The following is a 112,683-nucleotide window of genomic DNA, read 5'->3' as shown; positions in this document are numbered from 1 at the left end:
GTCGGCGGGATCGAACTGCGACAGGGGCCGCGACACCGAGCCCGGAATATGTCCGGCGGCGAATTCATGCGGCTCGCGCACATCGACCAGCAGGATGGAGCCATCGTCCAGCCCCGCCTTCACGGCGTCGATGTCGAGGTCGTTTACGATCATGGGCAGGCCACTCCAGCTCGGTCAGGCGAGCCGTTGAGATAGGACGGCGTCCCGGGAAGCGCCACCATTCGGCCGCGTTCCCGGGACGCCAAAACAAGAAGCAGCCGCGAGCACGAGGCGCGCGGCTGCCTTGTCGCTGAAGGCCTCAGGCCTTCGGCGGAATACGCAGGACCCAGCCCGGCAGGATCAGGTCGGGATTCTTGACCGGCGGCGTGTTGGCCTTGACGATATCGGTGTACTTGGCGCCCTGGCCCTTGCCGTAATGCTCCTCGGCGATCTTCCAGAGCGTGTCGCCCTTCTTGACCGTGTAGAACACCGCGGCCGCGGCCTCCTTGGTCACGGCGAGGTCGGATTCGACCTGGGCCACGCCGGTGGTGTTGCCGAGCGCGAGAATGATCTTCTCGGCCTCTTCCGTCGAAACGGCCTTGCCGGAAACCTTCACCTTGTCGCCGTCGATCTGGATGTTGACGTCGGAAGGCAGGCCGTGTCCCGCAAGTTCCTTCTGCAGATCGTCGGCGGTCGCGGCCTTGGCCGAGCCGCCGAAAATCTTGGCGCCGGCATCCTTGATGAAACTGAACAAACCCATTGGGTAAACCTCCGCGTGTCGCGGCGCTATCAAGCCCTGTCGGACGGCCCTATGCAAGTCGGCATGGAAAAGGTGTTTTGCTTGCCGGCTGGCACCGATTGCACGAAAGCGCGCCCGAACGGCCTTTTCCACGCGCCCCGCGGCTGGCAAGAACGTCGCTAACGCAACCGGAGTTCCCCATGCTGACTCTCGCTCAGGCCCAGACCATCCTCCAGACAGCGCTCGGCCATGCCGAAGCGAATGGCTTCAAGCCGCTCGCCATCGCCGTGCTCGACGCGCGCGGCGCGCAGAAGGCCTTCGCCGCGCAGGACGGCACCAGCCTGAAGCGTGGCGAGATCGCGCTCGGCAAGGCGCATGGCGCCGTCGCGCTGGGCATGGGTTCGCGTGCCCTCCACAAGATGGCACTGGACCGGCCTTATTTCATCGAAGCGGCGACCCATGCCGTCGGCGGTTCGCTGGTGCCGGTTCCCGGCGGCGTGCTGATCCGCTCGCTCGAAGGCGCGCTGCTCGGCGCGGTCGGCATCTCCGGCGACACCTCCGACAATGACGAGGCCGCGGCCTGCGCCGGCATCGCGGCAGCCGGGCTCAAGGCCGATACCGGAGCCTGATTTCACTACGGTGACCGGGCGCAGGAGAAGGCTCTTCCCCTGCCCCCCGTCGCCGCGCCGATTTCGCACTTTGCACTTGCCAACCGGCCTTCGAAGCCTCATGTCCTCCGCGCGGGTTCGTTAAATCGGACAGTTTGGACCGGCTCGAAGGTAGAATCATGAGCGAAGCGGCTGCCGCCAACGAAAACGAAGTCATCACCACCGATGTTGTCATCGTCGGTGCCGGCCCCTGCGGGCTCTTCGCCGTCTTCGAGCTCGGCCTGCTCGATATCCGCGCCCATCTCGTCGACATCCTGCCGAAGGTCGGCGGGCAATGCGCGGAACTCTATCCCGAGAAGCCGATCTACGACATTCCGGGCTTCCCGATGGTCACCGGCCAGGCGCTGGTCGACAACCTGCTGGAGCAGATTAAGCCCTTCGGGCCGACCTTCCATCTCAACCAGATGATCGAGGCCGTCGAGCCGACCGGCACCACCGAGGCACCGCGCTTCCGCGTCACCACCGATGCCGGCACCGTCTTCGACACCAAGACCGTGATCATTGCGGCCGGCGGCGGTTCGTTCCAGCCGAAGAAGCCGCCGATCCCCGGTATCGAAGCCTATGAGGCCGGCTCGGTCTTCTATGCCGTGCGCAAGATGGAGGCCTTCCGCGGCCGCAACATCCTGATCGTCGGCGGCGGCGATTCCGCCCTCGACTGGACGCTGAACCTCCAGCCCATCGCCAACCGCGTCACCCTGATGCACCGCCGCGACGATTTCCGCGCCGCGCCGCATTCGGTCGAGCAGATGCGCAGCCTCGTTGCCGACGGCAAGATGGACATGAAGCTCGGCCAGGTCACCGGCCTCAAGGGCGAGAACGGCAAGCTCGAGGCGGTCGTCTGCCGCGGCACCGACAACGAGCCTTTCGAGGTTGCCTGCGATACGCTGCTGCCCTTCTTCGGCCTGACGATGAAGCTCGGCCCGATCGCCGACTGGGGCCTGAACCTCAACGAGAACCTCGTCCCGGTCGACACCGAGAAGTTCGAGACCAGCGTGCCCGGCATCTTCGCCGTCGGCGACATCAACACCTATCCGGGCAAGCTCAAGCTGATCCTCTCGGGCTTCCACGAAGCCGCGCTCTGCGCCCAGAAGGTCCACCGCTACGTCTATCCGGAGAAGCGGCTGACATTCCAGTACACGACCTCCTCGACGAGCCTCCAGAAGAAGCTCGGCGTCGCCTGAGCGGGGGCGCCGCCTGTCATCCCGTGCGCGCCGCAGCGTGAAACGCTGCTGCGCGGACACGGGACCGCATGCCGCTTGAGGCTCCCCTCCTCACGGCCTCCGCAAGGGAGGCTTTTCCGGGAAACGATCCCGTGTCTGCGCAGCGGCATTCACATGCCGCAGCGCGCACGGGATGACACGCTTCCTTGAAAGCAGGGTTTGCAAAGCTAGAGGATTATGAAAGCCGCGGCACCCGCCGCGGCTTTTTCAATGCGCGATCGCGTCGCCGGGGATATGCGCGGCGGCGGTGCCGCTGCGCGCCGCCGGGCCCTGGGCGGTGCCCAGACCCAGCGAATTGCGCACGCTCACCGAGGGACCGGCCAGCTTCGGCATCTCGCCCGGCGCGGTGACGATCTGCGGCTCGTCATGGCGCGGCGCCGGCGGCAGCATGTCGTCCGGCTCCTGCGGCTCGATGCGCGCCCGGAGCTCGGCCAGCGCACCCCAGAGCGGCTGGAAGCTGAAGCGCACCTTATGCGTGCCGGCCGGTACCTGCACGGCGCGGAACAGCACATTGGCCCGCAGAATCTCGGTCTCGACGCCGTCGACTTCGGCCTTCCACCAGGGATGCCAGATATCGTTGAGCACGACGAAGCCCGCGACCGGGGTCGTGACCTCGATCTCGACCTGGGCATTGAGATAGCGCGTCAGCTTGACCTCGGCCTGCGTCGCGACCGGCCCCTCCGGCGTCGGCACCGGCGGCTCGGTATCGAGCAGCACCGCCTGGGTCGGGTCGGTCTCCGGCCAGCGACCAGACAGCTTCATGCTCTCGAAATCGGCGAACTGCCAGCCACCGACGAACTGCACGCGCGGCAGCGCCCGCGGGTTCTCGTAGACATAACCCTGCTTCGTCCGGGCCATCAGGGTGAGATCGCTCTCGCCCAGCGCACGGTCGACCTGCTCGATCGGAACCGGCGAGGCGATGTAACGCAGGCCCAGCAGGTTCGCGAGCCGGCAGCGATAGGACGGGAAGAGCGGCGTGAACTTGCGGTCCGCCGGGCGGGCGATGCCGTCGCCCGTGCCGACAGCCTCGGAGAAATCCTCCAACCGTAGCGGATTGTAGCCCAGCGTATGATCGAAGCCGTGGACCATGCCGGCATTCGGCCATTCGAAGCCCATCCCGAGCAGTTCGACCCGGTCACGTCGCGGCGAACCCTCGGGCTGTGAGGTCAACTGCTTCAGCAGCGCGATGGTGTCGTTCTTCGTCCGGGAATCCAGTACGTCGTACATCTGCGGCGAGAGCGCGGTCGATTCGTTCGGGCCGTTGTTGACGCCGAGATCGGCGGCAACCACGCCCGTGACCAGGACAGCCGCAGCCGCGGTGCCGAGCGCCCCGCGCCAGCGCTGCAGGATGAAGAAGGCCCCGCCCGCGAGCGCGAACCAGCCGAGCGCCATCGCAACCGGCTTCCAGGCGTCAGCGAGATGGCCCCAGCCGCGCGACACGCCAAGCGCGAGCACGATCGTACCGAGGACCAGCGCCGCCCCGACCAACATGTCGCGCCGGAACGACGTTCCCGCCTCGGCCGTCAGGATGCGATGCAGCACATAGCCCGAGAGGATCGACGCGATACCTCCGATCAGGAAGGTCGCGTCGGCAGGCCGGCGGAACTGCTTCACGCCCGGCAGATACTCGTAGGTCAGGTGGAACAGCGGCGTGTAGCGGCCGAGCGCGAACAGCACCATGAAGGCGAGCATTAGCGTCAGCGGGCGGACCGACTTGTCCCAGAGCCAGCCGCGCGTCAGGCCGGGGGCCAGCAGCAGCAAAAGCGGCAGCGCACCGAAATAGACCTGTGCCATGTTCTGTGACAGGTGGAGCACCTGCGGGTTGCCATAGGGCCCCCAGAACTCGACGGCCGGGTCCTTGGCGCCGAACAGGTCGCCAACGAAGGCGGAGAGCAGCGACATCGGGTGCAGCGAGCCGCGTGCCGCGATGCCGAAATCGATCTCGGGCCGGGTCGTCGCCTCGGCGAAGAGCCAGGTCCAGATCAATGGCATGGCGATGACCGCGAGGCCGACGACGCTCGCGGCCGTGATCGGCAGCAGGCTCGCCTTGAAGGCAGGCCAGCCGCCCGAAATCCAGTGCGCCACGACCATGGCGACCAGCACATAGCCGGCGAGCAGCGCGACCTGATCCGGCTCCAGCACCATCATGCCGGCCGCAAGGCCGGCGAAGACACCAGACAGGATCGAGGAGCGCTGCAGCATCCGCGCCGTCAGCCAGAAGGCGATGGCGAAGAAGGCATAGCTCGCGATCTGCCCGACATGCTGAACGCGCCAGGCTGCCGAGGCGCCGAAGGCGAAGACCAAAGCCGCCATCAGGCCGCCGGCCGGATGCCAGCCGCGATCGCGGAAGAACATCAGGAGCGCGAGACCGCCGGCCAACAGATGCGCCAGAACATAGGCGTCGACCTCGCGGAAGCTCGGCTCCGGCGAGATCAGCGCGAGCAGGATCGCGGGCGAGAAGATCAGCGATTGGGGGTCGGCAATCTGCGGCGAGCCGGCGAAAACATTGTGGTTCCAGAAGGGCGACTGGCCGGTATGGATCGCGTTGGCGAGGAACTGCACCTGCGCCTGGAAATGCGCCTTGGCGTCGAACGGAATCGTCACCGCCCCCGAAAGCCAGGGCCAGCACAGGATCCCCCATGCCACGACGAAACCGATGGCCGCCAGCAGGTAGCCGGCGCCCCTTGCATCAACGCGTCTCAACTGGACCCCCGCGGTCCTCGGCACGAACGGTCCCGTTCTGGGATCCTGTCTCCAGCCCTGTCAGTGGCTGAACCATGGCGCCGCGTACCTGAACCGAATCTGAACGTGATCACGCCTCCGTGAACGAGGCTGATGACAGTCTGAAGAAGGCGGAAATGGGATGTGTGAAGGGCGGGGTTGCCGCGTGTATCGATGCTCACCGCACAGTCGCGAAGAACGCGGGTCATCCCGGACGCAGCGAAGCGGAGATCCGGGATCCATGCCTGAACCTTGATCGGAAGCGCTCCGGCATGGATCCCGGGTCAAGCCCGGGATGACCCGCGTTTCCGAACAGATCGAACGACGGCCGGTTGGATTTACCGCGCCGCCGCAGCCAGCCACCCCGCCAGCGCTTTCCGCTCGGCCGGGGTCATCCCGGAAAGGTTGTTCGGCGGCATCGCATGGGTCATCACCGCCTGCATGCGGATGGCGCGGGCATGCATCGCGATCTGCTCCGGCTCGTGCAGCATCACGCCCTTGGGCGCGATCTGGATGCCCGGCCAGGACGGCTCCGGCGCATGGCACATGGCACAGCGGCCGGTCACGATGTTCGAGACCTCCGTCGGCGGCAGCGTCATCCCGGCCAGCAGCACGGGCTTGCCCGCGTCGTGCGCCTTGAGGCCGAGCTGCTCGCGCCCACCGGGCGACGATGACATCGCCACCCAGAAGGCGAGCCAGAGCGCGAGGATAGCCACCGCCCAGCACCACCACGGCGACTTGTCGTGGTTCGCGTGCCGGATGTTGAAGAAATGTCGGATCAGCGCGCCAGCCACGATCACCAGTGCCACCAAGAGCGGGATGACCGCCGAATTGGCATAGGTCACCGGATAGTGGTTCGACAGCATCAGGAACAGCACCGGCAGGGTGATGTAGTTGTTGTGCGTCGAGCGCTGCTTGGCGGCCTTGCCGTATTTCGGATCGGGCTTCTCGCCGGCGGTAAGCGCCGCGATCACCTTCCGCTGGCCCGGCATGATGTTGAAGAAGACGTTGGCGGTCATGATCGTCGCCATCAGCGCGCCGGTATGGATCAGCGCGCCGCGCCCGGAGAACACGTTGGCGAAGGCCCAGCTCGCCGCGACGACATAGCCGAAGCCGACGAGCCCGAGCAGGACGTCATGCTTGCCGAGCGGCGACTTGCAGAGCAGGTCGTAGATCAGCCAGCCGATCACCAGCGCCGCGATGCCGATGGCGCCCGCCGCGAAGGGCGAAAGCTGCATCACCGCCGGGTCGATCAGGTAGAGCTCGGACTGGGCATAATAGACCCAGACCAGCAGGAAGAAGCCGGAGATCCAGGTCCAGTAGCTCTGCCATTTGTGCCAGGTTAGCTCGGCCGGCATCACGCCCGGCGCCACCATGTATTTGCGCATCTCGTAGAAGCCGCCGCCATGGACCTGCCAGGCGCGCCCGCCGGTGCCGGGCGGGATATCCTCGGCCGGCTTCAGCGAGGCGTCGAGATGGATGAAGAAAAAGGAAGCGCCGATCCAGGCGATCGCCGTGATGACATGGAGCCAGCGCAGCATCATGCCACCCCATTCCATCAGATAGGCTTCGAGCATGGCGCTACGCTCCGGGAGAGCTGGAGGTGAACCGGGAGTCGGAACCTCCGGCTGCAATAAAGTAGCCTGCTTTCGTCGCCGCCGAAATCGCCGCAACACTCTCGCCGATTGACATCCGGGAACATGATCTTATCGCAAAAGCCAATATTCACCGCAGCGAACGGCGCCGTACACTCCCCGGAGACCGGCCAGGCCCGACACCGGCGCCTTCAGGAGACCGCATGGGACATCTCTCGACGCATGTGCTCGACACGGTGAACGGCCGCCCCGGCGCCGGCATCGCGGTGACGCTCGACCGGCTCAATCTCGACGGTGCGCGCGAGCGGCTGGCGGAAGCTGTCACCAACAGCGACGGCCGCACCGATTCAGCCCTGCTCTCGGGAGTGCTGGTGCCCGGCACCTATGAGCTGACCTTCGCGATCGGCGCCTATTTCCGCGGCCTCGGCACCACCCTGCCCGAGCCCGCCTTCCTCGATCTCGTTCCTGTCCGCTTCGGCATCGCCGAGCCGGAGGGGCGCTATCATGTCCCGCTCCTGGCCTCGCCCTGGAGCTACTCCACCTATCGCGGCAGCTAGACCATCATGAGCCAGACCACCTATCCGCGCGACATGAAGGGCTATGGCCGCGCTGCCCCGCATCCGCATTGGCCGGGCGAGGCCCGCATCGCCGTCCAGTTCGTGGTCAATTACGAGGAAGGCGGCGAGAACTGCATCCTCCACGGCGATGCTGCCTCCGAAGCCTTCCTCTCCGAGATCGTCGGCGCCGCGCCTTGGCCGGGCCAGCGCCACATGAACATGGAGTCGATCTACGAATACGGCTCCCGCGCCGGCTACTGGCGGCTCTGGCGGATGTTCACCGAGCGGAACATGCCGGTGACGGTCTTCGCCGTGGCCTCGGCGTTGGCCCGCTATCCCGAGATCGTCGGCTCGATGCAGGAGGCCGGCTGGGAGATCGCGACCCACGGCCTGAAATGGATCGACTATCGCGATACGCCCAAGGAGCGCGAGCGCGCCGACATCCTCGAAGCCATCCGCATCCAGACCGAGCTCACGGGCGAGCGCCCGCTCGGCTGCTATCAGGGCCGCACCTCCGAGAACACGATTCCGCTGACGATGGAGGAAGGTGGCTTCCTCTACACCGCCGACGTCTATGCCGACGAGCTGCCTTACTGGCTCGCCGGTCCGAAAGGGCCGCAGCTCGCCGTGCCCTACACGCTCGACGCCAACGACATGCGCTTCGCCACGCCGCAGGGCTTCAACACCGGCGAGCAGTTCTTCACCTATCTCAAGGACTCGTTCGACACACTCTATGCCGAGGGCGAGACCGCGCCGAAGATGATGTCGATCGGCCTGCATTGCCGCCTCGTCGGTCGCCCCGGCCGCGCCGCCGCGCTCGCCCGCTTCCTCGACTATGTCCAGAGCCATGACAGGGTCTGGGTCGCGACCCGGCTCGACATCGCCCGCCACTGGGTCAGGACGCAGCCACCCGCCGGCGGCTACGTGCCCTCGAAGCTGCCGAAGGCCCTGTTCACCGAGGTCTTCGGCCGCGTCTGGGAGCATTCGCCCTGGATCGCTGAGGCCACCCACGACGCCGGCATCGGCGCGAGCCACGACACGGCGGAAAGCCTGCACGCGGCGATGGTCGCGGCCATGCGAAAGGGTACGCCGGAGCAGCAGAAATCCCTGCTCAGCGCCCATCCCGACCTCGCCGGCAAGCTCGCGGCGGCGGGCGAGCTCACGCCGGAATCGACGCAGGAGCAGGCCGGCGCCGGGCTCGACCGCCTCACCAGCGATGAGCGCGTCCGCTTCACGGCGCTGAACGAGGCTTACAAGGCGCGCTTCGGCATCCCCTTCATCATGGCGGTGAAGGGCGCGACCAAGGCCCAGATCCTCGCCGCCTTCGATGGACGACTGAAGAACACGCCGGAACAGGAAGTCGCGACGGCACTGGCCGAGGTCGAGAAGATCGCCCTGTTCCGCCTGAAGGAACTGCTGCCGGCGGGCTGAACCCACGGCAAACCGGAACCCTCCTGCGATCGCGGCGTTGATGCGTCGCTATCGAGGAGGGTTTCCGTTCGTGTTCCGCCTGCTTCTGATCATCATCGTGCTGGTCGTCGGCTACGACGCGATCGTCCATCAGGGCGCCTATACGCGCGACGCCTGGAACAGCATCGTTCGCCTCACCAGCTCGTCGGTCGAGGGCGCCAAGGAACTCGGCGAGCGCGCTCGCAACTAACGATCGGCAATACCTTGCTCTTCCTATAAGCGCGGGTCATCCCGGACGCAGCGAAGCGGAGATCCGGGATCCATGCCTGAACCTTCATCCGAAGCGCTCCGGCATGGATCCCGGGTCAAGCCCGGGATGACGGCGTGTTTCTTCGCTATGTCGGCAAGGGTTTACGCCGCCGCCCGCCCCTCGACGATCCCGGCGATCGCTTCCAGCATCCGCGTGTCGTCGCCCGCCAGCCCTTCCATCGCCGCCATGCGCTGGATCACCGTGCCGGCAATCGCCTCCTCCACCGTATCCTCGGCATAGGCGTAGAAGATCGTCGCGTGCTGGCCGTCACGATGGCAGCGCCCCTCGATCTGCTGGAGCTGGATGGCGCTATGGCGCATGTCGTGGATGACGAGCGCCCGCTCGCGCTCGCCGCCCGGCATCTCGCCGCGATGCAAGGAGATCGACTCGGTCACGGTGAAGATCACCGCGTCGAGCTGCCCCGTCTGGAAAGCGATGCGCGTCTCCTCGTTCTGCGCGCCCGAGCGTTCGCCATTGATCTCGGCCGTGCGCCAGCCCCTCCCCCTCAGTGTTTCGGCCAGCATCGCGCTGGTCTCGAGGAAGGCGACGGAGATGGCGACCTGCTCGTCATTGCCCAGCAGGTCCTCGCAGAAATCCGCCGTGCCGGGGATGCGCAGCAGGCTTGCTTTCTGGCGGAAGCGCAGATCGGCGGCCCAGCCTTGCGGCTTGCGCGTCGAGCCGCCGGCCAGGCCCAACTCCTTGCGGAACTCGCGCCAGGTCGCGTCATAGAGCTTGCGCGCGGCCGTATCGAGCGCCACCGGCGCCAGTTCGCGCTGCACCTCCGGCCAGCCGGCGATCTCCTCCGGCCGGCGGCGCAGGCCGATGGCGTTCGCGCCGCGATAGAGCAGATCGGCCATCACCTTGCGGTCGGCCTCGTTCGGCTCCCAGCTCCAGTTCTTCCAGCGGCCCTTGGCCCGGCCGATCTTCAGGCGCTTCATCAGCACGCGGAAACCGTCGAGATCGGCCGAGGGCATGCCCGCTGCCTTCGCCAGCAGACCAGCCAGATAGGACAGTTCATGCGGCGACTGCCCGGCCGTCGCGCTCATGTAGATCGTGAAATCGGCCGCTTCCGCCATCTGCCGGCAGACCAGCCCCTGCTGCGAGTTCGGATTGCGGATGCGATGCGCCTCGTCGATCACGACGAGCGGCCAGACGCGCTTCGGGCGGCCATGCTTGGCGATTTCGTTGTTCTTCGCCCGCGTCGAGCGCTTCTTGCTGTCGGCGACGGGGGCGAGCAGCGATTTCGTCTTCTCGAAATTCATCAGCGTCACGCGCTTGGCCGGCAGGCCGGACAAAGCCATGGTACGCCGCCATTGCGGGATCGCGCCCTTCGGGCAGATCACCAGCACCTCTTCCTCCGGCATCGCCGAGAGCGCCAGCCAGGCCGAGAGCGTCTTGCCGAGGCCGGTGAGGTCGCCGAGCAGGAAGCAGGCCTCGTCCTTCCCCCGCGCCGCCAGGATGGCATCTCGCGCGACGAGCTGGTGCGGGTGCGGGATCATGGTCATGAGAGAAGGGAACACATTCGGAAGCACGACCTATCGACAAAACTCCGCGCCGTCATCCCGGACAAGCCGCCTTTGGCGGCGCCGATCCGGGATCCATTCCTGAGCCTTCATCGGGAAGGTTCAGGCATGGATCCCGGGTCTCGCTGCGCTCGCCCGGGATGACCCGCGTGGGCTTAGATCGGCAACACCGCCCTGCCCGGCAGGCATGGCGCGCCCGGCTCTCTTGGCACTGGCGCAACTTCACGTCCACCGGCACTGTGCCGGCCACTTATAGGGAGACGACAAGACCATGACCCGCGCGCAGGCGATCGCGAAAGCCCAAGACTATTTCGATTCAGGCCGGATGAAGACCGATCTCGGCCGGCTCGTCGCGATCCCCACCGAAAGCCAGAATCCCGACCGGGCCCCCGTGCTCGGCGAGTATCTCGACAAGGAGATGCAGCCGCTGCTCGAATCGCTCGGCTTCACTTGCCGCATCCTCACCCATGCCAAGGCGCGCGGCCCCTTCCTCTATGCCGAGCGCATCGAGGACCCCGCCCTGCCGACCATCATCGGCTACGGCCACGGCGATGTCATCCGCGGCCTCGACGCACAATGGAGCGAGGGCCTCTCGCCCTGGAAGCTGGTCGAGCGTGACGGCCGCTGGTACGGCCGCGGTGTCGTCGACAACAAGGGCCAGCACCTCATCAACATCAACGGCCTGCGCGCCGTGCTGGAGACCCGCGGCAAGCTCGGTTTCAACGCCAAGTACCTGATCGAGATGGGCGAGGAATCCGGCTCGCCGGGCCTGCGCGAACTCTGCCAGGACGAGGCCGAACTGCTCAAGGCCGACATCCTGATCGCCTCTGACGGGCCGCGCCTCAATGCCGAACGCCCGACCGTTTTTTTGGGCGCGCGCGGCGTCATCACCTTCGACCTGCAGATCAAGGCGCGCGAGGGCGGCCATCATTCTGGCAACTGGGGCGGCATCCTCTCCGATCCGGCGATCCAGCTCGCCCATGCCATCGCCTCGATCACATCGCCCACCGGCCAGATCCGCATCCATGAATGGGTGCCGAAGGAACTGCCGGATGGCGTGCGCCGCGCGCTCGCCGGTTGCGAGATCGACGGCGGCCCGGACGGCCCGACCATCGATCCGAACTGGGGCGAGCCCGGCTTGTCGCCGGCCGAGCAGGTCTTCGGCTGGTGCTCCTTCGACGTTCTGGCGATGAAGTCCGGCGTGCCGGAAACGCCGGTCAACGCCGTGCCGCCCAGCGCCTGGGCGCGCGTCGCGCTGCGCTTCGTCGTCGGCATCGACCCGCGCGACGTTGCCCCGGCGCTCCGCCGCCATCTCGACCGCCACGGCTTCGACATGGTCGAGATCATCATGCCCGGCACCGAGCGCTTCGGCGCGACGCGGCTCGACCCCGACGACGCCTGGGTCCGCTTCACCATCGACTCGATCGCCGAGAGCACCGGCAAGAAGCCGGCCCTCCTGCCCAATCTCGGCGGCTCGCTCCCGAACGACATCTTCGCCGAGATCCTGAAGCTACGCACGATCTGGGTGCCGCATTCCTATCCGGGCTGCTCGCAGCACGCCCCGGACGAGCACCTGCCGGCCGCGATCGCACGCGAGGGACTCGTGGCCATGGCCGGGCTCTACTGGGATATCGGTTCGGGCAACGCGCCCAAGGTCTAAGCGAGACTTATTCCTGCGGCTGGCGCGGATCGCGCGCCGGCGGCAGATCGATCGGCGTCGCCGGGGGAGCCTCCGGCGGCGCATTGGGTGGCAATTCCGGCGGCGGCTCGGTCGGGATGCCCTGCGGCTCCTCGTCCGGCGGCGATTCGACGGGAGGAGCCGGCGGCACCTCGCCGGGCATCAGCGGCGGCGCCTCGGGCGGCGGATTCGGAATGGCCGGCGTGTTGCCGGGCGCGGCCACAAGGCCTTGATCGAGTTGCATCATACGAAACCTGTCTTTTCGGACAGGAACGCCGGAGCCGCCAAAAGGCTCCCTTCCGCTCAGGGAAGCCAGCCTGCTCAGTCCGGCGGCCGGGACGAGCCTTCATCGCCCGGCAGCGGATGGCGGCGCTGCAACCAGCCTTCCAGCGAATGGTCGAGAAGCAGCAGGACCAGCGCCAGGACCGTGGCGGCCAGCGTCACCGGCCATTTCCCCAGCCCCGCCGAACAGCCCAGCGCAGCCGTCACCCAAATCGCCGCAGCCGTGGTCAGGCCATGGGGCATCAGGTCGCCGTCGCGGCGGATGATCAGGCCAGCGCCGAGAAAGCCGACGCCGGTCAGCACGCCCTGAACCACGCGGCTCGCCGCATCGGGATGCAACGTCTCGCTGAACAGGCTCGCCGCCGCAGCCGTACCGAGCCCGACCAGCCCGAAGGTCCTGAGGCCGGCGCTCTTGCGCTGGAGCGTTCGCTGCCAACCGACGGCGACGCCAGCCACGAGGCCAGCCAGCAATCGCAGCACCAATTCGAGTTCGTCCACGCTGCCGCTCGCTCCAACGTCAATTTGGGCGGAGGATAGCACGCCTCGGGCCGGCGAAGGCGCGAGCCATTCGCTTCAGCGAGGCATCAATTCAGCGATTTCAAGGAAGGTCGTGGTGGGTGATGTAGGGCTCGAACCTACGACCCGCTGATTAAGAGTCAGCTGCTCTACCAACTGAGCTAATCACCCATACGCCACGAAGCGCCGCCGGTCAGCGGCGTCAGCCGCGTCAGGCAGGGGGCGTGTAGCAAAGGCCCCGCCCCCTGTCCACCCATCTGTGACAGTTTTTTCAAACGCGGCGAAAAAGGCTTCGCCGCGCTGTGGATTGTCAGGCCATACGGCGGTTCAGCAGGTGATAAAGGATGATCGCGCCGAAGGTCGCGGTGCCGATTCCGCCGAGCTCGAAGCCGAAGATCGGCAGCTTCAGGTCGCCGGCACCGAGAATCAGCGCGGTCGCGACCGTGATCAGATTCTTCGGCTCGGAGAAATCGACCTTGTTCTCGACCCAGATCCGGCCGGCTGTCGCGGCGATGAGGCCGAAGACCACGACCGCGAGGCCACCCAGCACCGCGACGGGGATCGTGCCGATCACCGCGCCGAACTTGGGCGAGAAGCCGAGCACGAGCGCGATGATGCCGGCTGCGACGAAGACCAGCGTCGAATAGACCCGCGTCACCGCCATCACGCCCATGTTCTCGGCATAGGTCGTGACGCCCGTGCCGCCGCCCGAGCCGGCGATCATGGTGCCGAGACCGTCGGCGATGAAGCCGCGGCCGATCAGATGGTCGAAATTGCGGCCGGTCATCACCGCGATTCCCTTGATGTGGCCGAGATTCTCCGCGACCAGGATGATCGCGACCGGCACGATCAGCGTCATCGCCTTCATGTCGAAGACGGGAGCCACGAATTTCGGCATGCCGAACCAGGCGGCGGCGCCGATCTTGGCGAAATCGATCGTCGGCGCGCCGAAGCTCGACGCGGTCACAGCATAAAGAATGTAAGCGGCAAGCCCGCCGATCAGCACCGGCAGGCGCTGCGGCAGCCCGCGCCCATAGACGGCGATCAGCGCCACCGCCACGACCGTGAACAGCGCGATCCACTTGGTGTAGGCACTGGCCGAGATCATGCCGATCGCAACGGCGGTCAGGTTGAGGCCGATCGCGGCCACCACGGCGCCCGTGACGACCGGCGGCAGCAGCTTCTCGATCCAGGTCGTACCGACGCCCTGCACGATCAGGCCGATGAGGGCATAGACCGCGCCGCAGGCGATGATGCCGCCAAGCGCGACACTGATATTCGCGTTGGGGCCGGAGCCGGCATAGCCGGTTGCCGCGATGACGACGCCGATGAAGGCGAAAGAGGAGCCGAGATAGCTCGGCAGTTGCCCGCGCGTGACCACGAAGAACAGAAGCGTCGCGATGCCCGAGAAGAAGATCGCGACATTGGGGTCGAAGCCCATCAGCACCGGGGCCAGCACCGTCGCGCCGAACATGGCAACGACATGCTGCAGGCCGGCCACGACCGTCTGGCCGGTCGGCAGTCGCTCGTCCGGCATCACGACGCCGGAAGTCTTCAAGGTCCAGTTCGGAAAATAGCCCATCGGCATCGCGCTCCCCAGGGTCGCCGGGGGAGCGACCGCACCGGAAGCGCAGATGAAAGCAAAAACCGAGCCGGCGCCAGATCGCGCCGGCGTCATCCACCGGAATCGAAGAGGGGGGTGCTGTGCGCGGCCAACGCTTTCATCCCGTGCGCGCTGCGGCGCGCAGTGCCGCTGCGCAGACACGGGACCGTTCTCAGGAAAAGGCGCCCTTATGGAGGCCGCGAGGAAGGGAGCCCTACTCCTCACGCGGTCCCGTGTCTGCGCCGCAGCGTTTCACGCTGCAGCGCGCACGGGATGACACCCTTGGTCCAAGGGCGCTTCCGTGAGCGACGACGCTCGTTACTTACTCCGCCGCCTGCGCATGCAGGCGCCCGCCGCGTGCGATCAGCTTGTTCAGCGCGGCGAGATAGGCCTTGGTCGAGGCGACCAGCGTGTCCGGATCGGCTCCGCGGCCGGTCACCGACGACCCGTCGCGCGAGAGGCGCACTGTCACCTCGGCCTGCGCATCCGTGCCCTCGGTCACGGCATGGACGTCGTAGAGCTCCAGCGTTACCTCATGCGGCACGATCGCCTTGATCGCGTTGAAGATCGCGTCGATCGGCCCGTTGCCCTCGACCTCCTCGGTGACATGCTTGCCGTCGACATCGAGCTTCATGGTCGCGCGCTGCGGCCCGCGCGTGCCGGCGATCACGGTCAGCGATTCCAGCTTGATGCGGTCATGGGCGGTCGCGATGTTCTCGTCGACCAGCGCCTCGATATCCTCGTCGTAGACATGCTTCTTGCGGTCTGCCAGGGCCTTGAACCGGGTGAAGGCGTCTTCCAGCTGGTTGTCGCCCAGCTCGTAGCCCATCTCCTTCAGCTTCGAGCGGAAAGCGGCGCGGCCGGAATGCTTGCCCATCACCAGCGAGGTCTTGGTCACGCCGACCGATTCCGGCGTCATGATCTCGTAGGTGGTGTTGTTCTTCAGCATGCCGTCCTGGTGGATGCCGCTCTCATGCGCGAAGGCGTTCCGGCCGACGATCGCCTTGTTGTACTGCACCGGGAAGGAGCAGGCGCTCGATACCGCCTTGGAGATGCGCATCAACTGCGTCGCGTCGATACCGGTATCGTAGGGCATCGCGTCGCCGCGCACGCGCAGCGCCATCACGATCTCCTCCAACGCGGCATTGCCGGCGCGCTCGCCGATGCCGTTGACCGTGCACTCGATCTGCCGGACGCCGCCCTCGATCGCCGCCAGCGAATTGGCGACGGCCAGGCCCAGGTCGTTATGGCAATGCGCCGAGAAGATCGCCTTGTCGGCATTCGGCACGCGCTCGCGCACCGCCCTGAACATGGCGCGGTATTCGTCCGGCGTGGCGTAGCCGACCGTATCGGGCAGGTTGATCGTGGTCGCCCCGGCCCTGATCGCCGCCTCGACCGTGCGGCAGAGATAGTCGATCGGGGTGCGCGTGGCGTCCATCGCCGACCATTCGACATCCTCGACCAGATTACGGGCCTGCGTCACCGTCGCGGTGATGATCTCCAGCACCTGCTCCTGCGTCTTGCGCATCTGGTGCTCCAGATGAATCGGCGAGGTCGAGACGAAGGTGTGGATGCGCGGCTTCACCGCATGGCGCACCGCCTCGCCGGCGCGGGCGATGTCGGCGCTGATGGCGCGGGCGAGGCCCGCGACGGTCGCACGCTTCAGGCGGCGGGCGATCTCCGATACCGCCTCGAAATCACCCTCGGACGCGATCGGGAAGCCGGCCTCGATGATATCGACACCCATCGCGTCGAGCGCCTCGGCGATCTCCAGCTTCTCCTCGAAGGTCATGGTGGCGCCGGGGCACTGCTCGCCGTCGCGCAAGGTGGTGTCGAAGATCAGGACGCGGTCTTTTGCGGAGCCGGTCTGGGTCGGGTTGGTCATGGTTCTGCTTCCGGGTGTCGGCGCGCCGCGGAATTTTTAGGAAAGCGGGCGCTACGGTTTTCTGTCGGCGGTTCTCGTCACTCCCCTGAGCGCCCAGGCAGCATGCCCGGCCGGCCCTCAGGGGCAGCTAAGGAGAAGAAGGCCAAGAAGCGAGAGCGGAGCGCGGGCGCGCATGCCGACGACCTGCGCAGCGGCGCAGTCCTTCGTCAGGTCATGGCGGGCAGTCGAAACCACGGGCGTTCCTCAAATCGACGGGACAGGATGTAACCGAAGCAAGGGGCAAAGCGCAAGCATATGTCGCATGCGGTTATCCGGATCGCGACGAGCTTGCCTCGCGCCCTATGATAGAGCGACGCTGATTCGGCCGGCTCCGGCGCCGGATCGATGATTCGGGATTCGTATTCGTCATGATGCGCTACCAGAGGCGCGAGATCGCACTCGCCGCCTGCTTCTCGGCACTCGCCGGCTATGTCGACGCACTCGGCTTCATCACGCTCGGCGGCTATTTCGTCTCCTTCATGACGGGCAACACGACGCGGCTCGGTATCGAGCTTGCGGGCGGTCAGGCAGGCGGAGTTGCGCTCGCCGGCGGCATCATCGCCCTCTTCGTCTGCGGGGTCGTGCTCGGCTCCCTCGTCGGCCATGCCACCGGCAAGCAGCGCGCCCCGACCGTGCTCGGCGTGGTCACGCTGCTGCTCGCGCTGGCCGCGCTGCTGGAAACGATCGGCGAGACGCTTCCGGCGGTCGGCCTGCTCGCGGTCGCGATGGGCACGGAGAATGCCGTCTTCCAGCGCGACGGCGAGGTCACGATCGGCCTGACCTACATGACCGGCACGCTGGTCAAGATGGGGCAGCGGATCGCCGCCGCCATGCTCGGCGGGCCCAAGCGCGCCTTCCTGCGCCATTTCCTGCTCTGGCTCGGCTTGATGGGTGGTGCCTTCCTCGGCGCGGCGGTGCATGGCTGGATCGGCCTCACGGCTATCTGGCTCGCCGCCGCGGCGGCAGCCACGATGACGGTCGCAGCGACCTTCTTCCTGCGCAACGGTTGAACCGCAGGTCGCTGGCGCGGCTTGCGAGAATCGGCAATGGTCAGTGGCTCGATCACACCGGAGAGACCGATGCGCGCGCTGCCCCTCCTCGCCTTCATGGGCTTCGCTCTCGCCGCCTGCCAGAGCGCTGGACCGCCCCCTGCCCCAGCGCCGGAACAGGCAGCGCCGGGCGTGACGCCCAGCACTTTCCGCATGCCGGCTGGCACCGGCTGTTCCGGAGAGGTGGAGCGCTTCCAGGCGGTGATCGACAACGACCTCGCCACCGGCCACACGACGAAGGGCGTTCATGACCGGGTCAGCAGCGAGATTTCCCGCGCGCGGTCGAGTTGCTCCGCCGGCAACGATACCGGAGCCGTCAGCCAGATTCGCGCGACCAAGGCCAGATTCGGCTATCCGGGCTGAGACCGGGCTCCAATGCTCTAGATCGCCGGACCGGCGCGCTCCGCTCGGGCATGGCCGGCGGCAACGGCCTCGCTCACCGACGCGGCGAAGCGCACCCGCGGCCGCTTGATGCCGTGGATCAGGAGCGTGCGGCGCACCGCCCGCGTCGCCCCGACGATAAAGACAGCCACGCCTTGCCGATTGGCCTTGCGCACGAAGCCTTCGAGCGTCGCAGCGCCGGTCGAATCGAGCAGGGAAACCGCCGAGAGATCGACGACATAGGTCTTGGGCGCCACGCCGACCCGGTCGAGCGCCGCGCCCACCGCCGCGGCCGCCCCGAAGAAGAAGGCCCCCGAAATCCGCACCACCACGACATCGGGATCCATCGCCGGCACGGCATCGTAAGGCTTGCGCCCGTTGCCGTTGACCGTATCCGCCCTGTCCTCTTCCATCATCGGCATGCCGGTCTCGATCGCCACCGACTGCGCCATGCGGTGCAGGAAGAGCAGCGCGCTGACGACGAAGCCGGCGACGATACCCGTGCTCAGATCGACGAAGATCACCAGCAGGAACGTCACCAGCAGCACGACGGCATCGCCGCGCGAGGCGCGGATCAACGTCGCGAACTCATGCTTCTCGGCCATGTTCCAGGCGACGACGGCGAGCACGCCTGCAAGCGCAGCCAGCGGGATGTAGGAGGCGAGCGGCGCCGCCGCCAGCATGAAGAACAGCAGGAAGGTCGCGTGCAGCATGCCTGAGATCGGTCCGCGCGCGCCGGAGCGCACATTGGTGGCCGTCCGCGCGATGTTGCCGGTGACGCAGAAGCCGCCGAACAGCGGCGAGGCCATGTTGGCGAGCCCCTGCGCCACCAGCTCGCCATTGGAGCGGTGCCGCCGGCCCGTCATCGAATCCGCGACGACCGCCGAGAGCAGGCTCTCGATGCAGCCGAGCAACGTGAAGGAGAGTGCGTTCGGCAACACGGCCCCGAACTTCTCCCAGGAGATCGCCGGCAACCGCGGCAGCGGCAGCACCTGCGGGATGCCGCCGAAGCGCGTCCCGATCGTCTCGACCGGCGCGCCCAGAACGGCGACGCCCACGGCGGCGATCGCGACCGCGATGATGAAGGCCGGCCAGTGCGGGCGAAGACGGCGCAGCAGCAGGATAAGGCCGATGGTGACGGCGGTAACGGCGATCGCGGCAGGGCTCGCGCTCGGCCAGGCTCCGGCGAGCGCCTCCAGTTTCGGCAGCAGCGGCCCTGGCTCGTTGGCCAGCGTCAGCCCCAGCAGGTCCTTGATCTGACTCGCGAAGATGATGACGGCGATGCCTGCGGTGAAGCCGACCGTGACCGGATAAGGGATATATTTGATGAAGGTACCGAGGCCGAGCAGGCCGACCGCCGCCAGCATCAGGCCCGAAAGGAACGTGGCGAGCAGCAGTCCATCGACGCCGTGCTGGGCCACGCAGGCCGCAACCAGCACGATGAAGGCGCCGGCTGGCCCGCCGATCTGGAAGCGGCTTCCGCCCAGTGCCGAGACGATGAAGCCGCCGATGATCGAGGTGTAGAGCCCCCGGTCGGGCGTCACGCCCGAGGCAATCGCGATCGCCATGGAAAGCGGCAGGGCGACGATCGCGACCGTCAGCCCGGAGATGGCATCGGCCTTGAAGCTCGCGAGGCCATAGCCCTCGCGGAGGACGGTCAGCAACTTGGGAGTGTAGAGCTCGACGAAGCTGGGCTTGCTGCTCGTGGCCGCCATGATGTCCTCCGCTGCCCGAAACTATCGGGCAACGGAAAGAACGTCCATGATATGTGAAATCAGGCCGCCAGCCCGCGCCTTTCCAGCAACGCATCCGGCGTCGGCAGCCGCCCGCGGAACAGCGTATAGGCCTCGGCCGCATCACGGGTGTCGCCGGCCGAATAGATGTAGCGCTTGAGCTTCTCCGCCACCGCGGGCGAGAACACGTCGCCGGTCTCGGTGAAGGCGTTGAAGGCGTCGGCATCCATCACCTCGGACCAGAGATAGCTGTAATAGCCGGCCGAATAGCCGTCGCCCGAGAAGACATGGGTGAAATGCGGCGTCCGGTGCCGCATGGTGATCTCTGAGGGCATGCCGAGGCGCTGAAGCTCCGCGGCCTCGAAGGCGAGCGGATCGACCTCGACTGGGCCCTCCAGCGAGTGGAAGGCGAGATCGACCAGCGCCGAGGAGGTGTATTCCACCGTGGCAAAACCCTGGTTGAACGTCTGCGCCTTTTCGATCTTCTCGATCAGCGCCTCCGGGATCGGCTCACCCGTCTCGGCATGGCGGCAGTATTCGCGCATCACCTCGCGGGTCAGGAACCAGTGCTCGTAGAGCTGCGAGGGCAGTTCGACGAAATCGCGCGCGACCGATGTGCCCGCCAGCGAGCCATAGGTCACGTCCGAGAGCAGCCCGTGCAGCGCATGGCCGAACTCGTGGAACAGCGTGCGCGCATCATCGAGCGAGAGCAACGCGGGCTTGCCCTCGGCCGGCTTGGCGAAATTGCAGACATTGACGATGATCGGCCGGGTCTCGCCGTCGAGCTTGCGCTGGCCGCGGAAGGCGCTCATCCAGGCGCCGGAACGCTTCGAGGCGCGGGCGAAATAGTCGCCGACGAACAGGCCGATATGGCGCCCGCTCGCGGTCTCCGTCACCTCGAAGATGCGCACGTCCGGGTGATAGCCCTGAAGCTCCGGCCGCTCCGCGAAGGACAGCCCGAACAGCTTGCCGGCGACGTCGAAGGCCGCCTGCCGGACGCGGTCGAGCTGGAGATATTGCTTCAGCACGGCCTCATCGAGCGCATAGGTCTTCTGCCGGACCTTCTCGGCATAGTGGCGCCAGTCCCAGGGGCGGATCGGGCCGTTCTCGCCCTCGTCCTGCGCCAGCGCCGCGAGATCGGCTGCCTCGCGCGCCGCGCGCGCCTTGGCCGGCTTCCAGACCAGCTCCAAGAGCCCTCGTACATGCTCCGGCGTCTTCGCCATGGCGTCGTCGAGCTTGAAATGCGCGAAGGTCGGATAACCCAATAGCTTCGCCTTCTCGGCCCTCAGCTTCACCATCTCGGCGACGATAGCGCGATTGTCGCTTTCACCGCCGTTCTCGCCGCGCTTGCTCCAGGCGATGAAGGCCTCCTCGCGCAGGTCGCGACGCGTCGAGAAGGTCAGGAAAGGCTCAATGATCGAGCGCGACAGCGTCACCGCATGCTGGCCGGGCTTGCCGCGATCGGCCGCGGCGCGCGCCATCGCCGCCTTCACGAAATCAGGCAGGCCGGCCAGACCCGCATCGTCCTCGATGAACAGCGCATAGGAGGATTCGTCCTTCAGCACGTTCTGGCTGAACTGCGTGCCGAGCCCGGCGAGGCGCTCGTTGATCGCGGCAAGGCGCTTCTTGTCCTCGGCGTTCAGCTTCGCGCCCGAGCGGATGAAGCCCTTGTAGCTTCGCTCCAGCAGACGGGCCTGCTCCGGGCTCAGGCCGAGCGCATCGCGCTTCGCATTGACCGCATCGACACGGGCGAACAGCCCCTCGTCCATCATGATCGCCGACCAGTGCCGCGAGGTGATCGGCGACATCTCGCGCTCGATGGCCTGCAAGGCCTCGTTCGTGTCGGCGCCGGTCAGGTTGTAGAACACGCCGCCGACGCGGCTGAGCGCCCGCCCTGCCCGCTCCAGCGCCTCGATCGTGTTGGCGAAATCGGGTACGGCCTTATCGGACACGATTGCCGCGATCTCATCCTTGTGCTTGGCCAGCGCTGCGTCGAAGGCCGGCCGGATATGCTCAGGCTTGATCGCCGCGAAGGGCGGCAGACGGAACGGCGTCTCCCAACGCGTCGCGAAGGGGTTCTCCGCCGGCAACGGCAAAGCCTCGGGATAAGCGGTCATATTATCGGCCTTTCAACACTGCGGCGTCAGTCAAAACAAACACGGGTCATCCCGGGCGCAGCGAAGCGAAGACCCGGGATCCATTCCGGAACGGTTCAGGAATGGATCCCGGATCGGCGCCGCTGACGCGGCTTGTCCGGGATGACCGCGAGGGTCAGGATCGGTCCGCCTCGAAGATATGTGCGAGATAGCGGCGCATGAAGGGCGGCATGTCGTGCTTTTCGGTATCAGTGAGATCGCGCACGATGACGATGTCGGACAGCTCCTCCTCTTCGAGATGCTTCATCCGCTCCAGCATCAGCGCGCGCGCCTCATCCGCCGGCAAATCGATGCGGACCTCGCGCATGAAGGCGATACGGCCCTGCTCGATCAGCACCGTCCAGCCCTCGCCCACCGTCAGGTCCTCGACGCGCAGGCCAGTCTCTTCACCGAGCTCGCGCGTGACGCTGCCGGCGAGGTCGAGCGTGCCGTCGGGCCGGGCATCGTCGCGGTCGGGCGTGCCCGCGGCGAAATAGACCTTGCCGGCATTGGCGGTGTGGTCGCCCATCTTGCCGCACAGGAACGCGCCGTCATTGGCCCGAAGCGCCGCCATGGCGAAGCCGTTGCGGATGACCGGGCCGGGATGGCCGACATCGCGCCAGGTCAGGAAGGCAGCATAGTCCACCTCGAAATACCCGGCCTCGAACACGCCGCCGCGGATCGCGGCACGATGCTGCAGCATGACGCGGCCGTTGAACATCGCGGGTTTGTCCGCGCTGATCTTGGCCCAATGCGCCGCGATCATCTCGGCGTTCTCACGCGCGAAGGCCCAGTCATAAGGCTCGACCAGCGCATCGACCCGCGACAGTCTGACGATCGAGCCATTTTCGACGCCAACGCTCACAGCAGCACGCCCTCGCTGACCACGACGGCCGAACCGCCGATCCGCGCCGAGACCAACGAGCCGTCCCGGACGCTCAGTTCCAGCGTGATCTGCGACGGCCGTCCCATCTCGTAACCCTGCTCGATGACGAGGCGGTGGTCGCCGTCCTCCGGCTTGTCATAGGCCATGATCGCGCCGGCAAAGGCCGCGACCGCCGAGCCCGTTGCCGGGTCCTCGACGACTCCGGCGCCCGGCCAGAACATCCGGGCATGGTAGTGATGCCCGACCTCGGCGGTCTCGCGGCAATAGACGAAGGCATTGCCGTTCGGCGTCGCCGCCATCACCCGCTCGAAGGCCGCTGTGACCTTCGCCCTGGCGACCGCCTCGCGGCTCGCGACCGGCACGGTGGTGTAGGCGACACCGGCGGAGAAGCCGCTCGGCCGATGCGCGTCGAAGCCGAGATCGGCAAGGTCGAGCCCAAGCGCTTCCGCCAATTGCGCATCGGCGACCGGCTGCTCCAGAGGCTCCGGCAGGCGCGGCAAGGTGAAGGTGGCGTGGCCGGCATGGCTGCCCTTGATCGAGACCGCGCAGGAAACCGGCCCGACCTTCTCCTCCAGCACCAGCATGTCGGCAGACTTACCCTCGGCCTCGTCCGTCAGCGCGAGCCAGACCGCCGTACCGACAGTCGGATGGCCGGCGAAGGGCAGTTCGCCTGTTGGGGTGAAGATGCGGACGGAGGCGCGGTGCCCGGGTGTCTCCGGCAGCGCGATGAAGACCGTCTCGGACAGGTTGAACTCCCGGGCGATCGCCTGCATCGCCTCGGTATCGAGCCCGTCCGACTGGAGCACGACTGCCAGCGGGTTGCCGGCATGACGGCGCGTGGTGAAGACGTCGAGCGTGACGAAGCGGCGTTTCATCGATGCGTCCTTGAGGTCAGCCTTCAGGAATGTCGAGATCAATGGCGAGCGGGCAATGGTCGGAGGCCTTGGGCCGGTCCCAGCCGACGCGCGGATAGCGGTTCGCGCAAGTCGCGAGCGCCGCCATCGAGCGGTCCGGCTCGCGCGGATCGAGCGGCACGCGATAAGGCAGGCCGCGCCGGATCATCTGCATGGCCGGCTTCGGATTGGCCGCCGCGAGCGCCGGCGAGAGCAGGATGTGGTCGAGCGGCATGTGGCTGTCGATCAGCCGCTCCTGACTGTCGGACCAGTAGCGCCGGAAATGCGTCCAGCGCTCATGCACGGGTAGCGTGGCCATGGGATCGACGGCAAAACCGTCGAGCAGGGGCTCGATGCCGCTGACGCCCTCGTCGACCACTTCCGCGCGGGGCCCGAGCCCGTAGCGATAGCCGTTGAGATCGCCGAGCACGATCCAGTTGGTCTCGCGCCAGCCGCCGCCAAAGCGCTGCTGGACCAGCCAGCGCACCGCCCGCGCCTCGGCGCGGCGCACCGGCAGCGTCGCGGTGCGCCCATCCTCGCGGCCGTTGTTCATCGACTTGAAATGGCAGCCGAACAGGCTGAGCCGCCGCCCCGCGAAGCTCAGCTCCACCTCCAGGCAGTCGCGGGCGAAAACCTTGCCATGCGGGCCGATGCCCAGCATGGCGAGCTCACGGTCATGCACGCCGGCCTCGGCAAATGTCAGGTCCTTGTGTGAGCGCACCGTGACCTGTCCCGGCCCGAACAGGTCGCGCCGCGCGGCGAAGCCGATATCGATACTCCGCCGATCATTGCCGTCGATCAGCGTGAAATGGCCGTAGCGGTGGTCAGCGATGCGGTGGACGTAGTTGGCGAAGAAGGCCTGCAGGCTCGCGAGCGAATCGACCTCCTGCAACATCCAGAGATCCACCTGCGCCTCGGCGATGGCGAGCGCCGTCATCTGGCGCTTGTCGTCCTCCAGCGCCACCGCGAGCGAGCGCTCCACCGCGTCACGCTCGTCGGCGCGCGGGAAGTGGAACAGCGACATCGCGGCGGCCGTCTCCGTGCGCCCGCCTGGCTCGAAGCGGTGCCGCGTCAGCAGGTTCTCGACGTTGAAGGTGCCGACGCGCAGCTTCATCGTCGGGCGCTCAGATCGCTTCCGGCGCGAAGACCTGCGAAGGCGTGACGAACTCGTCCTGCGCCGCCACCGTCAGGATCTCGCGCGAACCCGCCTCCTTGGTGCGCTTCAGCAGGCCGTAGACCGAGGATGCAGCCTTCGAAAGCGCGGCCGCCGCCGATTCCTCGCGCAGGTAATGGGTGAAGAACAGCGCTCCGATCGCGTCGCCCGCGCCGTTGACGCTGACGTCGAGTTTCGGTGTGCGCACGCGCCAGCTGCCCTTGGCATCCGCCGCCATCAGGTCGATCGAGTCGCCGGGCGTTTCCTCGGTCACGAGCGAGGTCACCATCACCACCTTCGGCCCGGCATCGCGCAGGGCCTCGACGGCGCGATGCGCATCGGCGAGGGTCTTGATCTCGATATCGGTCAGCAGCTCGAGTTCGAACTGGTTGGGCGTCACGATATCGGCGGCCGGCACCGCCTGCTCGCGCATGAACTCCGGAATGCCCGGCCGCACGAAGACGCCGCGCCCGACATCGCCGATCACCGGATCGCAGCAATAGAGCGCCTTGGGATTGGCGGCGCGCACCCGCTCCACCGCCGAGAGGATGGCATGGCCGATATCGGCCGAGCCCATATAGCCGGAGAGCACGCCGTCGCAGCTGCCGAGCACGCCGCGCTCGGCAATGCCGTCCATCACCTCGTCGATCATGCCGCCATCGAAGACGCGGCCCTTCCAGTTGCCGTAGCCCGTATGGTTCGAGAACTGCACCGTATGGATCGGCCAGACCTCGACCCCCAGCCGCTGCATCGGAAAGGTCGCGGAGGCGTTGCCCACATGGCCATAGGCGACATGGGACTGGATCGAGAGAATATTCATGGTCCGAAGCGATACCCCGTTCGCGGTGGGACCGCGAACCTAACGGCTCTCACGCGGGGCGCAAATCGAAAGCGGTGAAGAAACCGATCGCTCGCGCAGAGCGGTCATTCCCGCGGCGCGACATGCGCCATCGTCGTGGTCAGGACATAGCGCAGGCCCTCGGGCCGATAGTCGAGTTCAACCTCGCCCTGGAATTTCTGCGCCATGACGCGCTCGACCAGGCGCGAGCCGAAGCCCTGCCGCCGCGGCTTGACGACAGCAGGGCCGCCGCTCTCGATCCATTCGAACCGGAAGGCGTCCTCGCTCTGCGGCCGGCCGACGGCCCACCGGATGGCGACCTCACCGGCCTCGACCGAGAGCGCACCGTATTTCACGGCGTTGGTCGCCAGTTCGTTGGCGGCCAGCGCCATTGTCATAGCCAGATCGGCCGGCAGTTGCAGCGGCGGCCCCTCGATATGGATCGTGCCGATATCGGAACGATGCGGCGCCAGCGCGCCGTCGATCACGGCGCGGATTGGCGCACTGCTCCAGCTCGACCGGGTCAGGATGCTGTGCGCCTCGCCCAGCGTCGCGATGCGATCGCTGAGGATGGACTGCGCCTCCTCCAGCGTCTCGGCCGAGCGGAAGGTCTGGCTGGCGATCGCGGCGATCATCGCCAGCGTGTTCTTCATGCGATGGGCGAGTTCGGCGTTGAGCAGGCGGCCGTTGCGCTCCGCCTCCTTCTTGCCTGTCGTTTCCATCACCGTATCGATCATGCCGAGAACCCGGCCGTTCTCGTCCCGGATCGGGCTGTAGCAGAAGGTGAACCAGACCTCTTCCGGATGGCCGTAGCGATCGATGGTGAGCGGAAAATCCTCGATGAAGGTCGCCTCGCCGGCCAGCGCCTTGTGCACAAGCGGGCCGATATCGTCCCAGACCTCCGCCCACACATCACGAAACGAATGGCCGAGCGCACAGGGCTTGTCGCCGAGGATCGCGCGAAAGGCATCGTTATGGATCGTGATCAGGTCCGCGCCCCAGACGATGCATTTGGGAAAGCGCGAATTGACCATCATGCCGACGGCGATCTTCAACGCGACAGGCCAGCCGGCGATCGACCCCAGCGACGTGGAACGCCAGTCATGCGCCCGGATGGCAGCAGCCATCGCGCCGCCGCCATCCAGGAAGCCCGTTTCGCCGTTCACGTGATTCCCCCAGCGCGAATCCGCGCACCATGCACGGAACGCAGAACGAGCGCGATGTCAAAAGACAGCCATCGCGCTCGGACATGCGATCAGGAGCCGGAGGCGGCCTTCTTGGCGAAGCCGTCGATGAAGGTCTTCGTCAGGTCGACATTCGAGTTGGTCAGTTCGGGATCGAGCAGCTTGAGCGAGTCGTACATGCTCTTCATCGCGTCAGGCGTCGCGATGCCGGTGCGCGAATAGCTCTCCTGCGAGTTCTTGACCGCGCGGATATAGAGCGCCTTGTCGCCGAGCAGGTACTCTTCCGGCACCAGCGCCGCGACATCGTCGGGCTTCGCCGTCTCCAGCCATTTCAGCGACTTCATCAGGGCATTGACCAGCTTCTGGGTCGTGACCGGGTTCTTCTCGGCGAAATCGGCCTTGAGATAGAGCACGGCTGCCGGGTTCGAGCCGCCGAACAGGCCCTTGGTGCCGGCCTCGGTGCGAGTGTCGATCAGCGAGACGATGTCGCCGTCAGCCTCCAGCTTCGAGGTGACGGGATCGAGATGCGAGATCACGTCGACCTGCTTCTGCTTGATCGCCGCGACCGCGCTGGCACCGGCGCCGACACCGATGATCGGAGCGTCCGTCGCCTTCAGCCCGGCCTTGACCATGGCATATTGCGCGGTCAGCGCCGTCGAGGAGCCCGGCGCCGTGACGCCGATCTTGAGGCCCTTGAAATCGGCGGCAGACTTCACCTTGTCGGCGAGGTCCTTGCGCACGGCGATGGTGATCGCCGGGAAGCGCCCGAGCTCGATCACGGCCCGGATATCCTGGCCCTTCGCCTGCATGCGGATGGTATGCTCATAGGCACCCGTCACGACATCGACCGAACCGCCGACGAGAGCCTGCAGCGACTTGGCGCCGCCGCCGAAATCGTTGATCTCGACGTCCAGCCCCTGCTCCTTGAAGTAACCCTTCTTCTCCGCGACCGTGAGCGGGAGATAGTACAGAAGCTGCTTGCCGCCGACGCCGAGCGTGAGCTTCGGCTTCTCGGCATTCTGGGCGAGCGCGGCGTGCGGCGCGGCGCCGAGCGCGGTCGAAAGAGCGAGCGCAGCCAGTGCGGCGCGGCGGGTGAAGATCATGGCGAAACCTCCGGTTGAATGAAAAAAGCGCTTCTGCGGGGCGCATGTCGGGTAACGATAGGCGAGTTCTGCTGACCCCGGCAACTCGCCTTACGTCGCCGTCGTCGAGCTTTGCCCCGGCCGCCAGACCAGCAGCCGCTTCTCGACCACCGTCACCAGCGAGTCGATGGCGATGACGAAGATCGCGAGGATCAACATGCCCGCAAAAACGCCGGTGACGTCGAACACGCTCTCGGCCTCGTGAATCTTGTAGCCGAGCCCGGCCGAGGAACCGAGATATTCGCCAACCACGGCACCGACCAGCGCGAAGCCTACCGAAGTGTGCAGCGAGGAGAACATCCAGGTCAGGGCAGACGGCCAGTAGACATGCTTGAAGAGCTGGCGCTCGTTCATGCCGAGCATGCGGGCATTGGACAGGATCGTCGGCGAGACCTCGCGCACGCCCTGGTAGACGTTGAAGAACACGATGAAGAAGACGAGCGTGAAGCCGAGCGCCACCTTCGACCAGATGCCGAGTCCGAACCAGAGCGCGAAGATCGGCGCCAGCACGACGCGGGGCAGGGCGTTCGCCGCCTTGATATAGGGGTCGAACACCGCGGAAAGCAGCTCCCGCCGCGCGAAGGCGAAGCCGAACAGGATGCCGGCCAGCGAACCGATCACGAAGGCCAGCACCGTCTCGGTCAGGGTGATGCCGAGATGGTAGTAGATGTCCCCGCTGGTGAGCTGCTTGAAGGTGCGCGTCAGCACCGCTGATGGCGTCGAGAAGAAGAACTGCATCGTCTTGACGTCGCCGAACAGGCTCGTGGTCGTCACGACGTGCCAGATCGCGAGGAAGACCAGCATCACGAGGATCTGGAGCGAGAGCAGCTTCATCCGCTTCATGACGCGTCTCCCCCGACGAGCTCGCGCCCCTCGCCTATCGCATAGGCTTTCTGCACCTCGACCCGCAGCGAGGCCCAGATATCGCGATGGATCTCGTGGAAGGCCTTCTCCAGCCGGATATCGGCGATGTCGCGCGGGCGTGGCAGGTCGACCTTGTAATCGGCGACGATCCCCGCTGCCGGTCCCGCCGACATCACCACGACCCGGTCGGAGAGCGCGATGGCCTCCTCAAGGTCATGGGTCACGAACATCAGCGCCTTGCGGTCGCGCGACCAGAGATCGAGCAGGAGATTGCCCATGATCTGCCGGGTCTGTGCGTCGAGCGGCCCGAAGGGCTCGTCCATCAGCAGGATCTCGGGATTGCGGATCAGCATCTGCGCCAGGCTGACGCGCTTGCGCTGCCCGCCCGAGAGCATGTGCGGATAACGGTCGACGAAGGTGCGCAAACCCACGCGGCCGAGCCATTCGCGCGCCCGTTGATCGGCCTCGCGTTCGGGAACGCCCATCGGCTCCAGCGCGACCTTGACGTTCTCCAGCGCCGTCTTCCACGGCATCAGGGCGTCCTGCTGGAAGAGATAGCCGGCGCGCCGGTTCAGCCCGGAGAGCGGCTTGTCGAAGATGCCGACCGTGCCGGCCGAAGGTGCGAGCAGACCCGCCGCCGCATTCAGCAGCGTGGACTTGCCGCAGCCGGTCGGCCCGACGATCGAGACGAACTCGCCGGGATGGACCTTGAGATCGATGCCCTTGACCGCCTGATAGCGGCCGCCATCGGCGAGATGAAAGGTGATGTCGATGCCGCCGAGCGCCACCGCCGGATCATCAGACGAAACCGCCCCCGTGCCCGCATGCGCCTGCGGGCGATCTTGCAACTCCATGAAATCCGTTTCCCCCTCGGGCTCAAGGCTTGGCGCCCGGCCGTCAGCTTTTTTTCGCGTTGCCGGAATTAATAGGCGATCATCCGGGGAAGGCAACGCCTCGCCCTGCGGCGGCCCGCCGCTTGCATCGTTCCAGCGACACGGCCATATGGCGTGACCGACCCGACCCCGCTGGAGCCGAGCCGAACGCCATGGCCGAACTAGAGCAAGCCATGAAGGCGCTCGTCAACTTCATGCAGACCCATCAGCAATGGGCGATCCCGATCGTCTTCGCGGTGGCCTTCGCCGAATGCGTCGCGGTACTATCCTGGCTTATACCTGCCACGATGTTCTTCACCACCTTCGGCGCGGTTGCCGGCGCCTCGGGCCTCAATCTCGTGCCGTTGGCACTGGCGGCCTCGTTCGGCGCCGGCAGCGGCTTCTGGGTGTCGTACATCGCCGGCATCTATCTCGGACCACGCGTCCATGATCACTGGCCTTTCACCAAGAACCCGCAATTGCTTGATCGCGGTCATGCCTTCTTCGAGAAATGGGGCATCGCCAGCATCCTGATCGGCCATTTCTTCGGGCCGCTGCGGGCCGTCATCGCCATCGTCGCCGGCCTCGTCGCGATGCCCGCCTGGCAGTTCCAGCTCGCCAACTGGCTGGCTTCCTTCGCCTGGGGGTTTGGCCTGCTCTACGGCGTCGGGCGCCTCAGCGAGATCCTTGCGCGCTGACCGGCCTCGAAACCTGACTGCCCGGTGAACGCGGCATTCGGGGGTCGTTCAAGCCGATAGTCGTTTCTTCACGTCGTCGCATCGCGGCACGCCACAACGGCGAGCCCGGCGCGACACGCTGAACGGCCCCAAGCCGCCAGCGTCGTCCGGCGGAGGGACCCGGCCCTCGACGGATGCGACGTTTCCGGGCCGACCCGCGAGGTCCCAGTCATGACGATGTCTCGTTTCCTCATCCCCCTCGTCGCGCTTGCCGCCATGGGAGGCCAGGCCTTCGCCCAGACGGCGACGCAGGCGCCCGCCCCCGCCAAGCCGACCGCGCCCGTCACGGCGCCTGCCGCCCCGGCAGCGCAGGCCGCTCCCGCCGCGAAGCCCGCCCCCCCCGCCGTTGCGACGCCCGCCGCGACCCAGGCCAAGAAGATCAACATCAACACCGCGACCGCAGCCGAGCTCGACACGCTCAAGGGCATCGGCGAGGCCCGTTCCAAGAAGATCATCGAGGAGCGCGGCAAGGCGAAGTTCAAGGATTTCGCCGATCTCGTGAAACGCGGCACCCTGCCGTCCAATGTCGAGGCCGACATCAAGGACAAGATCACCTTCTGATCCGCAGGCCCCATGCAAAAAGCCTCCGGCGCCCGGCGCCGGAGGCTTCGTCATGTCAGGTCTCTCGAGACAGCTGCGTCAGGCGAGACCGAGGATCACCGCCAGCATCATCGCCAGCGACAGCGCCATCACGACGCGGATCGCCACCGGCGTTTCGAGAATGCGGAAGAGTTCCATCACTGCCTCCCTGTAGCGGGCACGCACCGCAAGGAGAACGCTTCCGCCACAGGGCTGTTCCTGATCGCCCCCGAAAAGAAAGCGGGCGGCAGCCTCTCGACCACCGCCCAAAAACAGGAAAATCTATTTATATCAGTCGATTGCAAGATATTCCGGAATCAGATCCGGAACATCTTGAATCGATCTGGGAAGCCCGCGCCTGCCATGGCCGGCGCGGGCTCGCGCCAAATCAGTTCTTGGTCTTGTCGACCAGAGCCTTGGCCTTGATCCACGGCATCATGTCGCGGAGCTTGGCGCCGACTTCCTCGATCGGATGGGCGGCATAGCGGGCGCGGGTCGCCTTGAACGAGGTCTGGTTGACCTTGTTCTCGAGCATCCAGTCGCGGGTGAACTTGCCCGATTGGATGTCGTTGAGGACGCGCTTCATCTCGGCCTTGGTCTCGGCCGTGATGATGCGCGGGCCGGTAACGTACTCGCCGTACTCGGCGGTGTTCGAGATCGAGTAGTTCATGTTGGCGATGCCGCCTTCGTAGATCAGGTCCACGATCAGCTTCACCTCGTGGAGGCACTCGAAATAGGCCATCTCGGGGGCGTAGCCGGCCTCGGTCAGCGTCTCGTAGCCGGCCTTGATCAGCTCGACCAGGCCGCCGCAGAGCACGACCTGCTCGCCGAAGAGATCGGTCTCGCACTCTTCCTTGAAGGTGGTCTCGATGATGCCGGCGCGGCCGCCGCCATTGGCCGAGGCGTAGGACAGGCCGAGGTCATGGGCGTTGCCGGTCGCGTCCTGGTGGATCGCGATCAGGGTCGGCACGCCGCCGCCGCGCTGATACTCGGAGCGGACGGTGTGGCCGGGGCCCTTCGGGGCGACCATGAGGACGTCGAGGTCCTTGCGCGGCTCGATCAGGTTGAAATGAACGTTGAGGCCGTGCGCGAAGAGCAGCGCGGCGCCTTCCTTCATGTTGGCATGCAGCTCGTCGCGATAGATGTCGCCCTGCAGCTCGTCCGGGGTCAGCATCATCATGATGTCCGAGACCTTGGCGGCCTCCGACGGGGTCATGACCTTGAAGCCAGCCTCTTCGGCCTTTTTGCGCGTGGCCGAGCCGGCCTTGAGCGCGATGATGACGTCCTTGACGCCGGAATCGCGCAGGTTGAGCGCGTGGGCGTGGCCCTGCGAGCCGTAGCCGACGATGCAGACCTTCTTGCCCTTGATCAGGTTGATGTCGGCATCACGATCGTAATAAACGCGCATGGGTGTCTCCTTTGTCACGCGTTGGACTTGTCCCGGCCCGAAGCGTTCAGCCCCGCGCCGTAGAGGGTGAGAAACTGCCCGGTCGCCCGCTCGGCATCGGCGGCGATCTCGGCCCGGCTCAATGTCAGCGTATCGCCGAGCAGGAGCCGGATCTGGACGTCGCGACCGGCGAGGCCGAAGAAGGTGCGGAAAGCCGTCTCGGTATCGTCGAAGGCGAGCAGCCCCGCCTCGCGCCCGGCATCGAGCACGGGCTTCAGGCGCTCGCCGATGGCGAAGCGGCCATTGGCCAGCACGATCGAGCCGAGATTGCCGTCGCGAGACGCCGCCTGGCTGATGCCGATGCGGTTGAGCGCGATCGAGGTCGGCGATGAGATCACCTCGAGCCAGTTCGCGGCGAAGCCCTTGAGGCTCTCGCGCAGAGTGCCGGCATCAAGCTTCTGCCGAGCGTAGTTGCCCGCCCTCACCTTCGAGGCCTGCCACTGCACGGTTGCGGTGAGCAGACCGTCGCGGTCGCCGAACCACTTGTAGAGCGTTTCCTTGGAACAGCTCGCCCGCCGCGCCACGGCGGTCATGGTGAGCCCGCTGCCCTTCTCGACCATCAGGCTCAGCACGGCATCGAGCACGGCCTGCTGGCGCGCTGTCAGCGCCTCGCCTTGCGTCTCTGCGGAGCCTTGCGTCATGGGCGGGAGAAATCCAGTACCGTACGTTACGGTTCAGGCATCTATCGTAGCGCCGGGCGGCCCGCAAGCGTTATTCGCGAGTGGCGCATGGCCGAAGAAGAATTATCTCTGAGAGGCTACTCGAATCCCTTGAGCCCTCATCCTGAGGAGGCCCGACAGGGCCGTCTCGAAGGATGCTCCAGATATCTCGGGAGCCTCCTGGAACATCCTTCGAGACGCAGCCTGCGGCTGCTCCTCAGAATGAGGGCTGGACCTGTCACTCGAAATCTGAACTTGCCACAAGCCGAAGGAGCCCTTCATGACCCTGCCCAGCGCCAATGCCGTCGTCAGCTTCTGGCGCGAGGCCGGCCCGGAGAAATGGTTCGCCAAGGACGAGGCCTTCGACGCCGAGATCACCAGGCGCTTCCTGGCCGCTCATGAAGCCGCGGCAGCGGGCAAGCTCGCCGATTGGGAGGAAAACCCGGAAGGCGTCTACGCGCTCCTGATCCTGCTCGACCAGTTCCCGCGCAACATGTTCCGCGGCAGCCCGCGCGCCTTCGCCACCGATGCGCAGGCGGTCGCCATTGCCGAGCGCGCGATCGCCAAGGGCTTCGACGAGGCCTACCAGCCGCCGGAGAAGCGCTTCTTCTACATGCCCTTCATGCATTCCGAAGGGCTCGCCGATCAGGAGCGCTGCATCGAACTCTGCGCCGCCGCCAACGATGCCGACGGCGTGAAATATGCCGAGATCCACCGCGACATCATCCGCGATTTCGGTCGCTTCCCGCATCGCAACCCCGTGCTTGGGCGCGATACGACGGCACAGGAGCAGGCCTTCCTCAACGAAGGTGGTTTCAGCGGCTGAGGCTCAGCCGGCCTGCTGGCTCGCGATCCGTTGCAGGAAGATCGCCGCGATCGTCAGCAGGAAGCCCGCCCACCACAAGGGTGAGCGCAGGCTCTTGCCGCTGCCCAGCGGCTCGGCCTGCCCCTTGCCTGACAAGCGCATCACGATCGGCCAGGCGAAGCAGGCAAGCCCGGCCCCTCCCAGGAGAAGAGCGATCAGGCCGAGGGTTTCGGAGGTCAGCCCCATATTCACATGGATTCCGGCCCGCGGCTCATCGCGGCGATGCCGGTGCGCGAGACCTCGGTCAGCCCGACCGCCGTCATCGTCTTGATGAAGCGCTCGATCTCCTCGGTCGCCCCGGTCAATTCGAAGACGAAGGAGGTCAGCGAGGCATCGAGCACGCGCGCGCCGAAGGCCGAAGCGAGGCGCATGGCCTCGACGCGATGGTCGCCCTTGCCGACGACCTTGATCAGCGCCAGCTCGCGCTCGATCGCCTCGCCCTGCTCGGTCAGGTCGACGACGCGATGCACCGGCACCAGCCGGTCGAGATGCGCCTTGATCTGGTCGATGACATTGGACGTACCGGAGGTCACGACCGTGATGCGCGAGAGATGCTTCTCATGCTCGGTCTCGGAGACGGTGAGGCTCTCGATATTGTAGCCGCGGCCCGAGAACAGCCCGGCGATGCGAGCAAGAACGCCCGGTTCGTTGTCGACGATCACCGCCAGGGTGTGGCGCGCGACCGGCTGGGCCTTCGGAGCATTCGGATAGTGGGTAGCGGGCTTCGACATGGCGGACCTGTGAGGCGAGTTGGAGCGGATGAAATCGAGGGAATGAAAGTGTCGGGGTCAGCGGAGATTGACGAGGGCGGGTTCGTCGACCTCGTCCTGGGCTACGATCCAGGGCTCCGCCAGCGCCGCAGTGAGCCACTCGCGATAGGCGGGCAACGCGAGCACGGCCTGCATATAGTCCTGCGAGACTGGATCGACGGCGATGCCATAGGTATCGAGCCTGGTCACGACCGGCGCGAACATCGCATCCGCCGCCGAGAACTCGCCATAGAGGAACGGCCCGCCGGCGCCGAAGCGTTCGCGCGCCTGCCGCCACAGGCCGGTTAGCCTCTCGACATCGCGGGCGACGCCGGGGCCGCGATCGCGCGTGGCGAAACGCTTGCCGAGATTCATCGGGCAGGCACTGCGCAGCGCCATGAAACCGGCATGCATCTCGCTGGAGATGGCGCGCGCATGAGCGCGGGCCGCCTTGTCGCGCGGCCAGATGCCGGCCTGCGGCTGCGTGTCATGCAGGTATTCGCAGATCGCCAGCGTCTCCCAGACGGCGATCTCGCCATCGACCAGCGTCGGCACGGTACCGCCGCTGCCGGGCGCAGCAGCGAAGATCGTCTCCTTGAAACCGGGTTCGTCGAGCAGCACGAGCTGCTCGGTGAAGGCGATCCCGCTCGCCCGCATCAGGAGCCAGGCCCTGAGCGACCAGGACGAGTAGCATTTGTTGCCGATCAGAAGCTTCATGCCGCCGCAGCCTCCCATTCTTCGACGAAATCGAGCGCCGCCTGGACATGCAAGGCCGTCGTGTCGAACACCGGCACGTCGACATCGCCCTGCGAGAGCAGGAGACCGATCTCGGTGCAGCCGAGAATGACACCGTCGGCGCCCTCCTCCCTGGCAGCGCGCGTGACGATGGCGCGGTAGCGCTCACGCGAAGCCGGATCGATCCGCCCTCGGCACAGTTCCTCGTAGATGATGCGGTGCACGTCGTCGCGCTCTTCGGGAGCCGGCACCAGCGCCTCGACGCCGAAGGCCCTGAGCCGGTCGCGATAGAAGCCCTGTTCCATGGTGAAGCGCGTCGCGAGCAGAAGCGGCCGTCGCGAGGGCGAGGCCAGCACCGCCCGCGCCGTGACATCGGCGAGATGCAGGAAGGGCAGCTTGGTCGCGGCGATGATCTGGTCCGCGACCTTGTGCATGGTGTTGGTGCAGAGCACGAGGCAGGAGGCCCCGCCCTGTTCGAGGCGCCGCGCGCTCGCGGCCAGCGCAGCGCCCGCCGCGGCCCAGTCGCCCTTCGCCTGCATTTCCGCGATCGGAGCGAAATCGACCGAATGCATGAGCACGTCGGCCGAATGCAGCCCGCCCGAACGAGCGCGCACGCCCTCGTTGAGGAGCCGGTAATAGACCGCGGTCGACTCCCAGCTCATCCCGCCGATCAGACCGATGCTGGCCATGGTGCTTTCCTTCAATCGTACCCTCAGCCCTCATCCTGAGGAGCGGGCAAAGCCCGCGTCTCGAAGGATGATCCAGATCCCTCCCCACCCACTGGAGCATCCTTCGAGACGCCGCTATGCGGCTCCTCAGGATGAGGGCTGAGGGAGTCTGGACGGGCTCAGACGAGCTGCTTGCCCTTGGCGTCGATGATCTCGCCGGTGTCGCCCTCGAAATCGGGCAGGATCATCTCGTTATGGGCCTTGCCCGACGGGATCATCGGGAAGCAGTTCTCTTCCTTCGCGACGAGGCAGTCGAAGATCACCGGACCGGGCGTCTCGATCATCTCCATGATCGCGGCGTCGAGCTTGGCCGGGTCGGAGCAGCGGATGCCATGGCCGCCATAGGCCTCGGCCAGCTTCACGAAGTCAGGCAGGGACTGCGAATAGCTCTCCGAATAGCGCCCGCCATGCAGCAGTTCCTGCCACTGACGCACCATGCCCATGTACTCGTTGTTGAGGATGAATATCTTCACCGGCAGCCGGTACTGCACGGCCGTCGACATCTCCTGCATGTTCATCAGGATCGAGGCCTCGCCGGCGACGTCGATGACGAGGGCCTCGGGATGCTTCATCTGCACACCGATGGCCGCCGGCAGGCCGTAGCCCATCGTGCCGAGGCCGCCCGAGGTCATCCAGCGGTTCGGCTCCTGGAAGTGCAGATACTGCGCGGCCCACATCTGGTGCTGGCCGACCTCGGTCGTGATGTAGGTGTCGCGATCCTTGGTCAGCGCGTGGAGGCGCTCCAGCGCGTATTGCGGCTTGATGATCGTGTCCGAGCGCTTGTAGGAGAGGCTCTTGCGGCCGCGCCAGCCCTCGATCTGCGTCCACCAGGCGGCAAGCGCGGTCTTGTCAACCTGCGGGCTGCTCTCGCGCCAGATCCGGACCATGTCCTCGAGCACATGGGCGCAGTCGCCGACGATGCCGATATCGACCTTGACCGTCTTGTTGATCGAGGACGGGTCGATATCGATATGGATCTTCTTCGAGCGCGGCGAGAAGCCGTCGATGCGCCCGGTGATGCGGTCGTCGAAGCGCGCGCCGATATTGATCATGACGTCGCAGTCATGCATCGCGAGGTTGGCCTCGTAGGTGCCGTGCATGCCGAGCATGCCCAACCACTGCTTGTCGGCCGCCGGGAAGGCGCCGAGGCCCATCAGCGTCGAGGTGACCGGGAAGCCCGTCAGCCGCGCGAGTTCGCGCAGCAGCACCGAGGCATGCGGGCCGGAATTGATCACGCCGCCGCCGGTGTAGAAGACAGGGCGCTTGGCGCCGGCGATCAGCTCGACCGCGGCCTTGATCTTGTTCAGGTCGCCCTTGACCACCGGGCGGTAGGTCTTGTGCTGGTTGTCGCGCGGCCGGGTATAGGAGCCGGAGGCGAACTGGATGTCCTTGGGGATGTCGATCACGACCGGGCCCGGACGGCCGTTCGAGGCAACGTGGAACGCCTCGTGCAGGATGCGCGGCAGGTCGTGGATGCTCTTCACCAGATAGTTGTGCTTGGTGCAGGAGCGGGTGATGCCGACCGTGTCGCATTCCTGGAAGGCGTCGGAGCCGATCAGATGCGTCGGCACCTGGCCGGTGATGACGACGAGCGGGATCGAGTCGAGCAGCGCGTCGGTGAGGCCGGTGACGGCATTGGTCGCGCCGGGGCCGGAGGTGACGAGGACACAGCCGACCTTGCCGGGGCCGGAGCGGGCATAGCCTTCGGCAGCGTGCACGGCGCCCTGCTCGTGGCGAACGAGGACGTGCTTGACCTTGTCCTGCTGGAAGATGGCGTCGTAGATCGGGAGTACGGCGCCGCCCGGATAACCGAACAGGTGCTCGACACCCTGATCCTGAAGCGCGCGGACGACCATCTCGGCGCCGGTCATCATCTCGCTCATTACGCTCTCCTGCGGCTGGTCTTTTTGTCTGTCTGGAATGCGGGCAATAAAAAAGGCCCTCGGAGGGGCCTGGGCGTGCGCTGGCGTCGGGGACGCCCGGTTCGAAAACCGGCCCCTACCAGCGCACCTCTACGAGAATAAGCTTGCGCATTGCGCACATGATCCTTGGCGAAAGTTGCCGAACGCTAACGGAGCGCGCGCAACCGGTCAAGCGTTAACATGGTTTGGAGGTCTTCGGGAGCGGCCGATCGTCCGATCTCGAAAATCCCATGCCTTTGCGGAACACTTTCTCAATCCGTCGGCAGTAGGTTCTGCGCGCTCGAACCGGGACGGATATGTACTACGAGGTCCACACCGAGAATATCGCGGCCCGCGGCCACGCCCCGGAGATCGCGCGGATTCTAAGCCGCTTTGCGCTTCACCGTCAGGACGGCGAGCCCGTCGGCTATGAGAAGCTCGCCGCCGCGCTGCTGCCGGATTTCGGCGAGGACCTGATGGTCCTGGAGCCCACCGACGACGGCGACTATCGCTGGCTGCATTTCGGGCGCGAGATCATCCGCTACTCCGGCGCAAACCGCCTCGGCAAGCGCCTCTCGGGTATGCGCGAGCACGTCGCCCGTTTCTCGATCGACAGCTTCGACCAGGCCATCGCCGAGGATCGGCCGCTCTACACCGTCCACCGCTCGACCCAGACAGTGCGCGTCGCCCTGTGGGAGCGCCTGGTCCTGCCGACCACGACGCGCGACGGGCGCCGCTTCATCATTGCCTTCAGCCGCCCGCTGCAGTTCCGCGAGGATCTGCTCAATGCCGTGCTGGACAGCTCGCCCTGCGGCATCGTCGCCTTGCGCGCCATCCGCGATGCGGCCGGCGAGATCGAACAGGCCGTCGTCGTCACCGCCAACCGCCGTGCCGCCGAGCTGAGCGGTCGCGCGGAAAACGACCTGCTCGACACCGATGGCCGCGAAAGCCTGTCCTTCCTCTCCGATCCCTCGATCTGGCGCCGCTGCCTCTTTGCCATCGACCTGCAGCGGGCCGACTGCCTCGAGACCTCCTACACGCGCGACGGCGCGACGACCTGGCTCAGGGTCGCGATCGCCCCACTCGGTGACGGCCTGCTCCTGACCCTGACCGATATCACCGACCTGACGGTGGCCAATCAAACCTTGCAGATGCGCGCCGCCACGCTGGCGCTCGAGATCGGCCGCGAACGGGCGACCCGCCGTGCCCTCTCCGAGGAAATCGGCCTGCGCGAGGAACGCGAGAAGGAGCTGCGTCGTCTGGCAGAGGAAGACCCGTTGACGGCTCTGCTCAACCGCCGCTCCTTCACCGACAAGGCCAACGCCGCCATTGCCGCCAGCGAGGCCGACGGCACCGAGCTCGCGATGATCATCGTCGACCTCGATCACTTCAAGCAGGTCAACGACACCTATGGCCACCCGGCAGGCGATGCGGTGATCCGCGCCTTCGCCGACCTGCTGCTCGGCCAATACCGCAACGAGCGCAATCTCGTCGGCCGCTTCGGCGGGGAGGAGTTCGGTATCCTGCTGCAGGATTGCGACCTGGCCTCCGCAGCGGCAAGTGCACGCCAGATCCAGGATGCCTTGCTGACCCGCGCCATGCCGGTCTCCGAAACATTGGCTCTGCGCGTGACCGCGAGCCTCGGCATCGCCGCGCGTCACCCGGGCGAAGAGCTGGGGTCCCTGACAAACCGTGCCGACCGGGCGCTTTATCGCGCCAAGAACGAAGGTCGCAACCGCCTCGGCATCGCCGACCCTCTGGCTGTCGCCGAGGCGGCCTGAGCTTCAGCAGCCGAGCTGCCCGAGCGCCGCCTCCAGTGCAGCCTCGGGCGCGACCGCTTCCCAGCCCTCCATCTGGTGGCGGAACCACGTCACCTGCCGCTTGGCATAGGCGCGCGTATCGGCCTCGCCGCGCCGGATCGCTTCCTCCAGCGTCATCGTGCCGTCGAGATGGGCGATCAGGCCCGGCACCCCATGGGCGCGCATGATCGGCAGCAGCGGATCGAGCCCGCGTAGCCGCAGACGCGCGACCTCGTCGAGCGCGCCCTCACCCATCATCGTCTCGAAGCGCCGGTCGATCCGCTCCCGCACCGCCTCGCGCTCGGGATGCACGAAGAGCCGCAGCGTCGGCGTGCCGCCGAGCGGCCCCGGTTCGCGCTCGCCCTGGAAGCTCGCTAGCGAACGCCCCGTCGCCCGGAAGACCTCCAGCGCCCGCATGATCCGCATCCGGTCGCTCGGGCGCAGCCGCTCAGCCATGGACAGATCGCAAGCGACAAGCTCGGCATGGAGCGCAGCCGTCTCCCGCCCTTCGGCATGGCTCCGAAACGCGGCTCGAACATCCTCCGGCACCGGCGGCATCGCCGAAAAGCCTTCCGTGACGGCCTTGAAATAGAGCCCTGTGCCGCCGACCAGGATCGGCAGCGAGCCGCTTTCGCGCAGTTCAGCCAGCAGCGTCGTCACGTCAGCGGCGTAGCGCATCGCCGAATAGTTCACGGCGCCATCGACATGCCCGTAGAGGCGGTGCGGCACCATCGCCTCCTCAGCCGCGCTCGGCCGCGCCGAGAGGATGCGCAGATCGGCATAGACCTGCATGGAATCGGCGTTGACGACGGTTCCGCCGGTGCGGCGTGCGATCTCGATCGCGAGCGCGGACTTGCCGCTCGCGGTCGGACCTGCGATGAGCACCGCGCCGATTTGCCCTGCCGCCTTCACCCGGTTCCTCACATGCTCGTCGCCACACTCGTATCCGCCCACGGCCAGGCGCTGGTCGGCGAAGCCCTGCTCGCCCGCCTTGCCCGCACCGTGCCCGGCATCACCGGCACGACCGTGCTCGACGGCGCGATCGCTGCCGACCTCTTCGCGGAAGCGGCCGACGCACGCAAGCTCGAAGCCGGGATCCGCGCCGAACTTGAAGGCGCCGCGATCGACGTCATCGTCCAGCCGGCGGCCACCCGTCGCAAGGCGCTGTTCCTCGCCGACATGGATTCGACGATGATCGGCCAGGAATGCATCGACGAGCTCGCCGCCTTCGTCGGCCTGAAGGAGCATGTCGCCGCCATCACCGAGCGCGCCATGCGCGGCGAGATCGATTTCGAGCCGGCTTTGCGCGAACGCGTCGCCCTACTGAAGGGCGTACCGCTCTCCGTCGTCGGCGAGATCATCCGCGACCGCATCACGCTGACGCCGGGCGGGCGTGAACTCGTCCAGACGATACGGGCGAATGGCGGCTACACCGCGCTCGTCTCCGGCGGCTTCACCGTCTTCACCGGCCCGATCGGCCAGACCATCGGCTTCGACGAGCACCGCTCGAACACGCTGATCGCCAGCGACGGCATCCTGAACGGCACGGTCGCCGATCCCATTCTCGGCAAGCAGGCCAAGCTCGACGCGCTCGTCGAATTGCGCGCCCGCTTCAAGCTCGCCCCCGCGCAGACCATGGCCGTCGGCGACGGCGCCAACGACCTCGCCATGCTCGGCGAAGCCGGGCTTGGCGCGGCCTTCCGCGCCAAGCCGGCGGTGGCGGCAGCGGCCGACGCCCGGCTCGACCATGCCGACCTCACCGCCCTGCTCTACGCCCAGGGCTATACCGGCGGCGAGATCGTCCGGGGCTGATCAGTCGACGATGAAGAGCTTCGCGCCGGTCTTCGTCGCGGAGCGGTGCGCCTCGGCATTGTCCGCGACCTGATAGCTCATGCCTGCCTTCAGCGGCAGCACGCGCCCGTCGGCCAGCGTGGTCTCCATCTCGCCTTCCAGGCACAGGATGATGTGCCCCTTCGAGCACCAGTGATCGGCGACATAGCCCGGTGAGTACTCGACCATCCGCACCCGGATGCGGTTGCCCTCGGGGCCGAAATACTGGACGCGCCAGGTCGCCTCGCCGCTGTCGCCGGCATGGCGCTCCATGGGGATCGTCGCCCAGTCGGTGGTGACGAAGGGAATGTCGCTAAGCTTCATCTCGGTCTCTCCGGGCGCCGTCGCCAAGCTCTAGCTGCGTTCGGCCTGCCTGCGCCAGCGCGCGCGCCTCGCCACCGCTCTGCGGACAGAACATGAAAAAGGGCGGCCCGACCGGACCGCCCTTCATATTCTACAGATATCACCGGTCTCAGTTCATCGAGACGGCGACGAAGCGGACCTCGCCCTGACCGTTCGAGACGAGCAGGAGGGCCGACTTCTTGCCCTCCTTCTTCAGAGCCTCGAGTCGCTTGGTCACGTCCTGCGGCGTGTTGACCGGCTCCTGGCCGACCTCGACGATCAGCTCGCCGACGAGGATGCGCTTGTCGGCCGCGTTCGAGTTGGCATCGACCTTGGTGATGACCACGCCCTTGAGGCCGTCCTTGATCGAGTAGCGCTTCCGGAGTTCGTCCGTCTGCGGCGAGAACTCGAGGCCGAGCGCGCTCGTCACCGCCGGCTTGGCCGGCTCCGCCGTCGGCTTGTTCGCCGAGGCCGACTGGACCTTTTCGCCATCCTCGAGGCGGCCGAGCTTGACCGTCTTGGTCTCTTCCTTGCCCTTGCGGATCACCACAAGCGGTACGTCCTTGCCGACCGGCGTCGCCGCGACGATGCGCGGCAGGTCGCGCGAATCCTTCACGTCCTTGCCGTCGAACTTGACGATTACGTCACCGGTTTCGAGCCCCGCCGGCTTGGCCGGGCCCTTCTCGTCGATGCCGGCGACGAGCGCGCCCCGCGCCGTGCCGAGGCCAAGCGCCTCGGCGGTGGCGTCATCGACGGTCTGGATGCGCACGCCGAGCCAGCCGCGACGGGTCTCGCCGAATTCCTTCAGCTGGTCGACGATGTTGGTCGCCAGCGTCGAGGGCACGGCAAAGCCGATGCCGACCGAGCCGCCCGTCGGCGACAGGATCGCCGTGTTGATGCCGATGACCTCGCCGGCCATGTTGAACAGCGGGCCGCCCGAGTTGCCCTTGTTGATGGCCGCGTCGGTCTGGATATAGGTGTCGTACGGACCCTGGCTGATGTCGCGGTTGCGGGCCGAGACGATGCCCGACGAGACCGAGCCGCCGAGGCCGAACGGGTTGCCGATCGCCATCACCGGATCGCCGATCCGCATCTTGTCGGAGTCGCCGAACTTGACCGCCGGCAACGGCTTATCGTGCTTCACGCGCAGCACGGCGAGATCGACCTTGCTGTCCTTGCCGATCACCTCGGCCTTGAGGCGCAGGCCGTCATTGAAGATCACCGTGATCTCGTTGGCGTCGCCGATGACGTGGTTGTTGGTGACCACGATGCCCGAGGGGTCGACCACGAAGCCGGAGCCGGCCGATTGCGAACGGCGCTGCTGCGGCGCCTGGCGCTCGCCCTGCTGGTTGCGGCGGTTGAAGAATTCCTCGAACAGGTCGCCGAAGGGCGTGTCGGGGCCGAGCTGCGGCAGTTGCGGCAGGTTGCGGCCCTTCTGGTCGTTGGTGGTGACGGCCGCGATGTTGACCACCGCCGGCATGACCTTGTCGACGAGGTCGGCAAGCGAGGTCTGCCCCTGGAGGAGCGGCGTATTGGCCTGCGCATGCCCCGGCGCCAGCACGGGCGAGGCCAGCAGCGCGAGGCCGGCGACGCCGGCAGCGAGAGCGATGCGGACAGGCCTGGCTGCGGAAAGGGTGTTCGATGCCATAGGGGTCCTCATGTTCGGAAGAATGCGGGCCGATCGATGAAAGGCGGGCGCCCCCGGTGCCGCAAGGCAGGCGGACGCGCCCGATGATTGAACTCCGAAATGCGGCGGAAGGGCGACGCACGATCATGTCATCGAACACGATCGCGTGGCCGCCCCCGCTTCTACCAGACGCCGCGCGCGACCCAGACCAGGATCACGCCCAGCACCGCCGAGCCGAGGCCGATGAGCCGCATCCGGTCCGGCGGCGTTTCCGCCGCGCTCCGCAAGGCATCCTTCGCCAGATGCGGAACCGCAGCGAAGAGAATGCCCTCGATAGCGAAGACCAGGCCGAGCGCCGCGACGAAATCAAGCATCCGCGTCGCTCGCCATGATCAGGGCCGTGCCGGCGCAGGCTGCGCAGGTGTCGCCGAAGCGCCCGCCTGGCCGTCCTGACGCTGCGCGTTCGGGCCGTTGAAATACCGGAAGAACGGCGAATCCGGCGACAGAACCATCCGCGTGTCCCCCGGCTTGATGCTGGCTTCATAGGCCTGCATCGAGCGGTAGAAGGAGAAGAACTCCGGATCCTTGCCGAAGACCTCGGCGAAGACCTTGTTGCGCTCCGCCTCGCCCGCGCCGCGGATCTCGTCGGCGTGCTGCTGCGCCTCCGCCACGATCACGGTCGAGTCCCTGTCGGCCCGGGCGCGGATCTCCTGCGACTGCTGGCCGCCGAGCGCGCGGGCTTCCGCTGCCTCGCGCTGGCGCTCCGTCTGCATGCGCTGGAACACCGCCGCCGAGTTCGCCGCCGGCAGATCGACACGCCGCAACCGGACATCGACGACGGTCATGCCGAAGCGGGCCGCCTCCCGGTTCACGTCGTCGCGGATGCGGTTCATCAGGCGCGAGCGCTCGGTGCGAACCATCGCCGTGAAGCTCGCTTCCGCCAGCACCGAGCGAACGTTGCCGTTCACGATCGAGGCGAGCTGCGAGTTCGCCCGCGGGATGTTGTTGACCGCCTGGTAGAAGCGCAGCGGGTCCGAGATGCGGTAGCGCGTGAAGGCATCGACCACGAGACGCTTCTGGTCCGAGGCGATGATTTCCTGCGCCGGCAGGTCGAGGTCGAGGATGCGGTTGTCGAGGATCGTCACCGTCTCGAAGGGCGCCGGCAGCTTGAAGTACAGCCCCGGCTGGGTCGCGACGGTCCGGACGCGACCGAACTGCAGCACGATCGCCGACTGCGTCTGCGAGACCACAAAGGTCGAGGCATAGAGCACCACGGCAATGATGACGGCGGCGAAGAAGAGCACGCCGCGCAGGACGGGAGAGTTCATCGCTGAGCCCCTCCCTGCTGGCCCGGACCCGGGCGCCGTTGCTGGAGCTGGTCGAGCGGCAGGTAAGGCACGACGCCCTGCCCGTTGCCGGTCGAGTCGAGGATAATCTTGTCCGTCCCGCCCATCACGCGTTCCATCGTCTCCAGGAAGAGACGCTCGCGCGTCACGCCCGGAGCGTTCTTGTATTGCTCGTAGACTGCGTTGAAGCGGCTCGCCTGACCGCGCGCCTCGGCAACGGTCTGCTCCTTGAAGGCTTCGGCCGCCTGCGTCAGCTGCGCCGCCCGGCCGCGTGCCTCGGGCACGACGCGGTTGGCATAGGTCTGCGCCTCGTTGCGCAGGCGTTCCTGGTCGGCGCGGGCCGCCTGGACGTCGCGGAAGGCGTCGATGACCTGCTGCGGCGGATCGACCTTCTGGAGCTGGACGAGGCTGATGCGCACGCCGGCATTGTAGCCGTTGAGCGTCTCCTGCATCAGCTGGCGCACCTCGGCCTCGATCGCGCCGCGGTCTGTCGTCAGCACCGGCTGGATATTGCGGCGGCCGATGATCTCACGCATCGCGCTCTCGGCCACGGCCTTCACCGTGCCCGGCGGATCCTGGATGTTGAAGACGTAGTTCTCGGGCGCGGCCGGGTCGATCTGCCACTGCACGATGAAATCGATATCGACGATGTTCTCGTCACCGGTGAGCATCAGGCTCTCCTCGATGACGTCGGTCTGGCGCGAGGTGCGCACCGATTCCACCGTCCGGAAACCGACCTCGGTGGTGATGACGTTCGTCACCTGCGGCTTGACCACGCTGCCGACCGGATAGGGCCAGTTCCAGTTCGGTCCCTCGCCGGTCTTGCCGATGAACCGGCCGAAGCGAAGATTAAGGCCGACCTCGTTGGGCCGCACGAAATAAATGCCGGAGCCAAGCCAGATCAGGATCAGCGCGAGAAGGCCGAGAAACAGGCCGCGCCCACCGATATTGCCGCCCGGCACAAGATTCTTCAGCCGGTCCTGGCTGCGCCGCAGGATCTCCTCGAGATCGGGCGGATTGCCGTTGCCGCCGCCCCCGCCTGAACCGCCGCCCCAGGGACCGCCGCCGCCGCTACCTCCGCGCTGACCCCAGGGACCTCCCCCGCCGCTGCCACCGCCGCTCTGATTGCTCCAAGGCATTCGCGAGCCGTTCCCTTTCGTTCTATCGAGGCCAAGCCATAAGCAAATGACGGCCGCTTGTCAGCGCCTTCGGTCGAAGGCGCTGGGCTGACTTGGTCATGGGCCATGGATTCGTCAACGGCGCAAGCCATTCATCGTGAACGGAAAGCGGCGATCAGCCGCGTCGGCCATAGGTGACGAAGGTATAAGGATGGTCGTTATCGGCGTCGGCAGCGTGGCTTTCCCGCGCCGTCTCGACGAAGGCATCCTTCTCCCAATGCGGGAAAACAGCGTCGCCGGCCGGCTGCGCATGGACCATGGTGAGTTCGAGCCGGTCGGCAAGCGGCAGCATCTGCGCGTAGATTTCAGTACCGCCGCCGATGATGACCGCATGGGCGCCCATCTCCCGGCCGAGCCCTTGCGCCAGCGTCAATGCTTCCGCCACCTCATGGGCGACATGGACGCCCTCGGCGCGAAATTCACGATCCCGCGTCAACACCACCGTCTGGCGCCCGGGCAACGGCTTGCCGATCGAAAAATAGGTCTTGCGCCCCATGATGATGGGGCAGCCGGTCGTCAGCCGGCGAAAGCGCTGCATGTCGGTCCTGAGCCGCCAGATCAGCTTGTTGTCGTCGCCGATCACGCCGTTATCGGCGATGGCTGCGACGAGGACGACCGGAAGAGACGGCATCGGCTCAGCCCTCCGCGCCGAGCTTCGCCAGCGCCTGGCCTTCCAGCCGCTTCACCGTCCACTCGTCCTGCGCCGTGGCGCCGAGCGCCCGGTAGAAGACCCGCGACGGCTCGTTCCAGTTGAGCACCCACCAGGCAAGGCGCGGCAGCTCCTCCGCGACACAGCGCCGCGCCAGCCCGGCGATCAGCGCCTTGCCGATGCCGCGCCCGCGCTGGTCCGGCCGCACGAACAGGTCTTCCAGCCAGATGCCGTGCCGGCCCGAAAAGGTCGAATAGGTGTAGAACCACACCGCGAAGCCCACCGGCTCGCCATCCCATTCGGCAATGTCGCAGAAGGTCTTCGGATTCTCGCCGAACAGCGCGGCCTCGATCTCGGCCTCGGTCGCGACGACCTCGTGCAGCAGCTTCTCGTATTCGGCGAGTTCGCGGATGAAGGCGAGCACGAGCCCGGCCTCACCGGGACGGGCGGAGCGGATGGTGAGGGTCATACTGCGATCGGAGCCTTGATGCCGGGATGCGGGTCGTAATCGGTAATCGTGACGTCCGCGAACTGGAAATCTTCCAGCCGCGTCACCGCCGGATTGAGCGTGAGCTTCGGCAGCGCGCGCGGCTCGCGCGAAAGCTGGAGCCGCGTCTGATCGAGATGGTTCACATAGAGGTGAGTGTCGCCGAAGGAATGCACGAACTCGCCGACGCCAAGACCCGTCACCTGCGCGACCATATGGGTCAGCAGCGCGTAGCTCGCGATGTTGAAGGGCACGCCGAGGAAGACGTCGGCCGAGCGCTGGTAGAGCTGGCAGGACAGCTTCCCGTTGGCCACGAAGAACTGGAACAGGCAGTGGCAGGGCGCCAGCGCCATCTTCGGGATATCGGCCGGGTTCCAGGCCGAGACGATTAGCCGGCGCGAATCCGGATTGCGGCGGATCTCGTTCACCAGCCAGGCGATCTGGTCGATCACCTGCCCGTCGGGCGCCGCCCAGGAACGCCACTGCCGGCCATAGACCGGGCCGAGATCGCCATTCGCATCGGCCCATTCGTCCCAGATCGTGACGCCGTTCTCCTGGAGATAGCGCACATTGGTGTCGCCGCGCAGGAACCAGATCAGCTCGTGGATGATCGATTTCAGGTGCAGCTTCTTGGTCGTGACCAGAGGGAATCCTTCCGACAGGTCGAAGCGCATCTGATGGCCGAAGACGGCGAGCGTGCCGGTGCCGGTGCGGTCGTCCTTGCGGACGCCCTCGGTCAGGACGCGTTGGAGCAGGTCGTGATACTGGCGCATGGCGACTCTCTGGAAGGCGCGCGACTATAGCGGCTCGCGATCCGCTTGGCCCGGCCCGGCCGGCAGGCATCCCCAGCGTTTGCGGAAGCCCCTGCCAATCCATGGCGGGAGCCTTGCCACCTCACGCAAACGCGACGATCCGTGAGATGGCTTCTCCGCAAACCCGCCCCAATCGGCGCCATTCATCGCGCGCTTGATTCGTGGGGATAGTCGATATGCCGACCCTGAACGTAACCGGCCGCCTGCTGGTGGCGCTCGCTTTCAACGCCCTGATCGCGCTGTCGGCGCATGGCGAAGAGACCTATGCCAATGTGACGATCTCGGAACGTCAGGCGCGCGACATCGCCTGGAGCGCCGGCCTCGTCCATGTCGAGGAGATCGTCCGCTACGACGATCGCTGGGAGGTCGCGGGGCGCACCGCCGAGGACGACGAAATGAGCCTCGAAATCGACATCAGGAATGGACGTATTCTCGATTGAGGCAGCAAAGCCGCAGTCTTTGTCGAAAACAAATGAGAACCCTTTCCCAACGCCCCGGCCTTCCCTATATTCGCAAGTGCCGCTCGCAAGAACGGCTATGGCGATAAACGGATCTCGAAATAAGCCTTTCGGACCCGGGGGCGGTACCCGGCGCCTCCACCAAAGCCCTGCTCAGGCAGGCGGCCTTGCGGCGAACCCGCAGGGCTTTGGCGGGGGCGAAATAGGATCGACGAGGGTGTAAAGGTTATCCTTTTGCTCGGCATGGTTCCGCCGTTATCGGGCCATTGCATAGTTGCCAACGACAACAATGCTCGGGTCGCCGTCGCCGCGTAAGCGGTGCTGGTTCCCAAACCAAAGCCCTTGCGCTTAGCCGCGTAAGGCGGGGCTCGGAGGCGCCTGGCAACAGAAGCCTCCACTTCTTTCTCTGACGGCCTGCCGGCTGTTCCCGCCGGAACGCAACAAGCGGAAACCACGACTCGATGTCCAAGGATGTTCTTCGTTACGACCTCATGGTTCAGGACGCGCTGAAGGGCGTGGTCCGCAAGATCCTGACGGAGGCCGCGCGCGACGGACTGCCGGGCGAGCACCATTTCTACGTGACCTTCCGCACGGGTGCACCGGGCGTGCGCCTGTCGCAGCGCCTGCGCGAGAAGCATCCCGAAGAGATGACGATCGTCCTGCAGCACCAGTTCTGGGATCTCAGCGTCGGCGAGCACTCCTTCGAGGTCGGCCTGTCCTTCTCCGGCGTTCCGGAGCGGCTGCTCGTGCCCTTCGATGCGATCTCGACCTTCTTCGACCCCTCCGTCCAGTTCGGCCTGAAATTCGAGGCGCAGGATCAGGCCGAGGATGCCGCTTCCCAGGACGCGGAGCCCGCCGAGGCGCCGCCGACGCCGGCGAAGATCGTGCCGGCAGCGCTTCCGGCCGCCAAGGGCAAGGCACCTGCCGCCGAGCCTGCTGCCGCATCCGCGAAAGCGGAACCCGCTGCCGAAGGCGAGGACAGCCGGGGCGGTGCCGAAGTGGTCAGCCTCGATTCCTTCCGCAAGAAGCCCTGACGGCGGACGCCATGACCGAGACGCGCACCGAAACCGATTCCTTCGGCCCGATCGCGGTGCCGGCGGATCGCTACTGGGGCGCGCAGACGCAGCGCTCCCTCGAGAACTTCAAGATCGGCGGCGAGAGCGAGCGCATGCCGCTGCCGCTGGTCCATGCACTGGTGCTGGTCAAGAAGGCCGCGGCCCATGTCAACGCCAGGCTCGGCCTGCTCGACCAGCGCATCGCCGGCGCCATCGCCCATGCGGCGGACGAGGCGCTCGCCGGCAAGTTCGACGGGCATTTCCCGCTGGTGATCTGGCAGACCGGCTCGGGCACCCAGTCCAACATGAATGCCAACGAGGTTCTGGCCAACCGCGCCAATGAACTGCTCGGCGCCGGTCTCGGCGCCAAGAGCCCGGTCCATCCCAACGACCACGTCAATCGCGGCCAGTCCTCGAACGATTGCTTCCCGACCGCGATGCATATCGCCGCGGTGCTGGAGATCACTCGGCGCCTGCTGCCGGCGCTGCGCGGCCTCGAAAAGGCGCTGAACGCCAAGGCCGAGGCCTTCAAGCATCTCGTCAAGATCGGCCGCACCCATCTCCAGGACGCGACCCCGGTCACGCTCGGCCAGGAATTCTCCGGCTATGCGATGCAGCTTCATCTCGGCATCGGCCGGATCGAAGCCTCGCTCGGCGGGCTCTATGCGCTGGCGCAGGGCGGCACCGCCGTCGGCACCGGCCTCAACACCCATCCCGACTTCGCCGCCTTCTTCGCCAAGGAAGCCGCGACGCTGACCGGCCTGCCCTTCCGCAGCGCCGAGAACAAGTTCGAGGCGCTGGCGAGCCATGGCGCGCTCGCCGCCGCCCATGGCGCGCTGGCCGCGCTCGCCTCTGACCTGTTCAAGATCGCCAACGACATCCGCCTGATGGGCTCCGGCCCGCGCTCAGGGCTGGGCGAGATCAGCCTGCCGGAAAACGAGCCGGGCTCCTCGATCATGCCGGGCAAGGTCAATCCGACCCAGGCCGAGGCGCTGACCATGGTCGCGACCCAGGTCCACGGCAACCAGGCGACGGTGGGCTTCGCCGCCAGCCAGGGCCATTTCGAACTCAACGTCTTCAAGCCGGTGATCGCCGCAGCCTTCCTCCAGTCGGTGCGGCTCCTCGCCGACGCGGCGGATAGCTTCCGGGTCAACTGTGTCGAGGGCATCGAGGCCAACGAAGCGCAGCTCCAGGAGCTACTCTCGCGCTCGCTCATGCTGGTGACGGCGCTGGCCCCAGCCATCGGCTACGACAAGGCCGCCGGCATCGCCAAGGCCGCGCATCACAACGGCATGACCTTGCGCCAGGAAGCCCTGAAGGCCGGTGTCGATGCCGAGCTCTTCGACGCCACGGTCAAGCCCGAGCTGATGCTCGGCCCGCACTGACGCAAGGCAGGTCCAGTGGCCGAGATCATCAACCTCCGCCAGGTCCGCAAGCAGAAGGCGCGGGCGCAGGCCGAGAAGACGGCCGAGCAGAACCGCATCTCGTTCGGCCGGACCAAGGCCGAGCGCAAGCTGACCGAAGCTGAGCGCGACAAGGCAGCCCGTCATATCGACGGCCACAAGCTCGACCGCGACGACGAGCCGGAGCCGGCATGAGACCCGAGCGCAAGCGCTCGCTCAGCATCGCCGGCCACCGCACCAGCATCTCGCTGGAAGCGCCCTTCTGGGAAGCCCTGAAGGAGATCGCGGCGAGCGAGAACCGCCCGATCGCCGCTCTTGTCGCCGACGTGGATTCCGGCCGGGGCGAATTGAACCTCTCCTCCGCGCTGCGGCTCCACGCGCTCGCGCATTACCGCAAGATAGCCGGGAGCTCGTAGGCGGTGCGGTCAACGGTCGGCCTGCTCCCGATCGGAACCATCTTTGTCATTCCGGGGCTTCGCACAGCGAAGAACCCGGAACCCTCGACCGGGCGAGCCGCCTGCAACGAGGAATGAGCTGTCTCACCCAGTCGTGGGTTCCGGGTTCGCGCCTACGTCGCGCCCCGGAATGACAAGGGGGGTCTTCGTGCGGAACCGGCATGACCTGCAACGACCACGCCGCGACCCAAAAACCGTACCTATTCAATAACTTGCCACTAATCCCGAAAACAGGCCGCGACGCGGCTGAATCAGCATCTCAACGCGCCGGCGTGCTGCGTGGCTGCGGCAGCGGCGCGACGCCGCCGGTCGGAGGCTGCACGGCGCCTTCCGGTGAGCTGCTGAGCGGCGCTCCCGGCAGGACAAGCGGGCCGGGCTGCGGCTGAGCCTGCGGCGCGGCCGGTTGTTGCGCCGCCGCCCGCTCGGCTGCGGCACGGGCGCGCTCCTCGGCTTCCGCCCGTCGGCGCGCTTCGAGTTCCGCCCGCGCCTGCTCGATGCGCCGGATTTCCTCGGCGCGCTTCTCTTCGGCCTGCCGCCGCTGCTCCTCCAGGCGCCGCACTTCTTCCTGACGCTTCTCCTCTGCCAGGCGGGCTTCCTCCTGCGCCTTCAGGAACTCGGCGAGCTTGCGCTCGTTCTCGCGCGTCTCGCGCTCCGCCCGCAGGCGCCGCGCATGCAGCGCCCGCTCGCGCGCATCCGCCTCGAAAGCCTCGACACGCTCGATCTCGCGCGCCAATGCCCGCGCCGCCACCGTGTTCGACAACGCGCTGACATCGCTCTCGCGCCGGAGGTTCGACAAAGGCCCCCGCCAGGCGATGCCGATCTGCGGCGCATCCCCGGGCCAGCCCTTCGGCAGGGCGCCGAGCGGCTTCAGGCCGAGCCTGAGATCGGCGGTCAGCGCGCGCAGGTCGAGGATGCCACTGGCCTCGGCGCGCAAGCCGTTGCGCTCGAAGGCAAAGGGCTGGAGCCGGATCAAACCGCCGGCCAGCGTGAACGGCAGCGTCACGTCGCCAAGCGCCCAGGCATCTCTGTCCAGCGCCTCGCTGAGGCGATCCTGCAGACGCGATGCGTCGCTCTCGGACGCATCCTCCCCGGTGCCGGCGATGATCCGTGCATAGGCGCTGGGGTCGAAGCGGGCGAGGCGCGTGCCGGTGAGCGCGAGGCTGCCTGCACCGCTCAGGCCAGCGACCAGGCGCGCCGGCGTCTCGCCCGAACCACCGAACTCGATCTGCCCCGAGGCCTTGCCGCCGACTGCGCCCCTGGTCATCTCGCCGAGATCGACGGCCATCAGGCCGAGCCGCCCATTGAGCTGGGCCAATCCGCCATCGCGGCGCAGGCCGAGCCGCCCGCCGATCTGCCCGCCGCCATAGCTGCCGCGGATATCGTCGATCCTCAGCCCGTCCTGGTCCGAGCGCAGGGTGAAGCTGGCATTGCGGACCGGCCCGCCATCAAAGGCGGCAAGCGTCCCTGCCTCCACGGCGATGTCGAAATCGGGAAAACCCGCCACGCGCCCGAAGCGTGCTGTCGACCAGAGGGCATTCGGGGTCACCGCCGCCAGCCCGAGCGCCGCGCCCATCAGCGGCCGCAGATCGGCGGCGGGAACTGCGATGCGCCCGGAGGAGCGCCCCTCGCGCGGCAGCAGCAGCGCGCCATTCACCGCCATGCCGCCGAGATGGGCGGCGATATCGTCGAGCCGGATCGCGTCCTCGGCGATGCCCAGCCGCGCGGACGCGTCGATCACGCCGTCGGGCAGCAGTCGGGCCGGTCCCTCGGCGAGGATCTGCCCCGGCCCATCCGCCTGCATGGTCAGCCGGGGGCCCTGCCCGCCATCTTCGACGACGATCGAGAGCCCCTGCCCGGCGAGCGAGCCTGTCGCCTTGCCCCGGTCCAGCGCAAGATTGAAGCGTCCCGCCCCGCCCTGCTGCGGCAACGGCAGCCCCAAGGCCGCGAAAGCCTGCCGCCGGTCGCTGAGCTCGAAGGCCAGTGCGGCCCCGCTCCAGCTGCCGGCTCGGTCGAGCCGCCCGTCGAGCTTCAGCTTGCCCGCAGCCGCCGTGCCTTCGGCCGACAGGCTGGTCTCGCCCGTGGTCGCGCGCGTCAATCGGAAGCCGGTATCGAGCCGTGCGAGGCCTTCGCCAACGCGCTGGAGCGCCTGGATCGCGGTCTCCGGCAGCAGCGGCCCGGCCAGCGCCGTCAATGCCTCGAAGCGCGGCGCACGGACGCGGCCGGAAATCTCACCGCCCTCCGCCAGCAACGCACCGGCGCCCGTGACGGCGACGCCGCCGAAGCCATCGACCGAAAGTCGGCTCAGCCGCCAGACATCGCCCTCGCGCCGGAGATCGAGATTGGCCGAGCCCGGCGGCGCGTTGCGGAAGCGCAGATTGGTGAGCGCGAGATCCAGCGCCACGTCGCGCTGTCGAAGCAGGTTTGAGAAGCTGTTACCCGGCGGGAGGGTATCGAGCGAGAGCCCGTTCACAGCCGCCTTGGCAGCGATCCGGTTCGGCGCGATCTCCCCGGAGGCATCGAGGCGCATGCCCGACGAGCCCGCAACCAGCAGGCGCTGGAACCGGCCGCCGGTGCCCGTCCAGGCGCCGACGATATCGGCATCGATCCGCCCGAGCCGCGCGATGAAATCGGCCAGCGCCGGATCGAGCCCCGCCCGCGCCAGCACCAGCCCGACGCGCCGCGCATCGTCGGCCTTGAGATTGAGCCGTCCCGAGACCCCATTCCCATCGAGATTGCCGCTCGCGCCGAGCAGAGCCCCGGCGACGCGCACCGAAGCGGAAGCCTCGCTCAAGCCTCCGTCATGCAGATGCCCGCGCAGGGCCAGCGCCGAGAAATCTTCGCCGCGCCAGATCAACTGGTCGAGGTCGAGGTTGACGTCGAAAGCGCCGGGCAGCCCCTGCAACGCGCGTTCGAAACCCTGCCGCTCGGCCAGCGCCGTCATCAGCGCATCGGCATCGAGCCGGCGCGCCCGCAGCGCCAGCGAACCCTTGCCGGTGCCGGGCAGGTATTGCCCGTCACCTTCCAGCCGCGCCGCGCCGCCTGCGAGATCGAGCATGAGCCCGGAAAGGTCGAGCTTCTGGCTGCCGCCCTTGACGCGCCCGGTCAGCGCGACGGCGCCGCCCGGCGAGAGATTGAAGGCACCGTCGAGCTCGGCGCCCACGCCCTCGACACCCTTCGGGAACAACAGGGCACCGTCAAAACCGAGCTGCAGATCCTCGCCGGTGAGATAAGCCTTCGTCCTGAGCCTGCCATCGGCCTCCATTTCACCGGTGGTGACGCGTAGCGACGCGCCTGCCACCTCACCCTCGAAGCGCCAGGGGCCGGCAAGGCTCACCGCCGACATCTCGGCCGCGATCGGCGAGAGCATGACCGCGGGTTTCCCGGCCTCGCGCCAGATCATGGTCGAGCGGCTGATCGTCAGCCGGTCGAGGCTCGCCCCGGCCGGAATGCCCGTGCCGCTGCGCTCGGGCATGCGGATCACGCCCGCCTCGTCCAGCGAAAGCGAGATCGCAGCGCCCTCGAGCCGCGCTTCCGAGAAGCGGAACTCGCCGCGCGCCAGCGCCGCCAGTGCCAGCTCCACGGTCGCATGCTCGGCGCTGGCAGAGCTCGCCGTGCCGTCAACCGGCCCGATCCGCACGTCCTCAAGCGCGATGCGCGGCGAAGGCAACAGTCGCAGGCCGATCGCGCCGCCGATCCGCGTCTCGACGCCGAGACCCTCGCTCAACCGCGCCTCGATCTGCGGGCGATAAGCGCGCCAGTCGACGAAGCCGGGACCGATCAGGGCCGCCAGCAGCGCCAACACCAGCAGGCCGGCCAGAACTGTCAGACTCTCACGCAAATTCCGCTGCCTGCCCCTGTCGTGATGGTAGAGCGGTGCCGGCTTTGAGCGTCATTGCGAGCACAATGACGGTCCGTACCGGCGCCTCCCCCATCCTGCCCGCAAGTCGCGGCGAGATCACGACATTTCGGCAAAGCAGGCGAATGGCGCAAGCCGCAATGGCGTCACAGGGCGACGATTTTTCCGGGGTTGAGGATATTGCGCGGATCGAGAGACCGTTTCAGCAGGCGCATCACCGCGAGCGCCTCGGCGCCGTGCTCCTGCTCGAGATACTTGATCTTCTTCTGGCCGACGCCGTGCTCGCCGGTGCAGGTGCCGCCCATGGCGAGCGCGCGCTTCACCAGCCGGTCGATGAAGGCTTGAGCCCGCTCGACCTCGGCCGTGTCGGCAAGATCGACCAGCGGCTGCGTATGGAAATTGCCGTCGCCGACATGGCCGGCGATCGGCGCGATCAGGCCGGAAGCCTCGATGTCGCGCTTGGTCTCCTCGACGCACTCGGCCAGTTGCGAGATCGGCACGCAGACATCGGTCGCGACCGAGTCGAAGCCGGGGCGCAACGCCTTGGCCGCCCAATAGGCGTCATGGCGCGCCTGCCAAAGCTTGGAACGGTCCTCGGCCTTGGTCGCCCAGTCGAACGGGCCGCCACCGAACTCGGCCGCGATCTCGCCGAAGCGCTCGGATTGTTCCTTCACGCCGGCTTCCGTGCCGTGGAACTCGACGAAGAGCATCGTCGTCTCCGGCAGACCGAGCTTGGCGTGGAGGTTGACGCCGCGGATCATCACGTCGTCGAGCAGTTCGATGCGGGCCACCGGCAGGCCGGTCTGGATCGTCAGGATGGTCGCGTCGCAGGCCGCCTTCACCGATGGGAACGGGCAGACGCCGGCGGCGATCGCTTCCGGGATGCCGTGCAGCTTCAGCGTCACCTCGGTGATGATGCCGAGCGTGCCTTCCGAGCCCACCAGCAGGCGGGTGAGGTCATAACCGGCCGAGGTCTTGCGGGCGCGTGTCGAGGTCCTGACGACCGAGCCGTCAGCCATCACCGCGGTCAGCGCCAGAACGTTGTCTTTCATCGTCCCATAGCGGACAGCATTGGTACCCGAGGCGCGCGTCGCCGCCATGCCGCCGATCGAAGCATCGGCACCGGGATCGATCGGGAACATCAGGCCCTGGTCGCGCAGATGCTCGTTGAGCTCCTTGCGGGTAACGCCGGCCTCGACGACGACGTCGAGATCCTCGGCATGAACCGCGATGATCCGCTTCATCTGCGACAGGTCGATCGAGACGCCGCCGAAGGGCGCGTTGACATGCCCCTCCAGCGAAGTGCCTGTGCCAAAAGCGATAACCGGAACGCCATGGGCCGCGCAGAGCTTCACGATCTCGGAGACTTCCGCCGTGCTCTGCGGAAACACCACTGCATCCGGCGGCTGGTTCGGGATCCAGGTCAGCGTGTGGCCGTGCTGCTGGCGCACGGCGAGGCTGGTGACCAGCCGGTTGCCGAAGCTGGCGGCCAAGGCCTGCGTCACCGCCGCGATCGCCTCCGGCGAGGGCGGCAGCACTGCGGCAGGGACAGGGCTGTCATGAGGAGCGGCGGCAGGCTGGCTCATTGTCAACATCCGGGTTTGGCACTTAGAGGCTGGTAGGGACTGTGGGATGGATTTGACGCTGGCGATTTTGAGCGAATGCAAGGAGTTCGAGGACGCAAGCCTTTCGGCTTGCTACGAAGAACGACAAAGCAGTCGCTCAAAAGCGCCGCGCCCTTCGGGTGAGGTGAAAACGGTAGGGCTGCAGCGTCGCATCGCTTGCCGATACCAGTGGTATCGGCGGCGCAATGCTCCTCCCATCTCTGCCGTTTTGACCTCATCAAATCCTTCCCACAGCCCCTACCAGCCTCTAGACTTCGAACAGATCGGTTTCGCAATTGGTTACGCTTCGACATCGTCCTGCCATACTGGCTGGCCCAAGATGCTGACGCCGCTTGCGAGCGATGCATACTAAATCATGCGACGACGAAATGGGCAGCGGCAATAACGCCGCCGGCCCTTGAACGAGGCGCCTGCCAGGGAGGCGAACATGAAACACGAGACGCGCGCCCCGGCGCTGTTCTTCGCGCCCTTCGTCTCGTCGGCGATGCGGGTCGAGCCGCAATGGATCGACTATAACGGCCATCTCAACATGGCCTATTACCATGTGCTGTTCGACCGCGCGGTCGACGAGGTCTTCTCGCTGGTCGGCCTCACCCGCGACTATGTCGAGACGCGCCACGCCTCCACCTTTGCGGCGGAGTGCCATATCCTCTACAAGCGCGAATTGACCGAGGGCGATACCGTGCGCATCACCGCGCAGCTCATCGCCTTCGACGATAAGCGCCTGCATTATTACCTGGAGATGCGGCACGCCAACGAGGGCTGGCTCGCGGCGACCAGCGAGAACCTGTCGCTGCATGTCGACATGGTCCATCGCAAGGTCACGCCCTTCCCGGCCGACATCCTCGCGAATATTGCCCTGATGAAGGCCGCCCACAGCATGATGCCCCTCCCGGCCACGATCGGCCGCATCATCGGCATGCCCAGGAAGTCCGCCATCCGGGTCGATGAGACCGCCGAGGAACGCGAGACCGAGACGGCGATCGAAACCCGGCACTGAGCGATCGCCGTATCAGGGACCGTTGTCGGGAATCTTCAGCTTGTGCCCGCAGGCCTTGCAATAGACCGCATCCGGCTCGTGCCGCTGCAAGGCGCATTCGGGACAGGGAAACAGCACCTTGTTCGGGCGGAACAGCGCCTGCGCCAGCCGCACGAACAGCGTGATCCCGACGATCATGACCACGATCGAGGTCAGCTTGCCGGCGACACCGGGCAGAGTCACGTCGCCGAAACCGGTCGTGGTCACCGTCGCGACGGTGAAATAGAGCGCCTGGACATAGCTCTCCAAGCCACCCTCGTGCCGGAAGAAGAAGGTGTAGACGAAACCCGTGACCACAAAGAGGAAGGTCGCGATGTTGCTCAGCGCGCGGACGACGCTTTCCCATTCGCGTAAGCGGGTTTCGCGGAACTGCGCCCAGACGATGCCCTTATGCGAGAGCGACCACAGCCTGAGGATGCGCAGGAAGCCGAAATTCTCCAGCCATTGCGGCGCGAGCAGCGTCAACAGGATGAAGAGATCGAGCAGCATGGTCGGCTGGCGCAGCAGCCTGAGCATGTTGGACGAGGCGAGCAGCCGCGCCGCGATCTCGGCGATCATGATCACCGCGACGGAATAGTCGATCCAGAGAAAGGCTGCGTTCTCTCTGAGCAACGGCGTCAGGATGAAGAACGCGATGATCAGGAGATCGACGACCGTCGTCACCGCCTGGAAGCGCAGCGCCGACGGCGAACGGCCGTGATAGAGCTGGCGCAGGCGGCTCCGCAGGGCTTCGAAGCGGCTCTGATCGGGCGGGGCGTCGGCGGCATCCATCGCCGCCAGCATAGGCGCTCCGCCGGTGCGACGCTACGGAGCGCGCCGGCGCCGCGTCGCCACCGCATGCACCGCATAACCGCGATAGGGCGCGCCGATCCGGCAATCGATCCCGGCCGCTTCGGCCATGGCAAGTACGATACGTGACAAATCCTCGCGCGGCGTGACATGAAACAGCGCGAGCCAGCGCAACAGCACCGCCTTGAACGGAGCCGGCAACCCGGCCTGATCGCCGAAATCGACGATATGCAGCGAACCGCCGGGATTAAGCCGGCGCAGCGCCTCGGCGACGACGCCCTGCCAGGGCGGGATCATCGAGAGCGCATAGGAGATCACGATCCGGTCGAAGCCGGCGCGGCCGAACAGGATTTGGGGATCGAAGTTGGTCGCATCGGCCTGCGCGAGCCAGATCCGTTGCTCCAAACCCGCCTTCGCCACCGAGCCCTGCGCCGTCGCGAGCATCGCGCTGGAGACGTCGAGTCCATGGCAGGCGCACTCCGGATAGCGCTGCGCGATCCGGATCAGATTGCGCCCGGTGCCGCAGCCGATCTCCAGTACGCTCCCGCCGGCCGGCGGCTGCAGACCGTCGATGAGCTGGTCCCGGCCGAGCAGATAGAACTTGCGGCTGGCGTCGTAGATATGGCGCTGGTTCCGGTAGATCCGGTCCATCAATCCGGCGGCCGATCCGGCCGGCGCCTCGGCCGCGCTCACCGCGCCTGCCCCTTCAGGACATAAAGGTGGAATCCGCCATAGATCGCCGAGCGATCCTGCCGGCAGAGCTCGCGGCTCTTCTCCTCCTCGTAATGCCACTGGTCGAGAATCGCGGCCGGCACTCGTCCCGGCAGCAAGCGCTCGTCGGCTGCCGTGCGGAAGATCACCCGCGCACCGGGCCGCGCCGTCCGTGTGATCTGCGACCACAGCGCCGTGAGATCGGCATCATTCATCCAGTCCTGCGCGTCGAGCAGCACATAGGCATCGCAGCTCTCGGCCGGCTGGTCTTCGAGGAAGGCAGTGACCGCGCTCTGGCGGTACGAAACATTCGGCGAGCGCGCCTTCACCGCCGCGAAATGCTGCTTCTGGAGATAGGGCGGGAAGGCCGCGTCCGGCCCGTCGCCATAGCGCCGGCCGAAGGCCTGCTGGGCGAAGTAGTTGTCCTTCAGGTCGAAATCGCAGGCGAGACGCTCCAGCCGGAGCTTCAGCGCACCCAAGATGCCGTCATCGCCATCGGCGGCCAGCGCCTTGTACTGCGCCGGCGGAATGCCGAGCCCGTAGAGCGAGGCCGGCTGGCGCACGAGCCAGCGCACCAGCTTGCGTTCGAAGACCGGCGCGAGATGCCTGTCATAGAGCGTCCGCTGTTCGGCCAGGTCGCGGGCCGCCAGCATCGCCTTGGGATTGCCGCCGAGCAATCGCGCCAGAACATGACCTGTACCGATGAACCGGCCGAGCAGGCCGTAGCGGTGGAATCCCCGAGCGAAGAGATTGATCCGGCGCCGCCCGTTCAGCCCCCGCCCCTCCCAGTAGCCGCGCGAGACAGCGTCGAGATGATCGGCGATCTCGCGATCGTAGAGCGCGACATTGGCGCCATCCTTCGCCCGGCCGAAGAAGCGCAGGAAATCCTCCTGCCGCTCCATCCGCGCCAGCGCCGCAAGTTTGAGCCGCCCAAGCGCGATATGGGTGGCATTGAGATCGACCGCGCTGACCCGGATCGGCGCCGCCGTCAGATACGAGAGGATGTTGCAGGAACCGGACGCGATCGCGACGACGTGGTCGCCGGCCTTGAGCTGAAGCGCCGCCATGTCGACGACCGGGTCTTCCCAGATCTGCGGATAGACCAGCCCCGAGAAGGCGCGGGCAAACAGCCATTCCAGCATGCCGGCCTTGGAGAGCGTCTTGCTGCGCCGGACGGCCTGTCCCAAGCCCGAACTCGTCATGCGGCGGGCCGCGCGTGCCGTTTGCGTCGCCTGTTCCGTCACCGGTTTTCCTCCCTTTGCGGGTGGCCGGGCTGCTAGAGGAGTCGCGTGACGGTCCGGTGACGATGCTGCCGCGATTGCCACGGCATCGTGAAACGACCGGAGATCAGCAGGGCTGAAATCTTGGGCGCGAAGCCCCATATTGGCGGCTCGAAAGCCGATGAGGCGCTCCCGCCAGGAAGGAGATCGTAATGGATCTGATGAGCATGTTCGGAGCCGAGAAGAAGCAGGAGGAGAACTTCCCCTTCCAGCTCACCGACGCCGAGTGGCGCGCGCGTCTGACGCCCGAGCAGTACCGCATCCTGCGCGGCCACGGCACCGAGCGGGCGGGCTCCTGCGCGCTGAATTACGAGAAGCGCGCCGGCACCTTCTCCTGCGCCGGCTGCGACCAGAAGCTGTTCAGATCAGGCAAGAAATTCGAGAGCGGCACCGGCTGGCCGAGCTTCGACCAGCCGCTTGAGGGCGCTGTCGGCACCACCGAGGACCGCAGCTTCGGCATGCACCGCGTCGAGGTCCATTGCGCCAATTGCGGCGGCCATCTCGGCCATGTCTTCCCGGACGGCCCGCCGCCCACCGGCCTGCGCTACTGCATCAACGGCGAGGCGATGACGTTCGAGCCGGAAGCCTAGCAGACCTGCCTTTTCGTCATGGTCGGGCTTGTCCCGACCATCCACGTCTTCCCCCGTCGAAGGCCGTGTTCAAGACATGGATGCTCGCCACAAGGGCGAGCATGACGAAAGCGCCCTACGAGACAGCGGGCACCGCCCGCCGCGCCAATGCCGCCGCATCGACGCTTAGCGGCAGATCGCCGAACTGACCTGACCAGCCATCGCCAAGCCGCGTGGCGATAAAGGCATCCGCCACAAAAGCCGGCGCGAACCGCAACAGCAGCGAGCCCTGCAACATCAGCGCCAGCCGCTCCGTCAACCGCCGCGCCTGCCCCTCGTTGCGCATCAGTTCCGGCAACTCCGCCTCCAGCCGCTTCAGCGCCGCATCGTAACGCCTGTCCGCGCCCGCAGCCGCCATCAGTTCGCCCCGCAGCACATCGACCGCCCCCTCCTCTCGCGCCAGCGATCGCAGCACGTCCAGGCAGATGACGTTGCCCGAGCCTTCCCAGATCGCGTTGAGCGGCGCCTCCCTGTAGAGCCGCGCCATCGGATTCTCTTCGATGAAGCCGTTGCCGCCATGGCATTCCAGCGCCTCGGTGACGACGGCCGGCGCGCGCCGCGTGATCCAGTATTTCGCGATCGGCGCCCCGACCCGCGCCAGCAGCCGCTCGCTTTCGGACGCCTCCTGCCGGTCGAGCGCCGCGAACAGCCGAAAGGCGAGCCAGACGGCCGCTTCCGCCTCGATGGCTAGGTCCGCCAGCACGTTCTGCATGATCGGCTGGTCGATCAGCGCCTTCTGGAAGGCGCGGCGATGCTGCGCATGATGCGCCGCGAGCGACACCGCCATCCGCATCAACCCGGAGGATGCCGCCGCGATGTCGAGCCGCGAGTTGTGGTTCATCGATAGGCCTGTGCGGATGCCCCTGCCCGGCTCGCCGACCAGATGGCCGATGGCGCCCCTGAATTCGACCTCGGAAGAGGCATTCGAACGATTTCCGACCTTGTCCTTGAGCCGCTGGATCGCGACGCCGTTGCGCGATCCGTCCGGCAGCCAGCCCGGCACGGCGAAGCAGGAGATGCCCTCGGCCGTCCGCGCCAGCGTCAGGAACAGGTCGGAATGCGGCACCGAGAAGAACCACTTTTGCCCGTTCAGCGACCAAGTGCCGTCGCGGTTGTCCTCGGCATAGGTCTGGGTCTGGCGCAAATCCGAGCCGCCCTGCGTCTCGGTCATCGCCGTGCCGACGGTCGCGCCGGTCTTGAGATGCGCCGGCCCCTGCCGCGGATCGTAGCGGTTCGAAGTGACGAGCGAGCCCCACTGCCTCCACAGCGCCGTGTCCTGCTTCAGCACCGGCACGGCGGCATAGGTCATGCTGATCGGGCAGCAGATGCCGCTCTCCGCGCCGTACCAGAGATACTGCAAGGCGGCCCGCGCGACCTGCGCGCCGGGTTCCGGCCGGTTCCAGGCCAGCGCATGCGTCTCCTGACCGATGGCGAGCCCCATCAATTCGTGCCAGGCGGGATGGAAGGCGATCTCGTCGATGCGGTTGCCGAAGCGGTCGAAGGCCTTCAGCTCGGGCGTGTAGCGGTTGGCGAGATAAGCCAGCTCCTGCACCCGCGCCGAGCCGACCGTCCGCCCGGCCTCATGCAAGCGCTCGCGCGCCCAATCGGCACCGAACGCCGCGGCGATGCCGGGCAGTACCGGATCGGCAGCGAAGGCATCGTAATCCGCCAGCACCGGCACCTGATTGGCGACTTCCCAGTCGGGCCGGGTTGCATGATCCGCCATTGCCAATCCTCCGATCCTTCTCCGCCGTCATCCCGGACAAGCCGCGAAGCGGCGCCGATCCGGTATCCATTCCGGAACCCAACCGGAAAGGCTCAGGCATGGATCCCGGGTCTACGCTTCGCTACGCCCGGGATGACACCATCAAGCTTTCCGAGAAGGGGGCGCAATTCGGCTCCTGTCACCCTATATTGCCACCAGAACGAATCACGCACGAGCAGCGCACACCCTTGTCCGACGCAGACCCCTTTTCCGCTCCTTCGCCCCGCCCCGGCGGCCTCGCCGCGCGCGCTGCCGCGCAGCCGGCGGCCGGCTATCTCGCAGGGCTGAACCCGGAGCAGCGCCAGGCGGTCGAGGCGACGGACGGCCCGGTTCTGGTGCTCGCCGGCGCCGGCACCGGCAAGACCCGCGTGCTGACCACCCGCATCGGCCACCTGATCTCAACCAGCCGCGCCTATCCCTCGCAGATTCTCGCCGTGACCTTCACCAACAAGGCGGCGCGCGAGATGAAGGAGCGCGTCGCCCACCTCGTCGGCCCGGTCGCCGAGGGCATGCCCTGGCTCGGCACCTTCCACTCGATCTCGGCCAAGCTCCTGCGCCGCCATGCCGAACTGCTCGACCTGCGCAGCGACTTCACCATCCTCGACACCGACGACCAGATCCGCCTGATGAAGCAGGTGATCCAGGCCGAGAACATCGACGAGAAGCGCTGGCCCGGCCGGATGCTGGCGGGGTTCATCGATAGCTGGAAGAACCGCGGCCTTAGCCCCAAGGACGTGCCCGCGGGCGAGGCTGCCGTCTTCGCCCATGGCAAGGGCGGCAAGCTCTATGCCGCCTACCAGGAGCGCTTGAAGGCGCTGAACGCCGTCGATTTCGGCGATCTGCTGCTGCACTGCCTGACGCTGTTCCGCGACTATCCGGACGTGCTCCAGACCTATCACGACCGCTTCCGCTACATCCTCGTCGACGAGTACCAGGATACCAACACGGCGCAGTATCTCTGGCTGCGCCTTCTGGCTCAGGGCCGCCGCAACATCTGCTGCGTCGGCGACGACGACCAGTCGATCTATGGCTGGCGTGGCGCCGAGGTCGACAACATCCTGCGCTTCGAGCACGATTTTCCCGGCGCGACCGTGATCCGGCTGGAGCGCAACTACCGCTCGACCGGCCATATCCTCGCCACGGCCTCCAAGCTGATCGCCCGTAACGAAGGCCGCCTCGGCAAGACGCTGCGCACCGAGGATGCGCTCGGCGAGAAGGTTACTATCACCGGCGCCTGGGACAGCCAGGAGGAAGCCCGCCTGATCTCCGACGAGATCGAGGCGATGCAGGCCAAGAAATATAATCTCGCCGAGGTCGCGGTGCTCGTGCGCATCTCTGCCCAGATGCGCGAGATCGAAGAGCGCTTCGTCCAGGCCGGCGTGCCCTATCGCGTCATCGGCGGCCCGCGCTTCTACGAGCGTGCCGAAATCCGCGACGCGCTCGCCTATCTGCGCTGCGTGGTGTCGCCGACCGACGATCTCGCCTTCGAGCGCATCGTCAACGTGCCCAAGCGTGGGCTGGGCGACGCGACGGTCCAGCTCCTGCATAACCACGCCCGCGCCACCGGCTTCTCGCTGATGCAGTCGGCCCGCGCCGCGGTCGAGAGCGACGAGTTGAAGCCCAAGGCCCGCACGGCCTTGCGCGAGCTGGTCGACGCCTTCGGCCGCTGGTCGAAGCGCGCCGAGCACATGCCGCAGGGCGAGCTCGCCGAGCTGGTACTGGAAGAGTCCGGGTACACCGAGATGTGGAAGAAGGACCGTTCGGCCGACGCCGCCGGGCGCCTCGAAAATCTCAAGGAACTCGTCCGCTCGCTCGACGAATTCCCGGACCTGCCGGCCTTCCTCGAACACGTCTCGCTGGTCATGGATGTCGGGGACGGCGAGGCCGAGGCGCGCGTCTCGATCATGACGCTGCACGCCGCCAAGGGGCTGGAATTCGACACGGTCTTCCTGCCCGGCTGGGAGGAAGGCCTGTTCCCCAACCAGCGCGCGCTCGACGAGAGCGGCCGCGCCGGGCTGGAGGAGGAGCGCCGCCTCGCCCATGTCGGCCTGACCCGCGCCCGCAAGAAGCTGAAGCTCTATTTCGCCTCGAACCGCCGCATCCACGGCCTCTGGCAGACCAGCCTGCCCTCCCGCTTCATCGACGAATTGCCGGAGGAGCATGTCGAGGTCGAGCAGGCCCCGACCAGCTATTCGCAGGGCGGCTATGGCGCCTCGCGTTTCGACCGGATGGAGAGCTTCGGCTCGAGCTACAACACGCCGGGCTGGCAGCGTGCGCAGGAGAACCGGGCGAAGAACAGCGGCGGTGGCAGCGGCTTCTCCGAGAGCGGCCGCGGCTTCGGCCAGGGCAATTTCGGCGGCTCGTCGCGCCAGCGCGGTCCGCTCCTGATCGAGGGCGAGCTGACGGCGAAATCATCGGGCGAATCCGCCTATGGCGAAGGCGCACGCGTCTTCCACGTCAAGTTCGGCCCGGGATCGGTCGCCAGCGTCGACGGCAACAAGCTGACCGTCGACTTCGACAAGGCCGGCCGGAAGATGGTGCTGGATAGTTTCGTGCAGAAGGCTGGTTAAGGACGCTGGCGCACCGTTATCCAGCTCGCTAGTTTTCCGCCATGCACCACAAGCGCAAACGGCCGAAAACTGCGCGTGCTGGCTGCCTTCTGTGTAAGCCGCACAAGGCGAATGGCTGTTGCGTTCGCCACAAGGACATGCGGCACGGAAACCGCAGACGCTATGAAGCTGGGAGAGCGGAACTGCGTTGCGAAGGGCTCGGAGCGCGTTGACCGCACTTCGCGAACCAACGAAGGAAGCAAGCTCAGCTTGCCGGATATCCCAATGCCTCCCGAAATCACCCTCACCGACGCCGAAGACGACGCCTTTCGCAAGCTGCTCGGCGAAGGTCTGAAAGGCTACAACGACGAGGCGATCGGCCTGCACGATCGCCAGGAACTGCAGATCCGCATCACCGATCCCGAGACGGGCAAGCCGATCGGCGGGCTTGTCGGCCGCACTTCGCTCGGTCTGCTCTTCATCGACACCGTCTACCTGCCGAAGAGCCTGCGCGGCACCGGCATCGGCAGCCACATCCTTGCCATGGCCGAGGAGGAAGGCCGCCGGCGCGGCTGCAGCAAGGCCGTGCTCTTCACCATCAGCTTCCAGGCGCCCGAGTTCTACAAGAAGCTCGGCTGGCAGGTTTTCGGCGAGATCGCTCCAAAGCCGCCGGGCGCGACCCGGATCTACCTGACCAAGGACCTCTGAGCGCTCAGGCGCCGTCCAACCGGCAGTCGGCTCGAAAAGGTGACATGACGATGCAGGCAAAGGGTCTTGCAGGTCGGCGGGCCGTGATCACCGGCGCCGGGCGCGGGCTGGGCGCGGCACTTGCCATTGCGCTGGCCGAGGCCGGAAGCAGCGTCGTGCTCTGCGGCCGCAATCCGGCCGGGTTGTCGGATACCGCAGCGATCATTCGCGAACGAACGAGTAGCGAGCCACACCGCGTCGCGCTCGATCTCGCCGATGCCGCCAACGTCGAAGCTGCCGGCCGAAAGCTTGCCGACAGCGAGGGCAGCCGCGGCAGCAATCGCGATGTCGTCGAAGCCGTCATCTTCGCCTTGACGCGGCCGCGCCACCTGACCTTGGCGATCACGCTCGATGCTGATGACGGCGGGCAGTTCCCGAAAATGCCTTGTGGCTGAGCGCAGCCGTCGAGGTCATCGTCGAGCGCTGCAAGCCGCCGCGCTTCGCCGAGGCGACCGGAACCTTCGGCCAGATCTTAGCGGCGCCGAACGCGCAGCACACCTGACGCGCGTGTCTCAGGCCACCGCAGCAATGTTCAGCGAGCAGACAACCCGGTTCCGGCCCTGCATCTTCGCGCGGTAGAGCTGTGCGTCGGCCTCGGCGATCAATCGCTCGATCGTGGTGCCGCCGGTCCAGCCGGCGGCGCCGATGCTCACCGTCAGGTTGACCGGCTCGCCACCGGGAGCCTCGATCCGGAGACGCCGAACCGCATCGAGAACCTGCTTCGCAACGGCCTGCGCCTCCGTCAGGGCGGTTCGCGGGAGATAGACCGCAAACTCCTCGCCGCCGAGCCGGCCGGACAAGCCGCCCTCGCCCACTGCGCCCGTGATCGCTTGCGCCAGCCTCCGCAGGGCATCGTCGCCGACAGGATGGCCGAAGCGATCGTTGACCTGCTTGAAATGATCGGCGTCGATGAAAAGCAGCGTTCCCTTGCCACCCGGCGCCATCGCCTGCTCCAGATCGGCGAGAAAGCTTTCGCGGTTCAAAAGCCCGGTCAGGCCGTCGCGGCGGGCCCTTTCCAGCAAAGCCTCATGCGCCGCCGACAGTTCGCCGTGCAGCCGCTCGATCTCGCCATGGGCGTCCTTCAGGCGCTGCGCCTGCCGGAATTGCCAGGCGCTCGCCGGCCAGGCGATCAGCAACGGACAGAGAATGCACATCAGCCAGGCCGTGCCGTCCACGACCCCACCGAGCATCGGCACGACGGTCAGCGCCAGACCGAGCGAAGCCGCGATCGACAGCAAAGTCGCGAGGCTTGCCTTCAGGATGATCGCGCGCGTCGAGGCCGTCATGGCCTGCGGGTAGCAGGGAATGCTGAACGCAGGGTTTAGCAGCGCCGGCTCCGGCCATTTCCGATGACAGCGGCGGGTGCGCCTGCTAAGGCCACCGCATGCGCGAAGGCCTCCTGCCAGCGACGGTCGCGACCGTCCTCGAACTCTCCACCTCGGGCGAACAGGCCCGGGCCCTCACCGAATTGCTCGGCGAGATCTTCGACCCGACCGAGACGGCGATCTCCGCCTTCGAGGTCGCGGACGGGATCACCACGCTCTCGATGAACATCCCGTGGAAGGTCGAGATCTATTTCGCCAACCCGCCCGACGAGGACGCGGTGCGCGACCTGCTGCGCCCGATCGTCGGCGAGCTCGTCGACAACACGCCCTTCACCACCGTCAACACCAAGGACTGGGTCGCCAACAGTCTCGACGGGCTGAAGCCCGTCCGCGCCGGCCGCGTCCTCGTCCATGGCGCGCATGACCGGCACGTCGTCCGCACCAACGATGTCGCGATCGAGATCGAGGCCGCGCTCGCCTTTGGCACGGGCCATCACGGCACGACCGCCGGCTGCCTGCTCGCGCTCGATGCCGAACTGAAGAAGCGCCGGCCGCGCCATGGCATCGATATCGGCACCGGCACCGGCATTCTCGGACTGGCGCTCGCCAAGCAGATCAAGCGCAAGGTCGTCGCCGGCGATATCGACGCCGTCGCGGTCGAGGTCTCAGCCCATAACGCCCGGCTCAACCACGCGCCGAACGCGCTCGATCTCTATGTCGCGCCGGGCCTGCGCCATGCCAAGGCCTGGCGCCCCGGCCATTTCGATTTCGTCTTCGCCAATATCCTGGCCGGCCCGCTGAAGCGGCTCGCTCCATCGATCGCGCGCGTGCTCTCGTCCGACGGCACGTTGATCCTGTCGGGCCTGCTAGCGATGGACGTCGCCGGCGTGGCCTCGGCCTACCGGCATCAGGGCGTCTATCTCGCAAGCCATTCGCTCCGCGAAGGCTGGGCGACGCTGGTCATGAAAAAAGGCGGCGCAGCCCCGAGGCCGCGCCGCCTTGCCTGACCTCCGGCGCCCCCTAGGGAAGCGCGAGATCGTTACTCGTTCGGCTCAGAAGCCGATATAGCCGTACTTCTTCTCGGCATCGGCCTGCAGGCTGCGGGCATCGTGCCAGACGGCGGCGGTGAACTTCGCGGCATCGGCGATCTGTTCGTAGATGTGCTTGATGATGGCGATCATGGTGATGGTCCTCAAAGGGTGTCAGCTGCGCGGCTCAAGGCCGCAGCGGCGTGAATTCAGCGGCTGAAAGGCAGCGCGACGTCGCTCGACAGCGTCGCGGACGGGTAGCCGCCCAGCACGAGTTCTGCCTCGTTGACGAGCAGGTTGCGGGCGCGCAGCTCGCGGGCTGCGGAGCGCGCACGGCTCACGACGAGCGCGGCATAGAAGCGCTGCATCAGGCCCGGCTTGCTGGCGCGGGTTTCGCCATGGCTCCGGCCCGGTACGGGCAGCACGTCGGCATTGTTCAACACATAGGTCATGGGTCTATCTCCGAAAAACGAAGGACAGTCCCGGTCGCTTCCTCGTTCTCTTATGCGACTAAGGTGGGATCATTTCGCACTTGCGAGAAGATATGTTCGCATATGCAAGATATGCAAAAAACGCATGCGATCCGTCCATATCCATTAATATTTGCGTAGATTGCATAACCAATCGGCACAATGCGGAGCAGCAAGGCAGCACCGTCCCACCGAACGGGCAGTGCCTCGCCCACGCATTTGCGCTGGCGCTTTCGCGAACGCGAGGCGACGATGCGGCAACCTAAGCCGGACCTTGCCATGACCGATTCGACCCTGCCGACCTGCCGTTTCCAGTCCTTTTCCGAGCCGAGCGACCCGAAGCTGGTTGCGGGCCGCGTCGCCTCCTTGCGCAAGGCCCTGGCCGCTCAGGGGCTCGACGGCTTCGTCGTCCCGCGCGCCGACGAACATCAGGGCGAATATGTCCCGGCCCATATGGCCCGCCTGGCATGGCTGACCGGCTTCACCGGCTCGGCCGGCAATGCCGTGGTGCTGGCTGACAAGGCGGCGCTGATCGTCGACGGCCGCTACACCATCCAGTCGGCCGAGCAGACCGACACCGCGATCGTTACGCCGGTCCGCATGGAAGAGACGCCGCTGGAGCGCTGGGTCGAGCAGAATCTGCCGGCCGGCGGCAAGCTCGGCTACGATCCCTGGCTTCATACGGTGGATGGCCTCGCCCGGCTCGAAAAGGCTACGGCGGCAGCCGGCGGCAGCCTCATTGCCGTCAAAGCCAACCCGATCGACGCGCTCTGGAGCGACCGCCCTGCCCCACCGGCCGCGCCGGTCAAGGCGCATCCGGCCGCCTTCGCCGGCGAGGACAGCGTCTCGAAGCTCGCGCGCATCCAGAAGGCGCTCACCGAGGCCAAGGTCGACGCGCTCGTCGTCTCCGATCCGCATGCGCTGGCCTGGGTCTTCAACATCCGCGGCGACGATGTCGAGCACACCCCTCTCCCGCTCGGCTATTCCATCGTCCCGCGCGAGGGCCGGCCGACCGTCTTCCTTGCGCCCGAGAAGATCACCAACGAGGCGGGCGATGCGATCGGCGCCGTTGGCGAGATCGCCCCTCCAGCCGATCTCGACAAGCAGATCGCCAGGCTCGGCGCAGCCAAGGCCAAGGTCAGGCTCGACGCCACGACCGCCGCCTCCGCGCTCGCGACCCTGATCCGCGAGGCTGGCGGCACGCCGGATACCGGCACGGACCCGATTGCCCTGATGAAGGCGCGCAAGAACGCGGCCGAGCTCGACGGCGCCCGCAAGGCCCATCTCCGCGACGGCGCCGTCATGGTGCGCTACCTCTCCTGGCTGGCGCGCGAGGCGCCGAAGGGCGGCCTGACCGAGATCGACGCGGTGGCCGCGCTCGAGGCCGAGCGGCTCAAGACCGGCCTGCTCAAGGATGTCTCCTTCACCACCATCGCCGGCGCCGGCCCCAATGCCGCCTTGCCGCATTACCGCGTCAGCGAGGCGAGCAACCGCAAGCTGGAGCCCGGCATCTTCCTGGTCGATTCAGGCGGCCAATACGAGGACGGCACCACCGACATCACCCGCACGATGGTGATCGGCACACCGACGCCCGAGATGCGGGACCGCTATACCCGCGTGCTCAAAGGCCATGTTGCGATCTCACGACTGGTCTTCGTCAAGGGCACCTCGGGTGCGCAGCTCGATGCCTTCGCCCGGCTGCCGCTCTGGCAGGGCGGTTTCGACTTCGACCACGGCACCGGCCATGGCGTCGGTAGCTATCTCTCGGTGCATGAGGGGCCGCAGCGGCTTTCCAAGCTCGGCACCACGCCGCTGGAGCCGGGCATGATCCTCTCCAACGAGCCCGGCTATTACAAGCAGGGCGAATACGGCATCCGCATCGAGAACCTGATCGTGGTCGAGGAACGGCAGATTCCGGGCGCCGAGCGCACGATCTACGGCTTCGAGACGATCACCTGGTGCCCCTATGAGCGCGCGCTGATCGAGAAAGACATGCTCGATGCCGGCGAAGTCGCCTGGATCGACGCCTATCACGCCAAGGTTTGGGAGAAGCTCTCGCCGCAGGTCGAGGGCGAGGCGAAGGCGTGGCTGGAAGCGGCCTGCCGGCCGCTGTGAAGCGCCTCTACCGCGAGAAAACTTGCCGCATCGCGGTTGGAACCACCATTGTCATTCCGGGGCTTCGCGCAGCGAAGAACCCGGAACCCACGACCGGGTGAGATATCTTATGTTTAGTGGCCGGCGGCTCACCTAGTCGTGGGTTCCGGGTTCGCGCCTAAAGGCGCACCCCGGAATGACAGGAGTGGTCACGAGGTGCTCAGGGCTCAAGCCCGAGCATGACGGTGCACTAAAGCACCATCCTGAACCCGACCACCGCGACAACGCCGACCGCGACCACTCCCAGCAACGGCAGCCGCGTCGCGGCGAGCGCCGTAACCGCCGCCGCCGCCGTCTCGGCCCAGCCGGTCGCGAGCGCGCTCGGGGCGATCACCGCGATCAGCACGGCGGGCGGGATCGCGTCGAAGGCGGCCTGCGCCCGTGGCGAGAGGCTGAGCCGCCCGGCCAGCGCCAGCCCGGCGACACGCGTGAAGTAGGTCACGATCGCCATGCCGAGGAAGGCGAGGAGATTGATCGGGTCGACGCTCACGCCTCGGCCTCCTTCGTCACCGGCCGCTCCTCGGCGCCGGCCGCAAGCCAGGCCGCCAGCAAGCCGCACAAAGCTCCCGCCGCGACATGCCAGGGCGGTCCGGCCAGGCGATAGGTCACGGCCGAGGCGATGCCGGCGGCAGCGACCGTCCAGAACGTCACCCGCCCCTTCCAGAAGGCGGCGACAAGCGCGATGAACAGCGCCGTGAAGGCGAAATCGGCACCGAGCCGCTTGGGATCGCCCAGCACCGCGCCGACCATGGCGCCGAGCGTCGAGTTGATCAGCCAGCCCGCGACGAAGGGGATGACCATCGCGAACCAATAGGCCGGCGTCAGGCGATGGGTACGGGCGCGCTTCTCGGCCAGCGCCCAGTTCTCGTCGGCCATGTAGTAGAGGCCGAGGAATTTCTGCCAGCGACTGAAGCCCTGGAGCTTCGGCGCGAGCGACGCCCCCATCAGCACATGGCGCGCATTGATCAGCAGCGTCGAGAACACCAGCGCGGCGACCGGCGCCGGGCTCGCCCAGAGCTCGATCGCGGCGAACTGCGCCCCGCCGGCGAAGACCATGATGCTCATCAGGAAGACTTCGAAGGGTGAGAGCCCCTTGCTGGCCGCGACCGCGCCGAAGAGCAGGCCGATCGGCGCCGCAGCCACCGCAGCCGGCCAGATATCGTTCAGGCCGCGCCTGATGTCGTCACGCATCGTGGACATGGATTATCGGTTCTCTTGAAGCTCGTCATTCAGCCGGCATGCGCCGCGCGAAAGGCGCCGGGCGTGACCCCGAGCCGCGCCTTGAAGGCCCGCGTCAGGTGCGGCTGATCGCAGAAGCCCGTTGCCGCCGCGACCTCGCCGAGGCTCTCGCCGCGCCGCAATCGCTCGCGCGCCCGCCGGACCCTGACATCGATGAGATAGGCATGCGGCGTCAGGCCGGTCTCGCGGCGGAAGGCCCGGATCAGATGGTGCCGGGGCAGTCCCGCAAGCTGCGCAAGGTCGGCCAGCGACAGGTCTTCCTCGTAGCGCGCCTCGATCGCCCGGCGCGTGCGCGCGACCGGTCCATTCTCGCGTCCGACCGCCTGCACGGTCAGATCGGCATGGCGCGCCAGCATATGGGCATAAGCGCGTAGCAGAGCTTCCTCGCCGGCCAACGCGTCGGTGCCTTCCTCCAACAAGCGATGCGCGGCGCTGAACAGGGCGGCACCAACTGGGTCCTGCACGACGGGATCGCGGAAGAACGGCGTGCCGACAGCCTCGTTCCCGGTCAGCGACGCCGCGATCTCCTGCATCAGTTCGACGGAGGGGTAGCTCATCCGGTAGCGATAGCCGCCCTCGCTCGGCGCGCCGTCATGGACGTCGAGCGGGTGGTTCATCACGATGTCGCCGGGGCCGGCGCGAAGCTGCTGCCCGCGTGCATGCCAGATTTCGCAACCCATCTCGATCGTACCGATCGCATAGGTGTCATGGGCATGCGGGGCATAAGCATGGGTGCGGAAGGTCGCGGCGAGGAATTCGAGCCCGTCGAAGCGGCGCGCGGCGAACAGATGCGCGCTCTCCCCCGCCCTGAGCGGGGTCTCCAGCAAGGCCTGTTCCTGCGAGATCGACTGCATGCCCAAAGATAGCGCAGAAGCCCGCCATACTGTCTTGAAGAAAAGTGATCGGGCGCATCACGCGCCCGATCGATCTACCACTCTTGAGTGAGGCTTCAGAGCGCGTGCGTAACCGCGCCCGCGCCGATCCGCTCGGGGCTCTTCGAGCCCAGCAGCAGGACGCCCGCCCCGCCGACCAGCGTCGCAATCGTGGCATAGGCGATGACGCCGAGCGTCCCGAAACCGTCGACCAGCAGGCCGCCGAAGATGGCTCCGCTCGCGATCGCGATCTGGAAGGCGGCGACGATCAAGCCGCCCGCCGATTCGGCTTCATCCTCGGGCGCGACCCGCACCAGCCAGGTCTGGAAGCCGACCGGCAGCGCACCGAAGGCGAAGCCCCAGAGCCCGACGGCGACGGCCGAGGCGATCGGCGACGCGCCGAGGAAGAGCAGGCTTACGCCCACCACCGCGATCAGGAATGCGCCGAAGATCACCGAGGCCTTGGCGCTGCGCGCCGTGATCGCCCCGCCCGCGAAATTGCCGAGGAAGCCGCCGACGCCATAGGCCAGCAGGACGAGCGAGATCGCCTCGACCGAGAGCTTGGGGATCTGCTCCAGGAACGGACGGACATAGGTGAAGCCCGCGAAATGCCCGGAGATCACCACGACGATGCCGGCGAGAACGAGCGCGATGCTGGGCTGGCCGAGCAGGCGGAACAGCGTGCGGATATCGGGCGAGCCGCGCGCCGGCAGCCGCGGCAGCACCGTGATCTGCACGACGAGCGTCGCGACGCCGACCAGCGCCGAGAGCCAGAACACGAAGCGCCAGCCCATCACGTTGCCGAGATAGGCGCCGATCGGCGCGGCGCTGACGGTGGCGAGGGAGACGCCGGCGAAGATCAGCGACATCGCCTTGGGCAACGCGCTGGGCGGCACGAGCCGCATCGCGGTCGCCGCGACCATCGACCAGAAGGCGCCGAGCCCGATGCCGAGAAGAACGCGGGCGAGGAGCAGCGTCGTCAGGTTGGTGGCGACGGCAGCGATGACGCTGGAGACGATCAGCAGGCCGGTCAGCGACCAGATCACGATGCGCCGGTCGATGCCGCGCGTCACGATGGCCGCGGCGAGACCGGCAATGGCGCCGACAACGGCGGTCGCGGTCACCGCCTGCCCGGCCGCGCCGACGGAGACGCCGACATCGGCGGCCATCGGGGTGAGCAGGCTCGCCGGCAGGAACTCGGCCGTGACGAGGCCGAAGACGCCGAAGGTCAGGGATGTGACGGCCGCCCAGGCCGGCTTGTCGCGGGCCTCCTCGGCTGTATCGTCGAATTCAAGTGCAGTGGCAGACAGGGAATCTGACATGGGGTTCTCCATGAGGTGGCCGGAAGATGGGCGTGGCTCCATGGAGTTTCCATGCTATATCATCCGCATCTCATGACCGTTCGTCCAAGATTGCCATGACCGCTTCGACCGACCACCTGACCGAGATGCTCCGGGGCCTGAGGCTCGACGGCGTCGATTACAGCCGCTGCCAGTTGGCCGCGCCCTGGGGCGTCGCCTTTCCGCCGACCCATCAGGCCTATTTCCATTTCATCTCGCGCGGCAGCTGCTGGCTGAAGACGCCGGCCGGCGAATGGCTAGAGCTCGCGGATGGCGATGCCGTGCTGTTGCCGCGCGGCGGCGGCCATGTCCTGGCCAGCTCGCCCAAGGCCCTCGCCTCCCCGCCCTGCGAGTGCCGGGTGCTGGAGGCCTATGGCAATATCTTCGACGTCGAGGGCGGCGGCACGGGCGAGCATATGCTGCTCTTCACCGGCCGCATGACCTTCAATGTCGATCTCGACCACCCGCTCCTGCGCCTGATGCCCGACCTGATGCGGATGAGCGATTTCATCGCCGACGAGCCGGGGGTCCCGCATCTGCTGGAGGCGATGGGGCGCGAGGTCATGCTGGACCGCGTCGGGGCCGGCGGCATTCTCGCCCGTCTCGCCGATGTGCTGGCCGCCGCGATCATCCGCGCCTGGGTCGAGCGCGGCTGCGGCGCCGCCAAGGGCTGGGTCGCGGCGGCGCGCTGCCCGACGATCGGCAAGGTCCTGGCGGCAATCCACGCCCATCCCGAAACCGACTGGACGGTCGAAAGCCTCGCCGAACTGATGGGGGCCTCGCGCTCCGGCTTCGCGGAGCGCTTCGCCGAGGTCGTCGGCGAGACGCCGGCCCGCTATGTCGCGCAGGTGCGGATGCATCAGGCAAGGCAATGGCTCGCCCGCGACAAGCTGCGGATCGGAGTGGTGGCGCAGCGCCTCGGCTACGAGTCCGAAGCCTCGTTCAGCCGCGCCTTCAAGCGCATCACGGGGCTGGCGCCGAGCCAGGTGCGGACCGCGGGCGAAGCGGCGCCGGCCGCGATGTTCACACCGACGGCGGAGGCGGCAGAATAGACCTCAGCCGCCGACTAGATCGAACCAGCCGGCCTCGTCGATCACCTCGACGCCGTGCTTGGCGGCATCCTTGAGCTTCGACCCCGCCCCCGGCCCGGCGACGAGCAGATCCGTCTTCGACGAGACCGAGCCCGCGACCTTGGCGCCGAGCCGCTCGGCCATCGCCTTCGCCTCATCGCGCGTCATCCGTTCCAGCGCGCCGGTGAAGACCACGATCCTGCCGGCGACGGGACTGGCCGAGGCCACCGCTTCCAGCGGCTGCGGCGAGACCTGCGCCAGCAGCCGGTCGAGCAGTTCCTCGTTATGCGGCTCGCCGAAGAATTCGACGAGAGCCTCGACCACGGTCGGGCCGACGCTGTCGATGGCGCCGAGTTCCTGTCGCTCCGGCGAGGCCTCGTCGGCGGCGGCGATACCGGCCGCCCGCAGCGCCTCGAACGAACCATAGTGCCGCGCCAGCAGACGCGCCGTCGTCTCGCCGATATGGCGGATGCCGAGGCCGAAGATGAAGCGGTTGAGCGGCGGACTACGCCGGTCCTCGATCGCGTCGAAGAGCTTCTTGGCGCTGACGGCGCCGAAGCCTTCCTTGTCCTTGAGCTTCTTCAGGTTCGCCGCATCGCGCGTGGCCAGCGTGAAGATATCCGCCGGCTCCCTGACGGGAAGCTCGGGATCGGCATGGAAGAACTCGATCTGCTTGTCGCCGAGCCCGTCGATATCCAGCGCATCGCGCGAGACGAAATGCTTCAGCCGCTCGACCGCCTGCGCCGGGCAGATCAGCCCGCCGGTACAGCGGCGGATCGCGTCCTCCTTGCCGCTGCGGGGATTGAGCTCGCGCGTCGCGTGGCTGCCGCAGGCCGGGCAGAGCGTCGGGAACTCGTAGGGCTTCGAATCCGCCGGCCGCTTGGCGAGATCGACCGCCTCGACGCGCGGGATCACATCACCCGCCCGCTTCACCGTCACCGTGTCGCCGATGCGGATATCGGTGCCGTCGCGGATCGGCAGGCCCTTGGAATCGAAGCCGCGGATATAGTCCTCGTTATGCAGCGTCGCATTGGTGACGACGACGCCGCCGACCGTGACCGGCTTCAAACGCGCGACCGGTGAGAGCGCACCCGTGCGGCCGACCTGGATGTCGATCGCCTCCAGCACGGTGGTCGCCAGCTCGGCCGGGAATTTATGCGCGATCGCCCAGCGCGGCGCCCGCGAGACGAAGCCGAGCCTGCCTTGCAGCGCGAGATCGTCGACCTTGTAGACCACGCCGTCGATATCGTAGCCGAGCGTCGCGCGCTGGCTCTCGATCAGCCGGTACTGCGCGATCAGTTCCGCGACGCTCTCGCAGCGCTTCATCAGCGGGTTGGTGCGGAAGCCCCAGCGCTGGAATGTCTCGACCACGCCGAACTGCGTCGGCGCCGGCAGCTCCGGCATCTCGCCCCAAGCATAGGCGAAGAAACGCAAGGGTCGCGCGGCGGTGACGCTGACATCGAGCTGGCGCAGCGAGCCCGCCGCCGCATTACGCGGATTGGCGAATTCCGGCAGCCCCTTCTCGCGCTGGCGCTCATTGATGGCCGCGAAATCGGCATGGCCGAGATAAACTTCGCCGCGCACCTCGGCGATCTCAGGCACATCCGGCCCTGCCAGCGTGCCGGGAATTTCGGAAATGGTGCGGGCATTGAGCGTGACGTCCTCGCCCTCCTCGCCATCGCCGCGCGTCGCGGCCGCAACCAGCTCGCCCTTCTCGTAGCGCAAGGACAGCGAGAGCCCGTCGATCTTGGGCTCGGCGGTGAAGGCGATACCGTCTTCCTCCTTGCGGCCGAGAAAGCGGTAGACGCGCCCCACGAACTCGGCGACCGCCTCGTCGGAGAAGGCATTGTCGAGCGAGAGCATCGGCACGCGATGGCGGATCTTGGCGAACTTGCCTGACGGCCTGGCACCAACCTTGGCACTGACGTCGCTTTCCTGCTTCAGCGCCGGAAAGGCCTCCTCCAGCGCAACGAGCCGGCGACGCTTCGCGTCATAGGCCGCGTCGTCCATGATCGGCTGGTCGTCCTGGAAATAGGCATCGTTCGCGGCCTGAACTTCGGCAGCCAGCAACTTGTGCTCGGCCTTCGCCTTGCGCGGCGTCAGCTCCGCGATCGGCGTTTCGGAGGGGGCGGAATCTGCGGCGTCGCTCATGGCAAACCATTAGGCGAGATGATCGTGACGAGAAAGGGCAGGAACCGACGCCCTCGCGCCGCTGCTCCCAAAGCCTCACCCCACCAAAAGAACGCGGGTCATCCCGGGCGACCGCAGGGAGACCCGGGATCCATTCCGGAGCATGTCTCGGTGGAGTTCCGGAATGGATCCCGGATCTCCGCTTCGCTCCGTCCGGGATGACCTCGCATGAGGAAATCGGAGGGCGGCTTCTCACATCCGCGCGAAGGCCTTGCGACAAACCGGGCTTTCGCGCGTATAGTTCGGGAACTGGGAATTGGAAGCTCGACGCCGCCGGCCGTTGACGCCAAGGATCATGTCGACAGCCATAGGGCGAACCGGGCCGGAACCGGGAGACACGCCATGGCCAATCTCGACGGCACAGTTCATGACATTGCCGCCCTCTCGCAGCCGCGCGTCAGGACCATCACGACACGGGACCTGACCGAGGCGCTGCTGCGCGGCTGGGAGGATTTCAAGGCGCAGCCGAGCCACCTCGTCTTCATCGCCCTGATCTACCCCATCGCCGGCATCCTGCTGGCGCAGCTCACCGTGAGCTACAATATCTTCCCCCTGCTCTTCCCGCTGCTCTCGGGCTTCGCCCTGCTCGGCCCCTTCGCCGCGATCGGGCTCTACGAGATCAGCCGCCGACGCGAGAAGGGCATGGACTCGTCCTGGCTCCACGCCTTCGCCGTGCTGCGCTCGCGCTCGATCGGACAGATCGCCCTGCTCGGCGGAATGCTGACCGGGCTCTTCCTGGCCTGGCTGTTCAGCGCCTGGTTCCTCTATCGCGGCATCCTCGGCCTGCCGGCCGATGTCTCGACCACCGACTTCCTGCGTGCCGTGTTCACGACCGCGGACGGCTGGACCATGATCGTGATCGGCAATGCGATCGGCCTGCTGATGGCGATCCTCGCCTTCTCGATCTCGGTCGTATCCTTCCCGCTGATCATCGACCGGCATGTCGATGCGCCGACAGCGATCCGCACCTCGGTCGCCGCCGTCGAGACCAATCCGCGTGTGATGATGATCTGGGGCCTGATGGTGACCGGATTGCTGGTGCTCGGCTGCCTGCCGATGCTGGTCGGTCTGACCGTGGTCATGCCGGTGCTCGGCCATGCCTCCTGGCATCTCTATCGCAAGGTCGTCGGCTGAGAGTACAACCGTCATTCTCGGGCGAAGCAGAGCTTCGAACCCGAAGAATCTCATGACGAGAAGATGCGGGTTTCCGGGATGCCCCGGGGCTCAAGCTCGAGCATGACGCCGCGCCTGCATCCCGGCTCCCACCGGGAACCTTGGCCCTCAAGCCGGGTTCACCTCCTGCCAGATCGGGCCGCAAGGCTCCATTCAGCCAGGGGGTTTTTCATGAACAACATCATTTATCTGGTCGGCCTCGTCGTGGTCGTGCTCGCAATCCTGTCCTTCCTCGGCTTGCGTTGAGGACGGAAATCGGGCGAACGTCCACCCGCAGGCGGCAACGCTCGAAGCGCGCATTCTTCAAAGAAAAAAACGCCGATCTCCCGAGCTTGACCCGGGAAATCGGCGCTTTTGTGTAAAGCTGAAGCCTCAGCCGCGAGGACCACCGCGCGGCTTGCCCTTGCCGAAGGGCTTGCCACCAGCCGGGCGCCCGCCTTCAGGCTTGCCGGCGAAAGGCTTGCCCTTCCCGGCAAACGGCTTCTTGAAACCACCAGGCTTGCCGTCATCGCGGCGCGGCGGGCGCGCGTCGTCGCGCGGGGGCCTGCTGTCGGCGCGATAGGGCTGGCGGTCATCGCCCCGCGGCGCGCGTTGATTCGCGTCCCGTGGCTCGAATCGCGGCCGCTGCGGCCTGTCATCGGCAGCCTGATCGTCACCCCAGCTCCGGCGCGGCGCGGCGGGGCGTTCGGCCTTGTCCGAGAAGGACTTGGCCGGGCGGCGCTCGGCCTCGGTCGTCGGCTCGATCACGATCTTGTCGCGATCCGGGATCCGGACCGAATCGTAGAAGCGGTCGGCGACATCGGCGTCGATCTCGACCTTGGTCTCGCGGTCGAAGATACGGATCGCGCCGACCTCGTCGCGCGTGATCCGCCCACGGCGGCACAGCATCGGCAAGAGCTGGCGCGGATCGGCGCCCTGCTTGCGGCCGATATCGAGGCGGAACCAGACGGTGTCGCCACGCGGGCCGGCCGGCTTGCGCGGACGCTCGCCATCCTCGCCCTCGTCGCGTCTGGCACCGAACGGGCGCTTGGCGGCGTAATCCTCGTTGGTGCGGGCCGGGCGGCGCTCATCGCGGCCGAAGCCGGGATCGCCAACCTCTTCCGCCGCCGGCAGGCGGGCGCGATAGAGCCGCACCAGCGCAGCGGCAATGTCGCGCGCCTCGCGGCCTGCCATCAGCGCCTCGATCATGCCGGCATCGTCCTCGGAGCCGTCGCCGTTGAGCAGCGGATCGGAAAGCAGGCGCTCCTGGTCGAGAACGCGGATCTCTTCCTCCGTCGGCGGGCCGATCCACTCGGCCTCGACCTTGGCTTCCATCAGCAGGCGCTCGGCCTTGCGGCGGCGCGACTGCGGCACCAGCAGGACGCTCGTGCCCTTGTTGCCGGCGCGACCGGTGCGGCCCGAGCGATGCTGCATCACCTCGGAATCGTTCGGCAGCTCGGCATGGATGACGAGGTCGAGCCCCGGCAGGTCGATGCCGCGCGCGGCGACGTCGGTCGCGACGCAGACCCGCGCCCGGCCGTCGCGCAGCGCCTGCAGCGCAGCGTTGCGCTCGTTCTGGCCGAGTTCGCCCGACAGCGCGACGGAGGTGAAGCCGCGCTCCAGCAGGATTGCCTCGAGATGACGCACGGCATTGCGGGTGTTGCAGAAGACCAGCGCCACCGGCGCATTGTGGAAGCGCAGCAGGTTGACGACAGCGAGCTCGGCTTCCTTCGGGAAGACGCGCACTGCCTTGTAGGCGATATCGGCATGGCCGCGCCGGGTCGCTTCCACCTCGATGCGCAGCGCATCGCGCTGGTAGCTCTGGGCGAGCTGCACGATCGCCTTCGGGAAGGTCGCCGAGAACAGCAGGCTGCGGCGGCTCTCGGGCGCCGTCTTCAGAATGTATTCGAGATCGTCGCGGAAGCCGAGATCGAGCATCTCGTCGGCCTCGTCGAGGACGACGGCCTTCAGCGCGGAGACATCGAGGCGGCGGCGCTCGATATGGTCGCGCAGGCGGCCGGGCGTGCCGACCACGATATGCGCGCCCTCGTCGAGCAGCATCGCCTCGCGGCGCGGGTCCATGCCGCCGACGCAGGAGATCACGCGCGCGCCGGTCTGGGCATAGAGCCAGGCAAGCTCGCGCTGCACCTGCAGGGCCAGTTCGCGCGTCGGCGCGATGATCAGGGCCAGCGGCTCGGCCGCGGGGCCGAGCTTCTCGGCGGTGCCCAGCAAGGTCTCGCCGATAGCGAGGCCATAAGCGATGGTCTTGCCGGAACCGGTCTGCGAGGAGACCAGCAGGTCGCGCCCGCGGGCGGCATCCTCGATGACGGCGCTCTGCACCGGCGTCGGGTCGGAATAATTGCGATCGGCGAGCGCGCGCGCGAGCGGCGGGCTCGTGAGAGAAAAGGACATGCGATAACGGCCTAAAGGTTTGCGGCGTAAGACAAATGAACGGCGCGAAGCGTGGCGATGGGTTCAGGCGGTATTCGGTAATCGGACCGAAAAGTGAGACTCACTTTTCAGAAAATCCGATGCCAAAACAAATAATTAGATCGCCCCCAAGAGGCGTCCAGCAGGACGCATGGCGATCTAACGGGCAGCTGCACCATCGGATGACAGCGGCTCATAAAGCAAAGCGATACAAAAGGAAATGCGGCATTCCCGCGCCCCGCGCAGGGCTGAGCCGGGCCGGACGCGCCTTGCCGGCAAGGTAGCGGCCCGACTAGCTTCCCGACCTCACCCGATGCTCGCGACGCCAAAGCGGAGAACAGCCCATGGTCCAGCACGCCCGCCGCATCGGCGCCTACGAGGTTTCCATCCTGCATGACGGCGTCTTCGAGGCACCGCTCGATGTACTGATCCATGCCGATGGCGAGGCCGCCCGCGACGAAGCTGTCGCGCGCTGGGGCAAGCCGAAGGTCAGCATCACTGTGAACTGCTTTGCCCTGAAGGGCCCGGACGGCATCACCCTGATCGATGCCGGCACCGGCCCGTCTTGGGGCGCCGCAATGGGCCATGCCCCGGCCTCGATGGCGGCTGCAGGCATCGCGCCCAAAGACGTCGCCCACGTCCTGATCACGCATCTCCACGGCGATCACGCGCTCGGCCTGTTCGGCGGCGACAAGTCCTTTTTCCCGAATGCGGAAATCACCGTGCCCGAGGCCGATTTCGGCTTCTACGGCGATGAGGCCAATCGCGCGCGCACACCGGAGAGGAAGCAGGGAGCCTTCGCCATCACAGCAACGCTGAAGAAGCTCTATGCCGGCCGTATCCGCGCTGTTCCCGCGGGCGAGGCCCATCCGGGCATCACACTGATCCCCCTGCCGGGCCACACGTTCGGCCATAGCGGCTATCTGATCGAGGGCGAAGGCGAGAGCCTGCTGCTTTGGGGCGATGCGCTGCATCTTTCCGATCTGCAGGCCTCCGACCCGGATATCGGCTTCGTCTATGATTTCGACGCCGCGACCGCGCTCGCCTCCCGCCGTGGCATCCTGGAGCGCGCCGCGCACGAGAACTGGCTCGTCTCCGGCGGCCATGTCGAGGGCTTCAGGCGGGTTGCGAAGACGGGCGCGGGCTACGAACTGGTCGCGGCCTGACGGCAATCAGCCGCGCAAGCCCGCCGCCTGCAACAGGCGCCCGGCCGCCGCGCGCGCTTCCTCGGTGATTGAGGCACCCGCCAGCATCCGCGCGATCTCCTCGCGCCGCGCCTGGTCCTCCAGCGCCGTGACCCGCGTCACGGTGCGGGAAGCCTCACCCTCCCCCGCCGATTTGGCGATCAGGAAATGCTGCCCGGCCTTGGCCGCGACCTGCGGCGCATGCGTCACCGAGATCACCTGCACCTGGCCCGCAAGCCGCGCCAGCCGCTCGCCGATCGCGTCGGCCACCGCCCCGCCGACACCGGTGTCGATCTCGTCGAAGACCAGCGTCGGGGCCGAACCACGCTCGGCCAGCACGACCTTGAGCGCCAGCATGAAGCGCGAGAGCTCGCCGCCCGATGCGACCTTCATCATGGGTCCCGGCCGCGTGCCGGGATTGGTCTCGACCCAGAACTCGACCTTGTCGAACCCCTCAGGTCCGCGCGCCGCCGCGTCGCTCTCGATCCGGGTAATGAAACGCGCCCGCTCCAGCTTGAGCGGCGGCAACTCGGCCTTCACCGCCGCATCGAGCCGCGCCGCAGCCGCCTGCCGCGCCTCGGACAAGGCCTGCGCCAGGCCGACAAAGGCCGTTTCGGCCTCGCCGAGTTCCGCCTCAAGCCGCGACAGCGACGATTCGCTCTCGTCCAGCGCAGCAAGATCGCTCGCCATCGTCGCCGCCAGAACCGACAGGCCATCGACCGGCACATCGTATTTGCGACCGGCAGCCCTGAGCGCGAACAAGCGTTCCTCGATGCGCTCCTGCTCGCGCGGATCGTATTCGGCCGCGCGGGTCGCGGCGGCGAGCGCCTCGCCGGCTTCCTCCAGCGCCACGATCGCGGTGTTGAGCGCAGCGATCGAGGGATCGACCAGCTCCGGCGCCTGGCTCGCCCGGCGCTCCAACCGGCGCAGCACGGCAGCGAGCGTCGGAATGGCAGAAGATTGCCCGCCGACCGCCTCATAGGATTCGTTCAGGTCGCGCGCGACCTTCTCGGCCTGCATCATGCCTTGGCGGGTGGCAGCCAGCGCATCCTCCTCGCCGGCCTGTGGTGCGAGCTTGCCGAGTTCTTCCACGGCATGGCGCAGGAAATCCGCTTCCTTGCGCGCGGCTTCCACACGCAGGCGCTGCGATTGCAGGGCCTGTCGCGCCCGCTTCAGCGTCTCGCTCGCCCCGGCAACCGCCTCGGCCTGCGCTTCCAGCCCGCCGAATCCGTCGAGAATGGTGCGATGCTGACCCGGATCGGTCAGGGCGCGGTCGTCATGCTGGCCGTGGATCTCGACGATCGCGGCGCCGACCATCCTGAGGATTTGCACCGAGACCGGCTGGTCGTTGATGAAGGCGCGGGTGCGTCCATCGGCATATTGCACGCGGCGCAGGATGAGATCGCCGTCGGTATCGATCTCCTGCGCCTGCGCGAGCTTGCGGGCCGGATGGGTCATCGGCAGGTCGAACACGGCGCTGACCTGGCCCTGCGCCTCGCCATGGCGCACGAGCGAGCCGTCGCCGCGCCCGCCGAGCGCCAGCGCGAAGCCGTCGAGCAGGATCGACTTGCCCGCGCCGGTCTCGCCGGTGAGCACGCTCAGCCCCTCATGGAAGCCGAGATCGAGCCGGTCGATCAGGACGATGTCGCGAATCGAGAGCTGCGCCAGCATCGGCGCTCAACCCCGTTTTCGGATCTGGCAGGATCGCCCGTGGCCCGTCATGACAAGGGGCGTCCTATCCCGTCAGAAGCGGTTGATCCCGATGATGCCGCCGACCGTGCGCGAGAAGCCCTGGAAGGCGCGGCTGATATAGGAACCACGATCCTCGCGCGGCTCCAGGCCGCCGCTCTGCAGCAGGGCATAGGAGTCCTTGTACCACGGGCTGTCCGGGAAATTGTGCCCGAGCACGGCCGCCGCCGTCTGCGCCTCGTTGGTGATGCCCATCGCCATATAGACCTCGGTCAGGCGCATCAGCGCCTCCTCGACATGGCGGGTGGTCTGGTACTTGATGATCACTTCGCGGAAGCGGTTCACAGCGCCGGTATAATTGCGCTTCTCAAGATAGTAGCGCCCGACATTCATCTCCTTGCCGGCGAGCTGGTCGCGCGCCACCAGGAGCTTCTCCTTGGCGTCGAGCACGTATTCCGACTTCGGATAGGTGGCGATGAGCTGCTCAAGAGCCTGGATCGCCTGGGCGGTCCGCTCCTGATCGCGGGTCGCGTCCGGGATCTGGTTATAATAGGACATCGCCAGGATGTACTGGGCGTAGGCCGCGTCCGGGCTCGCCGGGTTCTGGGCGATGAAGCGCTTGGAGGCGGTGATCGCCTCCTCCCATTTCGACGCCTGGAAATTGGTATAGGCCGTCATCAGCAGGCCCTTGCGGGCATAAGGCGAGAACGGCGAGGTCTTGTCGATGTCCTCGAACTTCTTCGAGGCGCCTTCGCTGTCGCCGTTCTGCAGGCGGGCGAGGCCTTCGTTATAGAGCTTGTCGGCCGGCGTCGGCGGCGTCAGGTCCGGCTTGTAGACCTCGGGCTTGTCGAAGGGGTTGAGCGAGGACAGGGTATCGCAGCCGCCGAGCAGCAAGGCGGCGCCCAGCGCAAGAGCGATGCCCCTACGCGGCGAAAGACCGCGATGGATTGCCGGAAGGCTTTGCCGCGTCACGCTCACGTCGTCCGTCCTCTTTCGATCGTCCCTGCTGGCGGGAAGCATGCCTTACCTCAGACGCTTCCCCCGCGCCACTGCCGAAAATCGGTTATGACGGGATTCCGCACGGATGCGGCATCTGGGACAAAAACCCGGCGAATGGAAGGCGGAGCAGCCTTGGCCCGCGTTTTAGTGCAGATCCGGCGCGAAGGCGGCCGGCGCGGCGGCAGCCATCTGCACGGCACGCGGCGCCGCGAAGACCGGCTGGGATTCGACGATCGCGAAATTCGCGCGGTCGGCAAACAGCGCCTGGAGAATCTGGACATTCATCCGGTGGCCGCCGCAATAGGAGCGGAACTCGCCGATGATCGGATAGCCGGCGAGCGCGAGATCGCCGATCGCGTCGAGCACCTTGTGGCGCACGAACTCGTCGCCATAGCGCAGGCCCTCGGGGTTGATCACCTTGTCCTCGCCGACGGCGACGGTGTTCTCGAGCGAGGCGCCCTGGGCGAAACCCGCCTTCCAGAGCTGCTCGACATCACGCATGAAGCCGAAGGTGCGGGCCTTCGAGATTTCGCTGGCATAGCCTTGCGCGTCGAGGTCGAAGATCTTGCGCTGGCGGCCGATCACGACGCTGTCGAAATCGATCTCGACATCGAGGCGGAAGCCATGCTCGGCCGGAGCGAGCTCGGCGAAGGCGCGGCCCTGCTCGATGCGGACCGGCTGAAGAACCTTGAGATAGCGGCGCGGCGCGGCGAGCGTGGTCATGCCGGTCGCCTCGATGGCGGCGACGAATTCGCGGGCGCTGCCGTCCATGATCGGCATTTCCGGCCCGTCGATCTCGACCAGCACGTTGTCGAGGCCCATGCCGGCGCAGGCCGACATCAGGTGCTCGATGGTCGAGACCGAGGCCGGGCCACGGTCGCCGATCACGGTGCAGAGTTCGGTGGCGCTGACCTTGGTGTGCTTGGCGTGGATGAGCTGGGGCGGCATGCCCTCGATGCCCGTCCGCAGGAAGACGACGCCGGAATTGACGCTGGAGGGCTTGAGGCAGATGCTGGCGGGAGCGCCGGAATGAACGCCGATGCCGGTCAGGGTCACGGCTGCCCGCAAGGTCGTCTGCCGATCAAAGGTCATTCGGTTATCCAATCCTGATCGCCGGGTTCAGCCTGCCCTCCGCCGAGGCGAAGGTGGCACGGTCCGGCGATGTCTATCCAAGGCCGGCACCGGAGAAGACCCGGCAACGCTGTCGTTCTGATGCGCCGCAAGATAAGCTTTTGAGGCCGCCTCTCAAAATCACGCTTTCTTTCGCTGTGTTACAGCGCCGTCCACGTGGATCGGATCATATAAAGCGCTGAAAGATAAACATTTTCTAACGACGAAAAACCCGCCGCGGCGGCGCCGCGGCGGGTCTTGTTACAGAGCCGTGAGAGGCTTTCAGTCCCGTCAGTTCGCCTGGCGGCGAAGGAAAGCGGGAATCTCGAGGTGGTCTTCCTCGCTGGAGCGAGTCGGCGCGGCGCGGCCATGCGGGTCGAGCTGGCCCTGCGCCGGACGCGAGGCCGGCTGCTGCACCGGGCGGCGCATGTACTCGGCATGGGCGGCGCTCGGCGCGGCCGCCTGCGGCATCGGTGCCTGCGGCATCTGGCGGACAGGCGCTGGGGCCGGAGCCATCTCGGCCTCCTCATCCTTGCGGCCGCCGAAACCGACCGAGGCGAGGCGCTGCATCAGCGACATGCGCTTCTGTTCGACGGCGCTCGGCGGCTGCGGCGCAGGCTGGGCGCCACGATGCGCGTTGAGCTGGGCCTGGCCGGGAGCCGGCAGGTCCTCGACGCGCGGCATGCGGGTCGGGCGAACCACGGCGCGCTCCGGCATCGGCGGGATGAAGCTCTCGTCGAAATGCAGGTGCGGCTCGGCATGGTGGACCGGCTCGGGCGCCGGGGGGGCGGCCATCACCGGGCGCGGCTGCACCGGCTCGATGCGGATGTCCTGCGCGACCTGGGCGATCGGAGCGGGCTCCGGCATCGGCGCGGGGGCGACGCGGGCCGTCTCGATCACGGGCGCCGGCGGGGCGACCGGACGGGCGGTGGCAACCGCGGCGTTGCTGCGCAGGCGGGCCTCGGCCTTCAGGCGCTCGGCGACCTGGGCGATGCGGGCCTCGGTGTCGTCGTTCTCGACCAGCGACGAGATCGGCTTGTCGATGCCGGTCGCGACGACCGAGACGCGCACGGTGCCTTCCAGCGATTCGTCGAAGGTGGCGCCGACGATGATGTTGGCCTCAGAATCGACCTCCTCGCGGATGCGGGTGGCGGCCTCGTCGACCTCATAGAGCTTCATGTCGCGCCCGCCGGTGATCGAGATCAGCAGGCCGCGCGCGCCCTTCATCGAGACGTCGTCGAGCAGCGGGTTGTTGATCGCGGCCTGGGCCGCGGTCAGCGCGCGCTTCTCGCCCTGGGCCTCGCCGGTGCCCATCATCGCCTTGCCCATGCCGCGCATCACGGCGCGCACGTCGGCGAAGTCGAGGTTGATGAGGCCGGGACGGACCATCAGGTCGGTGATGCAGGCGACGCCCGAATAGAGCACCTGGTCGGCCATGCCGAAGGCATCGGCGAAGCCGGTGGTCTCGTTGGCGACGCGGAACAGGTTCTGGTTCGGGATGACGATCAGGGTGTCGACCGCCTCGTTCAGCTCGCCGATGCCGGCTTCAGCCATGCGCATGCGGCGCTGGCCCTCGAACTGGAACGGCTTGGTGACCACGCCGACGGTCAGAATGCCCATGTCGCGGGCGACGCGGGCAATCGCGGGAGCAGCGCCCGTGCCGGTGCCGCCGCCCATGCCGGCGGTGATGAAGACCATGTGGGCGCCCGCCAGATGGTCACGGATCTCGTCGATGACCTCTTCGGCCGCCGCGCGGCCGACTTCCGGCTGCGAGCCGGCGCCGAGACCCTCGGTGACCTGCAGGCCCATCTGGACGATGCGGGAAGCGCGCGACAGGGCGAGAGCCTGCGCATCGGTGTTGGCGACGACGAAGTCGACACCGTCGAGGCCGGCCTCGATCATGTTGTTGACCGCATTGCCACCGGCGCCACCGACGCCGAACACCGTGATCCGGGGCTTCAGTTCCCGGATGTCCGGGGCTTGCAGATTCATCGCCATGGTTGCCTCTTTTGATCCCTTGTCCGGCGCCTGGCGGGAGCCGTCCCGATTGCTACGTTTGACGCCGTGGCCCGCCCTCAGGACGCGCCATACTCACTCAATTCTCGACCCCGGCTCGCGCCAGGATCAGAAACTGTCCTTCAGCCACCGCCCGACACGCGAGAAGTAGCCGTCCGTCCCCGTCATCAGAGGCCGCCCGCCGATGGCACGCGGCTCGAAATGCTCGACATGGGCGACCTGCGGATAGACCAGTAGGCCGACCGCCGCCGCGAAGGCGGGGCCCTTGCCGGCTTCCGGCAGGCCCTTGATCCCGAGCGGCCGGCCCGTGCGGACCTGGCCACCAAGGATGCGCCGCGCCACTTCCGGCAGGCCGGTGAGCTGGCAGGCGCCGCCGGTCAGGACGACGCGCCGCCCGGCCTGGGCCGAGAAGCCGGCATTGTTCAACCGGTCGCGCACCAGTTCGAGGATCTCCTCGACGCGCGGCTTGATGATCCTGACCAGATGCGACTTGGCGAGATGGTTCGGCATGTCGCGCTCGTCGTCGTCGACCTGCGGCACGGCGATCATGTCGCGCTCGTCGGAGGCGCTGGAGATGCAGGAGCCGTGCAGCGTCTTGAGGCGCTCGGCCGCCGAGACGCGGGTCGAGAGACCGCGCGCCACGTCCATGGTGATGTGGTTGCCGCCGACCGCGATTGCGTCGGCATGGACGAGATGCCCACTCGAGAACACGCCGAGCGAGGTCGAGCCGCCGCCGAGATCGACGAGGACGACGCCCATCTCCGATTCGTCGTCGACGAGGACAGAGAGGCCGGACGCATAGGGGGTCGCCACCACCGCCTCGACTTCGAGATGGCAGCGCTCGACCGCGAGCATGACGTTGCGCGCCGCCGCCGCCTCGCTGGCGACGACATGCATGTCGACGGAAAGCTTGCCGCCGATCAGCCCGCGCGGATCGAGAACGCCCGGCACACCGTCCAGCGCATAGCCGGTCGGCAGGGCATGAAGCACGGCCTTGCCGGGGCGCAGCGCATGGGTCGCGGCGGTCGCGAGCACGCGCTTCACGTCGCTATCGCCCACCGACCCGGAGCGCAGGTCGACGCTGGCCGCATAATGCTGCGAGCCGATACGCCCGCCGGTCAGGTTGACGATGACCGACTGCACCTCGACCTTGGCCATGCGCTCCGCTGCGTCCACGGCAGCACGAATGGCGCGTTCGGCGCTTTCGAGATCGACGATCGCGCCGCCCTTCAGGCCAAGCGAGCGCTGGTGGCCGATGCCGATGATGCGGGCGACATGGGTGCGCCCGCGCAGCCGCTCGTTGGTCTCGGCCGGGCTGAGCTCGGCGATCAGGCAGACGACCTTGCTGGTGCCGATGTCGAGAATCGACAAGGTCGCGCTCTTGCGCGACGACAGCGGACGCATGCGCGGCGTCAGGCCCTGGGAGGTGACGTGGTTCATGCTTCGCCTCCCTTCTTCTTCGTCTTGCTCTTGAGCTGGTCGGCGCGGGCTGCGGCCGCCTCCTCGGTGAGGCGCATCGTCACCCGGTCCGGCTGGCGCAAGTCGATGGCGAGCACGTCCTTTTCGAGAATGCGATAATCGCTCTCCAGCGACACGAGGCGCTGCACCGCGGCTTCCGGCTTGGTCTCGGGCAAGCGCACATCCATGCCGTTATCGAGTTTCAGGTTCCAGCGGCGCCCGGAGACGAGGGTCGCTGCGCGGATATGCTGGGCGAAGGCGCCGGCCTTGCTGCGGATCGCCAGATATTCGGCGGCGCGGTTATTGGCGTCCGCGCCGACGACCAGCGGCAGATAGGCGAAGCGGCCATCGTCCATCTTGTCGATCACCGTGCCGTCGGCCGCGATCACGAAGAGCTCGCCCTTCACCTGCCAGAGCGCATAGGGCTCCCGCTCGGTGAGCTGGATCGAGACCTCGCCCGGGTAGAGCTTGCGGACGGCGGCCTCGCGAATCAGCGGCGTGGCTTCCAGCTGCTTGCGAGCCTCGTCTGCGTCGAAGAACACTAGCGAGGTCTTCGGATCGATGCCGGCCGCGACCAGGACCTCCTGCTCGGACAGTCCCGAGAGGCCGGAGATGGTGACGCGGTCGATGCCGAAGCCGAGCGCCCGCGCGAACATGTGGCGCGGCTCGCCATAATTGTCCTGCATGGTCTGCCAGTGGCCGCCGAGCACGAAACCGCTGCCGAGGCTGAGCGTGAGGAAGCCGAGCGCCAGCCAGGTGCCGAGGCTCTGCGGCAGGCGCTGCGCCAACGGCACGGCGATCGCGCTGCGGCGCGAGCGGCGCATCCAGCGGCTCTGGCGCTGCTCACCCACCAGAAGCTGGGGGGCGGCAGGCGCCACCGGCAGCCGGGAGAGCGGCCGGGCAGGCGCGAATCGGGGCATGGCAACGGTCTTCGTCGTCATCGCTTTCACCGATCGAGGGAGGCGTCCTCCACCATCCATTTGACGAGCTCACCGAAATCCAGGCCCGCATGGGCAGCCAATTCGGGCACCAGGCTGGTTTCGGTCATCCCGGGCTGCGTATTGACCTCCAGCCAGACGAGCGTGTCGCTCTCGTCGTGGTAGCGGAAGTCAGATCGGCTGACGCCCCGGCATCCGATTGCTTGATGCGCCGTTAACGCACACTCTTCGATCTGCTGGTAAATTTTCGGTAAAATTTGAGCCGGACAGATGTGGATCGAGCCGCCTTTCGCGTACTTCGCGTCGTAGTCGTAAAACTCACCTGTTGCGGCTTGTATTTCGGTCACACCGAGGCTGCGGTCGCCCATCACGGCGCAGGTCAATTCGCGCCCCGCAATGAAGGTTTCAGCCAGCAGCATCTCGCCGCAGGGCCAGTCCGGGCGGGCGATTTCCTGTGGCGGGTGTTCCCTGCCCTTCTTCACGATGACGACGCCGACGGAGGAGCCCTCGTCGATCGGTTTCAGGACATAAGGCGGCGGCAGGACATGCTGCTTGGCGGCCGCGAATCGCGAGACATTGACGCCGTAAGCGACCGGCACGCCAGCCGCCTTCACCACGGTCTTCGCCCGGTCCTTGCGGATCGCCAGCGCCGAGGCCAGCACGCCGGAATGGCTGTAGGGAATGCGTAGGATCTCGAGCACGCCCTGGATCGTGCCGTCCTCGCCGAAGCGGCCATGCAGGGCATTGAAGGCGACGTCGGGCTTCAGCCTCGCCAGCACCTCGGCGATGTCGCGCTGCACGTCGACGCGGGTGACGCGATAGCCGACGCTCTCCAGCGCTCGCGCGCAAGCCGCGCCGCTGTTGAGGCTGACCTCCCGCTCGACGGACCAACCGCCCATCAGCACTGCAACATGTCTGGTCATCGACGCTTCGCTCCTGCGATGCGTCCAACCTCGTTAAACTTGGTTAACAGCGCGTTAACCATGACGAATCGAGTGCTTTGCGCCTTCAAGGAAACGCGTGTCATCCCGGCCGGAGCGAAGCGAAGAGCCGGGATCCATGCCTGAACCTTGATGAGCAGCGCTCCGGCATGGATCCCGGGTCAAGCCCGGGATGACCCGCGTGTTTCCCCGGGAAATCAACAGCCGCTAGCCGATCTTCGCGAGCAAGCGCCTCAGCTCCGCCCGCTCCTCTGCTGAAAGCGCGCTGACCAATCGCTCCTCGGTCGAGACATGGCTGGCGACGATTCGGTCGGCCAGCGCGAACCCGGCCTCGGTCAGCACGATGCGCAAGGCCCGACGATCGGCCGGATCGGGCTGCCGCTCGATCAGCCCGCCCTTCTGCAGGCGGTCGAGCCGGTTGGTCATCGCCGAGGTCGAGATCATCATGTCCTGCGCGAGTTCGGAGGGTGAGAGCGCCCGCCCCCTGCCCTGTCGCCGGAGCGTCAGCAGCACGTCGAAACCGGCGAGATCGAGCTCGTCACCCGCGAGATTGGCGGCGACACCATCGCGCACCCGGTCCGCCGCGCGCCAGAGATCACCGCAGACCGCCATCACGCTGGTGTCGAGATCGGGCCGTTCCCGCCGCCACTGCGCCAGGATCGAATCCATCGGTCCGCCCTGAACGCCGGCTCGCTCCTGACTCATTCCTGCTCCTTGCCAAGTAACTTCACGTCAGATAATTTGATATCGAATTATCTTGTATCAAATCAAAATAGCAGCCGTGCCGGGCAGAGCCAAGCACGACGCGCCATCGGAGGCCGAAATGCCACTGAACCCGACCTTGCTGACCACGATCCTCGTGCCCTGCATCTGGGGCACGACCTACATCATCTTCACCCAGACACTGCCGGTCGATCATCCGCTGCTCGTCGGCGCGCTCCGGGCGCTGCCGGCCGGCTTGCTGCTGATGGCGCTTGGCCCCGGCCTGCCGCCGCGCGACAAGCTCCTGCCGCTGGCGGCGCTCGGCCTCGCCAATATCGGCATCTTCTTCGCCCTGCTCTTCGTCAGCGCCGCGCGTCTGCCGGGCGGACTCGCCGCCACGGTCGGCTCGACCCAGCCCCTGATCGTCGGCCTGCTCGCCTGGCCCCTGCTCAACCGGCGCCCCGGCCGCGGGCAGATCGTGGCAGCGCTCGCCGGTCTCGTCGGCGTCGCCCTGCTGGTGCTCGATCCGCATGCCAAACCGGACGCCCTCGGCATCATCGCCGGTCTCGCGAGCGCCGCCTCGATGGCGACCGGCACCGTGCTGATCGAGCGCTGGGGCAAGATGGGCTCGCCGCTCGCGATCGCAGCCTGGCAACTCACCCTCGGCGGCCTGATCCTGCTGCCGGTCGCCCTGATCGTGGAAGGCTTGCCACCGGTCCCCACCGCCCTGAACGGGCTTGGATTCGCCTATCTCGTGCTCATCGGCACGGCCCTGACCTACTGGCTCTGGATCAGGGGTATCACGACGCTGGGCGCCGGCGTCGCCTTCCTCGGGCTGCTCAGCCCGACCATGGCGACGATTCTGGGCGCCCTGCTGCTGGGTGAATGGCTGAGCCCGCTGCAATTCCTGGGCATCGCGATCGTCTTGGGATCGACGATCGCCGGGATGATCCTGTCGCGCCGCCGCGCCTCGGCAGTCGCGGCTACGCCGCAACCCCGAGCCGCTTGATCTCCCACTGCAGCTCGAAGCCGGAGTTTTCCTTGACCCGGCGGCGAACCTCTTCGCCCAGCCCCTCGACATCGGCGGCCGTCGCGCCGCCGGTGTTAATCAGGAAGTTGCAGTGCATCTCCGAGACCTGCGCCCCACCGACGCGCAGGCCACGACAGCCGGCCGCATCGATCAGCTTCCAGGCTTTGCCACCCTCGGGGTTCTTGAAGGTCGAGCCGCCGGTACGCTCCTTGATCGGCTGGGCCGCCTCGCGCGCCTGCGTCACCCGGTCCATCTCGGCCTGGATTTCAGCCTGGTCGCCCGGCCGGCCCTGGAACAGGGCGGAGGTGAAGATGATGTCGCGGGTCGAGGCCGCGCTGTTGCGATAGGTGAAGCCCATCTCCGCATGGGAGAGCGTCACGATCTCGCCCTTGCGGGTGACGCCACGCGCCGAGACCAGCACGTCGGTGGTCTCGCCGCCATGGGCGCCGGCGTTCATGCGCAGCGCCCCGCCGATCGAGCCGGGAATGCCGCGATAGAAGGCCAGCCCGTCGAGCGAGGCATCGGCCGCGGCGCGGGCGACCTTCACGTCCGGCACGGCCGTGCCGGCACGCAGGCGGTCGCCGCTCTCTAGCGCGATCTCGCCGAAGGCCTTGCCGCCGAGCCGGATCACGACGCCGGGAATGCCGCCATCGCGCACGATCAGGTTGGAGCCGAGCCCGATCACCGTGACCGGAATCTCCTCGGGCAGCTTCGACAGCAGATAGGCGAGGTCCTCGTCATCGGCCGGCGTGAACAGAATCTGCGCCGGGCCGCCGACGCGGAACCAGGTCAGGCCCGAAAGCTCCTGATTGGCGAGAAGCCGGCCCCGCAGGTCGGGAGCCGAGGCGCGGATATCGGAAGAGAGGTCTGCGAAGGGCATGGCTCGGCGCTTACTCCTTCTCCCCTCGGGGGAGAAGGTGGCCCGGCGAAGCCGGGTCGGATGAGGGAAGTCCGGCGAGACCGAGAACACTCGCGACCTCACGCAGGACAAATTCGAAGTTTCCTAGCACGCGCTCATTGGGAAAGCGCAAGACCCGATAGCCTTCGCCTTTCAGGAAAGCCGTGCGGATAACGTCCCTGGTACGTGCCTCCAGACTTTCGTGCGTCTCGCCATCAAGTTCGATGACGAGCTTGTGCTCGAAGCAGCAGAAATCGGCGATGAACGGCCCGATCGCCATCTGGCGCTTGAACTTCAGCGCCATGAAGCGCCGATTGCGAACCGCTTGCCAGAACAAGGCTTCAGCCCGCGTCGGCTCGTCACGCTGGCCACGGGCAAAATCACGGGTCCGGGATGAGTTCTTGCGATGCAGGGCTGTGCCTTTCATCCAGCGGCTCTTCCTTCTCCCCTCGGGGAGGAGGGTGGCTGCGAAGCAGACGGATGAGGGCAGCCTCGGCTGCGTCTCACCCGGTCCTCCCTCATCCGACCCGGCTTCGCCGGGCCACCTTCTCCCCCGAGGGGAGAAGGAAACAAGCTTATCCCTTCAGCGCCGCCAGTTCACCCGGCAGCGCATAGGCCCATTGCGTGATGTTGCCGGCGCCCAAACAGACGACATAGTCGCCCGGCCCGGCCAGCTCCGCCACCATGCCGGCGAGCTTGTCGGAACTCTCCAGCGGCAGGGCATGGCGATGGCCGCGCGCCTTGATACCGGCGACCAGCGAATCGCGGTCGGCACCGGCGATCGGCGCCTCGCCGGCCGCATAGGTATCGGCCACGATCACCGTGTCGGCATCGTTGAAGCAGGCGGCAAAATCGTCGAACAGGCTCGACAGGCGCGTATAGCGATGCGGCTGCACGATCGCGATCACCTTGTTCTTGGTCGAGGCGCGGGCCGCCTTAAGCACGGCGGCGATCTCGACCGGATGGTGGCCGTAATCGTCGAAGATCAGCGCGCCGTTCCACTCGCCGGTCTTGGTGAAGCGGCGCTTGACGCCACCGAAGCCGGCCAGCGCCTCGCGGATGCGCTCGACCGGGATGCCCAGATCATAGGCGACCGCGATCGCAGCGGTCGCGTTGAGCGCGTTGTGATGACCGGGCATCGGCATCACGAGATCGCGGATCACCTCGTCGCGGCCGGTCTTGCGGTCGCGGATGAGGAGCGTGAACTTGGCCTGCCCACCGGAGAGATCGATGTCGATCAGCCGGAAATCGGCCTGCGGGTTCTCGCCATAGGTGACGACGCGGCGGTCGGTGATCTGGCCGACCAGCCCCTGCACCGTCGGATGGTCGATGCACATCACCGCGAAGCCGTAGAAGGGCAGGTTCTCGACGAAGGAGCGGAAGGCCGCCTTGATCGCGTCGAACGTGCCGAAATGATCGAGATGCTCGGGGTCGATATTGGTGACGATCGCCACGTCGGCCGGCAGCTTCAGGAAGGTGCCGTCGGATTCGTCGGCCTCGACCACCATCCAGTCGCTCTCGCCCATGCGGGCATTGGTGCCATAGGCGTTGATGATGCCGCCGTTGATCACGGTCGGGTCGAGCCCGCCCTTCTCCAGCAGGGTCGCGACCAGCGAGGTCGTGGTCGTCTTGCCATGGGTGCCGGCGATGGCGACGCAGCTCTTCAGGCGCATCAGCTCGGCCAGCATCTCGGCGCGGCGCACCACCGGCAGGCGCTTCTCGCGGGCAGCGAGCAGCTCCGGATTGTCGCGCTTGATCGCGGTCGAGACCACGACGACCTCGGCCTCGCCGAGATTCTCGGCCTTGTGGCCGACGAAGGTGGTGATGCCCTTGTCGGCGAGGCGCTTGACGTTGGCGCCGTCGGAGGCGTCCGAGCCCTGCACCTTGTAGCCGAGATTGTGCAGGACCTCGGCGATGCCGGACATGCCGATGCCGCCAATGCCGACGAAATGGATGGAGCCGAGCTTCGGCGGCAGCTTCATGATGTCACGTCCTTGGTCTTCAATAGTTTGCGTGGAAACACGCCGTCATCCCGGACAAGCGGCGAAGCCGCGCCGATCCGGGATCCATGCCGGAGCGCTTCCAACTGAGACTCAGGCATGGATCCCGGGTCTGCGCTACGCTTCGCCCGGGATGACCTGCCTGCATTATCCGATCCCATGCCGGTTTACCGCCCGGCGGTTTCGATCACGAGATCGGCGAGGCGGTCGGCGGCGTCGGGGATGCCGGCGCTCTTCGCGTTTGCCGCCATCGTCGTCAAGTGCGCGGGCTGCGCGATCAACTTCGACAATTCGGCGGCAAGATGGCGCGGCGTGAAGTCAGGCTGGAGGATGCGGATCGCCCCGCCCGCCCCTTCGAGGAAGGCCGCATTGGCCGCCTGGTCCTGGTCGAGCGAGCCCGGCAGCGGCACCAGCAAGGCCGGCCGCCCGATCACGGTGAGCTCCGCCACGGTCGAGGCGCCGGAGCGCGCGATGACGAGCTGCGCCGCCGCCATCTGCGCCGGCAGGTCCTTGAAAAAGGGCGCGATCGTCGCCTGGACGCCGAGCGTCTCGTAGGTGCCGCGCACGCGCTCGTCGTCCTCGGCGCGGGCCTGCTGGACAATGGTCAGACGTGCCCGCTCGGCATCGGTCAGGAGCTCAATCGCCGACGGCACGATATCGGCCATGATGCGCGCGCCCTGGCTGCCGCCGAAGACGAGGAGCCTGATCTTGCCTTCGCCCGGCCAGTCATAGTCCCGGCCTGAGGCCTCGATCACGGCCGGGCGGACGGGATTGCCGACATGCCGGCACTTGGCCTGTTGCGCCTCGGTGATCCCGCCGACCTTGGCGAAGCCGGTCGCGATCACGTCTGCCCGGCCGGCGAGGAAACGATTGGCGCGGCCGATCACGGCGTTCTGTTCGTGGATGAGCGTGCGAACTCCCGCAAGCGAGGCGCCGAGCACCGGCGGTACCGTCGGGTAGCCGCCGAAGCCGACGACGACGTCCGGCTTCAGCTGTCGGATGATCCGTCGCGCCGCGAAGGTGCCCTTGGCGATGGCGAACAGCGCCTTGGCCTTCTGCAAAGGCGAGCGGCCGGACGGCGTCGCCGCCGGCACCGCATGCACCGCCTCGGCCGGGAAATTCCCGGCGAACTCGGCGGCGCGCGTATCGGTCATCAGCACGACGCGCATGCCCTTGGCGTGCAGCGCGTGGCTCAGCGCCTCCGCCGGGAAGAGATGGCCGCCGGTTCCCCCGGCCGCCAGCATGATGAGCTTGCCTGTGGCCATCGCCTCAGCGCCCGAAATCGACGGCGCGCGGACGCCGCCGTGTCAGCGCCAGCAGGAAGCCCATCCCGACCGCAAGCGACAGCAGCGAGGAGCCACCATAGGAGATGAAGGGCAGCGTCATGCCCTTGGCCGGCATCATGTGCAGGTTGACCATCATGTTGATCGCCGACTGGATGCCGAAGAGCAGGGCAAGGCCGGTGACCGCGAGGCGAATGAACGGATCCTCCGCCTTCTGCGCCACGAACAGCGCCCGGATCACGATGACCGCGAAGAGCGCGACCAGGAGCATGCAGACCACGATGCCGAACTCCTCGGCGGTGACCGCGAAGATGAAGTCGGTATGGGCGTCGGGCAGGATGCGCTTCACGGTGCCTTCGCCCGGGCCTTTGCCGAGCCAGCCGCCCTGCGCGAAGCTCTCCAGCGCCGTATCGACCTGGAACGAGTCGCCCGAGCCCTTGTCCATGAAGCGCTCGATACGGGCGCGAACGTGCGGCACCAGCTCATAGGCAACCACGATACCGACGGCGCCGATGCCGCCCAGCCCGACCACCCAGAACCAGTGCAGGCCGGCGACGAAGAACAGGCCGCACCAGACCAGGCTCACCAGCATGGTCTGGCCGAAATCGGGCTGGAGAACGAGCGGCACGATGGTGACCGGCAGCAGGAGCAGCGCCAGGATCGTGCCCGGCAGGTCGGGACGACGCAGGCCTTCGGCGAAGGCCCAGGCGGCCATCACGACGAAGGCGGGCTTGAGGAACTCGGACGGCTGCACCGAGCCGAGCGGCCCGAGCGTCAGCCAGCGTTTCGCGCCCTTCACCTCAACGCCGAAATAGAGCGTCGCCACCACCATCACGAGTGAGCCGAGATAGATCAGCAGCGCGGCGCGCCGGACCTGGCGCGGCGTCATCAGCGAGACCCCGAGGAAGATCACCAGCGCGCCGACGAGATAGGCCGCCTGCCGGTTGACGAAATGGAAGGTCGACAGGCCGAGCCGCTCGGCGACCGGCGGCCCACCGGCCATCAGCAGCACGACGCCCGAAATCATCAGGGCGACGAGCGCGGTGAGGATCAGGCGGTCGATCGACCACCACCAGCGGCCGCTGAGAGAAGGTTCCGCGCGCGAGACCATGACGGGTATCCCATCGACAAATTCTGCGCGGCCGAAGCCACGCCTACGTGACGAATCACTCTGTCAATGAATGGTTAACCGATTGATTCCGATGCGTTGGATCGGTGAGTTCAGCGCATCGCGATCCACAGCGGCGCAATGACGCTTCCTGACCTGTTCGATGCAGCCTCAGTCACCGCGATCGACTCCATGCGTCAAATCGGCCTCGTGCAGCCGAGCAGATGCGGGTGCCGCTCCTGACACGCATTGTCGCCCCATGGGAGGAGTTGCAGCCTGCACCAGTTTCGACAGCGAAAGGACAGACCATGGCCATCGCCGAGAATACGACCAGCAAGAACACGATCTGCCTGTGGTACGACAAGGACGCCGAGGCCGCCGCCCGCTTCTATGCCGAGACCTTCCCCGACAGCGCGGTGAACGAGGTCTTCCGAGCCCCGACCGATTTCCCCTCCGGCAAGGCCGGCGACGTGCTGACGGTCACCTTCACGGTGCTCGGCATCCCCTGCCTCGGCCTCAATGGTGGGCCGATGTTCAAGCACAGCGAGGCCTTCTCCTTCCAGATCGCCACCGAGGATCAGGCGGAAACGGATCGCTATTGGAACGCCATCGTCGGCAATGGCGGCAAGGAGAGCGATTGCGGCTGGTGCAAGGATAAATGGGGTCTGTCCTGGCAGATCACCCCGCGCGTGCTCAGCGAGGCGCTGGCCGTCGGCGGCGAGGAAGCCAAGCGCGCTTTCGCCGCGATGATGACGATGCAGAAGATCGACGTCGCCAAGATCGAGGCCGCCCGGCGCGGTTGAAGCGCAGAGCCGTTGCGTCTTCACAGGGACTTGGCACCGCCCTTGTCATTCCGGGGCACGCCGCAGGCGTGAACCCGGAACCCACGATGGGGTGAGACATAAAGTGTTCGGTTGCCAGCGGCTCACCCAGTCGTGGGTTCCGGGCTCTTCGCTCCGCGAAGCCCCGGAATGACAAGGTCATGCAGCCCTTGACTTACCGCTTGCCGCCGAAAGGCTCGAAACCCGGCAATTCCGCGACCAGCTTGCGGAAGCTGTCGCCGCGCACCTCGAAATTCGGGAACTGGTCGAAGGAGGCGCAGGCCGGCGAGAGCAGCACGGCGATCTCGCCTTCGCCCGGCGCCGCCAGGGCGTCGCGCGTGGCGTCGGCCACCGCCTTGTCGAGCGTGACGCTGCGCTCGTAAGTGACGCGCCCGTCATCGTCGAAGGTCGCGGCGAAGAGGTCGCTCGCCGCCCCGATCAGATAGGCGCGGGCAATGTTGGGGAAGTAGCGGCGCAAGGACTCGATGCCGCCGTCCTTGGCCTTGCCGCCGAGGATCCAGAAGATGCCGTGGAAGGAGGTCAGCGCCTTCTCGGTGGAGTCCGCATTGGTCGCCTTGGAATCGTTGATGAAGACGACACGGCCGATCCGGCCGAGTTCTTCCATGCGATGCGCCAGACCCGGATAGGTCTTGAATCCATCAGCGATCTCTTCGGCGGTGAGGCCCAGAGCCGAGCAGGCGGCGAAGGCAGCTGCAGCATTCTGCGCGTTATGCGAGCCGCGCAGCGAACCGATGCCGGCGAGATTGGCCACGACTTTCGGCTTGCCGTCCTTGACCTCGACGATGCGCGTGTCGAGCCGGCCCTGATTGGCGGTGACGCCGGCGAAGACGCCCTCGTCGAGCGGCTGCTCGCCGCTGATCTTCACCAGCGGGCGGCCTCCGGCGGCGCGACGGCGCGCCATCTGCTTGGAAGCATCATCGTCGACACCAACTACCGCGATATCGGCCGCGGCAACCAGCCGCTCCTTGATTCCCGCATAGTTCTCCAGCGAGCCGTGCCGGTCGAGATGATCCGGCGTCAGGTTCATCTGGATGCCGACGGTGGGCTTGAGCGAGGGCGCGAGATCGATCTGATAGCTCGAGCACTCGATGACATGGATGCGGTTCGCGGCCGGCGGCTCCAGCGCCAGCACGGCGGTGCCGATATTGCCGCCCATCTGCACGTCGCGGCCGGCTTCCTTCAGCACATGCGCGATCAGCGCCGTCGTCGTCGACTTGCCGTTGGTGCCGGTGATGCAGACGACCGGGGAAGCCGGCGCGATCTTCGCCCGCTCCAGGAAGAACAATTCGACATCGCCGATGATCGCGACGCCGGCAGCCCTGGCCTTGCCCACCGTCCAGTGCGGCTCGGGATGGGTCAGCGGCACGCCGGGTGAGAGCACGAAGGCGGCGAAACCCGACCAGTCGGCATTCGCCAGATCGACGACGGCAATGCCCTCGACCGACGCCTTCGCGCGACTCGTCTCGTTGTCGTCCCAGGCCGCGACCTCGGCGCCGCCCGCCCTGAGCGCGCGCGCCGTGGCGAGCCCCGACCCGCCGAGGCCGAACAGGGCGACCTTACGCCCGGCGAAAACGGTGACGGGCGTCATGCGGGTACTCTCAGCGCAGCTTCAGCGTGGCGAGGCCGACCAGCGCCAGCACGACCGAGATGATCCAGAACCGGATCACGACCTGCGGCTCGGTCCAGCCCAGCTTCTCGAAATGGTGGTGGATCGGCGCCATCAGGAAGACGCGCTTGCCGGTGCGCTTGAAGACGAAGACCTGGATGATGACGGAGAGCGCCTCGACCACGAAGAGACCGCCGACGATGGCGAGCACGATCTCGTGCTTGGTCGCGACCGCGATGGTGCCGAGCAGGCCCCCTAAGCCGAGCGAGCCGGTATCGCCCATGAAGATCTGGGCCGGCGGCGCGTTGAACCAGAGGAAGCCGAGGCCGGCGCCGATGACCGCGCCGCAGATCACGGCGAGTTCGCCCGCGCCGGGGATATGGTGGATCTGCAGGTAATTGGCGAAGATCGCGTTGCCGACGAGATAGGAGATGAAGCCGAAGGTGCCGGCCGCAATCATCACCGGCACGATGGCGAGACCGTCGAGGCCGTCGGTCAGGTTCACCGAATTGCCGGCGCCGACCACGACGAAGGCGGTGACCAGCGGGAACAGGATGCCGAGCGGGATGATCGCTTCCTTGAGGAAGGGCATGGCGAAGCCCGAGCCGATCGCCGGCGGCTGCATCTGCATGATGAAATAGCAGGCGATCAGCGCGACCACGACCTCGATCGCGATGCGCGCCTTCCCCGAGAAGCCCTTATGCGACTGCTTGGTCACCTTGAGGAAGTCGTCATAGAAGCCGATGGCGCCGTAGGCCGCCGTGACGCCGAGCACGATCCAGACGTAAGGGTTGCGCAGATTGCCCCAGAGCAGCACCGCGACGAACAACCCGGTCAGGATCATCAGCCCGCCCATGGTCGGCGTACCGCGCTTGGCGAGATGCGATTCCGGCCCGTCGGTGCGGATCGGCTGGCCCTTGCCCTGCTTGATCCGCAGCCAGGAAATGGCCGAGGGGCCGAAGAAGAAGACGAACAGCAGCGCCGTCGCCGTCGCCCCGCCGGCGCGGAAGGTGATGTAGCGGAAGACGTTCAGCACCGGGAAGGTGCCGGCGAAGTCGGCGAGCCAGACGAGCATGCTGCTTGGTTCTCTTGTAAATCAGTCTTCGGCAGGCACGGCAGGAAAGCGCGCGAGGATCGCCTTGACGATCGGCCCCATGCGCGTGCCCAGCGATCCCTTGACCGTGACGGTGTCGCCGCCGCGGATCGCATCGAGCACGAGCGGCTCCAGCTCGCTCGCGGTTGCGGCATAAGCCCCCCGCATGGCGGAAGGCAAGCTTTCATGCAGCCCTTTCATCAGCGGGCCGCAGGTGAACACCTTGTCGATCCCGTTCGAAACCAGCGGCTCGGCGAGGCCGCGATGCAACTCCGGCCCGGTTGCCCCGAGCTCCAGCATGTCGCCGAGCACGGCGATGCGCCGGCCGCGCCCCTCGACCGGCAGCCGGCCGAGATTCTCGATCGCGGCCCGCATCGAGGCGGGGTTGCCGTTATAGCTCTCGTCGAGCAGCGTGATCTTGCCGCCCGGAGCCTGCAGCACCTGCCGCGCACCGCGACCGGCTGGCGGCTTGAGATCGCCCAGCGCCAGCGCGGCCAGCGCGAGATCGGCCCCGAGCGCATGGACAGCGGCAAGCACCGCCAGCGAATTCAGCACGATATGCTTGCCGGGGCTGCCCAGCCGGTAGGTCACAGGCTCGCCGAAGACGCGGGCCTCGACCACCGACATGTCGGGCTTCAGCGCGCAGGAAATCAGCTTCACATCGGCATCGGGGCTCTCGCCGAAGGTGATGATCCGCCCGGCCGGACCGGACTTGGCGATGTCGCGCAGCAATTCGGATTGCGGGATGTCGGCATTGACGATCGCCGTGCCGCCCTTCTCGAGTTCCCAGTAAACGCCGGCCTTCTCCTCGGCGATCCCCTCGAGCGAGGCGAAGGCGGCGAGATGCACGGGCTGGATCGTGGTGACGATGGCGACCTGCGGACGCACCATCCGCGCCAGCGGCACGATCTCGCCGGGACTGTTCATGCCGATCTCGTAGACGCCATAGGCGACATCGGCGGGGGTGCGGCAGAGCGTCAGCGGCACGCCCCAGTGGTTGTTATAGGAAGCGACCGGCGCATGGGTCTTGCCCTGGCGCGAGAGCACGAGGCGCAAGGCCTCCTTGGTGCCGGTCTTGCCGACAGAGCCGGTAACGGCAACCACGCCGGCCTTGAGCTCGGCGCGGCGCGCGCTGCCCGCATGCTCCATCGCCTTCAGCACGTCCGGCACGACGGCGAGTGCGCCCACGCCCTCAAACTGAGCGGCATGCGCCTCGTCGATCACGGCAAGCGCCGCGCCCTTGTCGAGAGCGCTCTTAACGAAATCATGCCCGTTGCGCGCCTCCCCGGTGATGGCGAAGAAGACGTCGCCCGGCTCCAGCGTCCGCGTATCGATCGAGGCTCCGGTCACGACCGGCGGCGCGGCGCCTTCGGGCCGTGCGCCCAGCGCCGCGATCAGCTTGTCTCCGGTCCAGAGCGGGCCGCCCATCATTTGATCTCCGATAGCGCCTTGCGGACCACGTCGTGGTCCGAGAAGGGCAACGTGCGGTCGCCTATGATCTGGCCGGATTCATGGCCTTTTCCGGCCACGACCAGCAAATCCCCAGGCTTCAGCATCTTTACGGCAGCATGGATCGCTTCCTCGCGGTCACCGATCTCCTGGAGCCTGGGCGAAGCGGCCATGATCTCGGCCCGGATGGTCGCCGGATCCTCGCTGCGCGGGTTGTCGTCGGTGACGATGGCGATATCGGCCTTTTCGGCCGCGATCGCGCCCATCAGCGGGCGCTTGCCCTTGTCGCGATCGCCACCACAGCCGAAGACGCAGATCAGGCGTCCGGTCGCGTAAGGCCTGAGCGTCGTCAGCACCGCGGCGAGCGCATCGGGCTTGTGGGCGTAATCGACGACGACGAGCCCGCCATTCGCCTCGCCGACGCGTTCGAGCCGCCCGGCGACGCCCTTCAAGCCGGAAATCGCCTTGAGCGATGCAGCCTTGTCCTCGCCGGTCGCGATGGCGAGCCCGGCCGCGACCAGCGCGTTGCCGGCCATGAAGTCACCGACCAGAGGCAGGTCGACCGACAACTCGCGCCCCTCGAAACCAACAGTCAGCCGCTGCGAGAAGCCGTCGCGCTCGTTGCGCAGCAGGGTCAACGTCTCGCCCTTGCGGCCGATGCCGATGATCGGATGCCCGGCCTTGGCCGCAGCCTCAGCCGCCTCCCCCGCATAGGGCTCGTCGCGATTGATCACGACCGGCGCGCCGGCCGGCAGCAGCTTCCAGAGCCGCAGCTTCGCGGCAAGGTATTCCTCGACGCTGGGATGATAGTCGAGATGGTCTCGGCCGAGATTGAGGAAAGCACCGGCGCTGAGCCGCACCCCGTCGAGGCGACGCTGGTCGAGACCGTGCGATGAGGCCTCCATCGCCAGATGCGTGACGCCCTCGCCCGCGAGCTTCTCGAACGAGGCGTGCAGCGAAAGCGGGTCCGGCGTCGTCAGTGAGCCGTAATCGGCGCCCTTGGCCGTCACCACGCCGATCGTGCCGACACTCGCCGATTCATGACCGAGCGCCTGGAAGATCTGCCGGGTGAAATCCGCCACCGAGGATTTACCGCTGGTGCCGGTCACCGCGACGATGGTCCTGGGCTGGCGCGGATGGATTTTGGCAGCGGCCAGTGCCAGTGCCAGCCGTGGATCGTCGACCTGCGCGAAGGCGACGCCGGCCGGCAGATCGGCCGGGCGCGGTCCGCCCGAGACGATGGCGACCGCGCCATGCCCGACCGCGTCCATGATGAAGCGCGCACCATCGGCCTTGGCGCCGGCAAGCGCGACGAAGACGTCGTCGCCGGTCACCTTGCGGCTGTCGAAGGCGACGCCATGCACCTGCTGGCTGGCGGCCTCAGCCTCGAAAATCTCGGGGAAGAGGTCTCCGAGGCTGTATCCGGTCATCGTCATGGTCACCGTTATTAAGTCGAGATCAGCGCGAACCCCAGGCACCGAGCCGCGCCATCAGCGGGAACGGCGCCAGCGGCGGGTCGAAGCGCGGGTTGAGCCCCAGGATCGGCCCGGCGCGTTCGATCACCTTGCCCGTGGTCACGCCGGCATTCCAGGCCGCGGTCGAATAGCCGCCGCTCTCAGCATAGCCCTTCGGCTCGTCATAGATCGCGAGGAACAGGTATTTCGGCTTGTCGGAGGGGGCGATCGCCGTGAAGGTAGTGAAGTTCTTGTTCTTGGCGTAGCGGCCGTTGATGACCTTTTCGGCCGTACCGGTCTTGCCGCCGACGAAATAGCCGTCGACGCTCGCCTTGCGGGCCGAGCCCTTCTCGCCGTTGAGCCACATGATGTAGCGCAGCGCCTCGGAGGTCTCCGGCTTGATGACGCGGGTCGCCACCTGGCGCGCCTCCTCCTCGGAGCGCTTCAGGAAGGTCGGCTTCATCAGGTAGCCGCCATTGACCAGCGCCGCCACCGCGGTCAGCGCCTGCAGCGGCGCGACGGCAAGGCCGTGACCGAAGGCGATGGTCGCGGTGTTGATCTCGCCCCAGCGCTGCGGAACGATGGGCGCCGCGCTTTCCGGCAGCTCGGTCGTCATCCGGTCGAGCTGCATCATCTTCTTGAGGAAGGCCTTGTGGCCGTCGACGCCGACGGCCAGCGCCATCTTGATCGTGCCCATGTTCGACGACTTCAGGAAAACCTCGGGCACGGTGAGCGTCCGTCCGGTGCCGTGGTACTCCTTGATGACCTGGCGGCCGAACCGCATCATGCCACCGGCGGTCGAATAGCTCGAATTGATGTTGGCCTTGCCGGAATCCAGCGCCATCGCGATGGTCAGCGCCTTGAAGGTCGAGCCCATCTCGTAGACGCCGACATTCATCCGGTTGATCCGGTCCTTCTCCAGCGCGTCGACCGGGTTGCCCGGATCGAAATCGGGCAGCGAGACCAGCGCGAGCACCTCGCCGGTGTTCACGTCCATGATCGCGCCGGCGGCGGCGATGGCCTTGAAGCGCTCCAGTCCCTTAGAGAGTTCGTCTCGCAGCAGGTGCTGGACACGCAGGTCGATCGACAGCTTGACCGGCTTGAGATCGGACGCCTCGGTCGCCAATCCCGCTCCGTTCAGGTCCTGCAGGCCTTGCGAGTCGATGTATTTCTCGATGCCGGCGATGCCGACATTGTCGATATTGGCGAAGCCGAGCACATGGGCGGCGGCATTGCCGTTCGGATAGACGCGCTTGTTCTCGGGCACGAAACCGACGCCGGGGATGCCGAGGCGATGCACTTCCGCCTGCTGGCGCGGCGTGATCTCGCGCTTGACCCAGACGAAGCCCTTCTTGGTGCCGAGCTTGTCGCGCAAATCCTTGGCGTCGAGATCCGGCAGCACCGCCGTCAGAAGCTCGGTCGCCTCGTCCTTGTCGAGGATGCGGCGCGGTTCGGCGAAGACCGAGACCGTGCGGATATCGGTCGCCATCACCTCGCCGTTGCGGTCGACGATGTCGGGCCGGGCGGCGGAAATGGCATTGGAGGTGGCGCGGCGTAAGCCCACCTGCTCGTTCGGGGCGACCCCGAGATAGACCAGCCGGCCTGTGATCGCGAGGAACAGCGCCGAGAAGCCGAGGATGACGAGCCCGACGCGCGGCTCGCTCTTCTCGCCGCTCATGCGGAAGACGTCGCGCAGCCAGGCGAAGCGCCCGCGCTTGACCACGCCCTCGGCGGCCTGGTGCTGCTGCTCCATCGAAACCTCGTTTCGTGTCGGCTCGGTCATGGCATCGGCCCCGGCGTGGTCGCGCCCGCCCTGGTGTTCCTGGGTGTCTCGGTCGGCAGTCCGAGCCCGAGATCCTCCAGCTTGCGGCCGATGGTATCGACCTTGGGTCCGCGGTTCGGGATGTCCGAGGGCTTGACCACCTGCGTCACCACGAAGGGCTGGAGGTCGAGATGGCGCTCCGCCAGCATCTGGACGCGGTCAGGCCGGTTGAGGAACTGCCACTCGGCCTTGAGCACGGCGATAGCGTCGCGCTCGCGCTGGGTCTTGGACTTGAGCTTCTGGAGATGCTCGGTCGCCAGCGTCGTCTCGTACTTGATCGAATAGGCATAGACCGCCGAGGAGACCAGCGCGCCGATGGCGATGACATGCAGGAGCTTGATCACGCTCAGGGCCTCCGGCGCGGCTGCGGGTCGGGGACGGTGGAGAGCGCGACGAGCCCGGCATCGGCCCGGCGTGCCGGCGCCTCGTTGCGTTCGGCAGCACGCAGCTTGGCCGAGCGCGCCCGCGGATTGGCCCGCATCTCGGCCTCGGACGGTGCGACCGCACCCTTGGCGACCAGCCTGAAGGTCGGCTGCGCGGCGGCAACCGCCGGCGCATGACGCGAGCCCGCCGGCACCCGGCCGGAGCGCTCGGCGAAGAACTGCTTGACGATACGGTCTTCCAGGGAATGGAAGGTCACCACGACCAGTCGCCCGCCCGGCTTCAGGACGGCCTCGGCCGCATGCAGCGCCCGGACCAGCTCGCCGAGTTCGTCATTGACGGCGATACGCAGCGCCTGGAACACGCGCGTCGCCGGATGCGCCCCGCCGGGCTCGCCCCAGACGATGCCGGCGACGAGATCGGCCAGTTGCTTGGTCGTCGCGATCGGCGCCTTGCGGCGGGCCTCGACCACGGCGCGGGCGACGGCACGCGAGCGGCGCTCCTCGCCATAGTGATAGAAGATATTGGCGAGCAGCCCTTCCTCGGCCTCGTTGACGAGGTCGGCCGCGCTCTGCCCGCTGCTGCTCATGCGCATGTCGAGCGGCCCGTCGAAGCGGAACGAAAAGCCGCGCTCTGCCTGATCGATCTGCATCGAGGAGACGCCGATATCGAGCACGACACCGTCGAGCGGCGCCATCTTGAAGCGCTCGGCCTCCTCGGCAAGCTCGCCGAAATTGGCCTGGGACAGCGTCAGGCGTCCGGCCATCTCGGCGACGAGATCGGCACCGCCGGCGATCGCCGTCGGGTCGCGGTCCAGCCCCAGCAGGGTCACATCCGGCGCGGCATCGAGGATCGCGCGCGAATAGCCTCCTGCCCCGAAGGTGCCGTCGAGATAGCGCCCGCCGGCCTGCGGCGCGAGCGCGGCCAGAACCTCGGCGAGCAACACGGGCACATGACGAACCGGTCCGCCAATGGCTCCGCCGGAACGGTCGCCATGGTCCGTCATGTGCCCGTGCCTCCCGTTGGAATGGTCAAACTGCCGAGCGTGCGCTTCACGTCGCGCAAACGCGTCCGCGCCGCGTCGAGATGCGCGCGGAACCGCTCCGGCTCCCAGATCTGAAACTTGTGGCCGTGGCCGACGAAGGTCACGGCGTCGCCGATACCGGCATGCGCCTTCAGCGCCTCGCTCAGCACCATCCGCCCCTCCGTGTCGATCCTCAGCACCTCCGAGGTGCCGTTCAGCGCCGTCGAGAGCAATTCCCACTCGTCCGAGAACGGCGAGAAGCGCGCGAGGATATCGTCGATCGTGGCCCTGAGCGCGTTGCCGCCGGCATCCAGCGCCGGCAGGTCGAGCCCCTGATGGACATAGAGACCCTCGTAGCCGTCCTTGGCCAGCACCGACCGGAAACTCGAGGGAATGGAGACGCGCCCCTTGGCGTCGAGCCGGTTCGTGAAATTCGAGACGAAGCGGTCCATCAACGCCGCCTCCCGGCCTGCTCTTCAAGGCGCCACCGCTGAGATGGGCAAGCGGCGAAAGGACTCTCCGTCGAAGCGGGCAAGGCAGTCCGGCAAGCCAAATTCCGCGCGGCACACGGAGCCTGACCCTTGGTTTGCCTGCCGGCTTCGACGGGATGATTTGGGATAGCATGGGCCTATATGGGCGTCAATGGAATCGCGGGTGCAACGGCGCACCCACGAGGACTCTCCGGCATCACAGCTCGTTAAGGTTAAGTATCCGTAAGCACGCGCAATTCGGCGTCGCCCGGCCCTATGGGCAGGCAGAAAATCGCTTCAGCGATGCGAAAAATATTTACGAAAGCGGGCCGTTATTTTCGGCGACCCGCAAAGCGGCGCCGATCCGCAGGCCATCGGAGCGCATCACGGCTGTCATTCCGGGGCGCGCCGCAGGCGCAAACCCAGAACCCGCGGCTGGGCGGGACGCTTTACGCGCGCTGCGAGCCGCCCACCCAGTCGTGGACTCCGCATTCTTCGCTACGCGAAGCCCCGGAATGACAAATGTAGCGCCTGCGACGACGGACGCGCCCCTCAGCCCTCCTCGCGCGCCGACGCCAGCAGCGCATCGCGGACGAGGCCGAGCTGATCGCGCAACCGCCCGGCATCGCCGGCCGTCCCGCCGAGCGCCTCGCCGACAGCATCCTGCACGCAGCGCCCCTGCTCGCGCAGCCCCTCGCCCTTCTCGGCGAGATGGATGCGCACCTGCCGCTCGTCGCGCGCATCGCGCTCACGCCGGATCAGGCCGGAGGCTTCGAGCCGCTTCAGCAGCGGCGTCAGCGTGCCGGAATCGAGCATCAGCCGCTCGCCCAGATCCTTCACCGTCAGCCCATCCTGCTCCCAGAGCACGAGCATCACGAGATATTGCGGGTAGGTCAGCCCGAGCGCCGCCAGGATCGGGCGATAGGCCCGATTAAAGGCATGGCCAACCTGATAGATCGCAAAACAGAGCTGCTGCTCCAGACGCGGCACACCCTCCCCGGCCCTGTCCTGCTTCGCCATCACACCCTCGCCGATCACCTTGTTCCACGGAAAGCCGAAAGCAGCCCCGCGATCAACCGCTCTTTGCCTTGCCCAAATTAATTGTTGACAATTTAATTGTGCAAAATCTAAAAGACAACCATCAACCCAGCGAGCAAGGAGATCGATCATGAAGACACTTTATACCGCGCATGGTTCCGCCACCGGCGGCCGCGAAGGCCAGGCCGCGACCGACACCGGCAACGTCAAGCTCGTGCTGAACACCCCCAAGGAACTCGGCGGCGGCGGCGGCGAAGGCACCAATCCCGAGCAGCTTTTCGCCATGGGCTACTCGGCCTGCTTCCTCGGCGCGCTCAAGTTCGTCGCCAGCAAGGAGAAGGTGAAGATCCCGGATGACGCGAAGGTCTCGGCCGATATCGGCATCGGCGCCCGCGACGACGGCCAGGGCTTCGGCATCACCGCGAAGCTGACCGTCTCGGTGCCTGGCCTCGACAAGGCCGCGGTCGAGGACCTCGTTAAGAAGGCCCATGTGGTCTGCCCCTACTCGCATGCGACGAAGGGCAACATTCCGGTCGAGACGACGGTGGCCTGAGACAGGTATTCCGGCGCACGCTGATCGAGCCCTGAGACCGATCGGGAATTCGCTCCGGTGAGGCAGCCGGCGCGGCTATCGAGAACCGGAGCGCAGCGGACATCGGTTCGTGAGCACCGGAAGCGCAGAAAGCCGCGTCGGATGCCCGCCGGAGTAGAATTCACGACGGTCGAGGTGCCAGTCGGCCTGTAAGCCGGGTTCTGGATGGCCGGAGGATCGCTCCCCCGACGTGACGGCCATTCCTCTGGGACGCGTATTGCTGCGCGCCTCGAGCAACCAACCCGGACGACAAGGCACAGAAACCTGCCCCTCCCCGCTTGCGCGGGCAGCATCGTCCCTATTCGGTTTTGCTCCCGGTGGGGCTTGCCATGCCGTCCCCGTTGCCGGGTCCGCGGTGCGCTCTTACCGCACCTTTTCACCCTTACCCTGCCGGAAAAGCCGAAACTCTCCAGCGCAGGGCGGTTCGATCTCTGTGGCGCTTTCCCTGGGGTCGCCCCCGCCGGACGTTATCCGGCACCGTGTTTCCGTGGAGCCCGGACTTTCCTCCCTCGCGAGCGAGAGCGGCCGTCCGGCCGACTGGCGAGGGGGGGAATGCGCGCTGGCGCCGCCCGCGTCAAGCGCAGGCGCGCCGGAAAGATCAGTTGCGGGCGGTGATCGTGCGCACCTTGGCGCAATAGGTGCGGTTGGCGCCGCTCATCCGGGTCGCCATATGGCCACTCTGATACTTCATGATGGTGCGGCAGGTATCGCCGCCCGCCATCTTGTAGGCCATGGCGAGGTATTTCATGCCGTAACGGGCATTGGTCTCGGCATCGAGCAACCCGCCCGCGCTGCCGGAATAACCCATGCCGCGCGCCGTCTGGTGACGGATCTGCATCAGGCCGTAATTGCCGGCATGCGAAGCCCGCGGATTGTAGCGGCTCTCGACGCGCACGACGGCATCAGCGAGCGAGAACGGCACGCCATTGGCAGCCGCATGGCGCGCGACGATGGCCTTGATGCCTTCGGAGCCGGCCGGAGCGGCAAGCGCGCGGCTGGCGCGGGCCTCGTGCTTTTCGGTCTCTGACTTGACGGCTTCCGCCTTGGCCGCGCGGGCAGCGGACTTCGCCTTGGGAGCCTCGGCCTGGACATCCTCGCCCTTGCTTTCGGCAGCCTTGGCGCGGGCGATCTCGGCGTCGCGGAGAACGATAGCTCTGGGGTCCGTTTCCGCGTTGACGAAATCCTCAGCCAAGGCCACCCCGGAGAGGCTAATCAGGCACGCAGTCGCGAGACCACCACAGATATATCGCATGTCGAATTGAACCCCATTGCGCCATGACTGGCCGATGGGGGCGCTCAACTGATGGTCGAATGTGTCGATAATCTGTCACATTCCACAGAAAAACAAGCAACAATTAGCGTAAACAGGAATTTATTCTATATTTAACTATTCAGTATTCATATGTATTCGGTCACTCGAAAAACTTCGCCGGCTCCCCGCCTCCGGGTACGAATCAAGCAGGCGAATCAGCTGCCGCATTTCGGCCTCATTCGCGGCCGGATGTGCTTTTTGGGCGCGGCAGGCCGCCGCACCGGGCGCTCTTGCGCGGATAAGCCCCCTTCTCCCATCATCTGCGCATTCGGATTCACCGGGATCGGT

General features: G+C 66.9%; 105 protein-coding genes, 1 tRNA gene and 2 other RNA genes (1 of these 108 running past the window's edge). 33 read left to right on the top strand and 75 right to left on the bottom strand.

The window, feature by feature from the left end; all coding sequences use genetic code 11:
* Window positions 1–153, bottom strand: partial view of a rhodanese-like domain-containing protein gene (locus ACODTJ_RS05680; protein ID WP_488847827.1) — the start only. The gene continues 165 nt to the left of window position 1, outside the view; 153 of the gene's 318 nt are visible here — the first part of the coding sequence; the start codon lies at window positions 151–153; the stop codon falls past the left edge of the window.
* Window positions 154–298: 145 nt separating this feature from the next.
* Window positions 299–739 carry a peptidoglycan-binding protein LysM gene (gene lysM / locus ACODTJ_RS05675; RefSeq protein WP_454656286.1) on the bottom strand — a complete coding sequence of 147 codons (441 nt, stop codon included), beginning with the start codon at window positions 737–739 and terminating at the stop codon, window positions 299–301.
* Window positions 740–918: 179 nt separating this feature from the next.
* On the opposite strand from lysM, the gene ACODTJ_RS05670 reads away from it, so the two are divergent.
* Both ACODTJ_RS05670 and ACODTJ_RS05665 read left to right on the top strand, forming a co-directional pair.
* Entirely contained in the window at window positions 919–1,347 is a 429-nt protein-coding gene (locus tag ACODTJ_RS05670; protein ID WP_454656285.1) for a GlcG/HbpS family heme-binding protein, read from the top strand.
* A 158-nt stretch (window positions 1,348–1,505) separates the two neighbouring features.
* Entirely contained in the window at window positions 1,506–2,567 is a 1,062-nt protein-coding gene (locus ACODTJ_RS05665) for an NAD(P)/FAD-dependent oxidoreductase (RefSeq protein ID WP_454656284.1), read from the top strand.
* 246 nt (window positions 2,568–2,813) lie between these two features.
* Here the strand turns inward: ACODTJ_RS05665 and ACODTJ_RS05660 are convergent, their stop codons facing one another.
* Complete coding sequence (locus ACODTJ_RS05660; RefSeq protein WP_454656283.1) at window positions 2,814–5,309, bottom strand: hypothetical protein; 2,496 nt, start codon at window positions 5,307–5,309, stop codon at window positions 2,814–2,816.
* A 356-nt stretch (window positions 5,310–5,665) separates the two neighbouring features.
* Window positions 5,666–6,904 (bottom strand): urate hydroxylase PuuD, encoded by a 1,239-nt coding sequence (locus ACODTJ_RS05655; protein WP_454656282.1) that lies wholly within the window; start codon window positions 6,902–6,904, stop codon window positions 5,666–5,668.
* 221 nt (window positions 6,905–7,125) lie between these two features.
* On the opposite strand from ACODTJ_RS05655, the gene uraH reads away from it, so the two are divergent.
* From uraH to ACODTJ_RS05640, 3 genes are all read left to right on the top strand, one after another.
* Window positions 7,126–7,479 carry a hydroxyisourate hydrolase gene (gene uraH, locus ACODTJ_RS05650; protein ID WP_454656281.1) on the top strand — a complete coding sequence of 118 codons (354 nt, stop codon included), beginning with the start codon at window positions 7,126–7,128 and terminating at the stop codon, window positions 7,477–7,479.
* Window positions 7,480–7,485: 6 nt separating this feature from the next.
* Entirely contained in the window at window positions 7,486–8,910 is a 1,425-nt protein-coding gene (puuE, locus tag ACODTJ_RS05645) for an allantoinase PuuE (protein ID WP_454656280.1), read from the top strand.
* Window positions 8,911–8,980: 70 nt separating this feature from the next.
* Window positions 8,981–9,139 (top strand): hypothetical protein, encoded by a 159-nt coding sequence (locus ACODTJ_RS05640; RefSeq protein WP_454656279.1) that lies wholly within the window; start codon window positions 8,981–8,983, stop codon window positions 9,137–9,139.
* Between the two features lie 161 nt (window positions 9,140–9,300).
* Here the strand turns inward: ACODTJ_RS05640 and ACODTJ_RS05635 are convergent, their stop codons facing one another.
* Window positions 9,301–10,704, bottom strand: a complete 1,404-nt coding sequence (locus tag ACODTJ_RS05635) for an SNF2-related protein (protein ID WP_454656278.1) — start codon at window positions 10,702–10,704, stop codon at window positions 9,301–9,303.
* A gap of 289 nt (window positions 10,705–10,993) precedes the next feature.
* Between ACODTJ_RS05635 and ACODTJ_RS05630 the strand changes: the two genes are divergently transcribed.
* Window positions 10,994–12,382, top strand: coding sequence for a M20 family metallopeptidase (locus tag ACODTJ_RS05630; protein WP_488847822.1), 1,389 nt, complete (start codon window positions 10,994–10,996; stop codon window positions 12,380–12,382).
* A gap of 7 nt (window positions 12,383–12,389) precedes the next feature.
* On the opposite strand, the gene ACODTJ_RS05625 is transcribed toward ACODTJ_RS05630, so the two are convergent.
* The 5 genes from ACODTJ_RS05625 to ACODTJ_RS05605 form a co-directional block, all read right to left on the bottom strand.
* Window positions 12,390–12,647 carry a hypothetical protein gene (locus ACODTJ_RS05625; protein WP_454656276.1) on the bottom strand — a complete coding sequence of 86 codons (258 nt, stop codon included), beginning with the start codon at window positions 12,645–12,647 and terminating at the stop codon, window positions 12,390–12,392.
* Window positions 12,648–12,721: 74 nt separating this feature from the next.
* Entirely contained in the window at window positions 12,722–13,180 is a 459-nt protein-coding gene (locus tag ACODTJ_RS05620) for an MgtC/SapB family protein (protein WP_454656275.1), read from the bottom strand.
* A 113-nt stretch (window positions 13,181–13,293) separates the two neighbouring features.
* Window positions 13,294–13,369, bottom strand: a tRNA-Lys gene (locus ACODTJ_RS05615).
* Window positions 13,370–13,508: 139 nt separating this feature from the next.
* Entirely contained in the window at window positions 13,509–14,786 is a 1,278-nt protein-coding gene (locus ACODTJ_RS05610; RefSeq protein ID WP_454656274.1) for a solute carrier family 23 protein, read from the bottom strand.
* A 337-nt stretch (window positions 14,787–15,123) separates the two neighbouring features.
* Complete coding sequence (locus tag ACODTJ_RS05605; RefSeq protein ID WP_454656273.1) at window positions 15,124–16,686, bottom strand: 2-isopropylmalate synthase; 1,563 nt, start codon at window positions 16,684–16,686, stop codon at window positions 15,124–15,126.
* 407 nt (window positions 16,687–17,093) lie between these two features.
* On the opposite strand from ACODTJ_RS05605, the gene ACODTJ_RS05600 reads away from it, so the two are divergent.
* The gene (locus tag ACODTJ_RS05600; protein ID WP_454656272.1) at window positions 17,094–17,735 is read left to right on the top strand and encodes a YoaK family protein; all 642 of its coding nucleotides are present in this window, start codon (window positions 17,094–17,096) and stop codon (window positions 17,733–17,735) included.
* Window positions 17,736–17,804: 69 nt separating this feature from the next.
* Window positions 17,805–18,137, top strand: coding sequence for a hypothetical protein (locus ACODTJ_RS05595; protein WP_454656271.1), 333 nt, complete (start codon window positions 17,805–17,807; stop codon window positions 18,135–18,137).
* A gap of 17 nt (window positions 18,138–18,154) precedes the next feature.
* Here ACODTJ_RS05595 and ACODTJ_RS05590 read toward each other — a convergent pair whose 3' ends face one another.
* From ACODTJ_RS05590 to ACODTJ_RS05545, 10 genes are all read right to left on the bottom strand, one after another.
* Complete coding sequence (locus ACODTJ_RS05590; RefSeq protein WP_454656270.1) at window positions 18,155–19,870, bottom strand: SulP family inorganic anion transporter; 1,716 nt, start codon at window positions 19,868–19,870, stop codon at window positions 18,155–18,157.
* Window positions 19,871–19,929: 59 nt separating this feature from the next.
* Window positions 19,930–22,005, bottom strand: a complete 2,076-nt coding sequence (locus ACODTJ_RS05585) for a M3 family metallopeptidase (protein WP_454656269.1) — start codon at window positions 22,003–22,005, stop codon at window positions 19,930–19,932.
* Window positions 22,006–22,159: 154 nt separating this feature from the next.
* Window positions 22,160–22,888, bottom strand: a complete 729-nt coding sequence (locus tag ACODTJ_RS05580) for an NUDIX hydrolase (protein WP_454656268.1) — start codon at window positions 22,886–22,888, stop codon at window positions 22,160–22,162.
* Entirely contained in the window at window positions 22,885–23,784 is a 900-nt protein-coding gene (locus ACODTJ_RS05575) for a PhzF family phenazine biosynthesis protein (RefSeq protein ID WP_454656267.1), read from the bottom strand. The genes ACODTJ_RS05580 and ACODTJ_RS05575 overlap by 4 nt, the downstream gene beginning before the upstream one ends.
* A gap of 16 nt (window positions 23,785–23,800) precedes the next feature.
* A complete protein-coding gene (locus ACODTJ_RS05570) occupies window positions 23,801–24,916 on the bottom strand; it encodes an endonuclease/exonuclease/phosphatase family protein (protein ID WP_454656266.1) in 1,116 nt (371 codons plus the stop codon).
* 10 nt (window positions 24,917–24,926) lie between these two features.
* On the bottom strand, window positions 24,927–25,775 hold the full coding sequence (gene pdxY, locus ACODTJ_RS05565) for a pyridoxal kinase PdxY (protein WP_454656265.1): 849 nt from the start codon (window positions 25,773–25,775) through the stop codon (window positions 24,927–24,929).
* A 104-nt stretch (window positions 25,776–25,879) separates the two neighbouring features.
* Window positions 25,880–26,959 (bottom strand): sensor histidine kinase, encoded by a 1,080-nt coding sequence (locus tag ACODTJ_RS05560; protein ID WP_454656264.1) that lies wholly within the window; start codon window positions 26,957–26,959, stop codon window positions 25,880–25,882.
* Window positions 26,960–27,048: 89 nt separating this feature from the next.
* Window positions 27,049–28,080, bottom strand: coding sequence for an ABC transporter substrate-binding protein (locus ACODTJ_RS05555; RefSeq protein WP_454656263.1), 1,032 nt, complete (start codon window positions 28,078–28,080; stop codon window positions 27,049–27,051).
* A gap of 90 nt (window positions 28,081–28,170) precedes the next feature.
* Window positions 28,171–28,962 (bottom strand): ABC transporter permease, encoded by a 792-nt coding sequence (locus ACODTJ_RS05550; protein WP_454656262.1) that lies wholly within the window; start codon window positions 28,960–28,962, stop codon window positions 28,171–28,173.
* A complete protein-coding gene (locus tag ACODTJ_RS05545; RefSeq protein ID WP_454656261.1) occupies window positions 28,959–29,837 on the bottom strand; it encodes an ABC transporter ATP-binding protein in 879 nt (292 codons plus the stop codon). The genes ACODTJ_RS05550 and ACODTJ_RS05545 overlap by 4 nt, the downstream gene beginning before the upstream one ends.
* A gap of 212 nt (window positions 29,838–30,049) precedes the next feature.
* On the opposite strand from ACODTJ_RS05545, the gene ACODTJ_RS05540 reads away from it, so the two are divergent.
* Window positions 30,050–30,553: a DedA family protein gene (locus ACODTJ_RS05540; RefSeq protein WP_454656260.1), complete on the top strand. Its 504-nt coding sequence runs from the start codon at window positions 30,050–30,052 to the stop codon at window positions 30,551–30,553.
* Between the two features lie 210 nt (window positions 30,554–30,763).
* Window positions 30,764–31,153: a ComEA family DNA-binding protein gene (locus tag ACODTJ_RS05535; RefSeq protein ID WP_454656259.1), complete on the top strand. Its 390-nt coding sequence runs from the start codon at window positions 30,764–30,766 to the stop codon at window positions 31,151–31,153.
* A 406-nt stretch (window positions 31,154–31,559) separates the two neighbouring features.
* On the opposite strand, the gene ilvC is transcribed toward ACODTJ_RS05535, so the two are convergent.
* A complete protein-coding gene (ilvC, locus tag ACODTJ_RS05530; protein ID WP_454656258.1) occupies window positions 31,560–32,579 on the bottom strand; it encodes a ketol-acid reductoisomerase in 1,020 nt (339 codons plus the stop codon).
* A 14-nt stretch (window positions 32,580–32,593) separates the two neighbouring features.
* The gene (locus ACODTJ_RS05525) at window positions 32,594–33,259 is read right to left on the bottom strand and encodes a TetR/AcrR family transcriptional regulator C-terminal domain-containing protein (RefSeq protein ID WP_454656257.1); all 666 of its coding nucleotides are present in this window, start codon (window positions 33,257–33,259) and stop codon (window positions 32,594–32,596) included.
* A gap of 298 nt (window positions 33,260–33,557) precedes the next feature.
* Here ACODTJ_RS05525 and ACODTJ_RS05520 point away from each other — a divergent pair, with 298 nt between their 5' ends.
* Entirely contained in the window at window positions 33,558–34,103 is a 546-nt protein-coding gene (locus ACODTJ_RS05520; RefSeq protein ID WP_454656256.1) for a DUF924 family protein, read from the top strand.
* Between the two features lie 3 nt (window positions 34,104–34,106).
* On the opposite strand, the gene ACODTJ_RS05515 is transcribed toward ACODTJ_RS05520, so the two are convergent.
* From ACODTJ_RS05515 to ACODTJ_RS05495, 5 genes are all read right to left on the bottom strand, one after another.
* Entirely contained in the window at window positions 34,107–34,328 is a 222-nt protein-coding gene (locus ACODTJ_RS05515) for a hypothetical protein (protein ID WP_454656255.1), read from the bottom strand.
* A 2-nt stretch (window positions 34,329–34,330) separates the two neighbouring features.
* On the bottom strand, window positions 34,331–34,873 hold the full coding sequence (gene ilvN, locus ACODTJ_RS05510; protein WP_454656254.1) for an acetolactate synthase small subunit: 543 nt from the start codon (window positions 34,871–34,873) through the stop codon (window positions 34,331–34,333).
* Between the two features lie 57 nt (window positions 34,874–34,930).
* The gene (locus ACODTJ_RS05505; RefSeq protein WP_454656253.1) at window positions 34,931–35,608 is read right to left on the bottom strand and encodes a glutathione S-transferase family protein; all 678 of its coding nucleotides are present in this window, start codon (window positions 35,606–35,608) and stop codon (window positions 34,931–34,933) included.
* A complete protein-coding gene (locus tag ACODTJ_RS05500; RefSeq protein ID WP_454656252.1) occupies window positions 35,605–36,315 on the bottom strand; it encodes an aspartate/glutamate racemase family protein in 711 nt (236 codons plus the stop codon). The genes ACODTJ_RS05505 and ACODTJ_RS05500 overlap by 4 nt, the downstream gene beginning before the upstream one ends.
* 158 nt (window positions 36,316–36,473) lie before the next feature.
* Entirely contained in the window at window positions 36,474–38,237 is a 1,764-nt protein-coding gene (locus ACODTJ_RS05495; protein ID WP_454656251.1) for an acetolactate synthase 3 large subunit, read from the bottom strand.
* Window positions 38,238–38,572: 335 nt separating this feature from the next.
* Between ACODTJ_RS05495 and ACODTJ_RS05490 the strand changes: the two genes are divergently transcribed.
* Window positions 38,573–40,036 (top strand): GGDEF domain-containing protein, encoded by a 1,464-nt coding sequence (locus tag ACODTJ_RS05490; protein WP_454656250.1) that lies wholly within the window; start codon window positions 38,573–38,575, stop codon window positions 40,034–40,036.
* Window positions 40,037–40,039: 3 nt separating this feature from the next.
* Here ACODTJ_RS05490 and miaA read toward each other — a convergent pair whose 3' ends face one another.
* Complete coding sequence (gene miaA, locus ACODTJ_RS05485; protein WP_488847807.1) at window positions 40,040–40,966, bottom strand: tRNA (adenosine(37)-N6)-dimethylallyltransferase MiaA; 927 nt, start codon at window positions 40,964–40,966, stop codon at window positions 40,040–40,042.
* A 12-nt stretch (window positions 40,967–40,978) separates the two neighbouring features.
* Between miaA and serB the strand changes: the two genes are divergently transcribed.
* Window positions 40,979–41,866: a phosphoserine phosphatase SerB gene (serB, locus tag ACODTJ_RS05480; protein ID WP_454656248.1), complete on the top strand. Its 888-nt coding sequence runs from the start codon at window positions 40,979–40,981 to the stop codon at window positions 41,864–41,866.
* On the opposite strand, the gene ACODTJ_RS05475 is transcribed toward serB, so the two are convergent.
* The 8 genes from ACODTJ_RS05475 to ACODTJ_RS05440 form a co-directional block, all read right to left on the bottom strand.
* The gene (locus tag ACODTJ_RS05475) at window positions 41,867–42,208 is read right to left on the bottom strand and encodes a DHCW motif cupin fold protein (protein ID WP_454656247.1); all 342 of its coding nucleotides are present in this window, start codon (window positions 42,206–42,208) and stop codon (window positions 41,867–41,869) included.
* Between the two features lie 148 nt (window positions 42,209–42,356).
* Window positions 42,357–43,874: a DegQ family serine endoprotease gene (locus ACODTJ_RS05470; protein ID WP_454656246.1), complete on the bottom strand. Its 1,518-nt coding sequence runs from the start codon at window positions 43,872–43,874 to the stop codon at window positions 42,357–42,359.
* Between the two features lie 161 nt (window positions 43,875–44,035).
* The gene (locus tag ACODTJ_RS05465; protein WP_454656245.1) at window positions 44,036–44,227 is read right to left on the bottom strand and encodes a DUF2065 domain-containing protein; all 192 of its coding nucleotides are present in this window, start codon (window positions 44,225–44,227) and stop codon (window positions 44,036–44,038) included.
* An 18-nt stretch (window positions 44,228–44,245) separates the two neighbouring features.
* Entirely contained in the window at window positions 44,246–45,181 is a 936-nt protein-coding gene (gene hflC / locus ACODTJ_RS05460) for a protease modulator HflC (RefSeq protein WP_454656244.1), read from the bottom strand.
* Window positions 45,178–46,338, bottom strand: a complete 1,161-nt coding sequence (gene hflK, locus ACODTJ_RS05455) for an FtsH protease activity modulator HflK (protein WP_454656243.1) — start codon at window positions 46,336–46,338, stop codon at window positions 45,178–45,180. Before hflK ends, hflC begins: the two co-directional genes overlap by 4 nt.
* Before the next feature lie 154 nt (window positions 46,339–46,492).
* Window positions 46,493–47,008 (bottom strand): dihydrofolate reductase, encoded by a 516-nt coding sequence (locus tag ACODTJ_RS05450; RefSeq protein WP_454656242.1) that lies wholly within the window; start codon window positions 47,006–47,008, stop codon window positions 46,493–46,495.
* Window positions 47,009–47,012: 4 nt separating this feature from the next.
* On the bottom strand, window positions 47,013–47,495 hold the full coding sequence (locus ACODTJ_RS05445) for a GNAT family N-acetyltransferase (protein ID WP_454656241.1): 483 nt from the start codon (window positions 47,493–47,495) through the stop codon (window positions 47,013–47,015).
* Window positions 47,492–48,286 (bottom strand): thymidylate synthase, encoded by a 795-nt coding sequence (locus ACODTJ_RS05440; RefSeq protein ID WP_488847798.1) that lies wholly within the window; start codon window positions 48,284–48,286, stop codon window positions 47,492–47,494. The genes ACODTJ_RS05445 and ACODTJ_RS05440 overlap by 4 nt, the downstream gene beginning before the upstream one ends.
* A gap of 215 nt (window positions 48,287–48,501) precedes the next feature.
* Between ACODTJ_RS05440 and ACODTJ_RS05435 the strand changes: the two genes are divergently transcribed.
* The 6 genes from ACODTJ_RS05435 to ACODTJ_RS05410 all read left to right on the top strand — a co-directional run bounded on the left by ACODTJ_RS05435 (window position 48,502) and on the right by ACODTJ_RS05410 (window position 51,657).
* Complete coding sequence (locus ACODTJ_RS05435) at window positions 48,502–48,765, top strand: hypothetical protein (RefSeq protein ID WP_454656185.1); 264 nt, start codon at window positions 48,502–48,504, stop codon at window positions 48,763–48,765.
* A 38-nt stretch (window positions 48,766–48,803) separates the two neighbouring features.
* Window positions 48,804–49,182: a transfer-messenger RNA gene (gene ssrA / locus ACODTJ_RS05430) on the top strand.
* A gap of 62 nt (window positions 49,183–49,244) precedes the next feature.
* Window positions 49,245–49,817: an SspB family protein gene (locus ACODTJ_RS05425; protein WP_454656184.1), complete on the top strand. Its 573-nt coding sequence runs from the start codon at window positions 49,245–49,247 to the stop codon at window positions 49,815–49,817.
* 11 nt (window positions 49,818–49,828) lie between these two features.
* Window positions 49,829–51,223, top strand: coding sequence for a class II fumarate hydratase (gene fumC, locus ACODTJ_RS05420; protein ID WP_488847793.1), 1,395 nt, complete (start codon window positions 49,829–49,831; stop codon window positions 51,221–51,223).
* A 15-nt stretch (window positions 51,224–51,238) separates the two neighbouring features.
* Window positions 51,239–51,436: a DUF4169 family protein gene (locus ACODTJ_RS05415; RefSeq protein ID WP_454656182.1), complete on the top strand. Its 198-nt coding sequence runs from the start codon at window positions 51,239–51,241 to the stop codon at window positions 51,434–51,436.
* Entirely contained in the window at window positions 51,433–51,657 is a 225-nt protein-coding gene (locus tag ACODTJ_RS05410; RefSeq protein ID WP_454656181.1) for a ribbon-helix-helix domain-containing protein, read from the top strand. Before ACODTJ_RS05415 ends, ACODTJ_RS05410 begins: the two co-directional genes overlap by 4 nt.
* A gap of 298 nt (window positions 51,658–51,955) precedes the next feature.
* On the opposite strand, the gene ACODTJ_RS05405 is transcribed toward ACODTJ_RS05410, so the two are convergent.
* Together ACODTJ_RS05405 and ACODTJ_RS05400 are read right to left on the bottom strand one after the other, a co-directional pair.
* Window positions 51,956–55,534 (bottom strand): AsmA family protein, encoded by a 3,579-nt coding sequence (locus ACODTJ_RS05405; RefSeq protein ID WP_454656180.1) that lies wholly within the window; start codon window positions 55,532–55,534, stop codon window positions 51,956–51,958.
* A gap of 164 nt (window positions 55,535–55,698) precedes the next feature.
* Window positions 55,699–57,138, bottom strand: a complete 1,440-nt coding sequence (locus tag ACODTJ_RS05400; protein ID WP_454656179.1) for an FAD-binding oxidoreductase — start codon at window positions 57,136–57,138, stop codon at window positions 55,699–55,701.
* A gap of 46 nt (window positions 57,139–57,184) precedes the next feature.
* On the opposite strand from ACODTJ_RS05400, the gene ACODTJ_RS05395 reads away from it, so the two are divergent.
* A complete protein-coding gene (locus tag ACODTJ_RS05395; protein ID WP_454656178.1) occupies window positions 57,185–57,529 on the top strand; it encodes a hypothetical protein in 345 nt (114 codons plus the stop codon).
* 75 nt (window positions 57,530–57,604) lie between these two features.
* Window positions 57,605–58,177, top strand: coding sequence for a thioesterase family protein (locus ACODTJ_RS05390; RefSeq protein WP_454656177.1), 573 nt, complete (start codon window positions 57,605–57,607; stop codon window positions 58,175–58,177).
* Between the two features lie 12 nt (window positions 58,178–58,189).
* Here the strand turns inward: ACODTJ_RS05390 and ACODTJ_RS05385 are convergent, their stop codons facing one another.
* From ACODTJ_RS05385 to ACODTJ_RS05375, 3 genes are read right to left on the bottom strand one after another with little or no spacing between them, the layout of a single operon-like run.
* Entirely contained in the window at window positions 58,190–58,999 is an 810-nt protein-coding gene (locus ACODTJ_RS05385; protein WP_454656176.1) for a potassium channel family protein, read from the bottom strand.
* A 21-nt stretch (window positions 59,000–59,020) separates the two neighbouring features.
* On the bottom strand, window positions 59,021–59,656 hold the full coding sequence (locus ACODTJ_RS05380; RefSeq protein WP_488847846.1) for a class I SAM-dependent methyltransferase: 636 nt from the start codon (window positions 59,654–59,656) through the stop codon (window positions 59,021–59,023).
* A gap of 38 nt (window positions 59,657–59,694) precedes the next feature.
* Window positions 59,695–60,918, bottom strand: coding sequence for a BtaA family protein (locus ACODTJ_RS05375; RefSeq protein WP_454656175.1), 1,224 nt, complete (start codon window positions 60,916–60,918; stop codon window positions 59,695–59,697).
* 239 nt (window positions 60,919–61,157) lie between these two features.
* Between ACODTJ_RS05375 and msrB the strand changes: the two genes are divergently transcribed.
* A complete protein-coding gene (gene msrB / locus ACODTJ_RS05370; RefSeq protein ID WP_454658966.1) occupies window positions 61,158–61,586 on the top strand; it encodes a peptide-methionine (R)-S-oxide reductase MsrB in 429 nt (142 codons plus the stop codon).
* 115 nt (window positions 61,587–61,701) lie between these two features.
* Here the strand turns inward: msrB and ACODTJ_RS05365 are convergent, their stop codons facing one another.
* A complete protein-coding gene (locus ACODTJ_RS05365; RefSeq protein ID WP_454656174.1) occupies window positions 61,702–63,351 on the bottom strand; it encodes an acyl-CoA dehydrogenase family protein in 1,650 nt (549 codons plus the stop codon).
* A 227-nt stretch (window positions 63,352–63,578) separates the two neighbouring features.
* Between ACODTJ_RS05365 and ACODTJ_RS05360 the strand changes: the two genes are divergently transcribed.
* The 3 genes from ACODTJ_RS05360 (at window position 63,579) to ACODTJ_RS05350 (ending at window position 67,081) form a co-directional block, all read left to right on the top strand.
* On the top strand, window positions 63,579–65,960 hold the full coding sequence (locus ACODTJ_RS05360) for an ATP-dependent helicase (RefSeq protein WP_454656173.1): 2,382 nt from the start codon (window positions 63,579–63,581) through the stop codon (window positions 65,958–65,960).
* A 264-nt stretch (window positions 65,961–66,224) separates the two neighbouring features.
* The gene (locus ACODTJ_RS05355) at window positions 66,225–66,647 is read left to right on the top strand and encodes a GNAT family N-acetyltransferase (protein WP_454656172.1); all 423 of its coding nucleotides are present in this window, start codon (window positions 66,225–66,227) and stop codon (window positions 66,645–66,647) included.
* A gap of 44 nt (window positions 66,648–66,691) precedes the next feature.
* Window positions 66,692–67,081: an SDR family NAD(P)-dependent oxidoreductase gene (locus ACODTJ_RS05350; protein ID WP_454656171.1), complete on the top strand. Its 390-nt coding sequence runs from the start codon at window positions 66,692–66,694 to the stop codon at window positions 67,079–67,081.
* Between the two features lie 117 nt (window positions 67,082–67,198).
* Here ACODTJ_RS05350 and ACODTJ_RS05345 read toward each other — a convergent pair whose 3' ends face one another.
* A complete protein-coding gene (locus ACODTJ_RS05345; RefSeq protein ID WP_454656170.1) occupies window positions 67,199–67,972 on the bottom strand; it encodes a GGDEF domain-containing protein in 774 nt (257 codons plus the stop codon).
* A gap of 98 nt (window positions 67,973–68,070) precedes the next feature.
* Between ACODTJ_RS05345 and ACODTJ_RS05340 the strand changes: the two genes are divergently transcribed.
* Complete coding sequence (locus ACODTJ_RS05340) at window positions 68,071–69,018, top strand: 50S ribosomal protein L11 methyltransferase (protein ID WP_454656169.1); 948 nt, start codon at window positions 68,071–68,073, stop codon at window positions 69,016–69,018.
* Window positions 69,019–69,063: 45 nt separating this feature from the next.
* On the opposite strand, the gene ACODTJ_RS05335 is transcribed toward ACODTJ_RS05340, so the two are convergent.
* Together ACODTJ_RS05335 and ACODTJ_RS05330 are read right to left on the bottom strand one after the other, a co-directional pair.
* A complete protein-coding gene (locus tag ACODTJ_RS05335) occupies window positions 69,064–69,192 on the bottom strand; it encodes a hypothetical protein (protein ID WP_257734498.1) in 129 nt (42 codons plus the stop codon).
* Window positions 69,193–69,248: 56 nt separating this feature from the next.
* On the bottom strand, window positions 69,249–69,491 hold the full coding sequence (locus tag ACODTJ_RS05330) for a hypothetical protein (RefSeq protein ID WP_454656168.1): 243 nt from the start codon (window positions 69,489–69,491) through the stop codon (window positions 69,249–69,251).
* A gap of 297 nt (window positions 69,492–69,788) precedes the next feature.
* On the opposite strand from ACODTJ_RS05330, the gene ACODTJ_RS05325 reads away from it, so the two are divergent.
* Entirely contained in the window at window positions 69,789–71,624 is a 1,836-nt protein-coding gene (locus tag ACODTJ_RS05325; protein WP_454656167.1) for an aminopeptidase P family protein, read from the top strand.
* 229 nt (window positions 71,625–71,853) lie between these two features.
* Here ACODTJ_RS05325 and ACODTJ_RS05320 read toward each other — a convergent pair whose 3' ends face one another.
* The 4 genes from ACODTJ_RS05320 to ACODTJ_RS05305 form a co-directional block, all read right to left on the bottom strand.
* Window positions 71,854–72,153: an AzlD family protein gene (locus ACODTJ_RS05320; RefSeq protein WP_291653072.1), complete on the bottom strand. Its 300-nt coding sequence runs from the start codon at window positions 72,151–72,153 to the stop codon at window positions 71,854–71,856.
* Window positions 72,150–72,863 carry an AzlC family ABC transporter permease gene (locus ACODTJ_RS05315; protein ID WP_454656166.1) on the bottom strand — a complete coding sequence of 238 codons (714 nt, stop codon included), beginning with the start codon at window positions 72,861–72,863 and terminating at the stop codon, window positions 72,150–72,152. The genes ACODTJ_RS05320 and ACODTJ_RS05315 overlap by 4 nt, the downstream gene beginning before the upstream one ends.
* Before the next feature lie 29 nt (window positions 72,864–72,892).
* Window positions 72,893–73,729, bottom strand: coding sequence for an AraC family ligand binding domain-containing protein (locus ACODTJ_RS05310; protein ID WP_488847788.1), 837 nt, complete (start codon window positions 73,727–73,729; stop codon window positions 72,893–72,895).
* 122 nt (window positions 73,730–73,851) lie between these two features.
* Window positions 73,852–75,096 carry an MFS transporter gene (locus ACODTJ_RS05305; protein WP_454656164.1) on the bottom strand — a complete coding sequence of 415 codons (1,245 nt, stop codon included), beginning with the start codon at window positions 75,094–75,096 and terminating at the stop codon, window positions 73,852–73,854.
* Window positions 75,097–75,191: 95 nt separating this feature from the next.
* Between ACODTJ_RS05305 and ACODTJ_RS05300 the strand changes: the two genes are divergently transcribed.
* Window positions 75,192–76,166 carry an AraC family transcriptional regulator gene (locus tag ACODTJ_RS05300; RefSeq protein ID WP_454656163.1) on the top strand — a complete coding sequence of 325 codons (975 nt, stop codon included), beginning with the start codon at window positions 75,192–75,194 and terminating at the stop codon, window positions 76,164–76,166.
* 3 nt (window positions 76,167–76,169) lie between these two features.
* Here the strand turns inward: ACODTJ_RS05300 and ligA are convergent, their stop codons facing one another.
* On the bottom strand, window positions 76,170–78,335 hold the full coding sequence (gene ligA, locus ACODTJ_RS05295) for an NAD-dependent DNA ligase LigA (RefSeq protein ID WP_454656162.1): 2,166 nt from the start codon (window positions 78,333–78,335) through the stop codon (window positions 76,170–76,172).
* A gap of 381 nt (window positions 78,336–78,716) precedes the next feature.
* Here ligA and ACODTJ_RS05290 point away from each other — a divergent pair, with 381 nt between their 5' ends.
* Complete coding sequence (locus ACODTJ_RS05290) at window positions 78,717–79,508, top strand: DUF2189 domain-containing protein (RefSeq protein WP_454656161.1); 792 nt, start codon at window positions 78,717–78,719, stop codon at window positions 79,506–79,508.
* Between the two features lie 411 nt (window positions 79,509–79,919).
* On the opposite strand, the gene ACODTJ_RS05285 is transcribed toward ACODTJ_RS05290, so the two are convergent.
* Entirely contained in the window at window positions 79,920–81,938 is a 2,019-nt protein-coding gene (locus ACODTJ_RS05285) for a DEAD/DEAH box helicase (protein ID WP_454656160.1), read from the bottom strand.
* 362 nt (window positions 81,939–82,300) lie between these two features.
* On the opposite strand from ACODTJ_RS05285, the gene aidB reads away from it, so the two are divergent.
* Window positions 82,301–83,122 (top strand): AidB family quorum-quenching N-acyl homoserine lactonase, encoded by an 822-nt coding sequence (aidB, locus tag ACODTJ_RS05280; RefSeq protein ID WP_454656159.1) that lies wholly within the window; start codon window positions 82,301–82,303, stop codon window positions 83,120–83,122.
* Window positions 83,123–83,128: 6 nt separating this feature from the next.
* On the opposite strand, the gene recN is transcribed toward aidB, so the two are convergent.
* From recN to ACODTJ_RS05240, 8 genes are all read right to left on the bottom strand, one after another.
* Window positions 83,129–84,811: a DNA repair protein RecN gene (gene recN, locus ACODTJ_RS05275; RefSeq protein ID WP_454656158.1), complete on the bottom strand. Its 1,683-nt coding sequence runs from the start codon at window positions 84,809–84,811 to the stop codon at window positions 83,129–83,131.
* Window positions 84,812–84,883: 72 nt separating this feature from the next.
* Window positions 84,884–85,801, bottom strand: a complete 918-nt coding sequence (locus tag ACODTJ_RS05270; RefSeq protein WP_488847786.1) for an outer membrane protein assembly factor BamD — start codon at window positions 85,799–85,801, stop codon at window positions 84,884–84,886.
* Between the two features lie 171 nt (window positions 85,802–85,972).
* Window positions 85,973–86,920 carry a UDP-3-O-acyl-N-acetylglucosamine deacetylase gene (lpxC, locus tag ACODTJ_RS05265; RefSeq protein WP_454656156.1) on the bottom strand — a complete coding sequence of 316 codons (948 nt, stop codon included), beginning with the start codon at window positions 86,918–86,920 and terminating at the stop codon, window positions 85,973–85,975.
* Window positions 86,921–87,229: 309 nt separating this feature from the next.
* Window positions 87,230–88,936 (bottom strand): cell division protein FtsZ, encoded by a 1,707-nt coding sequence (gene ftsZ, locus ACODTJ_RS05260; protein ID WP_454656155.1) that lies wholly within the window; start codon window positions 88,934–88,936, stop codon window positions 87,230–87,232.
* A gap of 126 nt (window positions 88,937–89,062) precedes the next feature.
* Window positions 89,063–90,394, bottom strand: coding sequence for a cell division protein FtsA (gene ftsA / locus ACODTJ_RS05255; RefSeq protein ID WP_454656154.1), 1,332 nt, complete (start codon window positions 90,392–90,394; stop codon window positions 89,063–89,065).
* Complete coding sequence (locus tag ACODTJ_RS05250; protein ID WP_454656153.1) at window positions 90,391–91,353, bottom strand: cell division protein FtsQ/DivIB; 963 nt, start codon at window positions 91,351–91,353, stop codon at window positions 90,391–90,393. Before ACODTJ_RS05250 ends, ftsA begins: the two co-directional genes overlap by 4 nt.
* 5 nt (window positions 91,354–91,358) lie before the next feature.
* Window positions 91,359–92,273 (bottom strand): D-alanine--D-alanine ligase, encoded by a 915-nt coding sequence (locus ACODTJ_RS05245; protein WP_454656152.1) that lies wholly within the window; start codon window positions 92,271–92,273, stop codon window positions 91,359–91,361.
* Window positions 92,274–92,498: 225 nt separating this feature from the next.
* Window positions 92,499–92,996: a MarR family winged helix-turn-helix transcriptional regulator gene (locus ACODTJ_RS05240; RefSeq protein ID WP_454656151.1), complete on the bottom strand. Its 498-nt coding sequence runs from the start codon at window positions 92,994–92,996 to the stop codon at window positions 92,499–92,501.
* Between the two features lie 118 nt (window positions 92,997–93,114).
* Here ACODTJ_RS05240 and ACODTJ_RS05235 point away from each other — a divergent pair, with 118 nt between their 5' ends.
* Window positions 93,115–94,002, top strand: coding sequence for an EamA family transporter (locus ACODTJ_RS05235; RefSeq protein ID WP_454656150.1), 888 nt, complete (start codon window positions 93,115–93,117; stop codon window positions 94,000–94,002).
* On the opposite strand, the gene murB is transcribed toward ACODTJ_RS05235, so the two are convergent.
* The 5 genes from murB to ACODTJ_RS05210 all read right to left on the bottom strand — a co-directional run bounded on the left by murB (window position 93,977) and on the right by ACODTJ_RS05210 (window position 99,315).
* Window positions 93,977–94,903: a UDP-N-acetylmuramate dehydrogenase gene (murB, locus tag ACODTJ_RS05230; RefSeq protein WP_454656149.1), complete on the bottom strand. Its 927-nt coding sequence runs from the start codon at window positions 94,901–94,903 to the stop codon at window positions 93,977–93,979. The two genes, ACODTJ_RS05235 and murB, sit on opposite strands and share 26 nt — an antisense overlap.
* Window positions 94,904–94,913: 10 nt before the next feature.
* On the bottom strand, window positions 94,914–95,348 hold the full coding sequence (locus ACODTJ_RS05225; protein ID WP_454656148.1) for an endonuclease domain-containing protein: 435 nt from the start codon (window positions 95,346–95,348) through the stop codon (window positions 94,914–94,916).
* Window positions 95,349–95,496: 148 nt separating this feature from the next.
* A complete protein-coding gene (gene murC, locus ACODTJ_RS05220) occupies window positions 95,497–96,903 on the bottom strand; it encodes a UDP-N-acetylmuramate--L-alanine ligase (protein WP_257734478.1) in 1,407 nt (468 codons plus the stop codon).
* 185 nt (window positions 96,904–97,088) lie between these two features.
* Window positions 97,089–98,186 (bottom strand): undecaprenyldiphospho-muramoylpentapeptide beta-N-acetylglucosaminyltransferase, encoded by a 1,098-nt coding sequence (gene murG / locus ACODTJ_RS05215; protein WP_454656147.1) that lies wholly within the window; start codon window positions 98,184–98,186, stop codon window positions 97,089–97,091.
* A gap of 4 nt (window positions 98,187–98,190) precedes the next feature.
* Window positions 98,191–99,315, bottom strand: a complete 1,125-nt coding sequence (locus tag ACODTJ_RS05210) for an FtsW/RodA/SpoVE family cell cycle protein (protein WP_454656146.1) — start codon at window positions 99,313–99,315, stop codon at window positions 98,191–98,193.
* 305 nt (window positions 99,316–99,620) lie between these two features.
* On the opposite strand from ACODTJ_RS05210, the gene ACODTJ_RS05205 reads away from it, so the two are divergent.
* Complete coding sequence (locus ACODTJ_RS05205) at window positions 99,621–100,115, top strand: VOC family protein (protein ID WP_454656145.1); 495 nt, start codon at window positions 99,621–99,623, stop codon at window positions 100,113–100,115.
* Window positions 100,116–100,308: 193 nt separating this feature from the next.
* Here the strand turns inward: ACODTJ_RS05205 and murD are convergent, their stop codons facing one another.
* The 9 genes from murD to ACODTJ_RS05160 all read right to left on the bottom strand — a co-directional run bounded on the left by murD (window position 100,309) and on the right by ACODTJ_RS05160 (window position 110,473).
* Window positions 100,309–101,742: a UDP-N-acetylmuramoyl-L-alanine--D-glutamate ligase gene (gene murD / locus ACODTJ_RS05200; protein WP_454656144.1), complete on the bottom strand. Its 1,434-nt coding sequence runs from the start codon at window positions 101,740–101,742 to the stop codon at window positions 100,309–100,311.
* Between the two features lie 10 nt (window positions 101,743–101,752).
* The gene (mraY, locus tag ACODTJ_RS05195; RefSeq protein WP_454656143.1) at window positions 101,753–102,835 is read right to left on the bottom strand and encodes a phospho-N-acetylmuramoyl-pentapeptide-transferase; all 1,083 of its coding nucleotides are present in this window, start codon (window positions 102,833–102,835) and stop codon (window positions 101,753–101,755) included.
* 21 nt (window positions 102,836–102,856) lie between these two features.
* Window positions 102,857–104,284, bottom strand: coding sequence for a UDP-N-acetylmuramoylalanyl-D-glutamyl-2,6-diaminopimelate--D-alanyl-D-alanine ligase (locus ACODTJ_RS05190; protein WP_488847779.1), 1,428 nt, complete (start codon window positions 104,282–104,284; stop codon window positions 102,857–102,859).
* Entirely contained in the window at window positions 104,281–105,732 is a 1,452-nt protein-coding gene (locus ACODTJ_RS05185) for a UDP-N-acetylmuramoyl-L-alanyl-D-glutamate--2,6-diaminopimelate ligase (protein WP_454658965.1), read from the bottom strand. The genes ACODTJ_RS05190 and ACODTJ_RS05185 overlap by 4 nt, the downstream gene beginning before the upstream one ends.
* 28 nt (window positions 105,733–105,760) lie before the next feature.
* Complete coding sequence (locus tag ACODTJ_RS05180; RefSeq protein WP_454658964.1) at window positions 105,761–107,509, bottom strand: peptidoglycan D,D-transpeptidase FtsI family protein; 1,749 nt, start codon at window positions 107,507–107,509, stop codon at window positions 105,761–105,763.
* A gap of 26 nt (window positions 107,510–107,535) precedes the next feature.
* The gene (gene ftsL / locus ACODTJ_RS05175) at window positions 107,536–107,922 is read right to left on the bottom strand and encodes a cell division protein FtsL (RefSeq protein ID WP_454656141.1); all 387 of its coding nucleotides are present in this window, start codon (window positions 107,920–107,922) and stop codon (window positions 107,536–107,538) included.
* Window positions 107,923–107,924: 2 nt separating this feature from the next.
* The gene (rsmH, locus tag ACODTJ_RS05170) at window positions 107,925–108,965 is read right to left on the bottom strand and encodes a 16S rRNA (cytosine(1402)-N(4))-methyltransferase RsmH (RefSeq protein WP_454656140.1); all 1,041 of its coding nucleotides are present in this window, start codon (window positions 108,963–108,965) and stop codon (window positions 107,925–107,927) included.
* Window positions 108,962–109,435, bottom strand: coding sequence for a division/cell wall cluster transcriptional repressor MraZ (locus ACODTJ_RS05165; protein WP_454656139.1), 474 nt, complete (start codon window positions 109,433–109,435; stop codon window positions 108,962–108,964). The genes rsmH and ACODTJ_RS05165 overlap by 4 nt, the downstream gene beginning before the upstream one ends.
* Before the next feature lie 570 nt (window positions 109,436–110,005).
* Window positions 110,006–110,473, bottom strand: a complete 468-nt coding sequence (locus ACODTJ_RS05160) for a MarR family winged helix-turn-helix transcriptional regulator (RefSeq protein ID WP_454656138.1) — start codon at window positions 110,471–110,473, stop codon at window positions 110,006–110,008.
* A 148-nt stretch (window positions 110,474–110,621) separates the two neighbouring features.
* Between ACODTJ_RS05160 and ACODTJ_RS05155 the strand changes: the two genes are divergently transcribed.
* On the top strand, window positions 110,622–111,044 hold the full coding sequence (locus ACODTJ_RS05155) for an organic hydroperoxide resistance protein (protein ID WP_454656137.1): 423 nt from the start codon (window positions 110,622–110,624) through the stop codon (window positions 111,042–111,044).
* Window positions 111,045–111,217: 173 nt separating this feature from the next.
* Here ACODTJ_RS05155 and rnpB read toward each other — a convergent pair.
* Together rnpB and ACODTJ_RS05145 are read right to left on the bottom strand one after the other, a co-directional pair.
* Window positions 111,218–111,624: RNase P RNA component class A (gene rnpB, locus ACODTJ_RS05150), an RNA gene on the bottom strand.
* A gap of 57 nt (window positions 111,625–111,681) precedes the next feature.
* A complete protein-coding gene (locus ACODTJ_RS05145) occupies window positions 111,682–112,275 on the bottom strand; it encodes a lytic transglycosylase domain-containing protein (RefSeq protein ID WP_454656136.1) in 594 nt (197 codons plus the stop codon).
* Between the last annotated feature and the right edge of the window lie 408 nt (window positions 112,276–112,683).

The organism is Allobosea sp. FG18, assembly GCF_057809495.1.
This window is presented reverse-complemented; position numbering and strand designations above follow the sequence as displayed.

Coding starts and splice junctions, on each gene's coding strand:
- ACODTJ_RS05325 (WP_454656167.1), top strand. CDS start 69,789: ATGACCGATTCGACCCTGCCGACCTGCCGTTTCCAGTCCTTTTCCGAG.
- ACODTJ_RS05445 (WP_454656241.1), bottom strand. CDS start 47,495: ATGACCCTCACCATCCGCTCCGCCCGTCCCGGTGAGGCCGGGCTCGTG.
- hflK (WP_454656243.1), bottom strand. CDS start 46,338: ATGCCTTGGAGCAATCAGAGCGGCGGTGGCAGCGGCGGGGGAGGTCCC.
- ACODTJ_RS05500 (WP_454656252.1), bottom strand. CDS start 36,315: ATGGCCAGCATCGGTCTGATCGGCGGGATGAGCTGGGAGTCGACCGCG.
- ACODTJ_RS05165 (WP_454656139.1), bottom strand. CDS start 109,435: ATGGACCGCTTCGTCTCGAATTTCACGAACCGGCTCGACGCCAAGGGG.
- ACODTJ_RS05240 (WP_454656151.1), bottom strand. CDS start 92,996: ATGAGTCAGGAGCGAGCCGGCGTTCAGGGCGGACCGATGGATTCGATC.
- ACODTJ_RS05390 (WP_454656177.1), top strand. CDS start 57,605: ATGAAACACGAGACGCGCGCCCCGGCGCTGTTCTTCGCGCCCTTCGTC.
- rsmH (WP_454656140.1), bottom strand. CDS start 108,965: ATGACGGACCATGGCGACCGTTCCGGCGGAGCCATTGGCGGACCGGTT.
- ACODTJ_RS05335 (WP_257734498.1), bottom strand. CDS start 69,192: ATGATCGCCATCATCAAGCACATCTACGAACAGATCGCCGATGCCGCG.
- puuE (WP_454656280.1), top strand. CDS start 7,486: ATGAGCCAGACCACCTATCCGCGCGACATGAAGGGCTATGGCCGCGCT.
- ACODTJ_RS05380 (WP_488847846.1), bottom strand. CDS start 59,656: ATGGACCGGATCTACCGGAACCAGCGCCATATCTACGACGCCAGCCGC.
- ACODTJ_RS05345 (WP_454656170.1), bottom strand. CDS start 67,972: ATGACGGCCTCGACGCGCGCGATCATCCTGAAGGCAAGCCTCGCGACT.
- ilvN (WP_454656254.1), bottom strand. CDS start 34,873: ATGTCGAAGCCCGCTACCCACTATCCGAATGCTCCGAAGGCCCAGCCG.
- ACODTJ_RS05590 (WP_454656270.1), bottom strand. CDS start 19,870: ATGGCGGCCACGAGCAGCAAGCCCAGCTTCGTCGAGCTCTACACTCCC.
- ACODTJ_RS05545 (WP_454656261.1), bottom strand. CDS start 29,837: ATGGAGTTGCAAGATCGCCCGCAGGCGCATGCGGGCACGGGGGCGGTT.
- ACODTJ_RS05490 (WP_454656250.1), top strand. CDS start 38,573: ATGTACTACGAGGTCCACACCGAGAATATCGCGGCCCGCGGCCACGCC.
- ACODTJ_RS05250 (WP_454656153.1), bottom strand. CDS start 91,353: ATGACGACGAAGACCGTTGCCATGCCCCGATTCGCGCCTGCCCGGCCG.
- ACODTJ_RS05355 (WP_454656172.1), top strand. CDS start 66,225: ATGCCTCCCGAAATCACCCTCACCGACGCCGAAGACGACGCCTTTCGC.
- ACODTJ_RS05365 (WP_454656174.1), bottom strand. CDS start 63,351: ATGGCGGATCATGCAACCCGGCCCGACTGGGAAGTCGCCAATCAGGTG.
- lysM (WP_454656286.1), bottom strand. CDS start 739: ATGGGTTTGTTCAGTTTCATCAAGGATGCCGGCGCCAAGATTTTCGGC.
- ACODTJ_RS05155 (WP_454656137.1), top strand. CDS start 110,622: ATGAAGACACTTTATACCGCGCATGGTTCCGCCACCGGCGGCCGCGAA.
- ACODTJ_RS05555 (WP_454656263.1), bottom strand. CDS start 28,080: ATGATCTTCACCCGCCGCGCCGCACTGGCTGCGCTCGCTCTTTCGACC.
- ACODTJ_RS05575 (WP_454656267.1), bottom strand. CDS start 23,784: ATGAAACGCCGCTTCGTCACGCTCGACGTCTTCACCACGCGCCGTCAT.
- ACODTJ_RS05305 (WP_454656164.1), bottom strand. CDS start 75,096: ATGTCAGATTCCCTGTCTGCCACTGCACTTGAATTCGACGATACAGCC.
- uraH (WP_454656281.1), top strand. CDS start 7,126: ATGGGACATCTCTCGACGCATGTGCTCGACACGGTGAACGGCCGCCCC.
- serB (WP_454656248.1), top strand. CDS start 40,979: ATGCTCGTCGCCACACTCGTATCCGCCCACGGCCAGGCGCTGGTCGGC.
- ACODTJ_RS05290 (WP_454656161.1), top strand. CDS start 78,717: ATGGCCAATCTCGACGGCACAGTTCATGACATTGCCGCCCTCTCGCAG.
- ACODTJ_RS05330 (WP_454656168.1), bottom strand. CDS start 69,491: ATGACCTATGTGTTGAACAATGCCGACGTGCTGCCCGTACCGGGCCGG.
- ACODTJ_RS05585 (WP_454656269.1), bottom strand. CDS start 22,005: ATGACCGCTTATCCCGAGGCTTTGCCGTTGCCGGCGGAGAACCCCTTC.
- ACODTJ_RS05610 (WP_454656274.1), bottom strand. CDS start 14,786: ATGCCGATGGGCTATTTTCCGAACTGGACCTTGAAGACTTCCGGCGTC.
- ftsZ (WP_454656155.1), bottom strand. CDS start 88,936: ATGGCGATGAATCTGCAAGCCCCGGACATCCGGGAACTGAAGCCCCGG.
- ACODTJ_RS05350 (WP_454656171.1), top strand. CDS start 66,692: ATGACGATGCAGGCAAAGGGTCTTGCAGGTCGGCGGGCCGTGATCACC.
- mraY (WP_454656143.1), bottom strand. CDS start 102,835: ATGCTCGTCTGGCTCGCCGACTTCGCCGGCACCTTCCCGGTGCTGAAC.
- ACODTJ_RS05435 (WP_454656185.1), top strand. CDS start 48,502: ATGCCGACCCTGAACGTAACCGGCCGCCTGCTGGTGGCGCTCGCTTTC.
- ACODTJ_RS05465 (WP_454656245.1), bottom strand. CDS start 44,227: ATGCTTGATTTCGTCGCGGCGCTCGGCCTGGTCTTCGCTATCGAGGGC.
- ACODTJ_RS05515 (WP_454656255.1), bottom strand. CDS start 34,328: ATGGGGCTGACCTCCGAAACCCTCGGCCTGATCGCTCTTCTCCTGGGA.
- ACODTJ_RS05385 (WP_454656176.1), bottom strand. CDS start 58,999: ATGCTGGCGGCGATGGATGCCGCCGACGCCCCGCCCGATCAGAGCCGC.
- ACODTJ_RS05285 (WP_454656160.1), bottom strand. CDS start 81,938: ATGTCCTTTTCTCTCACGAGCCCGCCGCTCGCGCGCGCGCTCGCCGAT.
- recN (WP_454656158.1), bottom strand. CDS start 84,811: ATGCTGGCGCAGCTCTCGATTCGCGACATCGTCCTGATCGACCGGCTC.
- murB (WP_454656149.1), bottom strand. CDS start 94,903: ATGCCCTTCGCAGACCTCTCTTCCGATATCCGCGCCTCGGCTCCCGAC.
- ACODTJ_RS05425 (WP_454656184.1), top strand. CDS start 49,245: ATGTCCAAGGATGTTCTTCGTTACGACCTCATGGTTCAGGACGCGCTG.
- ACODTJ_RS05375 (WP_454656175.1), bottom strand. CDS start 60,918: ATGACGAGTTCGGGCTTGGGACAGGCCGTCCGGCGCAGCAAGACGCTC.
- ACODTJ_RS05550 (WP_454656262.1), bottom strand. CDS start 28,962: ATGAAGCGGATGAAGCTGCTCTCGCTCCAGATCCTCGTGATGCTGGTC.
- hflC (WP_454656244.1), bottom strand. CDS start 45,181: ATGAACTCTCCCGTCCTGCGCGGCGTGCTCTTCTTCGCCGCCGTCATC.
- ACODTJ_RS05630 (WP_488847822.1), top strand. CDS start 10,994: ATGACCCGCGCGCAGGCGATCGCGAAAGCCCAAGACTATTTCGATTCA.
- aidB (WP_454656159.1), top strand. CDS start 82,301: ATGGTCCAGCACGCCCGCCGCATCGGCGCCTACGAGGTTTCCATCCTG.
- ACODTJ_RS05400 (WP_454656179.1), bottom strand. CDS start 57,138: ATGAGCCAGCCTGCCGCCGCTCCTCATGACAGCCCTGTCCCTGCCGCA.
- ACODTJ_RS05470 (WP_454656246.1), bottom strand. CDS start 43,874: ATGGCATCGAACACCCTTTCCGCAGCCAGGCCTGTCCGCATCGCTCTC.
- pdxY (WP_454656265.1), bottom strand. CDS start 25,775: ATGAATATTCTCTCGATCCAGTCCCATGTCGCCTATGGCCATGTGGGC.
- ACODTJ_RS05495 (WP_454656251.1), bottom strand. CDS start 38,237: ATGAGCGAGATGATGACCGGCGCCGAGATGGTCGTCCGCGCGCTTCAG.
- murC (WP_257734478.1), bottom strand. CDS start 96,903: ATGAAGCTGCCGCCGAAGCTCGGCTCCATCCATTTCGTCGGCATTGGC.
- ACODTJ_RS05410 (WP_454656181.1), top strand. CDS start 51,433: ATGAGACCCGAGCGCAAGCGCTCGCTCAGCATCGCCGGCCACCGCACC.
- ACODTJ_RS05665 (WP_454656284.1), top strand. CDS start 1,506: ATGAGCGAAGCGGCTGCCGCCAACGAAAACGAAGTCATCACCACCGAT.
- ACODTJ_RS05475 (WP_454656247.1), bottom strand. CDS start 42,208: ATGAAGCTTAGCGACATTCCCTTCGTCACCACCGACTGGGCGACGATC.
- ACODTJ_RS05160 (WP_454656138.1), bottom strand. CDS start 110,473: ATGGCGAAGCAGGACAGGGCCGGGGAGGGTGTGCCGCGTCTGGAGCAG.
- ACODTJ_RS05300 (WP_454656163.1), top strand. CDS start 75,192: ATGACCGCTTCGACCGACCACCTGACCGAGATGCTCCGGGGCCTGAGG.
- ACODTJ_RS05535 (WP_454656259.1), top strand. CDS start 30,764: ATGACGATGTCTCGTTTCCTCATCCCCCTCGTCGCGCTTGCCGCCATG.
- ACODTJ_RS05235 (WP_454656150.1), top strand. CDS start 93,115: ATGCCACTGAACCCGACCTTGCTGACCACGATCCTCGTGCCCTGCATC.
- ACODTJ_RS05520 (WP_454656256.1), top strand. CDS start 33,558: ATGACCCTGCCCAGCGCCAATGCCGTCGTCAGCTTCTGGCGCGAGGCC.
- ACODTJ_RS05225 (WP_454656148.1), bottom strand. CDS start 95,348: ATGAAAGGCACAGCCCTGCATCGCAAGAACTCATCCCGGACCCGTGAT.
- ACODTJ_RS05185 (WP_454658965.1), bottom strand. CDS start 105,732: ATGACCGGATACAGCCTCGGAGACCTCTTCCCCGAGATTTTCGAGGCT.
- fumC (WP_488847793.1), top strand. CDS start 49,829: ATGACCGAGACGCGCACCGAAACCGATTCCTTCGGCCCGATCGCGGTG.
- ACODTJ_RS05595 (WP_454656271.1), top strand. CDS start 17,805: ATGCGCGCGCTGCCCCTCCTCGCCTTCATGGGCTTCGCTCTCGCCGCC.
- ACODTJ_RS05655 (WP_454656282.1), bottom strand. CDS start 6,904: ATGCTCGAAGCCTATCTGATGGAATGGGGTGGCATGATGCTGCGCTGG.
- ACODTJ_RS05315 (WP_454656166.1), bottom strand. CDS start 72,863: ATGTCCACGATGCGTGACGACATCAGGCGCGGCCTGAACGATATCTGG.
- msrB (WP_454658966.1), top strand. CDS start 61,158: ATGAGCATGTTCGGAGCCGAGAAGAAGCAGGAGGAGAACTTCCCCTTC.
- ACODTJ_RS05190 (WP_488847779.1), bottom strand. CDS start 104,284: ATGATGGGCGGCCCGCTCTGGACCGGAGACAAGCTGATCGCGGCGCTG.
- ACODTJ_RS05600 (WP_454656272.1), top strand. CDS start 17,094: ATGATGCGCTACCAGAGGCGCGAGATCGCACTCGCCGCCTGCTTCTCG.
- ACODTJ_RS05670 (WP_454656285.1), top strand. CDS start 919: ATGCTGACTCTCGCTCAGGCCCAGACCATCCTCCAGACAGCGCTCGGC.
- ACODTJ_RS05540 (WP_454656260.1), top strand. CDS start 30,050: ATGAAGGCGCTCGTCAACTTCATGCAGACCCATCAGCAATGGGCGATC.
- lpxC (WP_454656156.1), bottom strand. CDS start 86,920: ATGACCTTTGATCGGCAGACGACCTTGCGGGCAGCCGTGACCCTGACC.
- ACODTJ_RS05245 (WP_454656152.1), bottom strand. CDS start 92,273: ATGACCAGACATGTTGCAGTGCTGATGGGCGGTTGGTCCGTCGAGCGG.
- ACODTJ_RS05570 (WP_454656266.1), bottom strand. CDS start 24,916: ATGAAGCTGCGCGTCGGCACCTTCAACGTCGAGAACCTGCTGACGCGG.
- ACODTJ_RS05525 (WP_454656257.1), bottom strand. CDS start 33,259: ATGACGCAAGGCTCCGCAGAGACGCAAGGCGAGGCGCTGACAGCGCGC.
- ACODTJ_RS05635 (WP_454656278.1), bottom strand. CDS start 10,704: ATGACCATGATCCCGCACCCGCACCAGCTCGTCGCGCGAGATGCCATC.
- ACODTJ_RS05205 (WP_454656145.1), top strand. CDS start 99,621: ATGGCCATCGCCGAGAATACGACCAGCAAGAACACGATCTGCCTGTGG.
- ACODTJ_RS05180 (WP_454658964.1), bottom strand. CDS start 107,509: ATGGAGCAGCAGCACCAGGCCGCCGAGGGCGTGGTCAAGCGCGGGCGC.
- ACODTJ_RS05625 (WP_454656276.1), bottom strand. CDS start 12,647: ATGATGCAACTCGATCAAGGCCTTGTGGCCGCGCCCGGCAACACGCCG.
- ligA (WP_454656162.1), bottom strand. CDS start 78,335: ATGAGCGACGCCGCAGATTCCGCCCCCTCCGAAACGCCGATCGCGGAG.
- ACODTJ_RS05210 (WP_454656146.1), bottom strand. CDS start 99,315: ATGGTCTCGCGCGCGGAACCTTCTCTCAGCGGCCGCTGGTGGTGGTCG.
- ACODTJ_RS05450 (WP_454656242.1), bottom strand. CDS start 47,008: ATGCCGTCTCTTCCGGTCGTCCTCGTCGCAGCCATCGCCGATAACGGC.
- ilvC (WP_454656258.1), bottom strand. CDS start 32,579: ATGCGCGTTTATTACGATCGTGATGCCGACATCAACCTGATCAAGGGC.
- ACODTJ_RS05395 (WP_454656178.1), top strand. CDS start 57,185: ATGGATTTGACGCTGGCGATTTTGAGCGAATGCAAGGAGTTCGAGGAC.
- ACODTJ_RS05505 (WP_454656253.1), bottom strand. CDS start 35,608: ATGAAGCTTCTGATCGGCAACAAATGCTACTCGTCCTGGTCGCTCAGG.
- ACODTJ_RS05340 (WP_454656169.1), top strand. CDS start 68,071: ATGCGCGAAGGCCTCCTGCCAGCGACGGTCGCGACCGTCCTCGAACTC.
- murG (WP_454656147.1), bottom strand. CDS start 98,186: ATGGCCACAGGCAAGCTCATCATGCTGGCGGCCGGGGGAACCGGCGGC.
- ftsA (WP_454656154.1), bottom strand. CDS start 90,394: ATGAACCACGTCACCTCCCAGGGCCTGACGCCGCGCATGCGTCCGCTG.
- ACODTJ_RS05605 (WP_454656273.1), bottom strand. CDS start 16,686: ATGACCAACCCGACCCAGACCGGCTCCGCAAAAGACCGCGTCCTGATC.
- murD (WP_454656144.1), bottom strand. CDS start 101,742: ATGACGCCCGTCACCGTTTTCGCCGGGCGTAAGGTCGCCCTGTTCGGC.
- ACODTJ_RS05440 (WP_488847798.1), bottom strand. CDS start 48,286: ATGCGCCAGTATCACGACCTGCTCCAACGCGTCCTGACCGAGGGCGTC.